A 115,343-nucleotide genomic window follows, 5' to 3' on the forward strand; every position below is an offset into this window, starting at 1 on the left:
ATTAACTGATCCTTTTTTGTCGATGTTATTAGAGCTCTGATCTTCGCTGGTACCTACTACCGAAAGAATTAGATTAGTACCTTCGATTTCATCTGTGTGCTCGAGTACATTACTTTTTTCTTTGGAACAGCTTGATACAAGTAGTCCAGAAGTCGCCAATAGAACAGTCGCGACTACCCAGTTAGCTTTTTTTATATATAATAATTTCATAAGTTTTTTAAAAAATGGTTAATAAAATCTTTTGGTTAGTGCTGTTGTTCAAAAAATTAGTCGCCTTCTCCATTTCCAGCACTACCACCACCTTCTATAAAGTCGTCTACAGATGGCGTGGGTCCTGCATTGCCTGAACCTGCAGCAATCCCTTGCTCTAATTCGATTACGAGCTCCTCAATAGTTGGCGCCACGTACATTTTTCTGTTGTTCTTGTTCATAATGTTATTTATTTTAATACACCATATTGTTTCCAATATTGTTGTTAAATTATATTTATAGTTAGTTGTATTTCTTGCAATGTGTTGTAACATTTATTTAAATTCGCTGTTATCACATGAAATTGTTACTTATCTAATTATCAGTCGCTTGTGTTTAATGACACTTTTTATTAATTAATATGTATATTATTATTTTTTATAACAATACATTTTATTTTAATAGGTGTAATGTTAAGAATTAATATCAACTTTGGCAAAAAAAATATTCAAAATATTTTTTTTACAGGTGTAAATAACTTAATATGATTTTTCTTTTTTTTTGTTTAAAAGCTTTATTTTTATTTTTTTTAGTGAAATAGTTGTTTAACTTATTTTATTTATGATTGATTTATAACTTTTTTTATTTTTTGATATGTAAATATCTTTTTTAACGATTGTTTCTTGATGGAATTTAAGTATTTTGTCAAATTTTTTATATTCCCTTTTATCACCGATGAAAATTTAACAATTAGTTTTTATGTTCTAATATTTTTTGTTTATATGGTTATTTAATTAGACTATAATTTGTAACAAACTTTGTAGGATAATTGTTTTAGTTAGTTTGGGTATTTATAAAACAACTTTCTTTATAACTTAAAAAGGTGTAATTAATAGGCGGTTAAGTATATGATGTAGTTAATACTGATCTTTTGATTTTTCATAACTTATGTATGATTAAAATATCTAATTGTATAGAAAATTGATAGATCTGAAATATTTAAATTTCAGGTTTTGCGTTAAAAGTTTTGAGTATTGGAGCGAACCAACCTTCCTAAGATTTTTAATAAATTAGAATGAGCTGAGTAAAATTGATTTTATCATATGTTGATTATGAAAAGTTAGCAACACCCATATGTGTTTTGAAAGAGCATCTACATTGGAATTTCGTGATAAAATTTTTAGATTAATTGTGCTTATCATCAAGCTGATATCATTAGGTATTAATTCTAATTTGGAACGGTTGGGTCGTCTATTTATATTGAATAATATCGCAATTCATTTACATCAATTTACCTTAGTTAATTATATATTAATTGTTTAGCGAACTATAACTTATGTGTTATTAATACCTGGATTACAATATATATGTTTGCGTTTATGTAGTTAGTGTTTTTTAATAGAAATGTAACGTCCAAGGATGTAGAAATAATATATGTAGAATCAGAGCAAGTTTTAGCTACTGGATCTAATATTGCTGAAAATACAATTGAACAGCTTTAAGATAATGATGAAAGATGACAAACGTAATATTTCCTTGTAGAAAAATAAAATCATATATAAAAAGCTTCCGGTTATAAATTGGAGGTTTTTTTTGTTTTTCAACCTTCTTTTTCTGATAAAAATTTGACGTTCGGATCTCTTTTGTAGACAGTCGGCTACAAAAGAGATTACCCTTGTAGTTGGTCATCTACAAGGGTGATTATTTAGTGTAAAATCCTATTTATGTCCTAAAATATTATCTAGTTTTGCTCAAATTAAAATCTGAAAAAATATTTTATAAGTCATTTGTAGATAATGTCTTAGGTGTGATTTATGGGGTTTCGGATTCTGATATTGTACTTAAAAATAAAGATTATAAAAATGAAAACTAACAATGTATTTTTGGCGAACTCTAAAGGCCAATTGAATTATGAGTCTCCTCGTGTTAGCATGCTTCAAGTAGAGCTTGAGCATTGTATTGCCGCCGCTTCAGTTGATAATAATTCGATCAAAGAATCTTGGGAAACTGAGACGCAACAGCAAGAAGTTGAGTGGTAATAGATATTCCTGATTTTTTACATATTTAAAAACTAAGAATGAAAAATTTTAAAATTAGATTGGCCTTAGCTTTGGCTGTTGCACTATTTATTTCTTCATGTAGTAAAGAGACTAGTGAAGTTGTGACTGAAGAAACGACGGTTAGATTGAATATTGGTCAGGCATATGCTAAGACAGATCCTGTTAAAACTGCCAGTGTAGGTCGTAGCTATGCGTCGGCTGTGCAGACAGTTGAAATACCTTTTGATAATGAATATACGTTAATTGCAACATTAGCACCAGAAGCTTCTTCATCTGTTAATTCTTTGAAAGCTACTAATCGTGCGGCTACTACTAGTACGGGTAATTCTGAACAAGTTTTGAAGCAAGGAACGGTTTATTATGTCGCTATTTTTGATGCCACAGGCAAATATAAGGAAACAAAATCTTTTACTCAAGGGGCTGGTGCGCAGGACTTCGCGATTGATAAGGGTAAATATACCTTTGTGATATATGCTTCTGGCACAAATAAAACATTACCTACTATTCCTGCAGGTGCAACATTGAGCACGGTGAAATTTGAGAATTTGACAGCAGATAAAGATTTTATGCTAGATCAAGTTGCTATTGAAGTGAAAAATGGTGAAAACTTAATAAATGCTGATTTGGACCATTTATTTACACAGGTTAGGTTAAAGTTTGATACTTCTGATATTGGTGCAGTGAGCAGTATTGTTGGAGCAACTATAACACCATCAAATCCTAATGTCGATGTGGCTTTAATAGACGGTGCCTTGACTTATAAAGGTACATCTGCTCCAGTATCTTTCAATTTGCCAAATAAAACGGGAAAAATGATTTTGTCTGATTCTACTTTTATTACAACTGCTACGACTGCAGCTGGTACAATTGCATTAACAGGAGTTTCAATTGATGGAAGCGTTGCGAAAAATATCAGTAAAGGTGGCTGGAATCTAAGACCAGGTGTGAAATATACATTGGAAATTACTCTTAAGAAACCTATCAGTGTAAATATCGGTGGTAAAGTTTGGGCTTTAGGTAACTTAACTTATAGTAATGGTGTATACGGTTTTGCACAAACGAATGATACTTATGGTAATTATTGGTTTCCTGGATTCCAAATTCCTAAAGTGTTAGATGGAAGTGTTAACAATCAAAAACCTTCAACTGCTATTAATGGTGGTGCTGTAGATCCTTGTTCTTTGGTATTACCATTAAATACATGGAGACTTCCGACTAAAGCTGAATTTGATAAATTAAAAATTGATACAGACCAAGGTGGAATAGATAATCCGATTAAAACAGGACAACCAAATGCTCAGAATCCGGCTCGTTGGGTGGATACTTATGATGGAACCGCAGGTACAAATTTAGGTATGTTCTTCGGGACTGTAGGTAATCCTGGAACTGACCGCTATAAAAAGTTCTATTTACCATATGGAGGTTCTTATAATGATAACAACACAGGTGATGCATTTGGTACGCAGGGTTTATATTTATTAGCAAACAAGCAACGTCTTCAGTTAACTGGAAGTAAAAACACTTTAGGCTGGTCAATTAATACAGCAGCAGCGGAACCAAACTTTGCATTGCAGATCCGTTGTATTAAGCAAGGATTGTAATAATTTAAACTTTAATCTACCTCTTTTAAGAGCGCTTTCGATAGAAAGCGCTCTTTTTTTTAATCAGCTTATTTTTATAAATTTAGTGCATCCATCAAATTGGATGTTAGCCTAAATGACGTTTCGTTATGATATTGGCCTTTTGCGGGCAATTGCAGTTTGTTTTGTTTTACTCTTTCATTATAATTTTCCATTTTTTGAGGGAGGGTATATAGGGGTTGACATGTTTTTCGTGATATCAGGATTTTTGATGACTAAAATTATCTTAACAGAGATTAAAGGAGATCGGTTTTCTTATTTTTCATTTATTGAAAGAAGAATAAGGCGGATTGTGCCAGCACTATTAGGTGTTTCGGTGGTAATGCTGCTGTTATTGCCTCTTTTGTATTTTGATGTCGATCTGAAGCTTAATGCGAAGTATATTGCATTGAGTCTCGCATTTATGTCTAATATTTATTATGGAAGTTTATCTGGCGATTATTTTTCACCCGATGCTCAGGATAATCTCTTTTTACATAGCTGGTCCTTAGCTGTTGAATGGCAATTTTATATAATCTATCCACTGGCTTTATGGATACTTAAGGATCGCTACCTACATCATTTAAAACAATTTCGCTTCATTTTAATTGTTTTAACGGTACTTTCCCTTTTTCTTTGGCTTGGTATGGGAAGTCGCAGTAGTTGGGCTTTTTATTTGATGCCGACGCGGATCTGGGAATTTTTAATTGGGGGTTTGGCTTTTTTGTACAGTCAAGAATTAAAAGAGAGGTTGAAACCATTCTTAACAGCACTAACCATTATGAGCTTAGTACTGATGCTTGTTTCCGCTCTATTTATTCGAGCAAATCATAGCTGGTCATCGACATTAGTTGTAATTCCTGTTTTGGCAACTGCTGTTTTATTAGCTATAGATCATCAATTGGTGTGGTTTCAAAATAGCGGAATTCAATTTTTAGGAAAAATTTCTTACTCTTTGTACCTGTGGCATTGGCCATTTTATGTGCTCTATCGAAAATTTGAGTTTTTGATGCAGTGGCGTTATAGTATTCTTATTCCTTTTTTGCTTTCTTTTATTTTTGCAATCCTATCTTTTTATCTGTTTGAGCAAAAGAAAAATATATTTGGCGCTAAGATTTTAACAATTTCTGGATGTGTAGTTGCTTTACTTGCAACAATGCTCTTTGTATTTCCTAAGCATATATTATGGGATAATATTCGTCTCGTTGATAATCAATATGTCAATTATTTTCAACAGGATGAACATCAGCATTTGAACCCATGTAATTGCTATATCACAAGAAGCCCGAATTACAACACCTATGATAAAGAAGAATGTTTGAAAATCGATGTGAGAAAAGAAAATATATTATTGATCGGGGACAGCCATGCGGCGCAGCTTTCTACGGCTTTTAGAAATGGCTTGAAACAAGATCAGCATCTGCTTGAGATGAGTTTAAGCCTAACTTTTCCTTTTCCAGATTCAAAAGGTTATGATAAGTCAGTTCTGTTATGGAAATATTTTTATACCGAGTTCCTGCCTAAAAATGAGAATAAAATCAATAAGGTGTTTATTTCTGTTCATTGGTTAATGAATACATATGAGGAAATGAACTATACACCTAAAGAAATAAAGCAGGGTTTAAGTCAGATGACTGCGCTCTTTGATAGTTATGGGCTACAGTATTATTTCATCGGACAAACCGAACTTTATCGGGTTCCTTACCGACAGGTTGCATTAAAGAAAATGTTTAACCCTGTTTTAGATGAGCAGCAATTTATTCTAGACGAAGGGAAACAAGTTAATGAATTTCTGAAACGAATTATTCCAGAGCAACATTATATTGATATTTATAAACATGGAGAAATAGAGCACAATTCTCAGGAAATGGGGATGTCTTACATGTTTGATAAACATCATCTTAGTGCATTTGGGGCTAGTCAGGTTGTGGATTATCTGCTCCGAAAGGAATATCTTTGATCGCATATACGCTGTTAATGAAAAGGAGCTTTATACACGTTAGTATAAAGCTCCTTTTTTACCTGCTATTCCGATTATTTATCCGGCGATGATATGCTGCCCTTTGCCTGCATTGATATGATCAAGTAAGGTCGGGTTTAAAATTGTACAGGTTTTCAGCATTTCCCGTACAGGATATTTTTCAACAATATCTTTTAATGAACGCAGATGTTTATCATGGTGAAGGTCCGTTCCGACAAAATCATACATACCCGATTTGACAAGTGTCATGGCAATGGCTTTTACATCGACACCGTAATATCTGCTCAGAGATAAAAGGTTTAATTGTAAAAAACATCCAGCATCTTTTATCTGTTTGTAAATGTTAAAATTACTATGGTAATAGTTATATCGTTCGGGATGTGCTAAAATAGGTTTGTATCCTAATTTTTGAATATTCAATATCGTTTGAAATAAAGCCTTCGATTCGGAGAGGTATGACATTTCAATCAAAACATATCCGCCAGGCATTAAGCACAAATCATTGCTCTCAACCAGTGCATGAAGACCGTCGTCGATCATGTGTTCTGCAGCTGCAAAAATTTCCACCTCGCTTCCTGAATTTTTTAACCCTTCGCTTAGCGCATTGTGAGCTTGTCCAATACTAAATTTAGTATTAGGATGTACACCCTCCATGATATGGGGAGTACAAATGAATTTTTTAAAACCAAGGCTGCTTAATTCCTTAATATAGCCTAATGATTGCTGTACTGATGTGCTACCATCATCAATGCCCGGTAGTAAATGATTATGCATGTCAACTTCAAGAAAATCCAATTTTGATATGGATCGGACCGAAGCTGCATTTTTATTTTTTGTGAATAGATTGCTAAAAAAAGACATCTGTGATTTTAGTAATAATTGTTTTTCGATAGTATAGATTAAAGTGCACTGTGATCTGACAAATATTCAAAATCGAAATATGAGCTAAATGCCTGTTTTCACAACGTTATTTCCTCCAATTTATTGTAATAAATGTTCTCAATTAGTGTGCCAACATTACTTGTGAGAAATTGTGTTTGAAAGGACGCTACTTTAACTGTTTAAACAGTTAAAGCCTTAACAAAGATTTTTTTAAAATTTTATTTACTAAAGTTCTTAAATCTAAAACCTTTTTGTAAGATTTTTGTTATTAACCCTGCCACTTCATTAAAAAGCATATTAAAAATGAAGGGGTTTTTATTAATAATTAATAAATATGTGAAAATTTATATATTAGAATTGCCAATTTTTTAGTAAATTGGTGTTGTGAATTATAGTGTTGAATAGGAGCCATTTAAGGGTCATCTAAATACCCTCTACTAACCATATCCTATTAAATAAGAGTGAACTGTTAGCAATAAGTTTATGATAAGTTTTTTTAGAGATTTAAAAAGACATTTATATCGAGACCATCCACGTTGGATTATTTTGATAATCGATATGTTTATTGTATTTGTCAGTTATATACTGTCTATTTATGTACTCTATGATATTAAGAGCTTTAGTGATGTTTGCATGGCGATGAAAAAGTTAATCGTTACTCTTCCCATATATTGCATATTTTTTGTTTGCAACAGTACTTTTAAAGGGATTGTACGCCAGACTGGAATTCAAGATGCAATTAAAATATTTAAAACTACAGCAACTGCTTATATTGTGCTGATGCTATTTATGATAGTCGTTAAATCTGTGGTGACAAGGGGAAGTGTGGTCTCCGATTTCCTAAGATTACCTTATGGACTGTTGACCATGCAGTTCTGTATGTTACTGGTTTTTATGATCGGTTCTCGTGTGGTTTATCGTACGGTTTTTGAATATCTCTCATTATCTGCTAGAAAGTTAGAAAACGTCTTGATTTTTGGTGCTTCTCGTCCCGGACTCTCAACTTATTCTCTTTTAAAAGAAGACCCTCAAGTGAACTATCATGTAATTGCATTTGTAGAGGATCAGTTAAATCGAGTTGGTAAACGGCTTGCGGGTTTAAAAATCCTGGATATAACTGAAATTACATCAGATTTTATTAAAAGAAACCGTATAACGGATGTGATTATTGCTGTAGAAAATAATGATCCAGAACGTTTGCAATATGTTTCGGATTGGTTCCATCAGCTTGGTCTTGAACTTAAAATCATGTCTCCTGCGCGTATTCTACCTAATTCAAGAGTGAATCGTGAGATCAGACCTTTAGAAATTGATGATTTATTGGGACGTAAGCCTATCAAACTGGATCACCAGGAGATAGAATCCGAGATGGAAGGTAAAGTAATTTTAGTGACAGGTGCAGCTGGATCAATTGGCTCAGAGCTTGCTCGGCAAATTGCACGACGTTCTTATAAAAAATTGATTTTACTAGATCAAGCTGAATCTCCTTTGTATGATATACAACAATCAATAAAATGCAGCTACCCTGAACATTTACATTGTGTTGTTGGAGATGTGCGTAATTATTTTTTTATGCAAAAGATATTTGCAGAGTATCAACCCGATTTGGTATTTCATGCTGCGGCCTATAAACATGTGCCCTTAATGGAGGCTAATCCATACGAATCAATACAGACAAATGTGCTAGGAAGTAAAAATGTTGTAGACCTCTCGATGAAATACGGGGTTAAAAAAATGGTCATGGTATCTACAGATAAAGCGGTCAACCCGACTAATATTATGGGTGCAACGAAGCGCATGGCTGAAATATATGTGAGCAGCTGCAGTGGAAAATCCGAGACCCAATTTATCATTACCCGATTTGGTAATGTGCTAGGTTCTAATGGATCAGTAATACCACTTTTTGAGAAACAGATGGAGCAAGGCGGACCATTGACATTGACCCATCCTGATATCACCCGATTTTTTATGACGATTCCTGAAGCTTGTCAATTGGTTCAAGAAGCTGGAGTGATGGGAAAAGGGGGAGAGATTTTTGTGTTTGATATGGGTAAGTCAATTCGTATCATCGATCTGGCAAAACGTATGATTAATTTAAAAGGTTATCGTTATCCAGAAGATATAGATATCAAAATCGTTGGGTTGCGTCCTGGAGAGAAGATCTATGAAGAGCTTCTTGCTAATAATGAGAATACGATAAAGACTCACCATCCCAAAATTATGATAGCGAAGGTAAATCACGACGATTTGCCGCAAAAAGTAGAACGAATTAATTATTTGTGTCAACATATAGTAGGTCCGCATGCTATTTTACCCGATTTTATGAATCTCGTGAGACATATGAAAAAAATAGTTCCTGAATTTAAGTCGCAGAATTCAGAATTCGAAATACTGGATAATGAAGTTTTGGACATGGAAATTATGGATAAAATAGTTTCTGAAGTACCGATCTATCCTATAGCTAGAAATGCTTGATGCGATTTCACTAACACAGGTTTATATACTTTTAAAAGAGGAAAAGATAAATGAACTATTCCCTCTTATTAATAAGCCCCAAGAAAGTAATTACTTTTTGGGGCTTTGCATTTTCGGTTATGTATAAGGAATGCGGGATAATTGAATTCGATGAGTTATCGTGTTCTATTGCATAATATAGGCTTCGTATGCATTCGTGAGAATATCTCCAGTTTCTGTGACACGATGTAATGTTCGGTTGTTTACTAATAGGTATCTTAGAGAGGTTTTTTGTTCATTTTTTTCTGTAGTGAGGATGACATCTTTATTATCTGTAAGGGTATAAGTACCTTCTTCTTGGAAACTACTGACTTTATCAGCTTTAACCCGAACAATTTCATAAAAATTATCTTTCTTAAATGTTAGTTTGAGGTAATTGTCACCACCACCATAAATGATTTCGGAAGCGATATCTTTCCTTAGCCAAAAAGTGCCAATTAATATATTTTCCTGTTCTGGTTCAATGGTTTCGCTAGAATTGCATGCTGTAAATAGTATGGCAATACTAGTCATAATGAGTAAAAAAAATATCTTCATATTTATTCTATAAGGTTAATGATAATAAATGATTTTTGTTATTTAACAAGCTATAAATACATAAGAATACAGTTTAGAATTGAAGTTTTTATCTTATTAAGAACAAATATAAGTGTGTTTAAGGCTTTTTTAAAGGGACCCTGGGGTTCTATTTCCTTTGTGTTATATTTTTATTAAATGAATACATCCATAAGTCTAGAAATATGAGGTTTTGCAAATTTTGTTCATCTTATTGTGTATGTAAAAGTTTAAAGTGATTTATTATTATGTAGCGGGGTAGCTACAAATTTATAAACAATCACTTTTTTATCCAACGATCTTCATATTTGTACAGTTATAATAGTTATTATTGTTACTATTTTAATGCTCACATAATTTGATGTCAGCAAAACATGTTGCATGGACTATCGATGCCTGCACTTGCCATACATCTAAAGAAAATATACTGAACTCTTGTCAACACTAAAAAAGAAAAAAATATTTCTCCTTCGAACTTTATTGATCGGAGCACTTATTGCTTCTTTTATATACTTAGGTGTTATATTTATTTACCAGTATTATGAGCAACAAAAGGTAAAAGAACGTCTCGATGCTGCTTATGCATCTTCATATCAAAAATCCTCTGGGCTTGATCGATTATTCTCCGCATATAGTGAAGCCGAGAATCTGTTTAGGTTGTATACCGTGAATTTTGATAAGAATACTTTTTTTGCATATAAAAATAAATTGGATACAATTAGGTACTCTGTAGACTCACTGTCGAAATTGCCTTTGAAGGAAAATTTAATGCAGGTGAGTGCAGAAGATATGGAGCAAAAGAAGTTGCTTTCACAAGAATTTGCAACATTAAAGCAGATAGTAGATCAACTTATATTCTTTACAAATGATTCCTTGTCTGTTTTATCTTCCTCCAATAAAACATTATTAAAGGACCCGAAGTTTGAGCAGGTCGATTCTATTGTGAAGAGGATAATGAGTGACACTTCCTTTAATACATTAACAAAAGATACGACGATCCGAAAAAAAGAAAACCTCTTTAAACGTATTTTTAAAGCTAAAAATGATACGCTTGTCGCTAAAACGATTACACAGGATTTTAATACGTTGCAAAAAGATGTTATTTCGCGTAATATAGCCTACCTGATACAGCAAAATAAAAAAGTTTACCGTCAAAATTTAAAAAATCTTCAAGAAAAGTTTGTTGCTCTTCAAGATAAAGAAAAGCAACTGGTGCTGACAAATAGAAGTTTACTGGATAATCTGAGGAAAGGAATTGATGTGATTAAAAGTCACGAGTTAGTGCTACTGCGAAAAGCAGAGGAAAAGGATTTAGCATTATACAAAGAAAGTTCACATAATTTTAGAAATCAGCTTATTGGATCTTTTATCATAATTGGACTGTCAATTATTCTGATTTTCTTCTATCAGTCGAATGCCGTTTCTTATGAACGTAAATTGCAGGAGGAGAAGGATTATGCATCACAGGTGGCGGCAGAGAAAACAACTATTTTAGCTAGTGTAAGTCATGAGGTAAGATCTCCTATCAATGCATTGCAGGGCATTATTAGCATATTGCGAAAAAATAATGATAGTAAGCTGATTCATCCAGAGTATCTTAACTCGGCCTCGCACGAAATTGATGTTATCAACAGTACTGTCAATGATATATTAAACCTGAGTAAGTTGGAAGCTGGGGCAATGGATGTACAATATGATTATTTTGCACCGCACCAATTATTATTAAATATTCTCAATTTACACAACCATCAAGCCCAAAATAAAAATATTTCTATTGTTAAAAAAATAGAAATAGACCCTACATTATTAATTTATAGCAGTGAGTTTAGAATGAAGCAGATCGTTTCTAATCTGATCAGTAATGCCATTAAATATACTTCTCAGGGGGAAGTTAGTATCACCGCTTCTCTGAAGTTGAAAAATGGAAAAACAATGCTGTTTGTGGCTGTTCAGGATAGTGGTATTGGTATTGTAGAAGAAGAGCAAGCGCTGGTATTTCGTCAGTACTATATGGCCGGAGCGAAGAAGCAAACAAGTAGTTTTGGGCTGGGGTTATATATATCGAAATTATTTGCACAACAAATGGAGGGCAATATTGATTTGGTCAGCACATTAGGAAAAGGATCTACATTTACTTTGGTACTTCCTGTCGAAAAAACGAAAATATTGGAAACCACAGCTATACATTATGCATTGGAAGATCTTCCTCAAGAAATGAAGATTGTGATCATTGATGACAATAGGATTAATGTTCTTTACTTGAATCACTATTTTAAAGATTTTCCTAATGTACATATCTTTGAGCAAGGTCATGTTGCTCTTGCATATATGGATGAAAATGACGTTGATGTCGTAATCACAGATTTAAGGATGGCTGATCTTGACGGTTGGGGAATTTTAAATAAGATACGTGCAAAAAAAGCATGGGAACTAGTTAAGGTATTTGTCTTTACGGCAGACAGTATGTATCTGGAAGCCGCAGAGCAAAAGCAAGTAAATCTTTTTGATGCAAAATTGAAAAAACCTTTGGATGCTCACGACCTAATTTCCTCTATTAAAAGGTCGATGGGATAATTAATGCGACTGCAAATAGTGTGTCCGGTAGCTTCTGAATTAAAATATAACGAAAGCTTATGTGTTTCCCATCACATAAAGTTGTGATAAATTTGGTGTGGGATTTCCACCCTTTGTTTCTAAGGTTATAGCAAAAGCTTGTGCTTTAGGTGTCTGATTCATACTGGTGATCTGGTCAGTATGATCCAAAGGAAATACACCAGCATTTACTGGTTTCCCATCAACGATTGCCCAAAGTTGGTACTGCATACCTTCTGGCGCAGGAGGTAAATTTTCTAAACTCAGATAAACATCTCTTGTACTTGTGTTCCAGAAAACATGTGCTTTGAGTTTTGGATGTTGCTCTACTCCGGCTAAAGTGATCGTTTTGATTGCAGGATCTTGCAACATAGCCCATTTTTCCTCTAAACTCATCAATGCTTTTTGAGTAGATTCTTGTTTTGAAACTGATTGTTCCAGCAGATTTTGATTAATAGTAATTTTATTTTGAAAATAGATATTAGCACCTATACTTAAAGCTAATAAGATAGACGCTGCAATACTCCAGTTTAGCGCACTAAATTTGCGCACAGAAGACGGTAGAGGAGATTGTGGGATCAACTCTTCTGTCTTTTTAATAGGTGCTACAGGATGATTAGTCTGATCGGATATTTCATCCCAGATTATCGATTTAAGCTCGGCGGGAGGAGACATAGCTTGGACAGTAGCAAAATCTTCTAAAGTTTCTTGTGCCTCTAGAATCGCTTGCTGTACTTCAGAGTTATGCTTACTTATGCACATCAAAACACTCACCTCTTCTTCGCTGGCGAGATTTAGCACATAAGCTTCGATAATTCCTGACGATATGTATTCTTTAATATCCACTAGTATTGGTATTCTTTAAGTATTTTTTTTAATTCTAAAAGTGCTCCCCGTGTACGCGTTTTTACTGTTCCAAGTGGGATGTTTAGTTTTTCTGCAATCTCTTGTTGTGTGTACCCTTCATAGTAGGCCATTTCAATAAGTTCCTTCCATTCTGCACGAAGTTCATTCAATACGTTTTTAAAACCAATATGATCCACCTGTGTAGAAACACTAAAGTTATGCTTTTCTTTAGCATCTACGATATCTGGAAGAGATTGGTTTTTTTGTTCATTTTGAACGCCTTTGGATTTGATATAATCAAAAGCAGCATTACGAGCTATATTAATGATCCAAGTGTAAAGTTTGCCTCGAGAAGCATCGAATGAATCTATATGTTTCCATATTTTGATGAAAACATTTTGAAGTACTTCGTCAGCATATTCCTTGAGTGTAACGATACGTAGCACTAGACCATACAGTGCTCCCGCATAATGATCATAAAGATAATTAAAAGCGCGCTGATCCTTTTTTTGTAATAAGGAAATTAAAGTATCTTCTTCTAAGTGGTGTATCGGGCTCAATTAATCAGTCTTTGAATTCAAAGATATAGAATAAGATTAGTAAGTTTTGTATTTATTTGAATTTTAATGTATTAATTGAGATAATTGCATCAGAAATCATTATTCATGTCTTAAAATAAACGCACGTGGAATTAAGTTGAGCATACCGAATTTTGGGAATATTGTGATGGATCAACCTGGCGCTCTATGATTTTATTTAAAATAATAGTTCACCTTTTTTAATTTCAAAATACAATCCCAGTGAAGCATTATTTCGTAAATGATAGAAACAAAACAAATTGAATAATCACTATTAAAAAATAAAAACGAAATTCACTTTTATGGCACTCAGTATGTTGTTAATGGGTGTTCTCTTTTGCGGAAATGTTGTTGCACAGCAATCAAATAAAACAAAAACAGTAATGGTAGGTGGTGCTGCAATGTATTCAACTAAAAATATTGTTGAGAATGCGGTTAATTCCAAAGATCATACAACTTTGGTGGCAGCTTTGAAAGCCGGAGGTTTAATTGAGACATTGTCTTCTAAAGAACCTTTTACTGTATTAGCTCCAACAAATGAAGCGTTTAATTTATTGCCGAAGGGTACGCTTGAGAAATTATTAAAGCCTGAAAATAAAGGTATGTTAACTAAGGTTCTGACTTATAATGTGTTAGCTGGTGAATTTGATGTTGCATCAATTTGGAAATCTGCTAAGGAAATGGGAGGTAAGACTGAAATGACTACAGTGGAAGGAGGGAAGATTAATTTTTGGACTAAAGGTAAAAATCTTTATGTGCGTGAGGCCAAAGGAAAAGATGCTAAAGTGACGATTTAGGATGTTGTACAGTCAAATGGTATCATTCATGTTATTGAACATGTGTTGATGCCTTGATCATGAATCAGATCGCTAACTGGTTGTATAATTTTAATTTGGTTCTTTACAGGTAAAACTTATATTTTATCGGTGGTCCTTTAAATTTGGATCATCATGACCGATAAATAATTGAACGTTTATAAATGAAATAAAAGCTGTAAATCTATTGCAAAGGTATGTTTACAGCTTTTCTTTTATTATGGGTATTACAATCGAAATTAATTGTTGAATTATTCCTTAAAAGCCACATGCTAGGGATATATCTAGAACTTATTGTCTGGTATTCTAAACATTTTTATAAAAATATTTAGAATAATAATGAACTATATTTTAATATTTAATTTTAAAAATGTACATTTATGAAAATAAATAGAATATTTTTATTCTATTTAGCTATTCAATTGACAATCATGAATTATAATTTATTAAGAGATACCATTGAACTACTCGAAAATTTTGAAAAATATAAGCAGAAAAATGGAGGATATAGCGAAGATAGTGAAGGCTTTCAACAATTTATAGTCGATAATTACAAAACTACAGCTAGTATTGAACCGGAATGGGAAGGCAAGGAAAACGGTCGAAATCCTGAAAGTGTCATCAATACGTTAATTGTACAGATGAACAGGTTTGCAAAGAATTACTCTAAAGCGGCTATACATGAATCAGATTTTTCTACGCAGGAAGATTTTATTTATTTAATCAACCTGAAAGTTTTTGGGCCAATGATAAAGATGGAACTTATAAAACGTAATATCCATGATAAACCTTTTGGTATGCAGATCATCAATAGGTTGATTCATCAAAAATGGGTAGGTCAGGTGGATTCGGAGGATGATAAAAGGAGTAAAGTTATTTCAATTACAGATGAGGGACTGCGCGTTCTTGAGAATCAGATGGATAAAATTCGTCAAGCCAGTCTAATTGTAACGGGAGATCTGACTCGTCCTGAAAAAATGGAATTGATACGTTTATTACAAAAATTGGAGAAATTTCATCAACCGATATATGACCAAAACATAGATGTTGCAGATTTACTTGTTTCTGTTGCTGAAAACTATTATTTGTCAAAGAATTAGATCCGTTAGCAGAAAATTGCTTAGGTGAATAAGAATGTTAAGATCATTGCTTGAGGTTGCTTTATACTGCTAAAAGATGTTTAGATATCAATAAAAACTTACACGCATTACTAATTATAATTTTAATGAAGATAGCTGTTATAGGTTCAGGATTTTCAGGTCTTTCGGCCGCATGTTATGCTGCCAAAGCTGGCCATGAGGTTCACGTTTTTGAAAAGAATGGTACTCCAGGTGGCCGTGCTAGACAATTTAAAACGGACAATGGTTATACTTTTGATATGGGGCCCAGCTGGTATTGGATGCCAGATATTATAGTTGATTTTTTTCGTGATTTTGGTCATAAACCCACAGATTTTTATAGTCTTATAGCACTCGATCCACAATTTGAAATGATATTTTCAACGGGTAATTTTGCCGTCCCTAGTAGTTATAAAGATCTCAGAGCCCTATTTGAAAGTATGGAAAATGGAAGTGGTAAAAAGCTTGATGACTTTATGCAGGCAGCGAAATATAAGTATGAAGTCGGTATGAAAGATTTTGTACATAATCCTTGTCATTCATGGTGGGAATTTCTTTCTCCAAAAATTGCTCAAAGTGCTTTGAAACTTGATTTATTGTCAAATTTCAGATCTTATGTAAAGAATTATTTTTCGCATCCTCAAATTATTGCATTAATGGAGTTCCCGGTTATCTTCTTGGGAGCTTCTCCTAAAAGGATACCAGCCTTATATAGCTTAATGAACTATGGTGGTTATGCTTTGGGAACGTGGTACCCTATGGGCGGTTTTTATGAAGTCGTCAAGGCAATGAAAGCTGTTGCAGAAAATTTGAAAGTTAAGTTTTACTTAAACCATAATGTAGAATCCATAGATGTAGCAAATAATAAGGTGAAGTCACTTACAGTAAATGGGGATCGCTATGAATTTGATGCTGTTATAGCTTCTTCCGACTATCATCATACTGAAACGCTGTTAGCTGAAAAATACCGAAATTACAGCTCTAATTATTGGGAAAGTCGCACTTTTGCTCCTTCTAGCTTGATTTATTATCTTGGTTTTACAGAAAAAATTGCTGGTTTGAAACATCATACTCTTTTTTTTGAACACGAACTGGATGCGCATATCGATACAATATATGAAGATAAGAAGTGGCCTGACAAGCCTTTGTTTTATGCATGTTGCCCTTCTAAGACTGATCCTACTGTAGCTCCTAAAAACCATGAGAATATTTTTTTATTAATGCCACTGGCAATTGGTATTAAAGATGATGAAGCTACTAGGGAACGCTATTTAGATGAAATGCTGAAAAGGTTAGCGAAACATACTGGTGTTAGTGATTTAAAAAGTAAAATAGATTATAAAAGAAGTTACTGTGTCAGTGATTTTGTAACTGATTATAATGCGTACAAAGGAAATGCTTACGGTTTGGCTAATACATTAGGCCAGACTGCAGTATGGAAACCTGCTGTGAAAAATAAAAAATTAGCGAATTTATATTATACAGGCCAGCTTACTGTACCGGGGCCAGGAGTACCTCCTGCCATTATTTCTGGTAAAATAGTCGCTCATGAAGTTCATAAACTTAATCTAAAATATTATGAAGAAACTGTTTGATGAATTGGCATACGAGGTAAGCGAGTCGATAACCAAGAAATATAGCACAAGTTTCTCATTAGGAATTATGGTTTTACATCCCTCCATTCGAAAAGCCATATATGCAATTTACGGTTATGTGAGGCTTGCGGATGAAATTGTCGATAGTTTTCATGATTATGATAAGTGCACATTATTGACTCGTTTTATGGAGCAGACAGATCAAGCTTTGGAGGAGGGTATTTCTCTTAACCCGATTATGCAGTCATTTCAGGAGACAGTGCATCGCTATGGCATAGACCGGTCCCTGATTGAGCAGTTTCTCAAAAGTATGGAAATGGATTTAAACCAAGTTTCTTATGATGAAGATCGTTATAAGGAATATATTTTAGGCTCGGCTGAAGTTGTAGGACTAATGTGTCTGCATGTTTTTGTAGAAGGTGATCAGGAAGTATATGAAAAATTGCGACCTTATGCCATGAAATTAGGGTCGGCTTTTCAGAAAATTAATTTTCTTCGGGATATGAAAGATGATTACCATCTTTTGGGCCGTACATATTTTCCGGATGTGGATATGCGTGTATTTGACAATACCATTAAAGCAACCATCGAACTTGATATTGAAAATGAATTTAAGGAAGCATTGTTAGGTATAAAAAAATTACCTAGTTCATCCAAATTTGGTGTTTTTTTAGCATATAAGTATTACTGGTCATTATTGAGAAGAATTAAACAAATCCCTGCTCAACGGATATTGAATGAACGTATACGTATCCCGAATACTCAAAAATTATCTTTGATGATGAGTAGTTATGTCCAATATAAGATAGATCTAAGTCGACCGTTTCGGATATTTGGGATGTAATTTGAATTTAAGATACTATAAACTTGGCTTTATAAATAAAATATAAGGCAAATAAAGATTTACGAATATGATATATCTATTGCAAAGTGAACAGCAATTGAATTGCGATATAGAAACAGCCTGGAACTTTTTTTCTTCCCCTCATAATTTGACTAAAATTACACCGCAAGACATGAATTTTGTAATTGTCAATAAGGTTCCTGATAAACCTATTTATGATGGTATGATCATTGATTATAAAATAACTCCGTTATTAGGGATAACCACAAAGTGGAGAACTAAAATAACAAGAGTTAAACACCATATAAGTTTTACTGATCAGCAATTAAAAGGACCTTATAAACGATGGAATCATTTTCACGAATTCATCGTAAATGAAAAGGGAGTATTGATGAAAGATATTGTTCATTATGAATTACCTTATGGATTTATTGGTCGACTTGTGCATACATTAGTCATACGAAAGAAGCTGTACGCTATTTTTAACTATCGCTATCTAGTTTTAGAAAAAATATTTAACTCTGAAAAGCAGTCATGATAAATCTAATAATTGTGTTTTCTACTTTTTTTCTGATGGAAGGAGCAACCTGGTTGATTCACAAATATGTGATGCATGGCTTTTTATGGATTTTGCATAGAGACCACCATGATCACAGTACAGAGGGACATCTTGAAAAGAATGATTATTTCTTCATCATATTTGCGATACCTGCTATCATCTTGATGTATTTAGGGCGTCAGGAAGGTTTTAATTACCTTTTTTATATCGGTCTGGGGGTTACACTCTACGGAATGGCTTATTTTTTTGTGCATGATATTTTTATTCATCAGCGTATCAGTTTTTTAAGTAATACCAAAAACCCATATCTATTAGCCATCAGGCGAGCACATAAGCAGCATCATAAACATTTAGGAAGAGAGAGGGGCGAATGTTTTGGATTTCTTTGGGTTCCAGTTAAATATTTTAAAATGTATTTTAAAAAGAATTAAGAATGCAAACATATACCTATATACTGATCAATTTTCTGACCATTGTCATTTGTTTTATTTATTCTTTTGATCGTCGAATACAGTTTAATAAATATTTTCGAGCATTTTTAAAAGCAAGTATTATTGTTTCAATTCCTTTCATTGTATGGGATATACAGTTTACTAAAATGGGTGTATGGTGGTTCAATACAGCTTATACCATGCCTTTACGATTATTGGGTTTGCCAATTGAAGAATGGTTGTTTTTTATTTGTATACCATTTTCCTGTGTTTTTACCTACTTCTGTCTCGACAAATTTTTTAATCTTAATTGGGCAAATCGATTCAACAATTTACTGGTATGGATTACTGTAGTGGTATGCATATTGACCGGTATTGTATTTTACAAGAAAATATATCCACTTGTTACGGCATCGATAACTGCTGGAACTATACTTTATTTGCACTATATAGCTAAAGTGAACTGGATTGGAAAAGGTTCCTTTGTTTATCTGTGCTTAATGCCTGGCTTTTTTATGGTGAATGGTGTGCTCACCGGAACTGGATTGGATTCTCCTATAGTCAATTATAATTCGGATCAAATACTCAATATTCGTATGCTGACCATTCCGATAGAAGACGCAGTATATGGGTATGCGCAGTTTATGCTTAACATCTATTTTTTTAAACGGTTTCAAAAAAATGATTAAACGCAATAATTAACGTGTTAAGGATTAAAAATAGTAAAGATGAATGATCAGATTGTTGTATTTTGGTTTAGACGTGACCTGCGCTTAGAAGATAATGTGGGGTTACAGCAGGCTGTTGCATCGGGTTACCTTGTGCTCCCTATATTTATTTTTGATTCGACTATACTTCAAAAGTTGGAAACTGACAAAGATCGACGAGTGGATTATATTCACCAAGCTTTGAATTCACTAAATAGTACTTTGCATAATTATGGATCAACGTTGCAGACTTATCACGGTAAACCACTTGAGATTTTTGAGATTATTACTAAAATTTATGATGTACAAGGTGTATACTGTAATAGAGATTATGAACCACAGGCAATAAAAAGAGATAAGCTGATAGAATCGTACCTGAAAGAGCGAGACATTCAATTTAATACTTACAAAGATCAGGTTATATTTGAAAAGTCGGATATTGTTAAAGATGACGGCAACCCCTACAGTGTATACACGCCCTATTCGAGAAAATGGAAAAACCTATTGGTTCCTCAGAATTATGCCTCTGTAGTAGTTTCTATAGAACATTTTTATAAAACTAATCCATTGAAAATTAAAGAGTTAGTGGTGTTGGGGTTTCAGAAAACGGATATAATATTTGAAAAGCCTAATTTAGAACTGGAAATTATAAGCGATTATGATAAAAACCGTGATTTTCCTGCATTAGATCATACAACACACTTAGGTATCGCCCTGAGATTTGGCACAATCTCAATCAGATCGTGTGTAGCGTTTGCTTTGAAATATAATGAGACATGGCTTTCTGAATTGATCTGGAGGGAATTTTTTATGCAAATACTGTATCACTATCCGCGCGTAGTCACACATAGTTTTAAACCAAAATATGATTCGATCGTATGGCGCAATAACGAAACTGAATTTCAATTATGGTGTCTAGGTAAAACCGGTTATCCAATTGTCGATGCAGGCATGAGGCAACTTAATGAAACAGGGTTTATGCACAATAGGGTTCGGATGATTACAGCGAGTTTTCTTTGTAAACATTTACTAATTGACTGGCGTTGGGGTGAAGCATATTTCGCTCAAAAATTAGTGGATTATGATCTGGCCGCCAATAATGGCAACTGGCAATGGGTGGCTGGATGTGGTTGTGATGCAGCGCCATATTTCCGTATTTTTAATCCCACAGCACAAACTTTAAAATTTGATGCTGATTTGACTTATATCAAGACTTGGAATCCGGATTATTGCATGAGTCTTCAAGCACCGATAATACCTCATGAAATAGCAAGGGAGAGAGCGCTTAAGGCATATAGACAAGCATTATAAATATATTATTTAAAAAATATGGTTAGAAATAAGGTTGTATTGGTTGATGAACAAGACCGGGCATTAAGTGAAATGGATAAAATGGATGCACATAAAATAGGAGCTTTGCATCGCGCATTTTCAATCTTTATATTTAATAGTAACGGAGAGATGCTCATTCATCAACGGGCGAATCATAAATATCATGGTGGTGGGTTATGGACAAATGCTTGTTGCTCGCATCCACAATGGGATGAAGATGTTGAGGAGAGCGCAAAAGAGCGCTTGCAATTTGAAATGGGATTACAATGTGAACTGAAAAGAGTGTTTTCATTTATTTATCATACCCCTGTGGAAAATAATCTCATCGAACACGAATATGATCACGTACTTGTGGGATATACGGATAGGGAACCTGTACCTAATGTCAATGAAGTCATGAATTATAAGTGGATCGATCGGTTAGATCTGCTTCAACAGATTGCTGCTGAGCCCGATGCCTTTACCTATTGGTTTAGAATAGCCTTGCCCCAAATCATAAAACATATATAGTGCGGTTTAGTTACTTGAATTTTAAAATTTAAGTTATTACTAAATCTCGTTTCTTCGGAGGTGATTAACTCTAAAATCTTAGCAGCACCTGAATATATGTTTCTTTTTAGATGTTGTGATTACTAAATAACTTTCTACTGGGATTATCTGAGATATGATATACCATATGTGTATAGTGCTTTTACCATTTTAATTTTCCTATATCGCAGTATGATGCAAAATTATACTGTGTTTATTTTTGTATGTTCTTGCAAAATATTTTAACACATCTTTTTTCTACATCGTTTTCGTATGCCGTGCAATCGATTGCTTAGTCTGAGCGATAGTATACGTGGTTTTTTTTTGTTTAGACTTGTTTCACTATAACTACATGTTACACGAATAAAAACCTAATACATAAAATATGGTTAAAAACAATTACTCAAATAAGAAGTAGTGGTCAAGATTATATTGTCATCTTGCACTTTTAACACCACTTTCGCTGACTATGATACCTAATCTGGCAAGTGGAAATATGCTTTTGCCGAAGGTATTGGTGTACACTCAATCTATAGTGCAACATAACATTTCTGGTAAAGTGGTTGATGCAATTGGTAGGTGTATCAGCGGTGTTACAGTGAGAGAAAAAGGAGGAAAAAGCTCCACTTCAACAGATAACAATGGAAGCTACACTCTTGCAGTAAGTTCCCTCAATCCCATTTTGGTATTTAGTTCGATCGGTTATATCAGTCAGGAAATTGCTTCAACAAGTGCCGCAATGGTAACTTTGAAACCATATCTATTTAAATTCTTAAAATAGTAAAACCTTTTCATCATTTCATGGAAATGATAGGATGACAATATCATATGTAATAAAGTTTCTCCTGTAAAAGTGTTTTTTCATTAGAGCTATTCTATTTCATGTTATTCTCAAGAAAGATAGAACATGTACAAGTTGGATTGCTAAAACCTTTATCGTAAAGTAATCTTTCAAAATGAATTAAAATTCAAGTAGAGCTTTTTTAATAGCCTGAAAATTTTATACTTAAGTGCTGTGATTTATTATTACTTTAGATGGGAATTGCTAACCATTCAATCTAATAAACCAAAACCATAATAAACACATGAAACCACTGAGCTTCATTACCTTTTTTAATTTAATTTTCGTTAACCTTTCCGCCCAGGCACAATCAATCTCAAAAATAGCGATACACTTGGATCGGACCGAGTATTTTGCAGGGGATACAATCTTGTTTAAGGGATATGTAGTGACGGATGGTGTTTTGGATAGTGCTACACGCAATGTCTATATTGATTGGGCTGATGAAAAGGGAGCGGTACTGGAAAATAATGTTTATGTTGTGGTTGATGGCGTTTTTGCAGCTCAATATTTGGTGCCTAAGAACTACACTGAACATCGGATTTTATTAAATGCTTTTACAAAAAACACGGTTGATTTTCCTAATCTGATTTATGATAAAAGTATTGCTATTTATCAAAAAGAGGAGAAAATTGTATTGAATGACGAAATGAGTCAAATACCCGAGTTAATCGTGTATCCGAAAATAAAACAGATGCTACTCCATGAGCCAGTTGGATTCCTATTTAAAAATCCAGCAAATACTTCATTTAAGGGACAAATCAAAACAGCCGATGGAAAGGTGGTAGAAGAATTTGAAAGCGGTGAAAATGGAGAAGCCAATGTATTCGTAACTCCTGAGGCCAACGAATATATTTTGGAATGGCAGATGGTAGGTGGTGGAAAAATTAAAACAGTATTACCTAACGTTGTTGATCATGGTTATAAGATAACTGTAGGAGAAAGTACAGATAAATATAAACTGACGATTTCTAAAGTTGGAAAAACTAGCGATGAGGTTATTGTTCAAGCTTATCTTGATCACCAGAAATTATTTGATGAAAAAGTAATCATACAGAATGGGAAAGATGTAAAAACACTGGTATTGCCAAAGGATGGATTAGTAAATGGTGTTTTACAATTTTTGTTGTACGATGTAAATGGAAATCTATTACAAAAAGAAGGTTTGATAACTAAAAGTCAAGAAACTTTTATAACGCCAGATGTTAGCTTTGTCAATCGTTCTTCGGAACCATTGGGAAAAAATTTGTTACGTGTTCAATTGCCAGAAGGTGAGCTGGCAAATGTTTCAGTTTCTATTATTGATGGAATTTTTCCATTAGATAGCACCGCTACGATGATATCGGATCTATTATTTAAGAATATAGCAAAAAAGCCATTTGAAAATCAATTTGTTCAAGACATTACTAAAGATGAGCGATACATTGCAGCATTATCCAAAGATGAATTTATTATACCAGATAATGGAACGAGGAAAACAGATGATATATTACTATTACATGGTAAAATGGAGTTAAAAGAAAAGGGTAAGAAAAAAATAGAAAAAACTTTAGACAACTTAGCTGAGGATGGAAAAACGAAGCGTGGTATTTCATTTGGGTATCAAGGTGAACTAGACCCGGTTATGCGATATATGGAAGTACCTTTTGATGGCGAGAATAGTTTTAAAATAACGGACTATGTTCCATTTGATACCGTACAGTTACGTGTGACGCAGGTGGAGGATAAAATGAGGTTCGTACCTTTTAAAGTGAATTATACTTTTTATGACCTGTCCAAGGTAGATACTTTGAGAAATATACCAAATGCAGGATCGTTATGGATCAATCCGGAAGTAGAAAAAAATCCGTTACTTGATAATTTTAGAACTCGGTATATGGCGACTTTGTTGAAAAGGGATATAACCAAACTTGATACAGTAAAGATTAGTGGTAAAATAATAAATGAACAAAGAGTAAAAGAGTTGAATAATAAATATGCTAAAAGTGGACTATTTTCAAAAGATGGAAGGGGCATAGATATTCAGGGCGACAAAGAGGCCAAAGGTAGTTTTAACCTGTTTACTTATCTACAGCTGGGTAAGATCGCGGGATTACAAATTATTAGTCAACCCATGACAAATGTGCCAATCGTGAAATTTAAAAGGGATGTTGTTGCATATTATATCAATGAGATCGAAACAACTGCGGAGGAAGTAAGCTATCTGGCTATGAATGAAATTGCTTATGTGAAGGTAATTGAAGGACCTACCCCAACGGTTAGTCGTGGACCTGTGGTCGCCGTTTATACGCTCCCGTCCTCTGAAGTAGTACGAGATAGGGGAAGGTTAGTTGATTTGCAGAAAGTTAAAGGATATACATCACTCCGCCCTTTTCAGAGTGTAAATGAAAATTTAAATTTAAACGGCTTTGGAGATCGTATTACCTTGTACTGGAATCCCATATTGGTTTACTATAAGAACGTTGCCACAAAAGAGATCGAATTTTTTAATAATAATCGAGCAGGAAAGGTTCAGGTAACAATCCAAGGTATCACAAAATCGGGAAGACTCGTGTATTTTCAAAAAGTAATGTAGATTGATAAGGATGTGTAAAGACTAATAGGAGATCGTTTGAAAATCTGTCTTCAAAATAAAATAGGGTAATGCATCAACTCATTGTGATGCACTACCCTATTTTGAACGTTATAAGAGGTCGTAACTATTTAACCTGTGAATGATTGGCTAGTAAGAAATCTCTTTTGACTAAAGCAACATCACATTCCATCATTTCTTTTACTAAACCTGCAAGATCGTATTTCGGTTTCCATCCTAATTGTGTGTTTGATTTAGTCGGATCACCTACCAATAAATCGACTTCAGTCGGTCTGTAATATTGAGGATCTACTTTTACAACAACTTTCCCGATTTCTAATTGATAATCGGGGTGATTACAGGCTTTTACTTTTGCAACTTCTGCAGCTTCACAACCGTCAAATTCGAGTTCTATACCTATTTCAGCAAATGCCATGCGTACAAACTCACGAACAGAAGTGGTTACCCCTGTTGCGATGACAAAATCTTCGGCTATATCTTGTTGCAAGATAAGCCACATTGCTTCCACATAGTCTTTTGCATGACCCCAATCGCGCTGTGCATTGAGATTCCCTAAATATAAGCATTCTTGTTTGCCGTATGCAATGGCAGCTGTAGCCATCGTAATCTTGCGAGTAACAAAAGTTTCACCTCTTCTTGGCGATTCATGGTTGAAAAGAATACCATTGCAAGCATACATCTTATATGCTTCACGATAGTTTTTCGTAATCCAAAAACCATAGATCTTTGCTACTCCATAAGGTGATCTCGGATAAAATGGTGTAGTTTCTTTCTGAGGAACTTCTTGAACCAAACCGTATAATTCGGAAGTAGATGCTTGATAAATCCTTGTTTTTTTCTCTAGACCTAATATGCGTACAGCTTCAAGAATACGTAATGTTCCAATACCGTCGACATTCGCTACATATTCTGGTGAATCAAAAGATACTTTAACATGTGACATCGCTCCCAGATTGTAAATTTCATCAGGTTGTACTTCTTGAATGATACGGATGATATTAGTTGAATCGGTCAAATCTCCATAATGCAACTTAAAATTGACATGGTTTTCATGTTGGTCCATATAAATATGGTCAATACGCTGTGTGTTGAAAGAGGAAGACCTACGTTTAATGCCATGTACCATATAGCCCTTTTCTAATAGTAACTCTGCTAAATATGAACCATCCTGGCCTGTTACACCAGTAATTAATGCAATTTTCATTTGATACTTAATTTAAGTAGTATTGAATACTTATAATTTTACTTCTTTGTAATTGTCCTGATTTTCTAGGAACCATTGATAGGTTATCTGAATTCCCGTCTTTAATTCAATTTGATGTTTCCATCCCAATTCATGCATCTTACTTACGTCCATAAGTTTGCGTGGAGTTCCGTCTGGCTTACTGCTATCCCAGTTAATTTCTCCTTGGTGACCGACAATAGATTGAATGAGAGTGGCTAAATCTTTGATACTAAGATCTACTCCTGTACCGACATTATATAGATACTCGGGAAGCTTATTTTCTAAGGCAAATGCAACAGCTCGCGCTAAATCATCCACAAACAAAAATTCGCGCATAGGACTTCCAGATCCCCATAAGTTGACTGTGGTATGTCCTTCTAATTTCGCTTCGTGAAATTTTCGAATCATCGCGGGCAGGACATGTGAACTTGTGAGATCAAAATTGTCATGTGTGCCATATAAATTTGTAGGCATAAGGCTAACATAATCTTTTCCAAATTGATTACGTATCGCCTGACATGCTTTAACCCCCGCAATCTTTGCCAAGGCATACCATTCGTTTGTTGGCTCTAGACTATCCGTCAATAAACTTGATTCTTGTAAAGGCTGAGGTGCAAATTTGGGATAAATACAAGAAGAGCCTAGGAAAATAAACTTTTCAACATCAGTTTGTAATGACTCGTGTATTAAATTATTCTGAATTTGCATATTATCCATCAAAAACTGATAAGGATAATTGTTATTGGCTAATATACCACCTACTTTTGCGGCAGCATCGATCACAATGGCAGGCTTTTCATTCCTAAAGAATTTCTGAACTTCGGACTGGTTTCTTAAATCCAATTCAGCAGAACTTCGTAAAATGAAATTATGATAACCTAAGTTCTCTAAATTTCTTTTGACTGCTGAACCAACCATACCACGATGACCTGCTATATATATTTTTTTGTCTTTCATGTTTACTTTTACTCTATTTGCAGATTATTTTTATGAAATTGGAAATCAATAATGCTATGTGCCGACTATTATATAGAAATAATTTTGACACATATTAGTTTCACTTCCGAATTTTATTTATACTGCTTGACTCCGACCATTTAATTTTTTAAAATAGAAAGTCGGATAAGTATATATGGGCAAATTACGAAAGAATAATTGGAATTGTAAGAGAAATAATTGCATTAAAGTATTTTCGTAATCCTTGTAGTGATTATCTGTTTTGTGTTGTGGAACAAATGAAAAAACTCTATAAATACTGTATACTAATTTTTCTGAAATAAAATCTGATTAAAGAAAGTAACCCGTTTATTATTAATACGAGTTACTTTATATTGATTGTCTCAGTACTTAATTTATCGTATATTAAGTGTTTAAAATAACTTTTTCTTCAAGATGTTCGTCCAAATCTTTAAATATCGAATTCTGTGACTTAAATTCTGGAACAATTTTCTTGAGCTGTAGCACCAATTGCATGTCATTGATATCTCTTTTGTCAAACGAAGTAATGTCACGGCTCAACTGCTCAATTAGATGACATTTTTCAACTATGTCTTCTCGATTTACTTGAGCGATCATAATTTTAGGATGATGCGTTTTTTGTGTATTCTCATCATTCGCTAATAATTCTTCAAATATTTTCTCGCCTGGTCTTAAGCCTACGATCTTAATATCAATATCTTCAGGATAACGGTAACCTTTCAGCTTGATCATGCGCTTGGCCAAATCTATAATTTTGACAGATTTACCCATATCAAAAACAAAGATTTCTCCACCATTGCCCATAACACCAGCTTCTTGAACTAATAGACAAGCTTCTGGTATAGTCATAAAATATCGTGTGATGTCTTCATGTGTCAGTGTTAATGGGCCTCCCTGCTCCATTTGTTTTTCAAACAATGGGATAACGGAGCCATTTGATCCTAATACATTCCCAAATCGTGTAACAATGAAATTGGTTTTTCCTAATGCGCTACAGCTGTTGACATATATCTCAGCCGCCCGCTTTGTTGCTCCCATGACATTAGTTGGATTGACAGCTTTATCTGTAGATACCATGACAAACTTATGGATACCATATGCGACAGCCAAATCTGCCATATTTTTACTGCCAATTAAATTGGTCCAGATAGCTTCATATGGGTTCTGTTCCATTAAAGGAACGTGTTTATACGCCGCCGCGTGAAATATCATCTGTGGGCGATAACGTTTAAAGATACGTTCCAAAAATAACTTATCACGAACGTCACCAACAATACATTTAACGCGATCGGGATGAGAAGCTTTTAGCGATTGTTGAAGATCGTAAAGTGGTGATTCGGCTTGATCTAGTAAAATAAGGTGACGGTAATTGCGTTGTGATATCTGACGGGATAATTCTCCTCCGATCGAACCAGCAGCACCAGTTATCAAAATTACTTTATTGTCCAATTCTGCATCAATTCCCGGATTTTCAATCTTAATCGCTTTTCTTCCTAATAAATCCTCAATCTTTAGTGGACGAATCTCACGTTTAGCACCAGAATTTAACATAACCCGTGAATTGGGCATGATCTTCAGTTCAAGATTCAATTGTTGAAAATGGTCTGTTACTTGTACTAATCTTTCGGGATCATTATTTTCCACTGCAATAATAACCTCTGAGATATTGAATTGGTCAATGAAAGCTTGATCTATTTTTTCTAGATAGAGTATACGTAATCCTGTAATACGCTTACCTACCCGTGAAACTTTATCTTCGACAAACGCAACAACATGATTTTTGATACGGCGGTCTTCACGTAAAAGTGAGTAAGCTACTAATCCTGGTCTGGAAGCTCCAAAAATTAATACATTTCGATTTTTCCGATTGGGAAGAAAAAGCATGTCATAAATACTCCGGTAAGTCACACGAGCCGCAACCAGCATCACCATCGTGAAAAAGCTGTGCATAAAAAGTATGATGTAAGAGAGACGTAAGAAATCGCCAGCAATTGTTCCTTTTGGAATATAGTAGCGTATAGCAATTGTTGGTATTGCTAACAACATAAAGGCTAACCAGACAGTTTTAAAAATCTTTATCGCATCTTGAATACCAGTTTGACGAATAATGCCCTTATAGGTTCCCATTATCGAGAAAGCAAAGCTGTACACCAGTAAAATAAGAAGACTTTTCTTCAGCATCATAGCCGTCGAATATTGTTCATGCATGCTGTTAAAAATGAAATTAGAAATAGCATAACAGACAAATACGATAAACAAATCAATTAAAAGAATAACCCATCTTGGATTGTCTTTTCGAAATTTTCTCTTTAGCAACGTAAGGTTAATCATGAAACATGTTTCAAATAGTAGGTGATTTTATTACAATATACTTTGACATAAGATAGATGTTGAAACAACTACCTAATTTTAAAAATTGTTGGTTTTAGTTGTCAGTAATACCCTATTCAAATTTCCCATCATGAAGTAAAAATCGTGCCAAGATATTCATGATAATAAAATATGATTTATAAAGTAATACTGCTTACAGCTAATTCCGCCGTTGGTCTAATAAATAAGTAAAAGGAATAAAAAATGTTAAAAACTGATTTGTTCCTATTTATTCGAGTTCTTTTCTGTTATCATTTATTGTAAAAATGATATATTCATTGTCCAATGGCTTGTAGCTACAAATCTACATAAATTTAATTGTTACAGTGATTTTTTTTTCTCTTTCAAGGGATAATTTTTGTTAAATATTCGAGGAATAACTGAAAAATAATTCATTATACTGATTTAAATAGTTCAGTACTTGAGTTAACATTTTATATGTTACTGAGGTGCTGTTTGATTTTCTGTTTGTATGTACAGTTTTATATTCATGGATTAATAATGGTAGCAGCTTAGATATTGCACAGTTTTTCTTGCAAATACTTGAATTACTGCATTTTTTTATGGTAGCTTTGCGCCAGAATAGGAAATCGATCATGAAAGATAAAATAAAACTGTACAGTTATTTTAAGCTCATGATAGGCAGTATTATTGTCGCTGTGCTATCTGGACTTTTGGCGTATACACTTAAACACCTCACTACCCATTGGCAAGATTATCTGTTTGAGCATGTGTCGCAAATAAATCATTATCTCTATATTATTTTTCCATCCATAGGTATTACCATCATCTATTTTTTACGGAAATACGTATTTCAAAATAAAAAAAATAAGGGCATTCGTGAAATTTACCGTTCACTGGATACACGTCAGGATCATCTTCCATTATATAAAATTCCATCACATTATATAAACGGTTTTCTTACGGTTATTTTTGGAGGATCTACAGGTATAGAGGTTTCTACGGTAGTGGCTACTGCTACATTGGGCAACCAGATGAGTAAAGGAGGCTGGGCACCGATGAAATATAAGCGCGAGCTCATCTGCGCAGGCGTGACAGCGGGTGTCGCCGTGTTGTTTGGGACTGTTTTAGGAGGTTGGTTTTTTGCCATTGAAGTGATCGCTCGAGGATTGAAGAAAACTGTTTTGTTCAGTTGTACTATAGCTGGAATTGTTTCTTCTATAGGAATTTATTATTTTGAGAAAGAACCATTATTATCCTTTCCTGTTGAGCAGTGGCATTGGTATGGACTGCCGTTTATGATGTTGGTTGCTGTATTAGGAGCTGTATTGGCTAATTATTTTATGAAGCTGGTTTTGACTTCTAAAAAACTTTTTGCTCGAATAGATAGTAATTTTTTGAGAGTTAATATTGGTGCAATTACTGTTGGAAGCTTTATTTTGTTCTTTCCAGCCTTGTACGGAGATAGTTATCACGGTCTTCAGCAAATGATCAAATTGTCTACAGTATCACAGGGAGCTGTGATGATTCCGATATCACTACTGATTCTGGTCATATTGAAACCCTTGGTCGCATCCCTTACTTTGGGCGCCGGTGGTGATGGTGGAGTATTTGCGCCAAGTATTGTTGCTGGGGCTTTTTTGGGTATGGCAGTGGCATTGTTTTGCAATATGATTTTTGGTTTAGATTTATTGATTTTAAATTTTGCCTTGGTAGGTGCCGCTTCGACATTAGCAGCTGCTATTCATGGTCGTTTCACTGCCTTGTTCTTGATCTGCAGTATGGCTCCGGGTGCATATATCCTACTATTTCCAGTGGCAATTGCAGTATTGATCGCTTATGCCGTAGCAAAAAAGATAAACCCTTACAATGTCTATACAGATCCTGAAATAGCAAAGTAGTGGCTATATTTCGTGCTTGTGTCATATTTTTTTAATAAAAGATGATAAAGTCTTTTATTGTTTTTATCTTTGTGATACTTAGAGATGAGTTTATTTATTTTAAGTTAATCATATAAAAATGATCAAATATAGCAATTAGCCGCGTTTCTAGGACTTTGTTTCATAAAGCATTTTTTTTACAATAATAAAAGATGTAATTATCTTTTATTTTCATTGATATAACATGACAGCAGATCAAAAACAATTAGTAAAGGCTACTGTGCCAATTTTAAAAGAGCATGGTGTGTTATTGACAACACATTTTTATAAACGTATGTTCGAGCATAACCCTGAATTGAAACATGTGTTCAACATGGGCAACCAGCAGAATAATAAACAGCAGACAGCGCTAGCAATGGCCGTACTGGCGTACGCAGAACATATCGAAAACCCAGGTGTATTGATGCCTGTTGTCAATAGTATCGGTCATAAGCATACCAGTTTATCTATCCGTCCGGAACATTACGTGATTGTGGGCAATCACTTAATTGCATCCATTGCTGAGGTTCTAGGCGATGCTGCTTCAGTGGAACTGTTAGAGGCTTGGACTCTGGCTTATGGGCAACTTGCTTCTCTGATGTCTGGTCACGAGCAGTCACTCTATAGCAAGCAAACAGCCAAAATCGGAGGCTGGTCTGGTTGGAGACCTTTTGTTGTAAAGGAAAAAATTAAAGAATCGGAAGAGATTACCTCATTTTATCTTTATCCGAGTGATCGCGGACCAGTGGCTGATTTTCTGCCAGGCCAGTATATCAGCCTACGTTTATTCTTATCAGAATTGGATCTTTTGCAACCGCGACAATATAGTATTTCATGTGCCCCAAATGGAAAATATTACCGTATTTCTGTGAAACGAGAAAACGGGACTAAACATCCTGACGGGATGATCAGTAACCATCTGCACAATCATGTGGAAATAGGTGACCTGGTCGATTTATCTGCACCGGCGGGAACATTTGTCCTCCAACCAGAAAATCAAAAACCAAAAGTATTTATAAGTGGCGGAGTCGGACAAACTCCTTTGATGGCGATGCTTGAAGAATTGGTAAAAGATAAAGTAGAATCACCTATTCCAATTATCTGGATACACGGTTGTAGAAATGAGTCAGTGCATGCATTCAAGGATAGGCTTGCAGAAATCGCTAGGGATAATAAGATCGATCGCCATATTTTTTATGATCATATTGAAAAAACAGCATCATTTGAGTATAAAGGCTGGGTAGAGCTCGCGCAAATAAAAAATCTGGTATTGCAACCGGAAGCAGAATATTTTATTTGTGGTCCGGCTCCCTTCATTTCAAAACATTATCATTTTTTATTGGAACATGGAGTCGAGAAGTCAGCCATTTATTTTGAAGAATTTGGACCAGCATCATTACAGTTGAATTAATCAAAAAATATTTATTACATCAGTGATTCTTTTCAAATCAAAAAGATAATAATCGATAATAGAAAAGACCAAGTTTCATTATGAAGCTTGGTCTTTTTTTTACATATTACCACGTCACATCAAAAATGAGTTTTCCTTTCATAATGTTAATCAATGATCATTAATTGCCTCTTTTTTCGAAATCGATTGCGATGATTTTAAAATTTTTAATGTTGAAATACCTTATCTTAGAAATTATAAAAGTAGTTAAATCCCACTCAAGGATATCTTTAATATTGTTTCAAATTATGGATAATGTAGAATATTCCGTTTAAATCTTCTTGTTATGATAATACACTTTTTAATTTCAAATTTGGCATCAATAGCTATGATGACTTTTTTTTATCAAGAAAAGTGAATACAGTATTTTAATGCTGGTGGCCAACCACTAGAGGAGTTATTTTGAGTAAATACATGAATACGGTTATTTCCAAATTTATATCAACATAGATCTTATGAAAAAGTTATTGATGTGCTTATTGCTTTTACAAATTTGTTTTTTTGCAATGGTAAAGGCAGATGAACTAAATTTATTAAGCGGAAAATTTAATCCGGCAGATCTCCAACGCGATCTGCTTCCGACTAAGCAATGGGTTCCCTTCCCAGAGTATCAGGATCGAGCAGCTTGGTCTGAGTTGACGAAAACAGTAGCTGGTACTTTATTAAATAATGGAAATAGTGATCTAGATTATCAATGGCAGGTTGTGAAAGCCTCAGATTATCTGGCCTATGAGCGTACAGGGTCACGTGTGATCATGGAGAAGCCGATGAATGAAAATGCGATCGCATTGAGCAACTTGTTTTTAGCCGAATTGGCTGAAGGAAAAGGACGTTACTTAGATCAGATTATCAATGGCATCTGGTATTTTACCGAGATGAGTACTTGGTCATTATCTGCACATCTACCCGCTTTTCAATCTTCAAAACGTACGCTACCACAAGAAGGTACGCACGTCGTAGATCTAGTCGCAGGCGATATGGGATCCATGCTTTCTTGGATTTACTATTACTTGCATCCTGAAATGGATAAGATTAATCCAGAGATTAGTAGACGTCTAAAAAAATCAGTTCAGGATCGAGTTATTACACCCTATTTGAACCGCAATGATATGTGGTGGCAAGCACTTGCGGGAAAACCGAATCAGATGGTCAATAATTGGAATCCTTGGTGTAATTTTAATGTACTGACCTGTTTATTGCTCATCGAAGATGATGTCGAGAAACAGCGCGCCGGTATATATAAAACGATGCAATCTGTCGATATGTTTATGAACTATGTCAAAGCAGATGGAGCTTGTGAAGAAGGGCCTTCTTATTGGGGACATGCGGCAGGTAAGCTCTACGATTACCTCAAGATCTTGGCAGATGCAACAGGTAATAAAATTAATATTTTCAATCAACCCGTGGTTCGAAATATGGGAGAGTATATTGCGCAGTCATATATCGGCGGAGATAATTGGGTTGTAAATTTTGCCGATGCTTCTGCAAAGGGCGGTGGTGACCCGTATTTGATATACCGTTATGGAAAAGCTGTCAACAGTACAGAAATGATCGATTTTGCACGTTATCTGCAAAACAAAAGAAAACTTTCTTTTAAATCAGATCGTGATATCTTCAGAAGTCTCGAAGATCTATTGAGTTTGAACGAAATTAAAAATGGGTCGGGAAAACTTCCAACAAATAGCTACAAGTGGTATCCGCAAACAGAATTCTTATACATGAAAGATGAGGATTTATTTTTTGCTGCGAAAGGCGGTTATAATAATGAAAGTCATAATCATAATGACATCGGAACATTTATTCTATATCGTGCTGAAAAACCTATTTTTATCGATGCCGGTGTTGGTACATATAATAAAAAGACCTTTAGCAGTGAACGTTACGACATCTGGTCCATGCAAAGTGGTTATCACAACCTGCCACAGATCAATGGTCATGATCAAGTATTCGGAGCTTCATATAAGGCGCAAGATGTATCATTTGATCCGAAGAAAAAGTTGTTTAAACTGAATATTGCAGGAGCTTATTCAAGTCAGGCCGCGATCAATTCATGGAATCGTAGTTATCAATTAAAAAAAGGTGTGCTGGAAATAATAGATAAATTTGATCTTAAAACACCTACAGGATCTAATGTAATTCATTTTTTATTGGCAGGAAAACCTGTTATTTCTGGCGGAAAGATTGCGTTGAACGGAGGGAAATATTATCTAGAATATAATGTTGCTGAATTTGATGCTGAAGTTGAAGCTATTCCTCAGTCTGATATCAGACTAAGTCAGGTTTGGGGTGATGCTATCTTTAGATTATCATTGAAAGCGAAAAAATTAAAAGAGAAAGGTACTTATATATTTACCGTCAAATAATTTTGAATGACTAGTATCCTTTGTGTTATTATAAAGAAAGATAGCACAGATTATATTGAGATGCTATTTAATTAAGAGATTTTATGTGTTTACTATTTATATTATGAAGATTCTTATGAAAAGAAAAATGTTGATTCCTTTATTGGGGCTTACAGTGGCAGGTTTAACACTAAGTTTTATACCTATAAAATTGCCATTTATCAAGAAAAGTTTTGAAGCTTCGGAAAAGCAATATATATACTTAGGAAAAGAAGCTGATAAATTGAGAAATTTTCCCAGAACAATAAATAAGAAAGGAGAGTTGGTCGTGACGAGTGAGTGGGATTGGACAGGAGGTTTCTTTCCTGGATCGCTTTGGTACATATACAACAAAACAGGTGACGAAGGAATAAAGAACGAGGCGATAAAGTGGACCGAGGCTTTAGAGAAAGCGAAAAACCTTGACCAGCACCATGATATTGGTTTTGTGATGTACTGTTCTTATGGTAATGCGATCAAATATCTCAAAGATCCAAAAAAGGTAGAAGCTTACAAAGATATTATTATTCACGCAGCTAATACGGCTTTAAAACGTTATAATCCAAAAGTAGGATTGATTAAATCGTGGAATAAAAAGAAGTCATGGGACGGCAAAACAACTTGGCAGTATCCTGTAATTATTGATAATATGCTGAATTTGGAGATGTTGTGTTATGTTTCGGATATTACAGGAGATCCTAAATTTAGAAATGTTGCGATCAACCATGCAACCAAAACAATGCAGAATCATTTCCGTCCGGATCACAGTACCTACCATGTTGTGGATTATGATGAAAATGGAAAAGCCATCCATAGGCAAACAAATCAAGGCTATGCTGATAATTCAACTTGGGCGAGAGGCCAGGCATGGGCAATCTATGGTTTTACGATGATGTATAAAGAAACCAAAAAGAAAGAGTTTCTGGAGACAGCTAAAGCTGCGGCAAGTTTTTATATGAATCATAAGAATTTACCTAAGGATAAGATTCCTTACTGGGATTTTAATGCACAGCAGGAAGGGTATAAGTCAGATCTTGACTTTGCCTACTTGAAGCTTGATTATATACCGAGAGATGCTTCAGCGGCGGCGGTTGTTGCATCAGCATTGGTGGATTTATCTACTTTTACTACAGGCAAAGAGAGTAGATCTTATTTAGACTTTGCTAAGTCAACTCTAAAAACATTATCTGGACCAGCTTATTTTGCTAACTATGGGACAAATGGAGGCTTTTTATTAAAACATAGTGTTGGAAGTATTCCTCACAACTCGGAGATTGATGTGCCACTGGCTTATGCAGATTATTATTATTTGGAAGGTTTGACAAGATTGTCCGAATTGAAATAAGAAAATCTGTAAAGGAAAATATATTTTATATCGTATAGTTATGCTCAAGTATTTAAGTGTTCTTGAGCATATTTAGGTTATCATTTTTTTAACGGTTGAAAAGAACCGTTAAAAAATCCTTTATGCTGGAGTTAAAAGATCGTATATCTGGATTTGAGTTTTTGCTGTTTGTAACAAAAAAAAGCAGCTTCCTGTGAGGAAGCTGCTTTTGCAAGAAAATATAATAGTAATTAGTTTATTCTTACATTAACAGCATTTAAGCCTTTTTTTCCGTTTTCAATTTCGTAGCTAACGCTATCGCCTTCTCTAACTTGGTCTTTTAAGCCTGAAATGTGTACAAATACATCGTCTCCACCATTTTCAGGGGTAATAAAACCAAATCCTTTAGTTTCATTGAAAAACTTTACAGTTCCTTTATTCATTTTATTTAAAAATTATATTGATACAAGGATAGGCTAAATATGTGATAATTTCCCAAAGGTGAGTAAAAAAGACTTTCAGATGACATTTCTGTTTTTTGTTATACCTCCTTTGTAATAAAGAAGATAGGAATTGCGAATTGCTGTTAATTTTATTTTTATTTATTGCTAAAAGGTTTTATCTTTAATCTCGTTAAATCAATTATTTCTTCGCTATGATGTTGAAATACCCAATTTATGTCAATTTAACTTACCACATATGATTTTTAAAACCCTAAAATGGGGGATAGCATGGAGTTTAAGCCTATCCTTATTTTGTACGAATACTGTTTCTGCCCAGAAATTAAATGGCAAAGCTGTTGATCCTGTTGATTTGGTCAACCCACTTATGGGAACAGATTCAAAACCTTCGCTGTCAAACGGAAATACCTATCCTGCAATCGGATTACCTTGGGGTATGAACATGTGGACTCCTCAGACCGGGAAAAATGGCGATGGCTGGCAATATACCTATGCCGCAGATAAAATAAGAGGATTGAAGCAGACGCATCAGCCGTCTCCATGGATGAATGACTACGGACAGTTTTCTTTAATGCCAGTAACGGGTAAAGCCGCTTTTGATCAAGAAGAAAGAGCCAGTTGGTTTTCACATAAAGCTGAAAAAGCAACTCCTTACTATTATTCCGTGTATTTAGCTGATCATGATGTAACGGCAGAATTAACACCGACAGAGCGTGCTGCTTATTTTAAATTTTCTTTTAATAAGACAGATTCAGCATTTGTTGTCCTTGATGCATTCGATAAGGGATCTGAAGTACAGATTATTCCTGAAAAGAATATGGTTATCGGTTATTCTACACGATACTCTCGTGGAAAATTGACAAATTTTAAGAATTATTTTGTCTTAATATTTGATCAACCTTTTGACAATTACTCAACTTGGGAAGGTAAGGAACGTTTTAAAGGTAAATTAAAATCCACTGCAGATCAGACCGGAGCAATTTTAGGCTTTAAAGTAAAAGATAAATCTAAACCTGTTCAAGTTCGTGTAGCTTCTTCATTTATTAGTGCAGAGCAGGCACTGCTCAATCTCAATGAATTAGGTAACCGTACTTTTGATCAAGTAAAGGCTGATGGAAGAGCGATCTGGAATGAAAAGCTAGGTCGATTAGCTGTAGAAGGTGATAATATCGATCAGATGCGTACTTTCTATTCGACCTTATACCGTACGTTATTCTTTCCAAATAAATTATATGAAATCAATGCCTCTGGAGAAAAGGTACATTACAGTCCTTATAATGGAAAAATATTACCAGGATATTTATATGGTGGTACAGGTTTTTGGGATACGTTTAGAGCGCTATATCCATTCCTGAATCTCATGTATCCATCCATCAATGTTGAAATGCAAGAAGGATTGAAAAACGCATATTTAGAAGGTGGATTTCTTCCAGAGTGGAGTAGTCCGGGTTTTGCAGATATCATGGTCGGTAATAACTCTGCTTCTGTAGTGGCTGATGCCTATATTAAAGGATTGAGAGGATATGATATCAATACACTTTATGAGGCTTTGAAGCATGGGGCTAACAATGAGGGACCAATGACTGCAGTAGGCCGTAAAGGAGTTGAGTACTATAACAAATTAGGTTATGTGCCCTATGATGTAGGAATCAATGAAAACGCAGCACGTACACTGGAGTATGCGTATGATGATTTTACAATTTATCAATTAGCCAAAGCATTAAAAAAACCGAAAGCAGATATTGAACTGTACGCAAAAAGAGCACAAAATTATCGTCATCTATTTGATTCTTCAACAAACTTAATGCGCGGAAAGAATAAAGATGGCAAATTTCAGAGCCCATTCAATCCATTGAAATGGGGTGATGCATTTACAGAAGGCAATAGCTGGCATTACTCGTGGAGTGTTTTTCACGATATAGAAGGATTAATCGGTTTGATGGGGGGTAATAAACAATTTAATACGATGTTAGATAGTGTATTTACACAGCCACCAGCTTTCGATGATAGTTATTATGGGGGTACTATCCATGAAATTCGTGAAATGCAGATCGCAAATATGGGACAGTATGCGCATGGTAATCAACCCATCCAACACATGATCTACTTGTATAATTATAGTGCCCAACCTTGGAAAACACAATATTGGGTTCGTCAGGTCTTAGATCGTATGTATCAAGCTACTCCCGATGGTTATTGTGGAGACGAAGATAATGGTCAAACTTCGGCTTGGTATGTTTTCTCTTCACTTGGATTTTATCCGGTTTGTCCTGCTACCGATGAATACGTATTGGGGGCACCACTTTTCGCAAAAACAACATTAAAACTGGAAAATGGTAAAACAGTAGAGATCATCGGAAATCAAGCTAGTGCACAGAATTTCTATGTCAATGACTTAAAAGTTAATGGAAAATCCTACACTAAGAATTGGTTGAGCCACCAAGAATTAGTGAAAGGTGGAACACTATCCTTTGATATGACTTCTAAACCAAACTATAACCGCGGAGCTACATTAGACGCAGCCCCTTATTCGATGAGTACAGAATTAAAGACAGTTTTTAAAAAATAATGACAAATGAAATTTAGTCAGATAGTTGGTTGTGTAATAGGGTTGATTGCTGGTCAATCAGCCCTTGCTCAAGATAACTGGAACCATACAGAACATGATCGTAAGGTAGCAGTTGATACGGATAGTATTACAAAGAATGGTTACACATTGATTTGGATAAATAAGGATAAAGATTTCAGCCCTGTTTTGAAAGAAAAATTGATCCATACTTTTTTTGTCAATTACCCGAAGTTGGCAAAAACGTATAACAAAAAGACAATGAAAAAAGTATCTTTTGTGATCGATCCCGATTATAAAGGAGTAGCCGCCACAGCCGGTGGAATAGTAAGGTATAGTCCTGAATGGTTTGCGAAGAATCCAGGGGATATAGATGTCGTAACCCATGAAGTGATGCATATCGTGCAAGGCTACCCCAATGGCTCTGGACCTTGGTGGATTACAGAAGGAATCGCTGATTATGTCCGTTTTGCCGATGGTATAGACAATGCTGGTGCAAATTGGAAATTACCAGAATGGAATGCAAGCCAAAAGTATACAGACTCTTATCGTGTAACCGCCCGTTTTTTCTTTTGGATAGAGAAAAAGGTAAAAAAAGGATTTGTTAAAAATCTAGATTTGGCAATGCGGAATAAAACCTTTACAGATGGATTTTGGGAAAAGCAAACCGGAAAGACACTAGATGAGTTATGGAAAAACTATAGCCAGGCTCCAAGTCTTTAAAAATCTAAACTTATGAAAAGTAAACAACTCCTTTATTTAGGATTGTTCCTGTTTCCTAACCTGCTACAGGCGCAGTCCAATTTAATACAATACGTAAAACCTTTAATTGGTACAGCCCGCATGGGGCATACATTTCCAGGAGCAACAGTACCATTTGGGGCCGTACAGCTAAGTCCTGATACAGACACCATTCCATATGCTATGAATGGTAAATATAATGGTGATGTCTACAAGTATTGTGCAGGATACCAATATGATGATCCGACCATCGTTGGGTTCAGCCATACTCATTTTAGTGGCACAGGACATTCAGATCTGGGTGACATCTTAGTTATGCCCACACAGGGTAAAGTTCAGTTGAATCCAGGTACTGCCGATAGACCACAGGATGGATATCGTTCACCATATTCACACAGTAATGAGGTTGCAGAAGCAAATTATTATAAGGTACTATTAGATAAACATCAGATTAAAGCCGAGATGACGACCACAAGTCGTGTGGGCATACATCGGTATACATTTCCAAAATCTGATGCTTCACACTTGATCTTAGATTTAACCGCCGGTATTTATAATTACGAAGCTAAAAATGTTTGGACTGTAGTCCGTGTTTTGAATGACTCGACGATCGTAGGTTACCGTCAAACTAATGGGTGGGCTCGAACAAGGACAGTTTATTTTGCGATTAAAACTTCGAAAGCATTTAAAAATTATGGAGCTAAGTATGAAGATGCAAAACAGGTTTATGCGGGTTTTTGGCGAAAATTTGATCAAAAAAATAATTTTCCAGATTTAGCCGCACATCAGATCAAAATGAATCTGGATTTTGACACGAAGGATGGTGAGGAGGTTTTGATGAAGGTAGCACTAAGTCCCGTAAGTATGAAGAATGCGCTTGCGAATATAGAACACGAAGCACCAGATTGGAACTTTGAAAATTATGTGAAAGCGGGTCAAAAATCGTGGGAGCAGGAACTGAACAAAGTACAGGTGGATATGCTGAACAAAGAAGATCTGATTAATTTCTACACCGCCATGTACCATGCCAGTCTGATGCCTACAGTGTATATGGATGTGAATGGAGAATACAAAGGTTTGGATCAAGAAGTGCATCAGGCAAAAGGATTTACCAATTACACCTCTTTTTCGTTATGGGATACTTTTAGGGCATTCCATCCATTAATGAATTTAATCAATCCTACGCGCAATGCCGATATGGTATCATCCATGATGGCACACTATGATCAAAGTGTCTTGAAAATGTTGCCTATTTGGTCGCATTATGCCAATGATAATTGGTGCATGAGTGGGTATCATTCAGTCTCGGTGGTGGTAGATGCAATTTTGAAAGGAGTTTACAAAGGAGATGCTGAAGCCGCGTTGGCTGCATGCGTTCAAACAGCAAATGCACGTAAATATGAAGGAATAGGATCCTATATCGATTTAGGATATGTACCAGATGAAATTTCTGGGACTTCAGTTTCCAATACACTGGAGTATGCTTATGATGATTGGTGTATCGCGCAACTTGCTAAAAAATTAGGTAAAGACGACATCTACAAAGATTTTATAAAAAGAGCATCAAATTGGAAAAATGTTTATGATCATTCTATCGGCTTTATGAGACCTAAAGATGCAAAAGGAATATTTAGATCTAAATTCGATGCTTTGGAGACCCATGGTCAAGGATTCATAGAGGGTAATACTTGGAATTACAGTTTATATGTACCACATCAGCCAGTGGCTATGATGGAAATGATGGGGGGACCCAAAAAATTAGAAAACTATCTGGATTCCTTGTTTACAATGGAATTACCAGATAAATATTTCGAACATACAGAAGATATCACTCGCGATGGAATTATTGGTAACTATGTACATGGTAATGAACCATCGCACCATGTCGCATATTTATATAATCAAACCGCTAGCCCTTGGAAAACACAAGCTCGTGTACGTCAGATCATCCGGAATCAATATCATAATGGACATGCAGGCTTAGGTGGAAATGATGACTGTGGGCAGATGTCTGCATGGTATCTATTTACTGCTTTGGGCTTTTATCCTGTTGCACCTGGAGATGATGCTTACTGGATAGGGAGTCCATTGGTCAAATCGGCAAAGATTAACCTAGAAAATGGGAAAACGATTACAATAGATGTGAAAAATCAATCCGAAAAAAATGTCTATGTAAAAAAAGTAAGCTTAAATGGTCAACCTTTAGCTGATTTGAAACTTTCTTATGCTGCCATTATGAATGGAGGGGCACTGCAATTTGAGATGACTGATAAGCCAGGGAAATAGATTTTTATATTTACCTATCATGTAAATAAATCAAGTTTCATAAAAGCATAGATCACATTGTGTATTGTGGACCTGTCAATGATAAAGTTTATGAATAAGAAGATGAGTAAAATTAAGATCATTCAAGCAGTAGCCATTACCAGCTTTGTGGTCTTAATTTTACTTCAATTGAGACTGATATCGAGCGTTTATAAAATTGAACAGCTTGAGTTCCTGAAAAATGAAAAAGCAGAGATCAAATTAGCATATGAGGAGTCTATCATCAATGACAAGTTGTATCCAGGAGGGCAGGCAATTATTGATTCGATCTTGGTTCCGCAGTATGAAACATTACAAAAGCTGTATTATGAAGATCCAAAGCTTTTTCGCCGTAAATTAAAAGATCTGGGAAATGAAATTTTGGTAGAATTAAAAAAGAAAGCAGATTTTGAGGTTCAGTTTCACAATATCATTCGAAACCTAAAACTAGACTTGACCGAGTATGATTATGCTTTGTATTTGGATAAGCTTGCGCTAACGTTTGACGGTAAAATCTATTACTCATTGTTTGAAGTTAATTCGACAGATCAAGATGGAGTAATCGATGGAAATTTTGATGTCGTTCGTCCTCAAAATATTGTATCTGCCATTACAGTTACAGTTCCCTCCAATAATTCTAACTTGATTGCCTTTAAGTTATATGCCAGTAAGCATAATCAGGTAAAAAATATAGTTATGGCTATTGCCCCATTGCTGCTTTTATCGAGTAGTAGTATTTTAGTCGTTGTTTTTTTATTTTTCATTACTATGCGTAACTGGATAAGGCAAAAAAAATTAAATGAGATTTCCACCGATTTTTTTAATCATGTGACCCACGAATTTAAGACGCCTCTAACAACCTTAAAGGTCTCAGCAAGAAATTTAAGAGCAGACCTTGAAGATATAAAGTGGGAGGGTGGTTATAGAAGTTTGGATGTCATCAATAGGCAGATCCAACGATTAGATAAGTTGATTAATCAAGCAGTGGAGGTCTCTTCTTTCGATCCGCAGGCAGCGCAGTTTGAAAAACACATACTGGTAAAAGATTTAAATGATATTATTTTAGATAGCCAAATAAAATGGAAAAAAGAAGCAACTATCGTTTTGAATTTTGAACCAGATACAGTTGATTTATATGCTTATTATGATTATTTTATGCTAACAACTTTAGTCACCAATTTAGTCGAGAATGGATTGAAGTATAACGTGAGCGAACAGAAAAAGATACTGGTCAATGTTTTATTTATTTTTCCAAATTTTTTTATGATCGAAATTAGCGATAATGGATTTGGGATAGATAAACAGGATCGAAGTCGTATATTTAATAAATTCCAAAGAGGTAGGCATATCAGATCCTCAACAGGCTTAGGTTTGGGATTATATTTTGTTTATAATATTGTTGCAATACATAAATGGAAACTGGACTTGGATACTGTTCAAGATCAGGGAACCATTTTTAGGATAACAATTCCAATTAGTAAATAGTATGGAAGGAAAAATATTACTTATAGAAGATGATGCAGATCTTGGAGTAGAGGTACAATGGTATCTGGAAAGAAGTGGGTTTCATGTACAGCTAGTCGATGATGGGGATAAAGCTTTAATGTTGAGTAAAAAACAAAATTTCGATTTATTGCTAGTCGATGTTCAACTGCCATCATTTGATGGTTTTGAATTGGTGAAGCGAATAAAGGTTTTGAAACCTGAATTTCGTTTCTTGTTTTTAACAGCACGCAATGCAAAGGAAAGCTGTATTGCAGGACTCAAGCTAGGAGCAGAAGATTACGTCACCAAACCATTTGATACGGAAGAGCTCTTATGGCGCATGAACAATATTTTAGCGCGTGGCAAAGAGAAAAAGATAGAAGAACTAAAAATTGCAGATGTTGTTTTGTATTGCAGTGCTATGGAAGTACGTGTTAATGGAGGGAAAACATTACGTTTGACTGCACGTGAATTTGAAGTGTGGAAATATCTATTGCAAAATTTAGATCGTGTACTGACCAGAGAAGAAATACTCAATAAACTATGGGGGGAAAGTGACTATTTTATGGGACGCAGTCTAGATGTCTTTATTTCTAGAATACGGAAAGTGCTCTTAAATTCTAATCAATTAAAAATTGAAACAATCTACAAAGTTGGCTTTATCACCCGTTTAATCAGGAATTAATAGAAAAAGAATGATGTTAACAATTGATTAACAAGTTTCTAATTTCTTAAGTTTTATCTTTAGTAAATCGAATTAGTTTTGTTTTTTTTGCCAATTTGTTTTATGCAAATTTTCTTAAATAAGACACAGTAAAAAAATGTTGATTTTCTTTTTCTAACCAATTTTTAGAAATCAATATGTCGTAACAAACCTTTTCGTTTAGTCAACTGATTATAAAATTTAATTTATGAAAAGAAAAGTAATTCCATTATTTCTAATGCTATCCTGCTGTAGTTTGTATCAAGTTAAAGCTTCATTGCTTCATGGTATTTCTATATCTCCCGTTTTGCAGGAAGAGGGCTATGTTTCAGGGACTGTTCTTAATAATTCTACTGGACGACCAATAGAGGGAGTAACAGTCGTTGTTAAAGCTACGGGAAAGTCAACAAAAACAGATGTTTCGGGTAAATATCGGATACAAGTGCCCTATGGGGAGGCGGTAATCACTTTTTCATCTATAGGTTTTCAACCTCAACAAATTGCTCTGAATGGCAGAACTTTAGTACAGGTTAGCCTTGTGGAGGACGTTAAAGCTTTAGAGGATGTTGTTGTAGTTGGGTATACAACGCAAAAGAAGCGTAATATCGTTGGCGCAGTTTCAACGATCACAACAAAAGATTTGATTCAGAGCCCTGCAGCAAATATTAACAACATGCTTGCAGGGCGCTTGCCTGGTTTGATTGTGAATCAATATGCTGGTGGTGAACCGGGCGTTGATCGATCTGAACTTCTTATTAGAGGTAAATCAACTTATGGAAATCAATCGCCAATCATTATTGTAGATGGTATAGAACGCGATATGAGCTACTTGGCTCCTGATGAAATTGAAACCGTTTCTATTTTAAAAGATGCTTCAGCAACAGCACCTTATGGTATTCGTGGAGCCAATGGAGTAATCGTGGTGACAACCAAAAGAGGGCAGTCATCAGATAAAGCATCTGTTAATTTCAGAGCTTCTTATGGAATAAATTCAGCTGCACAATTACCAGAATTATTGGGATCAGCGGATTATGCGACACTTTATAATGAAGCTATGACCAATGATGCTAAACTGAATGGAAGTGATCCTTCGACATTAAAATTATTTAGTGCAGAAGCAATAAATAATTTTAGAAAAGCGAAGGGTGATAATAGTGATGGATTAGGTTATAATTGGGATTATTTTGATTATATATTCCGAGCAGCTCCCCAACATGAATATAATCTTTCTATTCGCGGAGGAAATGATGTTGCCAAATATTTTGTTATGGGCGGATTTATGGGACAAGATAATAATTATGATCATGTGGATCTTTCCAAATACAATGTTTCACCTAAATTTCAACGTTATAACTTCAGGTCGAATATTGATGTTAATATTACGAAGAATTTATGGGTGAAATTGAATTTAGGCGCCCGCATAACCGATCGTACTTCTCCGGGGACATCAGCGTCAAGATTAACAACTTTGGCTATGACGCAACCTCCTTACCTGCCTATTGTTAATGAACCTAATGCACAACCCTCTACAGAAAATTATTTATTGAACAACCCGTCAGGTCTGTTATTTGGAAATCAAATATACCGTTATAATGTTTTAGGTGAGTTGACTAGGTCAGGTTATCACACCGAAAAGAATACAGTATTGGAAGGAAGTTTTGCAGCTGGTTGGAATTTAGACTTTTTAACAAAAGGATTATCTGTTGATGGTGTATTTTCTTACGATGCTAAAGAACAACAATGGCTTTATCGACAGTTAGGGACATATAGTGAGGGGTATCGTGAATATCCGAGTTATGCAACCTTTCAACCTGTAGGTGGTATTGATGTATTCATGAATGGTGGTCATTATGAAGGATTATATACAAATGGTAATAAATTTACAATCGATCAGACCTTAGGTAATACTTTTACACAAAGTAGTCCCTTTAACCGTACTTTTTTACAGGCAAAGGTGAATTATAATCGATCATTTAATGATAAGCATACTGTAGCCAGTATGCTATTGTTTAATAGGTCAAGTCAGTCTATCTATGATGCAGCAAATTCAAAAGCGGGTGTTGATATTCGTTATCAAGGCCTTACTGGACAGTTTACCTATAATTATTCTGAAAAATATTTAGGCGAATTTAACTTTGGTTACAATGGCTCCGAAAATTTTATAAAAGGTAAGCGGTTTGGTTTTTTTCCTGCGGGGGCTGTTGGCTGGGTTGTCAGCAAAGAAAAGTTTATGGATGGTATGAAGGACTGGTTGAGTTTCTTGAAAGTGAGAGCTTCTATGGGGTTAGTTGGGAATGATAAGATGCCTGGAGATAGTAGATTTGGCTATTTAGCTTTTTATGGTGGTGGTAATGGTTATAGTTTTGGCGATCAGAACTTCAATAATTCGTTGGGAGGAGCACGTGAAGGACGTTTGGCAAACGAAAATATTAGTTGGGAAAAATCAAGAAAAACAAATATAGGTTTGGATATGGCATTTATGAGCAATAAAGTCAACCTAAATATTGATGTATTTGAAGATTATCGTTATGATATTATAACTGAATTGCAGTCTACTGATATTAGTTTTCCTGGTGTTGTTGGCAAATCATCTCCATTGATCAACATTGGAAAAGTAAGAAACAGAGGTATTGATATCGAATTGAGTTATTCAGATATGATTGGCGATGATTTTAGATTTTTTGTTAAACCTAATTTTACATTTGCTCGCAATAAGTTGATTTACAGACAGGAAATTCCGCGTGAATATTCATATAGACAGGCCACAGGAAAACGTCTTTATGAAAACTTTTTATACCAATTTGATCATTTTGTAAAGGATCAAGCAGAAGCTGATCAATTGAATTCGAACCAGTATCAACCTTGGGGTAAAGTAGGGCCAGGTGATGTTGTCTATAAGGATTTAAATGGCGATGGGAAAATTACAGATCTAGGTGATAGAACAGTTATGGGTAACCCAAGAAGTCCAGAGATTCAATTTGGTGTCCCAATTACATTACAGTATAAAGGCATTGATTTCAGTCTATTATTTCAGGGCGCATTAAATTCTTCTATTGTATTAAAAGATGCAGCAGCATGGGATTTCCCTAATTTTGATCAAGATAAGTTTGGATCTGTAAGACCAATACACCTAGGGCGCTGGACACCAGAAACTGCAGAAACGGCAACCTATCCGGCTTTACATATGGGAAATTCAGCTAATAATAAAAATAGTGAAAGTAGTCTCTTTTTATATGATGCGAAATATTTAAGGCTCAAGAATATTGAGATAGGATACAATTTTCCGAAGCAAATGTTGAAAAGAATTGGTTTGAACCAATTAAGAATTTATGCTCAAGGGATGAACCTATTAACATGGTCAGGTCTAAAGGATCTAAGTATCGATCCTGAAATGGGTAATGCCAGTGGATATTGGTACCCGATTTCAAAGATCTATAATTTTGGATTGAATCTTAATTTTTAATAGTGAGATTATGAAAATGAATAAATTTATTTTAAGTATATCAGTAATTACAGTTATTTTCTTTTGTCTTGGTTGTAATAAATACCTCGATAAATTGCCTGATGATCAACTTCGTGAAGATGAGATTTTCTCAAGATATGATAAAGTCAATCAACTGGTAACTGATATATATGCAAAAGCTAAAGGTGCTAATCAACCTATATCTTGGTTTTATCACTTTTCAAGTGCTGCCATTACTGATGAGGCTGAGGGCTCTTCTGTAGAAGGCAATATTACAAATCGATATAATACAGGCGACTGGAGTGTGAATGAATTGCCCGGTGATAATGGACAATTTTGGAATAGTTTATACGATGGTATCCGTCGTACAAACGTTGTATTGCAAGGCGTAACCAAATACAATACACCCGATGATATCCTTGAGCCTGGCTCTTTACCAATGCGAATAGGCGAAATATATTTTATGCGTGCTTATTTTCATTTGTTGTTGATTCGAATATATGGAGAAATCCCTTATGTGGACCACGTAATTACAGCAACTGAGAATATGAATTTTGAAAAACAATCTTTTCATACTGTGGTTGAAAAGATTGTTAAAGATGCCGAGGAAGCTTATAAAAGAGTGCCAGAAAAATGGGAAGGTCAAAATTTTGGACGCATTGACAAAGGAGCATGTTTGGGTTTAATCGCGCAGGCTAGATGGATGGCAGCTACTCCATTGTGGAATGGGGCCGCTACTAAAGGATATACCGGAACTAGAAAATTTGAAAGTGAATATGCCGCTGTAAGCCCTGATCGATGGGTAAAAGCAAAGGAGGCCGCAAAAGCTGTTCTAGATTTTACAATAGCTGGAGGAAAAAGATATAGTTTGTTTCAGAAGTATAGCAAAACTGATTTTGGAGATAGCGGTGGCCAAAATACAAATAAATCGACGGTGCCAACTCGGCTTTGGCAGATGTATTACGATATGGAAGCATTTAAAAATGAGTATGTATTGTTTTTTACAAAGTATAAAGGTGAAGGCTGGTTTGGAGATGTTTATCCACCGAGTCGGGGCGGAGGGTCTCGTCAAATGCCGGTTCAAGAACAGGTTGATGAGTATGAATATATTTCGCCAGATGGTTATGGATATCCGATCTATAGTGAAAAAGCAAAATCTGACGGGTATGATGACGCTAATCCATACGTTTCAGTAGCGAGAGATCCAAGATTTTATCGTGATATTATCTTCCATGGTGCTGCTTTTAGGGGGGGAGATAATAATCCCTCGCAAATGAATACTGCAGAAGGAGCGAATAGAATCGGATCTAATAATGCGACAAAAACTGGTTATTACTTGAGAAAATATTTGCAGGAAGCTTGGAATAGAAATGGTAGTGTCTCGATCAGTGCACCCCCAGTTTGGAGATTACCAGATTTTATCTATATCTATGCTGAAGCTGTAAACCAAATTGATGGTCCCACACAAGAAATCTATGATTTGATTAATCAGGTTCGCTCACGATCATTTATGGTGCCAATGCCTTTAGCAACCCTTAGTGACAAAAATTTAATGGATGAATACATTAAAAGAGAGCGAAGAGTAGAGTTTTTTTATGAAAATAAACGCGCTTTTGATTTTCGTTTATATTTAGAACCTAGCAGTTCTGTTGAAAAAGCTAAAAAGGCTTTGTTTGAGAGTGCAGGAGCTACTGATACGGAACGCAGTATTAATTACTGGAAAAATAACAGGTCCGCATATCCTAAGTTACAAAATATGATCAATGGCATGCGCCCAATAGAAGATCCAAATGGAAAGATTGAAATTGGAACAAAGCATTATAGAATGGAAAGGTTTTTTGTTGAAAATCGTGTTTTTGATGCACCTAAGCATTACTTGTTTCCAATATTAGATCCAGAATTACAGAAATCTCCAACATTAGGACAAAATCCTGGATGGTAATAAAACAAGAATTTTTAAAAAGCGGGATTATCTATTTCCAATTCCGAATAATGAAGTACTGAAAAATGAGAAACTAATTCAAAATGTAGGTTGGTAGTGTTTGTTTGTAATCAAATCGAGGTCTTTTTAAGACCTTGATTTGTTTTATGCCATTTAACCTAAAATTTTTGTAATTATAACAGTATCATATATTAAGTTAATGCAGGGATACGTAAATTTAACAAAATTTAAATATTAAGATTGAAACCTTGCTTCCTGCGGTTTCAATCAAAATGAAAAATACAATAATGAATTTTAAAAAAATTTTAGGAGCATTAGTTTTATTGCTCTCTGTTCAGTTGAGCAAAGCACAGTCATTTAGTCCTGTCGATTATGTCAACCCATTGATCGGGACACAGTCTAAGTACGAATTGTCAAATGGGAATACCTATCCAGCTATTGCAATGCCTTGGGGCATGAATTTCTGGACACCACAAACAGGGAGTATGGGTGATGGCTGGGTCTATACCTATACGGCCGATAAAATCAAAGGTTTTAAACAAACCCATCAGCCAAGTCCTTGGAATAATGATTATGGACAGTTTTCTATTATGCCAACAATTGGAGAACCAGTCTTTGACCAAGAAAAGCGTGCGAGCTGGTTTTCCCATAAAGCAGAAGTCGTAAAACCGTATTACTATAGTGTATATCTTGCAGATCATGATGTGACTACAGAATTAACACCATCGGAGCGAGGGGCAATATTTCGTTTTACCTTTCCAAAAACTGAAGCAGCTCAGGTGGTTATTGATGCTTTCGATAAAGGATCATACATTAAAGTAATTCCAGAAGAAAATAAGATAATCGGGTATAACACCCGGAATAGTGGTGGCGTGCCTGATAACTTTAAAAACTATTTTGTCATCGTTTTTGATCGTTCATTTGATTTTAAAGCAGCTGTAAAGAGTGGCGATATCAAAAATAATGTATTAGAAATGAAGGATAACCATGCAGGTGCTATCGTAGGATTTAAAAATTTGAAACGAGGTGAGCAGGTTATCGCTCGTGTTGCATCATCATTCATCAGTTTTGAACAAGCGGAGCTAAACCTTAAAGAAGTTAAAGGCAAAACTTTTGATGAGATATTTGCGGTAGGAAAAGTGAAATGGAATGAAGTATTGGGACGTGTTGAGGTGAAAGATCCAGATATTGATCGTTTAAAAACTTTTTATTCCTGTTTGTATCGTTCGACTTTATTTCCGCGAGATTTCTCAGAAATAGATGCACAAGGAAAAAGGGTGCATTATAGTCCTTATAACGGACAGGTTCTACCCGGAGAAATGTTTACAGATACCGGATTTTGGGATACATTTAGAAGCTTATTTCCCTTGTTGAATCTCATCTACCCTGAAATGAATGATCGTATGCAGGCTGGACTGGTAAATGCATATAAGGAAAGTGGATTTTTACCAGAATGGGCTTCCCCGGGGCATCGTGAGTCAATGATCGGTAATAATTCGGCCTCAGTGGTGGCAGATGCTTTTGCAACAGGAAGAAAAGGATATGATGCTGATCTATTATGGGACGCTGTCGTGCATGGGGCAAATAACGCTCATCCTAAAATTTCAGCAACAGGAAGGTTCGGTCATGAGGTGTATAATACATTAGGGTTTATACCAATTGATAAGAATATCAATCAAAATGTCGCCAGAACTTTGGAATATGCCTATAATGATTGGAGTATCTATCAATTTGGAAAAGCCTTAGGAAAACCAAATTCAGAAATTTCAATTTATGCAAAGCGTGCCATGAATTATAAAAATATTTATGATGCTGAGACAAAATTGATGCGTGGAAAAAAATCTGATGGTACTTTTATTACACCTTTTGATCCAAGTGCCTGGTCTAAAGAGTATACTGAAGGAAATGCGTGGCACTGGAGTTTTTGTGTCTTCCATGATCCACAAGGTTTGATTGATTTAATGGGTAGTAAAAAGGCTTTCAATGCAATGCTTGATACCGTATTTGTGATACCAAGCTACGAGGGCATGAAGAGCAGAAGTATGATCCACGAAATGAGAGAAATGCAAATCATGAATATGGGCCAATATGCACATGGTAATCAGCCAATTCAGCACATGCCATATCTCTATAATTATGCTGCTGAGCCTTGGAAAGCACAATATTGGGTGCGCCAAATCATGGATAAGCTTTATCTGCCAACTCCCGATGGTTATTGTGGTGATGAAGATAATGGACAAACATCTGCTTGGTATGTTTTCTCAGCTTTAGGTTTCTATCCCGTAGCTCCAGCTTCGGGCGAATATGTATTGGGATCACCACAATTTCAATCCGTCAAATTAAATCTACAAAATGGGAAAACATTGAAGATCGACGCGACTAATCAAAATAAAGATAACGTATACGTCAATGAAGTAAAGGTTAATGGGAAAATGTATACCAAGAATTTCTTTCAATATAAGGAGCTAATGAAAGGGGGGGAGTTGCAATTTGATATGGCTGATAAACCGAACAAAAAAAGAGGAATTAAAGATACTGATGCACCCTACTCATTCAGTAAAATGAAATTGTAGCAATAAATCAATTTTGAATATACTAACGAAAATTTTTAAAAGAGATCTTTAATGCCAACAAAGGTTGTTATTAGGCTGTTAAACAGGGGGCGACAATTTTTTGTCTGCCCCCTGTTTGTTTTTTATAGCTAAAATATGATATATTTATCTTCAACCATTGGGGAATTTAAATAATGACGAAACGTTTTATTACTCTTTTTTTATTCTATTTTTTCATTTTAACAGTCTTTGCGCAAGATTTGAGCGATAGTATAAGTCTATATCGCAAGCTTGATTATGTTATGGAAAATCAAGAACTCTATGTGAAAAAAAGAGAAGATCATATTGCTAAACTTAAACAGGAAGCCTCTTTGGTAAAAAAAGATGAACATGACTATCTAAAGAAAAATTACGAAATATTTAAAAACTATAAAAAGTTTCAATCCGACTCAGCATTGCATTATATTATGCTATGTCGACAATTAGCTTTAAAAAATTCAGATTCGTCATCAATAGCCGTAAGTCTAGATCTGGCTTGGATCTATTCTTCAATAGGTAGGTACATTGAGGCAGAACATGTATTGCAACAGTTAAATCCCACGACACTATCAAGTACATTATTACCGCAATATTATGAAACTTATAGCGCTTTTTACAGTCATTATGGCCAAAGCAATAATCATGAAAAATACTACCAGGCAAGTGAGCGTTACCGAGACTCCTTGTTAATGGTTCTTGATCCACAGTCTTCTCAGTTTAAAAGTGCAACAGCGATTAAAATCCTATTTCAAGGAAAGCGAGAAGAGGCTAAGACCTTATTTAAAGCCATGTGGAAGGAAAACAAAGAAGATTTAGAACAAAGAGCACTTATTGCCTATTTCATAGGACTAATCTATAAGCAGGAAAAAAATATAATCGCACAGCGTTATTATTTTGCGCAGTCAGCAATTGCTGATATTGAAATTGCTAATCGTGACAATGCCTCTTTGCAAGATCTGGCATTGACTTATTATGAGCTCCGCGACTTTGATCATGCATTTAAATTTATTGAAAAAGCGATCGATGACGCAATGGGTTGTAATGTTCGTTATCGTATAGTAGAAGGTACATCTTTTTATCCGATTATTAACGCAGCTTATCAGAAGAAAATCAATACCCAGAATAGACAGTTACAAGTGATGTTAATTGTCATTAGCTTTTTATCATTGATCTTGATTATCGGTTTGGTATTTATCTTTAGGCAGGTACAACGATTAAGGTTAACACGTGAAGAGCTTTCGATGACCAACAGCAATTTACTTAAACTGAATGAAGAGGTCAATGATAAAAACATGCAGCTCTTTGAATCAAATCACATAAAGGAAGAATATATCGCCCAATTTTTTGATCTCTGTTCCAATTATATTGATAAGATGGAAGACATCCGGAAAGCACTTCTTAAGAAAGCCAGTGCCCAACAATGGGATGCGATCAAAGATCAACTGAAATCCACACAGATGGTCGAACGGGAAGTGCAGCAGTTATATATTAATTTTGACCGCATTTTCTTAAATCTATATCCTTCATTTGTTACAGATTTCAATAAACTGCTTGCTCCAGATGAGCAAATCCTACCCAAGAAAGGTGAGTTTCTAAATACTGAGCTCCGTATTTTTGCCTTGATTCGTCTGGGCATTTCAGACAGTGTTAAGATTGCGAGTTTCTTACGTTACTCCCTTCGCACAGTATATAACTATCGGACAAAAGTCCGCAATAAAGCCGTTGGAAATCGAGATGATTTTGAAGATCAAGTCCGACAAATTGCAGTAATTGATCGCTCTTAAAGGTCAATTTAGTACTTTTTAACTCCCTGAATTTTATTTAACCGTCTTGTTTTAAGGTGTTTAAAAAATATGATCAGTACTTTTTAGATTTAGACCCTTTTATCCCGCTCAGCGTTCTAGTAGCTTTGTTTTTGTCATAGAGCTGGGGAATTCTATGGCTATTTGAGTAGTTCTCAAACTAAATTATTGAAACCATTTTATAAATGCTTATGATTTTCTTTACTAAGAAAGCAACTCTTTTTATGTGGGTAATTTATTTCTTTGCGATAGTCGGTACATCCGTCGCTCAGGATAAAATACAGATCAGTGGACGTGTACTTGATGTCCAAGATCAAAAGCCACTAGGAGGAGTTACAATTGTTCAAAAAGGAACAGTCAATGGCGTATCTTCTCAAGAAGATGGACGCTTTCAAATCTCGGTTCCATCCGGAACTACTTTGTTATTTACCTACGTTGGTTATGATAGAAAGGAAGTGGTGGTCAATTCCAGTAATCTGACAGTACAGTTAAGCTCGTCTGCCAATGTACTGGAAGATGTGGTTGTGATTGGGTACGGTAGCGTAAAACGAAAAGATGTAACCACAGCAATCTCATCGGTATCAACAAAAGATCTTGAAAAAAGACCAATTGTCAATGTCGGTCAGGCAATTCAAGGAAAAGCTGCAGGAGTTGCGGTAATACAGCCGAATGGTGCACCAGGAGGTCAGATGAACATTCGTGTACGAGGAACAACTTCTTTCAATGGGAGTAATGATCCGCTTTATGTTGTCGACGGTGTACCGGTAGATAATATCAAATTTCTGTCGCCCAATGATGTGACCGATATTCAGATTCTGAAAGATGCATCTTCTGCAGCTATTTATGGTTCAAGAGCCGCTAATGGTGTAGTTTTAATAACGACTAAAACCGGGAAAGTTGGCGAAGGAAAAATTACATTTGGTGCGCAACTTACATCCAATATTGTGAATAACACCGTCAATGTGCTAAACACCGCGCAATATCGAGATCTTCAGAATGAAATTGGAATGGTTAATTTACCTGCTGGATTGACAGATCAAACAGATTGGTTTAAGGAAACCTATAAAACAGGGGTTCAACAGAACTATCAACTAACAATTTCAGACGGTACAGAAAAATTAAGATATTATCTTTCTGGAGGATTTACAGATGATAAAGGAACATTAAAAGGTTCGTTTTTCAAACGCTATAATTTTAAAGCAAATATCGATAATCAAGTCCGTAAATGGTTAAAAGTTAATGCGAATGTCACCTATTCCGATTATAATGATAATGGTATTACTTCAGGTTTAGGTTCCAATAGAGGCGGCGTAGTTACAGCTGTGATTACAACCCCAACATATGCTCCAGTATGGGATCCAACAGCTCCAGATCGTTATTACAATAATTTCTATGGGATTAACAACATTACCAGTCCTATTGAAAACCTCGCAAGAACAAAATATAACAACAACCGCGAAAATCGGATCTTAGCATCAGGTAGTGCCTTGATCACATTTAATCCTGATCTAAATTTTAAATCTTCATTTACTTTAGATAGAAGGAATGGCGTATTGACAACCTTTCTAGATCCTTTAGCAACCACATGGGGTAGAAATCAATATGGTGAAGCATCAGATATCCGTAATATGAATACGGTATTGACATGGGATAATGTTTTGACCTATAATAAACGATTTGGAAAGCACAATCTCGAAGCAATGGCCGGTTCATCATGGACCGATTCAAAGTATACAAATAGCTATATCAATGGATCACATTATGCAAATGGCCTTATACAAACTTTGAATGCAGCAAATATGATTTCTTGGAATGGTACAGGATCTGGAGCCTCTAACTGGGGCATCATGTCTTATTTCGCAAGAGCTATGTATAACTATGATGGTAAATACCTGTTAACGGCTAATATGCGTGCTGACGGATCTTCCAAATTAAATCCAGACGATCGTTGGGGTTATTTTCCTTCTTTATCAGCAGCATGGAGACTTTCATCAGAAGATTTCTTGAAAGATGTCGAATGGATCAATGACTTAAAGGTTAGAGGAGGCTGGGGACAAACGGGAAACCAGTCAGGCCTTGGCGATTATTCTTATCTCGCATTCAACGGAATAGAGCGGATCGAATGGTTTAAGGTCGGACAAGAATATGCTGTACCTAATATTACCCAATCGAATACATTAAGAGCAACGGATTTAACTTGGGAAACGACTACACAATCCAACGTAGGCGTGGATGTTGCGGCCTTTCAGAATAGGATAAGCTTGACTTTAGATTATTATCATAAGAAAACAACAAATATGTTGATGGAAGTTTCCCTTCCGACAGGTTCGGCCGCAGCAAACGTGATCAAGCGTAATGAAGGCGAAATGACCAATAAAGGGTTTGAACTAACTGTAGGTTCGAAAAATTTAATTGGAACTTTTACATGGGGAACTGATTTTAATATCTCATTTAATAAAAATCGTCTGGATAAACTCGTGTTAAATAAGCTTTATAACGATGCAATGACCAACGACAATGTGCATGATTATGCAGTTCGAAACCAACCCGGACGTGCTTTGGGAGGTTTCTTCGGTTATATCAGCGATGGAGTTAATCCAGAGACTGGTCAATTGATGTATCGTGATTTGAATGGTGATCAAAAAATATCATCTTCAGATAGAACCTATATTGGTGATCCGAACCCCAAATTTACATATGGGATGACTAATAGTTTCTCTTGGAAAAACTTTGATCTAAGCATATTTATTCAAGGAACATATGGCAATGATATCTTTAATGCAAGCCGTATGGAAACAGAGGGAATGTATGATGGTCGCAATCAATCCACAGTGGTGTTAGACCGTTGGCGTGTGCCAGGACAGATAACCCATGTACCTAAAGCAGGATTTGATATGAAAAACTCGACTTATTTTGTAGAAGATGGAAGTTATTTGAGATTGAAAAATATTTCATTTGGTTATTCAATTGCTCCAGAACGATTGAAAAGAATCGGTATTCAAAAAATACAACCATATTTATCTGCTAGTAATTTGTTGACTTGGACCAAATATTCTGGTATGGATCCTGAAGTAAACCAATATGGAAACTCTGGACGTGTACAGGGGATAGATTGGGGAACTTATCCGCAAAGTAGATCATTTGTAGTTGGGGTAAATGTCGAATTTTAATGGAATAATCATGAAAACAATAGCTATAAAATTATTTTTCAACTTGTGTATAATATCTATTTTAGCCTCTTCTTGTTCTTTGAACAGGGATCCATTGGACGGTTATTCAGATGATAGTCAAGGAAAAACCGAATCGGGAACTCAGATTGTTTTTAAGAACAAGAGTGAAGTGGACAATTTTTTAACGGGTATTTATCAACAGATGCGCGACAGACAAGAACATTGGTATGTTGATTTATTACTCATCTCCGAATCGCATGCCGACAATGCATATGCAGGTACAACCGGAGCAGAAGTATTGCCCTTTGAGAACAATTCCATTGAAGGATCCAACTCTGTTGTTGACCGGGATTGGGGTCGTTATTTAGAAGATATAGCGCGTGCTAACCGTTTAATTATTAATATCGATAGTGTAGCAGATAAATCTGTAAATGATACGGATATTAAATCATATAAAGCACAAGCTAAAATCTTTCGTGCATTAGCAATGTTTGATATGGTAAGAATTTTCGGATCTATTCCGGTTATCACGACGCAAGCTGCAGATATTACAGCTGAAAATATTGAAGAAGTATATCCGCAATATTTCCCATTTCAAAGCACAGAAGAAGAAGCATATCGTCAGATTGAAAAAGATTTAGTGGAAGCATTAGCTGATGCACCTAATGGATCAGCAACGGATAAAACAAGGTTTACAAAATCTGTCGCAAAAGCTATGTTAGCTAAAATTTATGCTGAAAAACCGATTCGAGACTATGCAAAAGTAATCCAATATGTAGATGCACTTACAGCAGATGGCTTCGAATTGAATACTAATTATGCCGATATCTATGCCATGAATGCTGGTAATACAGATTTAATACAGCGTAATACGCGTGAGTCAATTTTAGAAGCACAATTTATACCTGGAGCGGGTAATTGGGCAACTTGGATGTTTGGTCGTGATCTTTCTAATTATGAAAATAGCTTTACATGGGCCAAATGGATCACACCATCTCGAGATTTAATTCAGACCTATCAAAATGAAGGTGATAAAATAAGGATGGATCAGTCAATCGTGTATTATGTAGCCAAATGGAGTAATTACTATCCGGCATCCCATTATCCCTTTATGTTCAAATTGAGATCGTCGATGAGTAGTATGGTGAAACTAAGATACGCCGATTTATTATTACTAAAAGCCGAAGCGTTGATTATGCAAGCAAGTCCCAACTTAACTGCTGCTGCAGATATAATAGATCGTGTAAGAGAAAGAGTAAAACTTCCGAAATTAGATAATTCAATACGTGTTGCTAAAGATCGTATGTTGGATGCATTATTGAAAGAGCGACGTTTAGAATTAGCTTTTGAAGGACAGCGTTGGTTTGATTTAGTAAGGTTAGATCGAGTCGAGTCTGTAATGAATGCGGTATATGCGAAGGATTCAGGACGCAAATCTCAGGTCTATCCGTTTAATCAGTATTCATATCGCCTGCCGATTCCACAAGCAAAGATCGATCAGAATCCAAATTTAGTGCAAAATCTAGGGTACTAATTAATTAAAAATTTTATGAAACGCAAAAATAATAACACTATGATATATACACTTCTGTTGTCCTGTTTAATTACGGCAACATCATGTAACCGAGATAGCTATAAACCTTCAGCTTCAGATAACATAAAAGACAAAGGCGATGTAACGATTTATACAACAACCAATACACGTTCCCAAGATTTTACAAAAGGATTTATAGATTTCAGCACGAAATTTAATATGTCACCAAACACGATCACATTAGATCCGAACCAAAAGTTTCAAACGATGGACGGTTTTGGTGCCGCTATTACAGGATCTACTTGTTATAACTTAATGAAGATGAGTAAAGAAGATCGTACCAAGTTTTTAACAGAAACTTTTTCAGATGAAAAAGGTATGGGAATGAATTATATAAGAATTGCTATTGGATGTTCTGATTTCTCTTTAAGTGAGTACACCTGTTGGGATAAAGAAGGGAAAGAAAATTTTGCCTTGCAGTTCGAAGAGAAGCAATATATCCTACCTGTGCTAAAAGAAATACTGGCAATCAATCCATCAATCAAAATCATGGGTTCTCCATGGACACCGCCCAAATGGATGAAAGTAAATAATTTGACAGATTTGAAACCTTTCGATTCTTGGACGAGTGGTCAGTTGAACCCTAAGCATTACCAAGACTATGGATGGTATTTTGTGCAGTGGTTGCAGGCAATGAAAAAAGAAGGCATCACGGTATCTTCGATTACAGTTCAAAACGAACCTTTAAACCGTGGTAATTCGGCTTCGTTGTACATGACCTGGCAAGAACAACAGGCTTTCATTAAACAAGCATTAGGTCCGCAATTGAAAGCAGCTGCGTTAGAAACTAAAATCTATGCCTTCGATCATAATTACAACTATGATAATATTGCTGATCAAAATGACTATCCTGTGAAAATTTATAACGATGCCGGCGCTGCTTCTTATATAGCTGGAGCCGCATTTCACAATTATGGCGGAGACAAAGCTGAATTATTGGATATTCATAATCAACGTCCAGATAAAGAACTGGTCTTTACAGAAACATCTATCGGAGAGTGGAATGAAGGTCGAAATCTTGAAAAGAGATTAATGGAAGATATGCGTGAAGTAGCGTTAGGAACGGTCAATAATTGGAGCCGGGCAGTTATAGTTTGGAATCTGATGTTAGACACCGATAAAGGACCAAATCGTGAAGGGGGATGCCAGACCTGTTATGGTGCTGTTGATATCAGTAAATCTAATTTTAAGAATATCACACGCAATTCGCACTACTACATTGTAGGACACCTTTCTTCAGTCGTAAAATCTGGTGCAGTGCGTATTGGAGCGAAAGGATATACAGCAGAGGGGCTAGTGTACACTGCATTTCAAAATAAAGATGGGTCTTATGCAATTGTATTGCTGAATGATGCCGAAGAAAATAGAAAGATTACAATAAGTGATTCAAAAAATCATTTCAGCTATGAGGTGCCGGCTAAATCAGTAGTTTCTTATCGTTGGGCCAATTAAAATCTAAAAAATATGAAAAGACCTATTTTAAATTTCCTATTAGGAACTGTCGCAGTTGCGGCGCTGTATTCCTGTAAAAAGGATGAAAAATATGTGTATCAAATAGGTGAGCCCAAATTGGAAGTGAAATCAGATATTTCAGCAGCTCACTTTGGAGACAGTTTAGTATTTCAAGTACATGCTTTGGATCAAGAGATTGCTTTATCGACTGTAAAAGTACAGTTGTTTTTTACAGATAACCAAGTGTCGGAAACCACTATACGAACAAAGGAAAATGGAGACTATTCTGGAAAGATCTTTATACCCTTCTATAAGAATGTGCCAAATGGTAAGGCAACGTTAAAATTTATTCTACAGAATATTAGTCAGAAAATGACTGAACAGTCTTATGAAATTGATTTGACTAGACCAGATTTTCCTTATTTGAATTTAGTAACAGAGTCCAAATCCTATAAGATGGAGAAAATAGGAACTAATGAATATGCGGTTACAGAAAGTTTTCCATCTTCAGTAAAGGGTTATATCCAGGCTCCAAAAGTAGGTGAGCAAGGAAATCCAATGAATTTTGGTTGGGTCAACAATACTGTTGAAATTGGATCTACGACCGAAATTCCTTTTACCAATTTAACTTCCGGTGTATATAGCATAAAGTTTAATACCTTGACTTATGAAGCATCGCCATTCATAAATATTTATTTGAATGGTAATTTATTAAGTCGCATGGATGATGATCATTTTAAAGGAGAGTTGGAGCTGAAAAATGGTGAACCGGTTACATTTGATGGTATTGACGATGTAAAAAACTGGTGGATTGATCCGGATTATTTCACACAAAAGTCAGATGGATCTATCAATTTTAACGGTATTAATGGAAAGTATCGTATAACGGTAGATTTTAAATTGAAGTATTTTCTTGTAGAAGCCATGGATGGAGCAAATCTGGCATCACTGAAAGCCGATGGTACAGGAGCTGTCTGGATTATTGGAGAAGGTATTGGTAAGCCGGGCATTGCAAGTAACCAAGTCGGTTGGAGCCCAGAGAAGGCTCTGTGCATGATGCCGATCGGAAACAAAAAATATCAGATTACCTTGAAGGCCGGAGAGTCCATTCATGCAAGTAATATCAACTTCAAATTTTTCCATCAAAAGGATTGGGGGGGCGAGTTTGGAGCAACAAGTATCAGTACAGATAATGATATGATTTTTATTGGTGACGGCAATAATGGCAGGGATTCGGGTAATTTAGGCGTAGTTTCTGGTAAATCTCTTGCTTTAGGAACTAGCTATATTTTGACGGTAGATTTGAGTCAGGGTAATAGCAAAGCTATTCTGACAGTCGTGAAAAAATAAACAAATTAAAGAAGTAGATGTAAGCCTTTACTCATAATTGAGTAAAGGCTTTTTTATTGAATAGGTAAGTTAAAAATCACGATAGGGTAAAAAAAACCTATCATTTTGATAGTAGCCGATCATTTTGATATTGATATACAGTCTTTTGATTATTTTATAATTCACTTAAACTGTTGTTTTATTGAATGTTCGGTCTGTTACGATTATTTGGCACAAATTTCGTGTATCAATAGCAAAAAGAGAAAGTGCTTTTAGTGAATAAGAAGTTTTTGGTTAGATAATGATTGCTTTGAAAGTGATTGTTGGAATCATATAACAAAACAGTGACAAAAATATGTAGAAACTGATCAATATTCTAAGGGTTTTGATCGTTTTTTATATGTTGACAAGATGATTTTTTAAGAAATTTAACAAGAAGATATAAATAAAAAAGGAATGGATACAATTAATGAAAATATAGCTACAGATTATATAACTGCTCATTATAAAGAAATAAATAATGAAATACGTCAGTTGTCCAATCATAAAAATTTCGCAGGGATTCTTCAGGCAGTCGTAAATTTTTTAAAGTCACAACTAACAAATGGACAAATACAAAAAATAGGTGAACGTATAAAAGTGATGGGCTGGCTTCATAAACGTGGAAATGATTATGTGCGGTTTATTATTGAAAACTTATTTGTGCGTTCTTTTGACAGTATGAAAAAAAGCTGTACACCGCCACAATGGGAGGATTTATATAGAAAATTTCCTCTGGATCTAAAAAAAGTTTATGCAGCACAAAAAGCAATGGCATACAGATAAAATCTACTCTTTAATAATAGAGAAGAATAATCAGATGCTTTACGGGTTGCATTGACTAAATACTTTGGATTGATTTAAAGATATACTAAAAATTGGGAATGTAATAGAATGCATTCCCAATCTTATTTACTAAGCTGTTTTCATATTTACAGATGTAAATTCCGATTTCTATTTATTCAAGTTCATATTTTGTGAGAAGAAGAACATTTTTATGCCGTGATATAGGACTTTAGGTCTTTCAATTGTTTGCGGTATGACCAACTAACAGCATATTCTGTCAGAATAAATAAAATTAATACAAAAACAAGACAAACGATAAATAAGTTTACTTGACCAGGGAATAATAATTCCATTTTATTTAGAGCTGGAATAATGCTTATTTTATTAAAATAACAATATAAAATGCCAAACCCCGATGCGATAAATGTAGTGATGTAATGAAAGCTTTTATAATTTGCTAGTTCTAATCGTAGCTCATGATAGAACCATCTTACATCTTGAATATTTTGAACATTGATGGTATTACATATTTTATAAAAAAAATAAAACCGGCTGAAGTAATAGCTGGTAAAAATGAACAAAATACTATAAAAGAAATAGTATATCAATGCTAGTTCTTTAGTAAATCCAAAATAAGTCGGCAAAAAAGCAAGTAACAACATAGCCAGAACTTGTGCCGAAAATTCCATTTTCATTTTTGATTTGATAGATTGAATGATGCTTAACGTTTCCATATTTTTGGTTTTAAATTGTTATTGTTTAATTATTATACAGTAAGTAAGAGAAAATTCTAAACGTTACACTTTTTTTTATTTCTTTTAAAACCTTGATATATAGGAGGCCCATTTTCGTCTTAAATTGTAAACTGCCATTGCTTTTATGAATTTATTCAGACAGTTCTATCGTATCATTATTCTTGTATCTTCTTGCTAATTCATACCTTTGTCCTTGAAAATGGAGAAAAGTAGATTTTTTATAGAAGTAGCTTATTTTGGGAAAAATTACCATGGCTGGCAGGTTCAAAATAATGCAATTTCTGTTCAAGAGCGATTGAATGACGCTTTAGCAATTCTATTGCGTGTGCCAACAGAAACGATTGGAGCAGGTAGAACTGATACCGGTGTTCATGCCAAACAATTATTTGTTCATTTTGATGCAGATTCCACTGGAATATTAGCAAATCCAGATCGTTTTCTACATGCTTTGAATGGTTTATTACCTCATGATATTGCAGTTAAATCTGTTTTACCTGTTCATCAAGATGCCCATGCCCGTTTTGATGCGGTGCGTCGCTCTTATGAATATCATCTTCATTTCGAAAAAGATCCTTTTATATATGCATACTCTTCATTTTTAAGAGATATTCCCGATGTAGAAAAGATGAATAAAGCGGCTGAATTTTTGTTAGGAAAACAAGATTTTAGTTGCTTTAGCAAATCTAATACACAAGTTTTTACCAATATCTGCACGGTATCGAGAGCCGAATGGATATGGGAAAGTGAAGCGAAACTTGTTTTTCACATTACAGCAGATCGATTCTTACGTAATATGGTACGAGCTGTTGTTGGGACCCTATTAGAGATCGGAATAAAAGGTAAACCAATTTCATTTATGGAAGAAGTCATTGCTAGTCAAAATCGTTCAATGGCTGGTACATCTGTACCGGCTCAGGGTTTGTATTTGACTGAAGTGGCCTACCCTTACCCTGTAAAATAGAAAAAGTGAGTCAAGAGAAAATAGTAGGAAAAACATATGACGTCAATCTGTTACGTCGGATGGTTAAGTATATGAAACCTTACGGAAACATATTCTGGATCTCCGTGGTATTGACCATCTTATTAGCAGCGGTTGCGCCAGCACTGCCTATATTAATCCAATATACTCTGGATAAATATATATTACAGTTTAATACATCGGGACTCAGTTTGATGTTTATTCTAATGATTGTATTGCTTATTGTACAAACATTGGTCCGCTACTACCATACCCTTATGACCAATACGCTTGGACAATCGGTAATTCGTGACATTCGTATTGAAGTTTTTAATCATATCACCAAGCTTAGATTAAAATATTTCGATCAGACGCCATTAGGAAAGTTGATAACACGAACCATCTCAGATCTGGAAACCATCTCCAATATTTTTTCTGAAGGGTTGATCCAAATTATTGGTGATCTATTGCAGCTCGTAGTTATACTCGGGGTCATGTTTTATACCGACTGGAAATTGACCTTGATTGTTCTCGTGCCGATGCCACTGATGATAGCTGCTACTTATATATTTAAAGAGGCTATGAAATCCGCTTTTCAAGATGTTAGGAAGTGGGTTTCCAATTTAAATACCTTTCTACAGGAGCATATCTCTGGAATGGGCATTATCAAGTATTTTGCCCGTGAAGAACAGGAGATGAATAAATTTAAAGATATCAATGGTCACCATCGGAATGCTCATATTCGTGCCAACTGGTACTTTTCAATATTTTTTCCAGTTTTGGAGATTATCATGGCTATTTCTTTGGGTTTATTGGTGTGGTTTGGAGCCAAGCAGATTTTAGGTGATGTCATCTCAGCAGGGGTAGTGGTCGCTTTTATCATGTATATCAATATGATCTTTCGCCCTATTCGCGAGCTAATCGATAAATTCAATACCCTACAGATGGGTATGGTGAGTGCAGAGCGTATTTTTGAAGTCTTAGATACCGACGAACATACGCCTAATGACGGCAAATTAACACCAAATCATATCCGTGGAGAAATCGAATTTAAAAAGGTATGGTTCGCTTATAACGATGAAAATTGGGTTTTACGTGATGTTAGTTTTAAAGTAGCACCTGGAGAAACTTTGGCATTAGTTGGAGCTACAGGAGCAGGAAAATCATCTACTATCAATATTCTGAGCCGGTTCTATGAAATTAATAAAGGTCAGATTTTGCTTGATGGTATTGATATTAGGGAGTATGAATTGAATTTTCTACGGAAAACAATTGCAACAGTACTTCAGGATGTTTTCTTATTTTCAGATTCTATCTTACATAATATAGATTTGCACGACGAACATATTACACGCGAATCCATCATTTCTGCAGCGAAACAAGTCGGGGCACATGATTTTATTATGAGATTACCAGGTGGGTACGACTATCAAGTGCAGGAAAGAGGGGCTACACTATCGTCAGGACAAGCACAACTGATTTCTTTTATAAGAGCTTTAGTACATGATCCACGAATTTTGGTATTGGATGAAGCAACTTCATCAGTTGATACGGAAACAGAAGAACTTATTCAACATGCGATTGATAATTTGATGGTGGGAAGAACAGCAATTGTGATTGCGCATCGATTATCGACAATTCAAAAAGCAAATAAGATCATTGTCTTAGAAAAAGGTGAGATCATGGAAGTGGGTACACACCATGAGTTACTAAATATCGATGGCTATTATAAAAAATTGTATGATCTGCAATTCCATTCTGCAGGAATTTAAAAAAGTAAGACCAAAGTAAGGGAAGCTTTCCTTACTTTGGTCTTATTGTGTAATAGATGCTTTGCGTCCTCGTGTAAAAATCACCAAAAGAAGACACTTATTGTACAGACATTATATAACTGTTTTTTTCGATTGTCTCTTCCGCACTGATATGTATATTAGCACTTATTTCAGAACCACTTCCAATTAAAACATTACTTCCAATACTGCTATTAGGGCCAATTGTAACAAAATCTTCAACAATAGTATTGCTGGCAATCACTGCATTGCTACCAATAACACAATGGTTACCAATTTGAACATCAGGAGCAATGGATGCTCCAGGTAAAATAAGAGTACCTTTACCGATATCCGCTCTTTTAGAGACATGCGCTTTAGGATGTATCAGTGAACAGTATTTCCAAAAACAGTTTTCGGAAACTATTCTTTGTCGTAATCCCGAATCGAGAATAGCTAGAAATACCATGTCTTCTTCCTGATTTATCTCTTGGTGAAGTTCAACCGGATAATCAAAGACATCAGTAATAAGTAATGATTTATCAATAAGACCTGCAATATCCAATTTAAGCTCTTCTGCAGTTTCGACAGCAACTTTAGCGTGTGCTGTAGCGCCATAAATATATAACATCTCGCAAAAGTAAAAAATACCAAATCAAAAGCTGGAATTAATTGTTATTGTTATGTAATGTGTTATTTTTAAATTAGCAGTTCGCGAATATAATAAGACAAGTGACCGTTAAGTCTAGTATAATCACATTGCAACACATTTGATTGTAACCCAAACAAAGACAATTTTCAATCTTATCTCCAGCTACGAAAGGCTGTTTGTATCGGAAATATATTGTGTTTGCAATCAAATTTATCTAAGTTTGTCATCAATCAATTTATATAAAAAATGATTCAACGTATTCAAACCATTTATTTGCTGGTAGCCGGACTTGTTTTGTTTGGCTTATTTCTGTTTCCATATGTTCATTATAATGATCTTGTAGGCCTTGGAAAAGATGTAAAAGTAACAGGTATTTATGGAACGTCGGCTGGTTTGCCAACACATGAAACTGGTTTTTATTATATCTTACAGATCATTGCAACGGTAATAGTGGGCCTGTTACCCCTATATACCATCTTCAAATTTAAGAATCGCAAAACTCAGATAAAATTGATTCTTCTGAATATTGTATTGATCATTTTATTAGGCATATGGTTGTATGCAAGTGCAAGTGGTCATTTAGTAACGGTAAACCAGTTTTTAGGAGCAGGGACAATTGGTGTTGGCTTCTTTTTATTGCCGATATCCATTATTTTTCTATCCTTAGCATTAGGAGCAATTCGTAAAGATGAAAAATTGATCAAGTCTGCAGATCGATTACGTTAAGAAGAAAAACAAGATTTAATATAGAAAGCTATGTATTCAGTACATAGCTTTTTTTAATATTTAAAAATGAAACCAGCATCTGCATATCCTTCACAAATAGTAGTGAATATGCTCATGTTAGTTTGATTACAGTTAAAAACAGATTGTATTCAATGAAAATAATAATAAAATACTTCGTTATCGTATGCCTGTTTCAGTTATTTGGACAATTTGTGTATGCACAGTCCGATAAGATAGAAAAGGAGCCATTAGTAGTAGATGAGATTCAAATTGACGTTAAAAGTGTCCAAATTGACGCTAAATTAAAGACTGCAACCGTTGAACTTTTTCTTACCTCTTACAACAGAAATGAACGCGAACTTAAATTAAACACTTATGGTACGCAATTGGTTGATGTAAAAGGGAGAAAATATCTATTCGGAACGTTAAGTCTAGGGAAAATTCTGGTAAAATTAGAGGACAAGCAAAACTACATTAACTATTTAATGAAAATGGATGAACCTGTATTGTTGACCCTAAAAGTTGCAAACTGGGGAAAAGATAAACTAAAAGAATTGATCCTTGTCTTTGAAGACAGTGAAGAAGAAGGTCACTATATAGAAACGGCTGTTCAATTATAATTGAACAGCCGTTTCTATATAAATTTAATAACTTATCTGCTGTATCGAATTTGTTGACGATCCATCATACCCATTTGATCTTTCATCATTTTGATTTGATCGGCCAATAATTTACTCTTATCTGCTTTTTTAGCTTCCTGTAAATATTTCTCTGCCTCACGCTTATTACGTTTTGCCATTGCGATACCTGCTAAACTAAGTTTTGCTAGTGCAATATTGTGATCCATATGAAGACCTAATGTCAATGCCTTTTTGAAATATTTCTCAGCTTGCATAGGAGCACGTTGCGATTCGATCAGGCCGATTAACATATTGTAATAGCCATATTGAGCCGGAATTAACTGCTTTTCATAGTTTGTGATTTTATTTAACCATTTTTCAGCTTTTGGCATATCTTGCTTGCGAAGAAACCATTGCGCCAATAACATATATTCATGGAAGAAAACTGTTACAAATCCGATTATTGTTAAGAATATTCCTAAAATACCCCATCCCCATTGGCCAATCCAAAATAAAGCAACTGTTCCGATTAATAGCACACTGCTAATAATAATTCTTACAAGATTTGACATAAGTCTATATTTAATGTAAATGTATATCGAGTTTAATTTTGCAAATATCCGTTAAATTGTGCGCTAAAGCAACTTGTTTTAGTTGTTATTTTGTAAAATTGTATATTTAGAATATGGGAAAACGTTTTGATAAATCTTGGGAACCGATTTTAGGCCCACTTTTAGGTCAGTCTTATATGGTTGATCTATCTTTTTTTGTGCAACAAGCAAGAGATAATGGACAAGTATTTCCTCCGCAAGATCTAGTATTCAATGCATTTCGATTAACCACTTTTGATTCGCTTAAAGTAGTGATTTTGGGACAAGATCCCTATCACAACGATGGTCAAGCTCACGGTCTGGCATTTTCGGTTCCAGAGGGCATTGCATTACCGCCATCCTTAAAGAATATTTTTAAAGAATTGGAAACAGATATTTTAGACTTTAAAATTCCGAAATCAGGAGATTTATCGTATTGGGCCAAGCAGGGAGTTTTATTATTGAATGCTACACTTACAGTCAATGCACATCAAGCAGGGTCACATCAGAAAAAAGGTTGGGAAAAGTTCACAGATCAGGTTATTCAGGCAATTTCAGAAAATAAAGAAGCTGTAGTCTTTTTATTGTGGGGTGCATATGCACAGAAAAAGGCGAGCCTAATAAACGCTCAGAAACATTTGGTTTTGACAGCAGTACATCCATCACCTTTATCTGTTTATCGTGGGTTTTTCGGATGCAGGCATTTTTCTCAGACAAATGTCTTCTTACAGCAACATGGAGAAAAATCGATTGACTGGAAATTGACCTAGTTATCCATCTCAAGCAGTCATAACTTCCGCGAGTAACGATTGCAGTTCTTGAGTAGAAATATGATGGAGATGATTTATTTTGATTTTTCGTTGCTTATAAAGCACATGTGTCATTTGAAGATGGCTGTCATAAGTTATTTTTAGATCTTGCAAACACGTTATTCTTTCTTCAATCTCACCGATAATCGCATATTCAAAAGTGCCGATTATGGTAAACCGCTGTATCAGCAACTGATTGTTTCTAAGCAACGATAGATCAAACCAGGCTCCTTCACCAACGCCACCGAGATATTGAGAACTCTCAGGGATATGAAGCGGTTTATGTTTAGATAACATGCTTCCGATACTTATGTCTTCAGGGAGTAAAGCAGCCTGTTTGCTGTATACGTTTTCACTTAGCTTTTTAATTAAGAATAAGAGTGATTGAACGCGAGACATTCTGAAATTCTGCAATCCATATTCTGGAGAATAACGATAAATCATTTTGTTCTCAGCAGAATTCACAATATTGCTGATCGGACTAGCTTTAATAGTTTCCGGAAAATTAATCGGATGGGACCAGCAAAATTGGCGTGAAGAAGCAAACAGTAGCCGTGTAATGAAACGAGAGCAGTTATTGTTTCCTTTTGCCACTGCTCCGTATGGATAGGAACCTTTCTGTACCCATTTATCTGCAAATGCTTTTGCATGGTCAAAGTTAAGTCCTTTGACGATAGAGAAGAAAAGTTCACCACTTCCCTGCATAGCAGGTTTCATATTTTCAAAATGAGCAACGATAGCCTCTAAGTTTGAAATCTCCCCATTTTTGAACGTCGCTTTGATACTGATTGATAAAAGAGGGTCTGACTCTTTTGATCTTGTTCGTCCATAACCTCGTGGAGAGATATATCTACCAAAATCATAATAAAACAAATCGCCTGTTTTTGAGGAGATGATAACAACACCAGTATGTCCAACCTTAAAATTTAAATTCTTAACGATCCCTATTTTTTTGAAAAACATCATCCATTTTTCATCACCTCTTATTGTGGCATCTGGCCAAGAAAGAATAAGTGCAAAATCAGGATATGGTGTAATACTATCTGTCATAACTGTATTGTAAAGATAATAAATATAATTTATTGCCTTCTCTAATGCTACCACATGCGAAAAATAGTAATTATGAATAACTATTTTTTCACACTTTTATTTATGATAAATTCATTATCAACACGTAACCTTAATCTACTTTTATCAGTCAAGTATATTAGAAAGAATATGTTATGTCAATTATAGTAGTTGTCAAGTAATGAATGGAAAGCAAAATAACTGGTGCTAAAATCGAGCCGATTTTTAAGTGGGACAGCAGATTTTTCGCTAAAGTGAAAATCCCTAAGGCAGATCATAAAGGAAGTAATCCAAAATAGGGATGTATATATACGAAGAAGAACATTGCCCATCAGCAGGAAGCAAAATGGACAATGTATTTATTCATTAATATTCCAAAGGAATAATAGGTTCTTTTTTACTTGTGGACATTATCATCATGGTCTGAAAAGTTTTTACAAACGGAATCTTAGCTATTTTTTCCATAATTACAGCTTCATATGCTTTAATATCCTTAACATATACTTTAAGCATGAAATCACAGCTTCCTGTTACGTGATGACATTCAGTTACTTCGGGAATCATTTTAACTGCTGCTACAAATTCTGGGATAGCATTGTGGGTATGAAAATCCAACGATATTTGTATGAAAGATTTAATTCCTAATCCTAATTTTTCTTCATCAACAAATGCGTGGTAGCTCTTTATAAATCCCGAATTTTCAAGTTTTCGTACTCGTTCCAATGTTGGAGCGGGCGAAAGTCCGATGCTTGAAGCTAGTTGCAGGTTGGTGATACGTCCGTTCTCCTGTAATAATTTTAGGATTTTTAAATCTGTTTTATCTGGCAAAAATGGCATATTCAACTATTTTTATTGGTGATATTCTGTAAATATACACAATTGTTCCAAATTTAATTTGGTGTTGTAGTGTGTTTTTGATTTTTAATTTTTTGTATAATCAAAAACAATATTTTCGACAATATGATATAGATTTTTATTATGGTAAATCATTTGTTTGTAAAAAAAGAGCTACCTGTTAAGCTTAGAGTGCGTAAAAAGTGACATTCGTCACTTTTTTTATCAAAATGGGCGCTTAAACTACTAAAAGTAACGTTTTATTGGCATGTAAATCGTAACTTTGTCGTTCAGAAGATTGTGGGTTTTACCTGAATGCAATTTTTTAAACCGTGAGAGCGAACTATGAGTACTAAAGACGACGATTTACTAAAAGAGCTGGAGCTCGAAGAATATAAATACGGGTTCACAACAGACATCGAAATGGAATTTGCGCCGATTGGTCTTACAGAAGACACCGTGCGTTTTATTTCAGCTAAGAAAAACGAGCCTGAATGGTTATTGGAATGGAGATTAAAAGCATTCCGTCATTTTCAGACCTTAAAAATGCCGAAATGGCAAAATTTCGAAACACCAGAGGTTGATTTTCAAGGCATTTCCTATTATGCGGCGCCAAAGGCAAAACCGCAATTAAACAGTTTAGATGAAGTAGACCCTGAGTTATTGTCTACATTCGCTAAGCTTGGAATTCCTTTGGACGAACAGAAAATTTTGGCAGGTGTAGTTGCCGTAGATGCTGTATTTGATTCAGTATCTGTGAAAACAACTTTCCGTGAAAAATTAAAAGAACAAGGTGTTATCTTTTGTTCTTTTGGAGAAGCTGTTCAAGAGCACCCTGAATTGGTTAAAAAATATTTAGGATCAGTTGTTCCTCAAACAGATAATATTTACGCCGCATTAAATTCAGCAGTATTCTCTGATGGATCTTTCGTGTATATTCCGAAAGGCGTTCGTTGCCCAATGGAATTGTCTACTTATTTCCGTATCAATGCACAAAATACAGGTCAATTTGAACGTACATTAATTGTTGCTGAAGAAGGTGCGTATGTCTCCTATTTAGAAGGTTGTACAGCTCCTATGCGCGATGAAAATCAATTGCACGCAGCAGTAGTCGAATTAATTGCAGAAAAAGACGCTGAAATAAAATATTCTACCGTTCAAAACTGGTATCCTGGTGATAAAGACGGTAAAGGTGGTATCTTCAACTTCGTTACAAAACGTGGTATTTGTAAAGGTGATAATAGCAAAATTTCCTGGACACAAGTAGAAACTGGGTCAGCAATTACATGGAAATATCCCGGTGTCATCTTAAAAGGCGATAATTCAGTTGGTGAATTTTATTCGGTAGCAATGACACGTAATATGCAAGTCGCAGATACAGGTACCAAGATGATTCATATCGGAAAAAACACCAAATCAAAGATTATTTCTAAAGGTATTTCTGCAGGAAAAAGCCACAACAGTTACAGAGGTTTGGTGAAAATCGGACCAAATGCAGATAACGCAAGAAACTTTACACAATGTGACTCCTTACTAATCGGAGACCGTTGTGGTGCACATACGTTCCCTTATATTGAAAATCGTAATAATACAGCAACTTTAGAACATGAGGCTACCACTTCGAAAATAGGAGAAGATCAAGTCTTTTACCTAAATCAACGTGGTATCGATTCGGAGAAGGCAGTGGGCTTAATTGTCAATGGTTACGCAAAGGAAGTATTAAACCAGTTACCGATGGAATTTGCTGTTGAAGCACAGAAGTTGTTGGCGATTTCGTTAGAAGGTTCAGTAGGATAGATAAAAAAAATAGTTGCAACCAGAGTACTTGTTGAAAGTACCATGCGCAATACACAATACTAATAAAGAAATGTTAAGTATAAAAAATTTACACGCGTCTGTAGACGGCAAACAAATTTTAAAAGGTTTAAATCTTGAAGTAAAAGCAGGTGAGATTCATGCAATCATGGGTCCCAATGGTGCTGGTAAAAGTACTTTAGGAAATGTTTTAGCTGGTCGTGATGCGTACGAAGTGACAGAAGGTGAAGCTTTATTGGACAACGTTGATCTATTGGATTTATCTCCAGAAGATCGTGCTCGTGAAGGGCTGTTCTTAGCTTTCCAATATCCAATTGAAATACCAGGGGTATCGAACATTAACTTCTTGAAAACAGCAGTTAACGATATTCGTGCATATAAAGGTCTGCCTCCAATGGAAGCAAAAGAATTCTTAAAAACAGTGAAAGAAAAGCAACAGTTGGTAGAATTCTCTGCGAACTTGGCTAACCGTTCATTGAATGAAGGATTCTCAGGTGGTGAGAAAAAAAGAAATGAGATCTTCCAGCTGGCCATGTTAAATCCTAAATTATCTATTTTGGATGAAACAGATTCAGGTTTGGATATCGATGCTTTACGTATCGTAGCAAATGGTGTTAATCAATTGCGTTCTAAAGATAATGCTTTTGTAGTTATCACGCATTACCAACGTCTTTTAGATTATATCGTGCCAGATGTTGTTCACGTATTATACAACGGACGTATTGTAAAATCTGGTCCTAAAGAATTAGCTTTAGAATTAGAAGAAAAAGGTTACGATTGGTTAAAAGAATTAGACGCACAAAACGCATAATTACACAAATCTTGTGAAAGAATAGAGGTGTTAATTAGCGATTTGATTAAAATATAAAATGAATACATTAGTTTCAGAATCATTACTTCAACAAGTGTTGAGCAATTTTCAAGAGCAAGTAGCAGAGCCTGCTTTTTTGTCGGCAATACGTCAGCAAGCTTTTGATCGCTTCTCAGCAGTTGGCTTTCCAACGGTGAAAGACGAAGAATGGAAATATACCAATATTCATAAGCTTATCGATCAATCATATGTATTGAATTCGGATGTGGATATTGAAGGATTAGATTTTAGTGCCGGTGAAATTCCAAATCTGGATGCACACCGCATTGTGTTGGTTAATGGTCAATATATGCTGTCATTCTCTTCTTTAGAAGAAGAAAAAGGCCTCATCGTGAAAACGATGGAGGATGCTGTAGAAGAACCTGCTTTTCAAGCACATTTTGCACAACATGCAGACAAAACTAGTAATCCTTTCGTAGCATTGAATACAGCTGGTTATACCAATGGTGTTTTTATTGCACTTGCAAAAAATACCATATTAGCTAAGCCGATCCATATTATCCATGTTGCGACAGGTACAGAAGATTTCTTTTCACAGACACGTAATTTAATCGTGCTGGAAGCAAATGCTGAAGCAGAGATTATTGAGTCTTATATGACTGTTGCTGGTGCTGCTAAAAACATTCAAAATAAAGTATCAGAGATCATTGTCAAAGAAAACGCTAAAATGCAACATTATTATTTGCAAGTAGCGGAATCTGCGAGTAATTATTTCAATCATACTGAAGTATATCAAGAGAAGTATAGCTTATACAATAACTATAACTGTAATTTTCCTGGAGCAGCTTTTATAAGAAATAATATCAACGTACGTCTTGACGCTGAAAATGTGGAAAGCCACTTATACGGTATCAACTTGACAGATGATAAACAGTTGGTCGATAACCACACAGAAGTGGATCATATGAAACCATATTGTGAATCTTACGAATGGTATAAAAATATTACGCAGGGAGAATCTGCAGCTGTTTTTAATGGTAAGATTTTTGTACGTGAGGATGCTCAAAAAACAAATGCATTTCAGCAAAATAATAACTTGTTGATCTCAGATAAATCTGCAGTTTATACGAAGCCTCAGCTTGAAATTTTTGCTGATGATGTGAAGTGTTCACACGGTTGTACAATTGGACAATTTGATAACGATGCCCTATTTTATTTAAGAGCTAGAGGTATTGGTGAAGAAGCTGCTCGTATCTTATTGGTACATGCATTTGCATTTGATGTAACGACTCGTTTCTCGAATGAGGTTGTTCGTCAATATGTCGAAGAATTAGTTGAAGAAAACTTAACTAGTAAATAGGTTAACTTCCTAGGTGCAATAAAATACTAGGTGCAATAAAATAAAAGCGTTTGAGCTCTAATTCAAACGCTTTTATTTCTAAATAATTTCAAGATCTGGATTTACTTTTAGTAATTCTTGTATAAATGAATCCTCAGAACGAGGATTTACAAAAACATCATCATATTTATTGAAATGTATTACTAAACCCTTCTGGTAAGGATTTAAAAAAGGGTAGATTCCTCTGATTTGATTTCGCTCTATTTTTCTAATTGTACTAATGGGGATTGTTTTTTTTTCTAAAAAATTGTTTAGCTGAAGAAATTCATTTGTAATATGATATTTTGGAGATATAAACATAGCATACCAGATAAATCCAAGCAATGAAGTTGATAATAGTGCTCCCAGAAAAAGTCCTTTATTAATACTTCCGTAGGAATTGAAAACAAATAAGGTAAGGATAATAAGTAACCAGACATAAGTTCCTTTACCAATTTTAGGGTGATAACTTTTCATAATCATTGTTTTTTGGCTTTAATTCCTTTAATATAGTGATTTTTTCACTTTTCTACAAGTATTAGTATTGCGCTTGATGCTTCATATATAATTTTTAAGCTTGTTAAGCAATAATTTCTTTTTGTTGATGAATAAATATATAACTTCATTTTATTTTAAACGTAATCGATTTATAATCTTAGGGTTATCGCTATTTGTGATAGTTTCGATCTACGTCTTGATGTTTCGAGTCATTGACCATAGGTTACACACTTTAAACAAGAGGATTTTAAAAGAGATGTCATTTGAGAAATCACAATTAGTCCAAAAAGAATTCGATGATTTTGATCGTGTTTTCCATTTGATGGGGCTTGCTGCTGATGAAGGACAGCAAAAATTTATGAATAAACTGATTGATCAAGACAGTGTGCGACAGTTTCTCATTGCCTACACGTATTGGAGATCTGATGGTCTTAATTTTTCAAAAAGTCTGGAATGGTATGTCGATCCGAAGGCCGTAGATCCCGTGATTAAGAGTACAGTATTACCAGAAGATTTCAGAAAAACAAAATTTATTAAAAGTGAAAAAGGGATGTATTTACATGTTTATGTCCCAACCGATGAGGGAATTCTTCAGCTGACACTAGATCTGCATAAACTGAACGCTTATTTTTGGGCTGGAAATCCAGGAACCCGGGCATATTTTGAAGTATATGATGCCAATGGAATATGTTTGATTTATCCTGATGAAAAACAAATAGGAAAAAAAAGAATAAAGAGCTGGAAGCAATATCCAGTAAAAAATAATCTGGTCATGTCAGACTATATTCTGATGGAAGTTCTGTTGGATGAATATAAATTCAAAGGAACATTTGAAAATAATCGATTATTTGTGAATGTGCTATTGATGCTGACAGAAGATGATGTACGTGATATTAGTAACAAGACATTCCTTCTAGGTGCTATAGGTATTGCTACCATGTTATTTTTTATGTTTTTGCTTGACATTCAAAATAGAAAAGCGAAGCGATTGCGGCTAAAAAATCTGGAATATCAAAAAGAAGATGCTTTGCTTCGCTTTGAAAATTTGAAACGGAAAGTAGATCCACATTTTCTGTTTAATGCTTTGGGATCCCTACAGCAATTAATTGGCAAAGACCCGGCTCAAGCAAAAGTTTTTGTTGGGAAGATGGCAAAAGTATACCGGAAGTTTTTAAGTGGTGATGAGTCAGGTCTAGCAACGATAAGAGAAGAATTGGCACTTGCAGAGGAATATTTTTTCATGCAAAAAATACGTTTTGTAGATACCTTAAGTCCATTGAAAATCAACGTCACTCCAGAGGTCATATCTTTATTTATTCCGAAATTCAGTTTGCAGATTTTAATTGAAAATGCCATCAAACACAATGAACTTAGTAAGGAGCAGCCATTATCAATTACGATTGAAGAGCAGGAAGGAAGATTGGTCGTTCGTAATACTGTATTGTTCAAAAACCCGGATATGGACGCCGCAGGTTATGGAACCAAAATGATAGCACATGTTTACGATTTTTACCAGGTACAAGGGTTTGAAATCCAGTATCATGATGCTGATTTTACTGTATATCTACCATTCATCCATATTGACAGTCGATAAAGATAAAATAATAATTTTAGAGCACTGGACTATTTCTTCCAGTAAAACTGCGGATTCACTCCTGAAATTCACGCCTTCACTCGGATTCGCTTTTTGGAACCATAATATATTGGCATCTTCACCCCCCTATATCTATGAGTCCTATTTTAATTTAAACAAATGAATAATCTGCCTTTCAAAAGAAATTCAGCATTAGCAAGCTTTGGTTTCTTTTCTATTTTCATTCTCAATTCTTGTCAGCTGCTCAGTCCTCTAGGCTTAGGTAAAAAGAAAGATGTTGTCGCTGATTCCACAAAAAAGGATTCTGCTTTAGTTTACGACAAGTTTCTAAAAAATGCCAAAATTGATAGTGGAATTTTTAATGTGATTAATAAAGAGAAAGATTTCTTTTTCGAAATACCGGTTGAGAAACTGGACAAAGACTTTTTGTTGATCAATAAAATCTCTTCTGTGCCTTTAGCTTTGAATGAAGCGGGCTTAAATAAAGGCATGAATTATGAAAATAAAGTAATACGTTTCTCCCTAAAAAAAGCACGTAAAGAGATTTGGGCAAGTGAAATTAAACCTCAGGTAGAAGTACCTAAAGAAGATGCGATAGCACGCTCAGTCGCCGATAATTTTACAGCATCGTTTATTGAATCATTCAAAATTGAAGGCTATAATAAAGATTCATCATCAGTAATTATCAAGATAAATAAAGTATTTGATGGAACTGAGAAAAGTTTCAACGATGTATTTACCAATATTGGATTAGGTACTGCTCCTAAAACAGCATTATCATTGATCGATCAGATGAAATCATTTGATAACAACATTGTAATTCGCTCCATATTATCTACACGTGTCACCGAAGGAAATGAATCCATTCCAATCAGTTTAACCATCACTAGTAATATATTAGAATTGCCTAAAGATGCAATGAAGCCCCGTTTCTCAGATCCTAGAGTAGGTTATTTTACTACTCCTCGCTGGTATTTTTCAGATAAGCAGCAAGAAATGGAGAAAAGAGAACTGGTAACACGCTGGCGTTTAGAGCCACGCGAAGAAGATGTGGAACGTTATTTAGCGGGCGAATTGGTTGTTCCAAAGAAACCAATAGTTTTCTACATTGATCCAGCTACTCCACAGCAATGGCGTAAACAAATTATTGAAGGAGTACACGATTGGCAAAAAGCCTTTGAAGAGGCCGGCTTTAAAGAGGCCATCATTGCAAAAGAAGTTCCAAAAGGAATGGACTTTGATATCGATGATGCAAATACATCAGCCATCACTTATGCAGCTTCTCCACAAGCCAATGCGATGGGACCATCAGTTGTAGATCCACGTACCGGTGAAATCTTAGAAGCAGATGTAATCTGGTGGCATAATGTAATGACTGCCCTAAATACATGGATGCGTGTACAGACAGGCACGATCGATCCATCTGTTCGCGGTAACATATTCTCTGATGAGAAAATGGCACATGCCATCCGCTTTGTATCATCACACGAGATCGGTCATACATTAGGATTGAAGCATAATATGGGATCGTCTTTTAGTTTCCCTGTAGATTCATTGCGATCAGCTTCCTTTACACAAAAGATGGGGGGGACAGCAACATCCATCATGGATTATGCCCGTTTTAATTATGTGGCTCAACCAGAAGATCAGGTACAGGCTATTACACCAGTGATTGGTCTATATGATAAATATGCAATTGCCTGGGCTTACCGATGGTACCCGAACAAGACAGCATGGGAAGAACTTCCATTGCTAAAAAAAGAGATTGAGTCGAAGCAGGACAATCCTTACTATTGGTACGGAGAGCAACAGGACCCTAAAAATACAGTTGATCCAAGATCGCAGTCAGAAGATTTAGGAGACAATGCCATGCTTGCTGGTACATATGGTTTGAAAAATTTGAAACGTATCATGCCTCAGATCATTAACTGGACAACTACTTCAGGTCAGGATTACTATAAAGCAGGTAAATTATATATGGCAGTTATTGGTCAATGGTATGCTTATGCAGATCATGTTTCCAACAATATCGGTGGTATCTATCTCAATAACCCTGTTTTAGGTGACGGCAAAGACGCATATGCACCAGTGCCACGCCAGAAACAAGTAGAAGCATTAGCTTACTTAAAAGAAAACGTTTTTACTTTGCCAGAATGGTTGTTCCGAAAAGAATTGATGACAAAAACATTCCCATTAAAAGATAGTCCAGTAGGTTCTTTCGAGTATGCTCCGTATACATTAAAAAGAGAATTTCAATACAGCTTATTATATAATTTACTTCAAGATCAGCGCTTATTGCGCATGACCGAGATGGAACTACTTTTCGGACGTGCTCAAGCATGGAGCGTAGAAGAATTTCTGAAAACATTACGTCAGGAGATCTTTGCAAAAACTTTAAAAAAGCAGAATTTAGATATTGATGCCCGTATGTTGCAACAGAACTATATCGATATATTATTGGTAACCAATAATAAAAGTATGGATAAATTGAATACGAAAAAATTGTCTTTTGTAGATCAATTTATGAAAGCGGCTAAACCAGCGTTCTGTCCGGTACATGCAACAGCACATGCTAATTCTGATGAACATGATTTACGCAATGTCCATGTTTCAGGTCTGAGCAGAACATCTGAAATGCTGACCGTGAAACGAGCGGAATTAATCCAGATTCAGAAGTTGTTAAAAACAGCGCAGTCTTCAGGAGATTTCACCACTCAGGCACATTATCAGGACCTGTTAATGCGGATCAATAGTTCGTTAAATGTGAATAATTAACAAAAATCTATATATAAAAACAAATGAACAAATTCTTACTCTTTGTCGTCTTTTCTTGCGTGCAACTGACTTCGTTTGCACAGGAAACGATAACCCTAAAGGGAAAAGTGTTGGATAGCAAAACGCAAACACCGATATTAGGTGCTACCGTTTTTATTGAAAGCACAGCAGTAGGGGAATCTACGGGCGTAGTTGGTCAAATACAACAATCTGCATTGGGAGCAGTGACTGACAACGCTGGTAATTTTACGCTAACTGTACCGACGGACGTTAAATATTTTACAGTGTCCTTTGTTGGATACCAAAATAAGCAAGTTCAGGTAGCAAAGGTATACAATACGATCTTTTTGGAAGCTGCAGATAAGGCTTTGGAAGAAGTGATCGTAACAGGGTATACCAATATCAGTAAGGTCAAGAACACGACAGCTTATAACAAGGTGAAATTAGACGATATCAAGCAAACAGGTGTGTCTAGTATTGATCAATTATTGGAAGGACAGGTAGCGGGTTTACAATTAAGTAACCTGAACGGGGGGCCGAACAGTGCTCCAAAGATTCGTATCCGTGGTACTGTATCTTTAAACGGAACACAGGATCCTTTATGGGTAATCGATGGTTTACCGATTGAAGGAACAGCATTGCCAAATACTTTTGATAAAGATAATTTGAATAATCTGTCGAATTTACCGATTGCAGGGATCAATCCAGATGATATTGCGGATATCACCGTATTAAAAGATGCCGCAGCAACTTCAATTTATGGGGCTAGAGCAGCTAATGGTGTTATCGTCATTACAACCAAAAAAGGTAAGAAAGGACCTACGCAGGTTTCCGTATCCGCAAATAGTTTCGTTACGCAGAAACCTGATTTTACAAAACTCAACCTGATGAACGCATCAGAAAAGGTTGATTTTGAATTAGGAATGGCCAATCGTTCGGATTTGACATATCGTACTAATCAAGGTGCGATTGCGCGTTTATTGAGTGCGAATAATGAATTGGATACCTATCGTCAGTTTGGTTTGAGTGGTTTGTCGACAACAACCCAAGCTGCTATTAGTCAATTACGCAGTCAGAATCATAATTGGGGTGATGAACTGTATCGTACAGCTTTGAATCAACAATATACAGCTGCAATATCCGGTGGATCTGATGGACATGATTTTTATTTGTCAGGAGGATTTTATGATGAACAGGCAACTACAAAAGGTGTTGGTATGCGTCGTTATTCATTGACTTTAAATAATAACTTCAGAATCAGTAATAAATTGAAGGCGGGTATTAATCTACTGGGATCATCTACAGATCGTAATAACTTCATTCAAGATCGTGATGCTTTTACGAATCCCAACACCTACGCGCGTACAGTTAACCCATATTTGACACCAAGAGACGCACATGGTAATTATGTGTATGATCCAGATATCGTAGGGTACGAAAGAGATACGTATATTCCTTTCAATGCGCTTGAGGAACGAACAAATACAAACTATAATTTGAACAATAAGAGTTTAAAAGCAATTGCGAATTTGACATATCAGTTATTACCGTCTTTATCTTTACGTACGGAATTGGGCTTGCAGTTTGAAGAGTCTGGTACGGAAAGGTTTGCCGATAAAGAAAGTTATAACACAAGAAAGTTTAGAGCACAAACACGTTATTATGATAGTGCCTCAAAAACAACAAAATATTTTCTTCCAGACGGTGGTACGATTCAAAATGATAAAAACAGTATTTTTCAATACAACTGGAAATCTTTTGCACAGTTCACTCGCAAATTTAATGATCACCACGATATCGAAATTATGGCTGGTACAGAACTAAGGAGATCAAAAAGTACAGGTACAATGGCACGTGGCTTTGGCTTCAATCCAAAAACTTTAACGTCTCAAACAATTTTGTTCCCAAATAGTAATTTTGCTAATAATAAAATGTATCAGCAATATGCTAAAACGATAGGTGAATCTTCTTATGCATCATTTTACGCCAATGCTTCATATAGTTATGATCGTAAATACAATGCATATGGTAGTATCCGTTACGACGGTTCCAATATGTTTGGGGTCGATCCGAAGTACAGATTCTTGCCGATCTGGTCACTATCGGGATCATGGAATGCAAAAGAAGAGGATTTTTTAAAAGATCAGGAATGGATCTCAAATCTGAAATTCCGAGGATCTTATGGTATACAAGGAAATATTGATCGTAATTCTTATCCATTTATTATTGGGGATTATAGTACTGGGTCTATGTTGCCTGGAAATAGCGAAGAAAGCATTGTAGTTGGTATGCCCGCTAATGATAAATTACGTTGGGAACGTACGCAGTCTTGGAATGTAGGATTTGATTTAGGTATTCTAAGAAATAGAGTACAATTTACGGTAGATTACTATAATCGTACTTCAACAGATTTGGTTGGAACAAGTCAATTACCATTAGAAAATGGATTTCCGAATGTATCACGTAACTGGGCTTCTGTTAACAATGATGGTATAGAATTATCGATCAGTAGTCAAAATATTGTAACAGATCGTTTTACTTGGTCGACTGATTTTAATATTGCTCAAAACCGAAATAAGTTAAAACGCGTTATGGCTAATCCGACAGCATACAATGTAGATGCGCGCGCAGGTTACCCCATCAATGCCATGTATGAAATTGAAACAGCCGGTTTGGATGCCGATGGATTACCTCAATTTTACAATGATCAAGGCGCTGTTGTATCTTATGAAGATTACTTTCAACTTTTCGATCCCTACGCAGACATAGCGCCAGGTATTTTTGTGAATTCTACGATGAAAAATAATGATTATCAGGAAAAATTCAAATACAGAGGTAGTATGGACCCTAAATTTGTAGGGGGTATGACCAACCGGTTCCGATATGCTAATTTTGATTTAGCAGTTTCAGTTGTATTCAATATCGATCAATGGATGCGTCGCAGTCCAAGCTATAATCCAGCTATAATAGATCGCGGATCCAATTATACGAGAGATGTATTGCAGGCATTGACTCCAGGTTCGCAAGACTTTATCGCAATAGGCTCGACAAGTGCTGAAGCGAATGATCGCTGGATGGCGTATAGTTGGATGGATGGAAATGATCCCTCAAACTCTTTCAAGTATTTAGATATCTGGTCTAAAAAGATGAGTTATTTACGTATCAACAGCATAAGATTAGGATATACGTTGCCTAAATCGCTTTCCAGCAAAGTTCAAGCATCAAAGATTCGTTTTAACATTGAAGGACGTAATTTGTTCGTTTTTGGTTCGGACTATAAAGGTTACTTCGATCCAGAGACATATGGTAATAATTATGCGCAACCCATTTCCAAATCATTTGCTTTTGGTTTAACGGCATCATTTTAATTAAAAATCCATGAAAAAAAAATTAATATATATCGCATTGCTAGCTGTAAGTTTAACAACTGCTTCTTGCAATAAATACTTAGATATACAACCAGTAGGAACAGTAGTTCCTACTACGGAAGCTGATTTTAGAGCTTTGATGTTTAGTGGTTATAAAGTTTATCCAGAGCATAAATCATTCTTAACCCTACGTACCGACGAGTTGTTATTGGATGAATTTTCTACTGACTTAGCGACTCTGAAAGATCTTTATTTATGGAATGATCAAAATCCTGATCGAAATACACAACCAATGGCTTGGGAAACATTCTATAAAAGTATCTTCTATGCCAATCACATCATTGCCGAGGCTAAAGAAAAAGTAGGTGATACAGATGCTGTAAAGCAAATACGTGCGGAAGCGTATTTATTACGAGCTTATGCTCACTTCGAATTGCTAAATACCTATGCCGATAATTATAATGTCGCAACTGCATTAACAGATCGTGGTGTGCCCATTTCTATTAAAGTAGACTTAGAGCAATTGTTTGCTCCTGCCACTGTAGAAAAAGTGTACCAGCAAATTTTAGCGGATATGGAAGAAGCATCTGTTTTACTTCAAGTGACTGATCAAGTAACTAATGTAAAGTATAGATTCAGTCGTCGCGCTTATGATGCTTTTGAAGCTCGTTTAAGATTATATCGTGGCGAATGGGAATTAGCAGCGCAAGCGGCAGATCGGGGTTTAGCTATCAATGCAAACCTAGAAAACCTAAATGATGCAAATTCTAAATTGCCAAATGATTTTGAATCCAAAGAAATGATTCAGGCCTGGGAAGAAGTGGGAAAATCCAGTGTATCAAGTTCCACTTTGATCAGTCCAGTATTGTTGACGAAATACGACAGGGGCGACTTACGCCTTGTACGTTATTTTGAAAAAAGATGGGATGATAATATTGTATCTAAAAAAGGTGGAAATAATCGTTTTAATGTGACCTTTAGAAATGCAGAGTTGTATTTGATCAAAGCTGAAACAGCTGCTCGATTAGGTCAAACAGAACAAGCAATGGCTTCTTTAACAACCTTATTAAAAAATAGATTGACCGTAACGGCTTTTGCAACTGCTCAAGCTAAATTGGCTACGCTTTCAAATGCAGAGCTGATTACTTTTATCTTAGATGAGCGTGCGCGCGAACTTGCTTTGGAAGGGTTACGTTGGTACGATTTAAAACGTACGACAAGACCCGAGATTGTACATAGCTATCAGTCTAGGAACTATACGTTAAATGAAAATGACCCACGTTATGTCATTCGTTATCCGAAAGAAGCGATATCTAATAATCCAGATTTATAAAATTAGAGCAATTTCATAAATTCCGATCCCCATTCTCAAAAGAATGGGGATTTTTTTTTAAATTCAGCACATGTTTAAAAAGATATTAATCGTAGAAGATGAAAATTGGGCCTCAGAAAGTCTATTGGAGAAATTAGACCAAGTGATTGCTACGAAATTTCAATCTACGATTATAACAACAGTGCGTGAAGCTGCCGATTGGTTGCTTAAAAATGAAGTCGATCTCATTTTTATGGATGTGCAGCTCGGTGATGGATTGAGTTTCGAAATATTTGACCAAGTCAAAGTACAGGCACCTGTTATTTTTACAACAGCGTTTGAAGATTACGCCTTAAAAGCTTTTCAAAATCAAGGTTATGCCTATTTGTTGAAGCCGTATGACGACGACGAGTTGCAACAAGCACTTGATAAAGTCGTTCCGTTTATCGTCCAGGAGACCAAGGAGATTCAATACAAAACTCGTTTTCTAGTACGGTATGGTATGCGGTTAAAATCGATACCGACAACAGAAATTGCCTATTTTATGGCTGAAGATAAAATATTGTACGGCTACACAAAAGATGGAGATCAGTTTATTGTCGACGATACCATAACAGGGCTAGTGTCGCGCCTGGATCCAACATTCTTTTTTCAGGTCAATCGCAAATTCATTATCCAAATAGATGCCATTGTCGATATGCTCAAAGTAGCACGTAATCGCATAAGGCTCCAGTTACAACCAGCATTGCCAGCTGGTATCGAGGTTATCGTGAGTGAAGATAAATCATCCGATTTTCAGATGTGGTTGGACCGCTGATTAAGCAGGTCGCACGATTTTAATAGCAGGATTGTATTGCATTAATTCATACAAAAAATCATCATTACCATCTGGACTGATGTATATTTCTTTATATTTATTATAATGTACGATCAGCCCTTTACGGGCTGCCGCGGGCTTGAAGCCCACCCATAAAGTCTTTCCAACCTCTATTTTGTAAATTTTCTTTATGGCGATCTTTCCTCTAAAGATATCCGATTGATAAGTAAGATATTGACTGTCTATTGAATACCTCGGTCGTGGTAGTAATAATATGGCCATGAAGAATGTCGGGAGACCTATTATAGTCACAAATTCTATAAAAGTAGCTTGTTCAGTACGAAGTGTAACGATCATCATGATTATCATGGATAAAATAAGGCCAATGATCGTGGCCTCCATCAAAGGGTCTTGCCTGCTTCTGAAAACTTTCATAATTTATAGGATGTTGCTAATCTTAAAGTTAGCAAATTTTTGTAAATTTGCATCGTTATGAAAGTCGCTTTATATACAACGTTTTATTTTATTCCTTGATGATTTTAGCTCAGTCAAGTAAATAGTTTTTTTAGTAAATGATATTTCGCATCATTTAAGGTTGTATTTTACTTTATTATTTTATGGAAAAGAAAAATTGGTTTCAAACCTATATGTATATTTGGATTGGACAATTTGTGTCACTGTTGACGAGCTCTGCTGTCAATTTTGCTGTGATTGTCTGGTTGAGTTTAACGCATAAGTCGGCCGAGGTATTGGCTTTAGCAGGTATTGCAGGCTTATTGCCACAGGCACTTATTGGACCCTTTGTAGGTGTTTTAATAGATCGCTGGGACCGGAAAAAGGTAATGATTTTCGCAGATGCATTTATTGCTTTATGTACCTTAATGATGACTTTTGTACTGCAGGAGGCTGCAGTAGGACTATCGCTGATCTATCTGTTGCTAACTTGTCGTTCCATTGGAGCCGCTTTTCATGCACCAGCTATGCAGGCAATAGCACCACTGATGGTTCCGGAAGATAAATTGCTACGTGTATCTGGAATAAATCAGATGCTTCAGTCCGTCAGTAGTATTGCTGGGCCTGCATTAGGAACATTGGCGATTACTTATTTTTCAATCGCTCAAGTGCTTTATCTCGATGTTATCGGTGCGGCAGTTGCAATAGTATCGTTATTCTTTGTTACCATTCCTCATTTAAAGGTTGAATCTAAATTAACCTTTGGACAGGCATGGAGTGATCTAAAACAAGGTATGCAGGCCATCTACCATAATCGTGGTTTGAGCCTATTGTTTTTATACGCCATGATCGCTACTTTTTGTGTTATGCCGATCGCTATTATGTTTCCACTTTTGACAATCGATCATTTTAATGGCGGAAAGTGGGAGATGAGTGTGATTGAAATTATATGGGGAGTAGGCATGTTAATGGGAGGAGGATTATTGGGAGCATTTAAAGTGAACTTCTCGAAAGTAATCATGATCAATACCATGCATATTGTACTGGGATTGACATTTGCTTTTTCAGGTTGGTTCCCATCCACCTGGTTCATTCCATTTGTAATTGTGACTGGAATAGGCGGTGTATCCATGTCGCTGTTCTCAGCATCTTTTATGACGACCATACAAGAAGAAGTCGTACCCCAAATGTTAGGTCGCGTATTTTCGCTCTATTTTAGCCTTGCTATTCTGCCAAGTGTCATCGGATTGCTTTTTACGGGTATGATAGCAGATGTAATTGGAGTAGCCAACGCTTTTGTGATCGCAGGATTATTGATGATGATTGTAGGCGTATTGTCCTTTTTTACACCAGCTGTCATGCGACTGGGAAAAAAAGTGCCCCATAACGAAACAGTATAAAATAAAAAAGCTTCCAAATTTTGGAAGCTTTTTTATTTTGAGCGAAAGACGAGATTCGAACTCGCGACCCCAACCTTGGCAAGGTTGTGCTCTACCAACTGAGCTACTTTCGCGTTGGTCTTACAAAAATACGGCTTTATTTGAATTTTTGCAAGACCAATTTAATATTTTATCAATTTAATTGATCGCATTGGCACAGTTCATACCATCAATAGCAGCGGAAATAATACCCCCAGCATAACCTGCCCCTTCAGCACAAGGGTAAAGACCTTTAATTTCAGGGTGTTGTAAAGATAACTTATCACGGGGAATACGGACGGGTGAAGAAGTTCGGGATTCTACAGCAACAAGGATAGCCTCATTGGTATAGTAACCTTTCATCTTTTTACCGAAGATAGGCAATGCACCGCGTAATGCTTCGTACACAAATTTTGGTAACACCTGAGTTAAATCAGCAGAAACCGTACCGGGTTTATAAGAGTTTTCCGGAAGATCTTTGGATATCCGCCCCTCAACAAAATCAATCATCCGTTGCGCAGGAGCCACCATTTTTCCACCACCAGCTTCAAAAGCACGTTTTTCTATTTCACGTTGGAAATCCAACAAAGCAAATGGATCGCTTTCCGATCCCGGAACATCCTCCAGGTTGATTTGGATAACAGTACCCGAATTGGCGTGCGGATTATTCCGTTTCGATGGCGACCAGCCATTCACAACGATTTCATTGTCTGCAGTAGAACAAGGAGCAATGACCCCACCTGGACACATACAGAATGAAAAGACCCCACGGCCATTTACCTGTTCCACAAGACTATAATAAGCCGGTGGAAGATGCTCGCTTCGGACTTCACAATGATACTGTGCTTGATCAATAATCTCCTGCGGATGCTCAATTCGAACACCCAGAGCAAAAGCTTTAGCCTCAAGTAACCAGTTTTTATTACGGAAAAGTTCGAAAATATCACGTGCCGAGTGTCCTGTAGCTACAATGACATGATTTGATTTCAATTGTTTTCCACTTGCAAGTGTGACACCTGTAACCTGATTATTTTCCGTATTGATATCGACCACACGTTGTTCAAAAATAACCTCGCCACCATGGGCGATAATCGTTTCTCGGATGTCCTGAATAATATGAGGTAACTTGTTCGTTCCGATATGTGGGCGTGCATTGACCAAAATATCTTCATTAGCACCATGGGCAACAAAAAGTTTAAGTACTTTCTCAACATCACCACGTTTATCCGAGCGGGTATATAGCTTTCCATCAGAATATGTACCGGCACCACCTTCACCAAAACAATAATTGGAGTCTTCATCAACAATACCTTCGCGGTTTAACTTCGCAAGGTCACGACGGCGATCCTGCACAGCTTTACCACGTTCAACAATAATAGGTTTAAGCCCTTTTTCCAAACATTGTAGCGCGGCAAATAAACCTGCAGGACCAGCACCAATAATTAACACAGGTTGTGCGTTATGGACCGATTTAAAGTGGGTTTCAAAAACTTCATTTATAGGCTCTTCGTCGATAAAAAATATAATACGCGCTCTAAAAACGACATGTCGGCTACGGGCATCAATAGAACGCTTACGAATTTTAAATCCTTTAATGCGCTCACCATTTATTTTCAAGGCTTTAGAACCTTGAATTAGAATATAATTCTCGTCCTCGATTCTTTCCGGAGCGATAGCCAGTTCAATTTCTTTCTGCATAAATTTCTTGCTGGGTTTTTATCCCAAAAACAGCCCAAAGTTAAGGATAACTGCTGTATTTTTTTAGTTATAAATACTTAACGCCTAAAATTATTCTTATATTCGTAGGAGTGGTATGAGCTTTGTAGTAAGCTTTCCATCAAAATTTAATTTGAAATATATTAATTCAACAAAAAATGAAAAGATTATTAGTCGCATTCTTTGGTTTAATGGTCGCATTATCTTTCAGTTCATGCGGATACAATACAATGGTATCGCAAGATGAAAATGTAAAAGGAAAATGGGCTCAAGTTGAAAATGCATATCAGAGACGTGCAGATTTAGTTCCGAATTTGGTAAATACCGTAAAAGGAGCAGCAAAGCACGAAGAAAGTACATTAACAGCTGTTGTTGAAGCACGTGCCAAGGCGACTTCTATCACGGTAGATCCTACCAATTTGAATGAAGAAACAATTGCACAATATCAAAAAGTACAGGACCAGTTTTCAGGATCTTTAAGTAAGTTAATGGCTACAGTAGAAGCTTACCCAGATTTGAAAGCAAATCAAAACTTTTTAGAATTGCAAGCGCAATTAGAAGGTACTGAAAATAGAATTTCAACCGAACGTAGAGCTTACAATGAAGCGGTACAGCAGTTCAATACAACTGTAAGAAGTTTTCCTAACAATTTGATGGCTGGCATGTTTGGCTTTAAAGCAAAAGGAACTTTCACAGCACAAGAAGGTGCGGATAAAGCGCCAGCAGTATCTTTCTAAATACAGCGTATTAGTTTACTAGAAAAGATGAATGATGGCCGAAATTTGTGCACGCATTCATCTTTTTTTATTTAAAAAAGACTTTAGTAATGGGAACATTTTCATCAGAAGAGCAGGAAAAAGTAGTACATGCGATCAGTATCGCGGAAAATAAAACTTCCGGTGAGATCCGTGTGGTTGTTGAGAAACACTGTCCTGGAGAAGTTTTCGAACGTGCAACCCACTATTTTGAAAAGTTGGATATGCATAAGACCGCTTTAAGAAATGGAGTTTTAATCTACTTAGCACACGAAGACCATAAATTTTCCGTTATAGGAGATGCAGGGATTCACAAGAAAGTAGGGGACGATTTCTGGGAGAAAACGAAAGAAATTATGGTTCAGGAATTTCGGAATGCACAATATGTGAATGGTTTGATCCAAGGCATTGAGCATGCAGGCGAACAACTGGCGAAATTTTATCCACGAGAAGACGATGATATTAATGAATTACCGAATGATATTGTTTTTGGCGATAAATAAAAAATGGATAAACGAAAAGAATATAGGTCATTGACCAAAATTAGATTGTCAGCCATACGTATTTTTGTCATGACGGCAGTCGCAGTACTATTTAGTATTGCAGGTGTATTTGCACAAGATGATTTTCCGGCGACATCCAACAGATTGGTCAACGATTATACAAACACATTATCGCCCACTCAGGTACAGCAGTTAGAGCAAAAACTCCTGGCTTTTGAAGACTCTACTTCCATACAGATTGCGGTAGTCTTGATGAATTCAACAGGATCTTATGATATCAGTGATTATGCCGTAAGACTAGCTCAAAAGTGGGGCATAGGAAATAAAAAGTACAACACAGGAATACTGTTGCTTGCCGCAATTGGAGATCGTGCTGTCACTATTCAGACAGGGTATGGTATAGAAGGTGCTGTTCCTGATGCGATCGCACATCTCATCATTGAAAACGAAATAAAGCCAGCTTTCCGTGCGCAGGATTATTTTTCAGGAGTTAATAAGGCAACAGATGCTCTGATTTCCTATACAAAAGGAGAGTATAAAGCAGATCCTAAGCAACCCCAAGGAAAGGGAGGCACTTCAAAGATGTTGATCGTCATTGTTATTGTTATCATTGTCATCGCAGTGATTTCTAGAAAAGGAGGAAACGGTGGAAATGGTGGTGGTAAAGTCATGAATGGTACAGGAACTTCCGATCTGTTTTGGTGGACACTCTTAAATACACTTGGACGAGGTGGTTCCGGAGGTGGCGGCTTTGGTGGCGGTGGAGATAGTGGTGGTTTCGGCGGTTTTGGTGGCGGTGGCTTCGGTGGTGGCGGTGCCAGCGGCAGATGGTAATCCAACCCATGTAAATGAAGTAATAAATGTCAAATTATATACAGATGAAAAAAGGAATATTATTGGGATTAGGACTTATCCCGACTTTAATTTTTGCACAAGAGAATTTTACCGTAACAGGTAAAATACAAGGAGCGACAGATAAAGCAAAAGTGTTTATGCAATATGCTGAAAACAATGCGCGCAAAATAGATTCAACAACAGTAACAGGTGGACAGTTTAAATTTAACGGTACAGTTGCTGGACCTGTTAAAGCGTACTTAATTCTTTCAGCAGACGGAACTAGCATCAAAGAAATACAAAATCCTGATTTGACACAAGTATACCTGTCAAATGGAGTGATCAAAGTAGAATCTACTGGTGAGATGAAAAATGCAGTTATTTCGGGTAATGCGATCAATAATGATTTTGCAAAATACCAAACTGCTGTTAAGCCTTTCTCAGAGGGGTTTCAGGCATTAAATAAGCGTTATTCAGAAGCTACTGAAGAACAGCGTAATGACCAGACTTTTATTGCAGGTCTGCAAAAAGAAGCCGGAGAAATCAATGAGAAACAAGAATTGGTGGACGAGCAGTTTATTAAAAATAATAAATCAAGTTTCATTACATTGGATTTATTAGGAGATAAATTAGATGCTGAAAATGTCAATTCATTGATTATTCCAAGTTATCAAGCGTTATCAGCAGAGCTAAAAAACAGTAAAAAAGGTAAAGAATTAGCAACAAGAATTGAAAAGTTAAAAGCAGTAGCTATCGGAGCTGTAGCACCGGACTTTACATTGCCTGATACTGCAGGCAATCAGGTTTCTCTTTCTTCTTTAAGAGGTAAATATGTATTATTAGACTTCTGGGCGAGCTGGTGCGGACCATGTCGCCAAGAGAACCCTAATGTTGTAGCAGCATTTAATAAATTTAAAGACAAGAACTTTACTGTATTTGGAGTCTCTTTAGATAATCCAGGTAAAAAAGACGCCTGGTTGAAAGCGATTGCAGATGATCAATTAGGACAGTGGCCACAAGTATCAGATTTGCAAGGCTGGAAATCTGCTCCAGTAGGATTATATGAAGTGCGTGGTATTCCACAGAACTTTTTAATCGATCCGACAGGAAAGATTGTTGCCTCTAATTTACGAGGTGAAGCTTTAGAAGCTAAATTAGCAGAATTACTAAAGTAATAGCAGTGTAAGGATATCTTAAAAAGGGCTTTTCAATTCGTTGAAAAGCCCTTTTTATGTTTACTATTGTACATGCGTACTTTTTTAACCCTTATCGTAGCGACCGTGTTAATGGTCAGTTGCCAAAACAAACAAGAAGCGGGAGTACCCGTTCTGAACCTTGCCTCATTAACGGCAATCCCATTAGACAAGCCCATTGATACTTTAGCGAAAGGCAAAGCCTTTATAGATGTTAAATTGCCTCCTGGAGCTCGAATTGAAGAATTGTCGAAAGAAGATTTAGGACTATTAAAAGCCGCTGCTTATCGTTTTTTTGGACAAGTTAAATTGGTCGACAATCAATATATCGCAAATATCAAAGAAGGAAAAGAAATTGCGGTTTCGGATGCTGTGGTTGCAGCTTATTTGAAAGCAATAGCCAATACCAATGCATTTGCAGACTCCTTAAAAAAAGAAGGACAAGAAATCCAATTGCCGGCTATAACAGATGAATACCGTAATGCTTTATTAAAATAACAAAAAAGCCGATTATATACTAATCGGCTTTCTTTTTGTCATATTTTGAAACCAGTACTGTATAACTTTTTATTGTTGCCGCGTTACTTCTTGATTTGTACTATATAGATGAGTTTTTTGGGTACTTCTTATGTTAGATGGTTCACTCTCATTTTTCATTCGGTCCAGTGCCGTCACCATATAATAGTACTGTTGATTTATATCCAGGTCACTATCATCAAATTGAAGGTCATCCTCATTATAAGAAATATGGATGATATTCTTACTATTACTCAAATCAGGTTGATCCCCTTCTTTAAATCGGTAAACAATATAGCCATAAGCAGATTGACCATCAGACGCACGATCGGGTTTTTGCCAGACTAGGTGATTTAATTTTGTGTTTTCTGAAGACCTCAACTGTAATCCAAAAGGTGCATTGGGAGGGATACTGTCGATCCACGGCATCGTCGGAGGCAAAGCCGATGTTTTATACAAATTACGTTGCAAAGAATCCTGAAGACCGGCAAGATTGTCCGTTAAAGATTTTGAACTAAAGAAGATACTTCCCTGTACATTCTGTTGTTCTCTTAAAAAACGGATCTGACGCGGAATTTGGCTTCGGTCAGTCCATCCTGGTTTTTGCTCATTCACGCGATAAGCACCATGACCGATATAAAAGTGTCGTCCATAAGTATGATGTTGCCACCATTCAACCAGAATTTCATAAGCGGCAGCACGGTTTTGGAAAGGAAAATAAATCTGGGGATTGATGTAGTCTATCCAACCCTCTTTGATCCATTTCACGCCATCCGCAAATAAAGTCCGGTAACCACTTAAACCATGTGTATTAGAACCGTCACGGTTTGCATCCTTATTATCCCAGATACCAAAAGGACTAACACCGTATTTTACATAAGGTTTTTTAGCTTTGATCGCAACGCCCAGATCGTGAATAAGCACATCGACATTATTTCTGCGCCAATCCTCTATATTTGAAAAGTTGTTGCTGTATTGGCCAAACGTTAAGCGGTCCGGAATAGCTGTGTTGCGGCTGTCGGGGTAGGGATAAAAATAATCATCAAAATGAACACCATCAATATCATAATTGCTCACGACATCCATGATGACATCGATGATATATTGACGCACCTCCGGTATTCCCGGATTAAATAACTTTTTTCCAGCGTATGTAAAAAACCATTCGGGTTTCTTTTTCGTGATATGATCTTCTGAAAAATGATTCGGGTTTAGAGTTGTTGAAGCACGGTATGGGTTGATCCAAGCATGCAGTTCCATCCCTCTTTTATGGCATTCAGCGATAATGAAATCCAAAGGGTCATAAAAAGGTTCAGGAGCCTTTCCTTGTTTCCCCGTTAAATAACGGCTCCACCCTTCTCTACCACGACCATAGAAAGCGTCTGCGGCAGGTCGAATCTGAAAAAGAATAGTATTCATACCCGACTTTTTGTGCTGGTCAAGTATTTGTATCAGCTCTTGTTTCTGTTTTTCAACATTAGTGCCAGTGGCGACTGTTGGCCAGTCAATATTACCTATAGTGGCAATCCAAACACCGCGAACTTCTCTTTTGGGGCTAGGTTGAGCGAATAAAAGTTGTGCTGTTGATGCTATTAAAAAAAATACTCCAAGTAAGTGCAGAACGTGTTTAATTCTCATTTGTTTAATGATAAGTTAACAAAGATAATTAAGCTTTATTGATAAAGTATTAAATCTTTGTAAGAACTTTGTGGTTGTTTAATATTCTGTAAATTGCAATGTTTTTGGACTGTCCTAAAAACATTATTTTTATAGCGCTTTTATTAGTATAGCATGAGCAAAGAGCAAATTTCCGTTTTTGATATGTTTAAAATAGGTATTGGACCCTCCAGTTCACATACCTTAGGTCCCTGGCGTGCGGCACAGCAGTTCACAAAAGTACTGCAGGATAAGGATGTACTTAATAACGTCGAATCTGTTAAGATATTATTATACGGATCTTTAGCCAAAACAGGTACAGGGCACGGAACAGATATTGCTGTCATGTTGGGTTTAAGCGGAGATGACCCTGTAACTTTTGATGTCAATCAAGTAACACCAAAAGTAGAACATATCAAATCTGTAAATCAGTTGCGCTTGGCTGGTACACATACCATTCCATTTACATACAAAGAAGATTTACTTTTTTTATATAGTGAAAGCTTACCTTTTCACCCCAATGCGGTTACTTTTCAGGCATTTTTGAATAATGGAAAGGCTCTTAGTGAAACCTATTATTCAATTGGTGGTGGATTTGTTGTTCAGGAAAATGATGAGAGCAGTTCTTCAGCAGAGGTCGATCTACCTTTTCCGGTAGATACCGCGCAGGATTTATTGCATTGGTGCCGTAAGACTGGTTTGAAAATCTCAGAACTCGTATTAGAAAATGAACATGCTTGGCGTGAAGAAGAAGAAACGCGCGCCGGCGTATTAAATATCTATAAAACCATATACGAATGTATATACCGCGGGTGCCATACAGCGGGAACACTTCCAGGGGGACTTAATGTAGAAAGAAGAGCCGCAAAACTGAATCAGCGATTGCTTAAAAACCGAAGCTATCACGATTATGAAAGCTGGATCGCAGCAATAAAAGCAGGAGGGGAGAATTTTCAATATATCCTGGATTGGGTAAGTTGTTTTGCTTTGGCCGTTAATGAAGAAAATGCTTCATTTGGAAGAGTCGTTACCGCGCCAACAAATGGAGCGTCTGGTGTTATTCCTGCCGTATTGCAATATTTTATTACCTTCCATAATGGAGATTCAGAAGATAAAATTATTCAGTTTATTCTGACAGCTTCCGAAATCGGTTCCATATTTAAAAAAGGAGCAACTATTTCTGCCGCTATGGGCGGATGTCAGGCTGAGATTGGAGTATCATCAGCAATGGCAGCTGGAGCATTGACCGAATGTCTCGGCGGATCACAAAGACAGGTGCTTATGGCCGCAGAAATCGCCATGGAACATCATTTGGGCCTAACATGTGATCCTATTGGAGGTTTAGTACAGATACCATGTATTGAGCGAAATACGATGGGAGCTATAAAGGCTATCACAGCTGCGCAGTTGGCCCTGCAATCCAACCCGGATAAAGCCAAAGTCAGTCTCGACACAGTCGTGAAGACCATGTGGCAGACCGCGTTAGATATGAACGTTAAATATAAAGAAACGGCAGATGGCGGTTTGGCTGTACAGATTCCGTTAAGTTTACCGGAATGTTAATGATAAAGAATCCATTGTCATAAAAATATTTATGTTGCATGAATTAGGTCTGATCATGCAATATAAATGTCAATAACGAATAAATGAAATACATATGAAGTATTGTGCTATTGCCTCAGGCAGTAATGGAAATTGTTATTATATCGCGAAAGGCGATACAGCTATTCTAGTAGATGCAGGTATTAATAATAAGCACATTCATCTCCGTATGTATAATCTTGGGATAATTCCAACTCAGATCAAGGCTGTTTTTATTACCCATGAACATACGGATCATATTCGGGGTTTATCTGTGTTTGTCAAAAAATATAATATACCCGTGTATATCACTCAGGGCAGTTACGATGGAACAAGATTGCATCTGCCTGGTCATTTGGTGCATATCATTACTCCAGATGCCGTCACCGAGATCGGAGAGATGAAGATTTATGGTATACCTAAATATCACGATGCAAAAGAACCATGCAGTTTTTTGATTTCCGATGGAACGCATAATATTGGTGTGTTGACCGATATAGGCCGTCCGTGTTCAAATGTGCAGCATGTCATCAAACATGCAGATGTACTATTGCTAGAATCCAATTTCGATGAAGAGATGCTTAGAAATGGGCGATATTCCTATTTTTTAAAAAATAGAATCAGTAGCGGCTGGGGGCATCTTTCCAATGCAGTTGCGTTAGAGTTATTTAATAAATATCGGTCAGCCCGTCTCAAACACTTAATGTTAACACACCTTTCAGGCGAGAATAACACCGTGGAACTGGTGCATGAAACATTTAAAGCCCATTGTGAAGATATTCTTCTTTCGGTTGCGACACGCTATGAAGAAACAGAAATTTTTGATGTTTTAGACCTCCAGATACAACAAGATAGACACGTTATTAGTCAGTGTGGATAAAAAAGTATTCTTTCTTAAAGTACCCAATAGAAACGCTAAAGTTTACAACTTTGGCGTTTTAGTTTTTGCGCTAAAATTATTAATAATCTTAAAATCAGAGATGTTGTATTTGATTAAATAATTTCATAAAGTTTTAATGTTTAGCATTTGTTAAAAGTAGAACTTTTTTAAAAACTTAAGTTTAGTTGCGTAGCACATTAATCTGTTATTTTATAAAAACCGGATTAATTAGTCCGAAACAATAAACTGTAAAATAGTCCTAAAAAGGGGAAAATTTGCATCAAATAAATTTGTTAAAAATTGTAAAAATTTCCTGTAATTAGGAAAAAAATTCGTATAGATTGCGCAATCGATTGTTTAAAAATAGAACAAACGTTTGCTATGTTTTTAACTTAATTATTATTCCTAATAAGTAAGTTAAGTCAATGTAAAATTTGAGTTACCATTTCAATTGCTGTAAATTAACCTAAAATTTACTAACCAAATCAATTGTTATGAAGAAAATTTTACCAATTTTTCTCTTCTTTTTGATGTCATGTAATTTATTGTTTGCACAGGTAACTAATATTACTGGAACAATAAAAGACGACAAAGGAGGGGTACTACCTGGGATTACAGTATCCGAGAAAGGAACAACCAACCAGGCCGCCACCGGGAGTGATGGCGTATTTACACTAAAAGTCCAAAAATTACCAACAACCATCGTTGTCCGAGGTATTGGATTTAAGTCCAAAGAACAGCAGGTTCAATCTGAAAAAGGGATCAGTATTGTATTAGCTACTGATAATTCAGCATTGGATGAGGTCGTTGTAGTAGGATACCAAAGACAATCTGCAAAAAAATCAACCGGTGCAGTTCAGGTTATTTCCGGAAAAACAATCGAAGATCTACCTGCGCCAAGTTTTGAGAGTTTGTTGCAAGGTCGTGTAGCCGGTGTAAATATCCAGAACTTTACAGGTGAACCAGGAGCACGTAACACATTTACCATCAGAGGTAACTCAACCATTTCTCCTGATTTAAACTCCGAAATTGATTTGGCAAATACCATGAGCTCGCCTTTGTACATCATTGATGGTATGCCACTTTCGGTAACCGATTTAGCAAACTCGGGTGCTACAGGAACCAATTATGTAGCGGGTATCAATGTCAATGATATCGAGAGTATTGTAATCCAGAAAGATGCGGCAGGTACAGCTGTTTGGGGATCCCGAGGTGCTAATGGTGTCATTGTGATCAAAACAAAAAGAGGTAGATCTGGTAAAGCTCAAGTACGTGTCTCTTATTATAAAGGAATTACTGAACGCCCGCAATTGCAACGAACTTTAGGAGGCTCGGCAGAAAGACGTGCGAAAATGGATATTTTGTCGCAATATGCCACCTGGTCTCAAATGAGCGGAATTAGACAGCCTTTGACCGATAGTTTAAATCCAAGTTATAATAATGCGACCGATTGGCAAGATTTATTTTATACATCTGGAAATATTGATAATGCTGATGCAAGTATCTCAGGTGGAAATGAATCTGTGAATTACCGTTTATCAGCTGGGTATTACAATGAAGACGGTGTGGTACGCAATACCGGTTTTAAGCGATATTCTTTACGAGGTAATTTTGGATTTACCTTATCACCGATCATTAAATCTGATTTCATGTTTTCAACAGCACGTATCAATAGAAAACGGGGCTTAGGACGAGGAATTGATGAGGTCGTTCCTGTAAATCAGGGAGCTATGCCATCTTCTTTTGTTGGGCTAGGGCAGGCAGATTATGATTTTTATTACGGTCAGTTTGATAAAATAAAAGATGACAACCAAACGGATAATCTCAATATTTTTTCAAAAACTTATGTTGATATTATTAAAGGTTTGCAATATTCGCTTGAAGCCTCTGCACAGGTGAATATGGATAGCCGTAATCAATTTCAACCGAAAGAATTAAATAAAGGTGTTAGTTTCGCAGGATCATATGGTCGAAATGCCTACACCTATAACGTAGCGAATGTCTTAAACTATAATAAGACTTTCAATGAAAAGCATAGTATTATTTTAACGGCAATGCAGTCTTTTCAGTATGATAAGCAACTATCAGATTCGATAGAAGGTTATAATCTGCCAACAGATGATATTAAAGTAATACAAGGTGTTGCTCAAAAAGATCTATATGCCAATTCTAATCTAATTGAATCGGGGTTACTTTCTTATTTAGCACAGGTTTCTTACGATTATAAATCTAAATATATCGTTAATGCTTCTTGGAGAGCAGATGCTTCATCACGTTTTGGTAAAGATACGAAATGGGGTTATTTCCCAGCAATTTCAGGTGCTTGGATAGTGTCAGATGAGAACTTCTTGAAAAATACCTCATGGATTAATTTATTAAAACTAAGAGGTAGTTGGGGTTTATCAGGTACTTTACCGACAGATTTCTATGCACCTTTTAATATTTGGACTTCATCTCCAAATACTTATAATGGCGAAACATTTTCTTATCCATCATTTAAAAAACCATTAACATTGAATAACCTGACATGGAATAAGTCAGAGCAAACGAACATTGGATTTGATTTATTTACTTTCGACAATCGCTTGAATATTACATTTGATGCATATCGAAAGATTACGAAAGATCCAATCATGGCTTTCCCATTCCCATATTACACCGGATATACTAAACTGTCTTTCAATGTGCCGATGACGATTTATAACGAAGGGATTGATGTGACGATTGCGACAAAAAATCTTTCGAAAGAAAGCAAATTACAATGGAACACAAATTTCAATTTAACATTTAACAAAAATCGTATTGGTTCTCTACCATTTGATGACCGCAGTTTTTATGCTGATTCAAGAGGTTATAACCAGCAGTTGATGTATACAGTCGGAAGTCCAATTTATCAGTGGGCACAGATGAAGTATCAGGGGGTATATGAAAACCAAGATCAGATTCCTGTTAATCCCGTTACAGGAAAACCATTGACTTATTTTAAAGGAAATTATGTCGTAAAACCGGGTTTTCCAATATGGAATGATGTCAATCAAGATTGGGATGTATGGAGCGATGAAGATAAAGGAGCCGCAGATGGTGATTTAGTCCTAACAGGTAATCCAAATCCTAAATTTACAGGTGGTTTATATAATGAGTTTATTTATAAAAATTTCTCTATCAGTATGCTGAATACCTTTACGATCGGTAGAGATATTATCAATAATTTAAAAAGTAATCAATTCAATACAACTGGAGGTAATCTTACAAACTTTACTAATAATCGTTTACCTGATTTAGATGATGTAAATTATTGGACACCGGAGAAAGCGAAAGATCCAAACTACGTAGCTGATTTTCCAGCAATTTCTCCTTACTCACCGTACTTTTATCAATTTTTGCCGTTCAGTACCATGTTTAATGAAAATGGAACGTATTTTAAGATCAAAACGATTTCAATGGGTTACATCGTTTCAAAGAAAATCGTTGATCGTTTGAAACTTGGTGCGCGCACTATTCGCTTTTATGCCATGTTGGATAATGTGCATACTTTTCAGAAAGCCTCTGTTCCAGATGCGGAATTGGTATCTCCACAAGGGGAGTACAGTGGCGGTGCTTATCCACTACCTAAAAAATACACGATTGGTTTAGAAGTAAACTTTTAAAATATTGAATCATGAAATTTAAACATATATTATCAGTTATAGGAATTTCTAGTGCATTAATGCTCGGATCTTCCTGTGGAAAATATCTTAATCTATCTCCTCAAGGCAGTACATACGATGAAGTTTTTTGGACAGATGGGCCCAATGTTGAAAAAGCCACTTTAGGTGCATATGCTTTGCTGCGAGATGCAGTTCGTAATGAACGATCTTATTTTATTTTTGGAGATATTGGATCTGGAATGTTGAAATCTACAGAATGGAATTATGCAGATTTTGCTAGAGCAGGAGAATTTAGATTTGGCCGGGCGCCCTATTTAGAGAATAGTTTATGGGATTGGACACGTTTTTATAAAATCATCAATCAATGCAATTTGATTGTTGAGCACACAACTGCAATGGATGTAAGCTTATTTGAAAACGGTGAGGATGATAAAAACCAATACATCGCGAATGCAAAATTTCTGCGTGCATATACCTACTTCTATATGCAACGTGTTTGGGGGGATGTACTTTTGGTAAAAGAAACATTTAAAGATCCGCAAAATATTCCAGATATGGCTAGAAGCCCGCAAGCCGAGACTTTAAAATTCTGTAAAGAAGATTTGGTTTTTGCTGCTGCAAATTTGGGACAGGGACCTGCTAAAAGTTTTGCATCTAAAGGTGCCGCCAATGCGCTGTTAGCGGAAGTATATGCCTGGGAACATGACTATGTCAATGCTGAAAAATATATTGCGGAGACATTAAAAGGAGGCTATGCATTGGAGGATATAAAAGATTATAAAAAAATCTGGCAAGGGAACTCCAAAGAGTCTATTTTCGAATTGAATATGCTGTATAATGATACTGGACGCGAGTGGTCTACAGATTTTTTTAATGTATTTTTAACAGGTGCTGATGTTCCCGGTAAAGGTAGCGGTTCAGTTTGGGAAATAGATCCTACACTTTTAGAAAAGAAAACTTCAGCGGAGGACAGGATTGATGGACTTAGGGATGGTTCGGCTCGTTTTGATTTGATAACCACAGCATTTCCGGATAATTCAGAAAGATTAACACTGCGTAAGTATGACAGAGTCAATTTTTACAGTGCAACTGATTTAGGTGCATATGCTGTTGATAATAATTTAGTATTGATTAGGTTGGCAGATATTATCTTACTTCGCGCAGAGGCTTATTTTAAAAATGGAAAGCAGAATCTGGCATTAGAGGATTTGAATACAATAAGAAATAGGGCTGGTTTACCTAATATTACATTAGCAGGTGACGAACTATTTAAAGAAATTTTTCTAGAAAGACGAAGAGAGCTTATTGGAGAAGGTACCATACAATTCGATTTAATTAGAATGGAGTTACTCGAAGAAATGAATAATTATAATACTGATCGTATTGCACTGCAAGGTTATTATTGGCCACTGAATATGAGGGCCCTATTACCTCAAAACGAATCATTAACACAAAATCCTTATTGGAGAAATCATTAATTAAAAAGTCATGAAAAAAATAATTTTAAATATATGTATCCTTTTGGGAATTGTTGTAGCGATAAGCTCCTGTAAGAAGGATGGTTATTTTGTTGGAGGTGAATTGCACAATCCAAAAATCAATATGACCACTTACGATTGGATGAAAAGCAATAAATACGGTGTTTTTGATACGGTATTGATGTTGATCGATAAAGCAGGTGTTAAAGATAAAATCAATGCACAAGGCATTACCTTCTTTGCACCTACAGATTACGATGTTAATAATTATGTCATAACTAGAACATTGCAGATTCAGAAAGTAGATCCTAAGAAGATGTGGACCGTAGATTCAATTATAAAATATGAACTCCCGAGATTTGCAGACTCAATAGATATTTATATTGCTAAAGAAAGTCTTCTAAATAGTGTTTTGACAGCAAATGGGAAGAAATATAAAAATGCTAAGGGTGGAGAGTTTTTTGCATCGTATGAAGAAACGAGGGATCCGGAATTAGGTTATAATCCCAATTCGACTCAAATTCCAAAAATAGTAATGTTTACTTATTTGTTTAAACCAGTTCCAGATGACATTATTGTCTCTACTATTGCGCCACCATTGGGTATCAGAACATTGGTTCAGACTTCAAATGCGCAGACAACAACGGGTGTTGTACATGTTTTAAGTAACTCCCATACTTTATTTTATTATAGATAATCAAAATGAAAAAGAGTTTAATATTTACACTAGCTATCGGAATAGTAGCAGTGACGGCATGTAAAAAATTGCCGGATGGAAATCTAAGTGATATCATTCGTTACGAAGAAACACCTATGCAGATTAAAAAAGGTAGAGCTGAAGTCTCTACGGCTATTAATCCTGCAGGTTCCTCTAAACCAACAGAATATAAATTGTTGAAGATTTATGAACAAGAATCAGGTAAGGATGTAACAGATATTTTTTTAAAAACGTATCCAATAAAAATCTGGACAAAATTGTATGATTCAAAAGTGGACAATACGATTGAAAAAATTGATGCCAAAAGGAAAGATACAGTAATGACAGCCTTATCAATTAATAAATTATCTGGATCTATTGAATCTAATGAAAACACATTGCAGTTGCCTTCTGGGCACTATGTGTTTGATCTGGAAATAAAGAACAGTACGGGTACGCGTATTTTTCCTAAAATTGGTGAATTTAAACTGATTGATGTGCCTCTTTTCGAGGTGCCTGCTATTCGGTCTACCGTTGCAATGAAAGTTGGAGCTGAAACAACGACAAAATCAATACCTAGTGATGCTAGTCATATCAAAGTAGAGAAATTGGATGCAAAAGAGAATAAGATAATTGTGCGAATTGTGGATAAAAATGGTCAACCTTTTAATCCTAAAGCCGGCGAAGTTGATAGAAGACCACTTGCTGGTACAGCAGTGGGTTTTTTACAGACTATGCAAGACTATTCATTAACAACAACATTGTTTGATGACCGTATGGAGTTTACCTACGGTGTAGTGCCTTTCCCATTGGTTTCATTAGGAAATGGATTTAATTACTACTATAGAATTCCTGCGAAGTATGTTAAATTTGACGATAGCTTAGGATTACCATACAATACATATTCTTGTAATGCAAGGTTTTCTTTTCAAGCATTTGTTGGTGGAACTTATCAGGTGGATGTAATTATACCTCAAGTAACAAGGGTGAAGTAATTACTTATTCTTGAATAAAAGCCAAGACGCTTAACTAGTTTTAGTTAAGCGTCTTTTTTATACCCCAATTTTTTTCTCACCTCCAAACAAATGAAATCACTATCTTTATATAGATCACATTTGTAACCCTATTATGATGAATGCTAAACAATTAATCAGTTTTACGATAACCATTTGTATGATGCTTACGATTGGTAACGCACAGACAAATTTAAACTATTGCAACGATCAGATACGAACCGGAGCAGAACAGACAGAAAAATACCTACACTATTTAAAAGATAAACGAGTTGCCATATTAGGCAATCCATCAACAGTAATAAAAGAGCGCCATCTTGTTGATAGCCTTTTGCTTAGAGGAGTCAATATTGTCAAGATCTTTGGCCCGGAGCACGGTTTTAGAGGAAATGCAAGTAATGGAACTGAAGTATCGGACGAACGAGATCCAGCGACTCAGATACCTATAATTTCCCTTTACGGAAATAAGAAAAAACCAACAGCAAAAGATTTAGCAGACGTCGATGTCTTTATTTTTGATGTGCAGGACATGGGCGTCCGTTTTTATACCAATATCAATACCTTACGGGATATAATGGAAGCATGTGCCGAAAATGGTAAAGAGTTACTTATCCTTGATAGACCAAATCCCAATGCATACCTCATTGATGGGCCTATACTCGATATGAAACATAAGTCAGGAATTGGCCAATTTCCAGTACCCATTGCCCACGGTATGACCACCGCCGAATTTGCACAGATGATCAATGGTGAGAAGTGGATGGCAACAGGCCGTAAATGCAAGTTGAAAATCATTCCGATAGAAGGGTACAACCATAGTATGCTATATAGATTACCCGTAAATCCATCACCAAATCTCAATACCGAACAGAGTATAATTTTATACCCCAGCACCTGTCTCTTTGAAGGAACCAAACTGAATCATGGTCGAGGAACAGATTTTCCATTTACCGTCGTTGGCAGTCCAATATATAAAGACATCTTCACATTTTCCTTCACACCCGTCAGTAAAAAAGGAATGAGTGAAACACCATTATTTATGAATGAAGTCTGTTATGGATTAGATTTAAGAAATTATGACCTACAAAGTCTCGTTGATAGTAAAGAGATCAATCTTTCATGGATAAAAGAAATGTACAATAAATCCCCAGAAAAAGATAAATTCTTTGACCAGAGCTATTCCAAGCAAATCGGTAGTATAGAAAAGCTGGCTGGGGTGGACGAGTTTCGAAAGCAGATAGAGAACAATGTGAGCGATCAAGAAATAAGAGCAAGTTGGAAAGCAGGTTTAGAGAGTTATAAAAAGATGCGTCAGAAATATGTCCTTTATAAAGATTGATGTAATACAGGAGAAAATCACCCATTCTACAGTTGATACATCATTTTCATTAAAACCAATTAAAACACGCCATTAATCGGCAGTCGTTTGAAGTTAGTTTGGGAATCATTCGAGAAAAGTAGGAGACAAGGTCGGCGATGGTATGCCTCCGGTTCGACATTTGTTTGCCTCCTTGCCGAACCCCTCCCGAACAATAGGCGAAGGAGAGTCGAACCATTCCCGAAGGTGTTCCCTATGAATGTCAAGCCACTACCGAGTCAATCCCGAGTAAAGTATGGACTTTCACGGACTTCTACGGACTTGCATGGACTTTTACGCACTTAAATTTGCTTAATGTAGAGATATGAGCTAGTTGAATCATAAAGCTAAAAATTGTATTTATCCAATAAATAAACTATTTTTAATAAAACCAGTGTAGCATAAATCATGTTCGATTTCGAAAAACCTAAAAATCCATATCGAAAAAAAGGAAAAGATTATAATTTGTCAGAGAACAGCAAATTAGCAGGAGCAGATTTCGCATACTCCAATACATTAGCCAGCAGGATTTATAAGCAGATGAAAATCATACAGGATGATTCCGCTAAGTACGAATCCTTCTTACGTCTCAAAAAGAAGCTTTACATGGTCATTCGAAATGACCGTCAACATGATCTAGGACAATTGAAATTAGGATATGGGAACATAAATCCGCTAAAGAACTTCCGTTTTTCACCAAAGACCAGTTGGCAAACTTTCTTTATGAATTATCCCACAGCAAATTTTGATGCGGAGAAAGAAGAATTATGTCTAAGTACCCCACCGATTTTAGCCCGTGAACTTGATCCACTTCCTGAAAGAGTAAGAAAAGTTATTCTGAAGATGCATATCATTAAAGTGGCCATAGATGATGAAAATACAGTTGATATAATTTCAAGTAAAGAATTAGTCATCGTTAAGGGTGATGACGTGAAATCACGATCGGTCATTTTTTCCATTAAAGATAGACCCGATGTGCTAGTATTATGTGTGGCGACAGTAAGGATGTGGCTGTTATCCACAGATCGTAAAGACGAATTTATGACCCGAAACACGAAATATATGACTGCGGAAATATTTGATGCGATATTGATTCGTGATAGCCAGATCTGCCAGTTTGAAGAGGAAACAAATAAAGAAAGCCATTCTCCGGAATTTCCAGATTCAGATGAAGAACTAGATTGGGTGTAATAAAAACTATAATTTATAATAAACTCATAGGAGACTAATTCCTGTTTATTCAGAATAGACCAATATTCTGAGAAAATCGCAACTGTATAATGTTTAATATAGGTATACTTTCGCAAAGTTTCGATTTGAAAAATCAGCGAATATTTTGTAAGATTGTAATGATTAAATAACCATATTATTCAGCAATACGCTCCATGACTTCAATCAGTAATTCGGAATTAATAACGATGATCCGTACGGATGAGAGAGAAGGCTTTGCTCAATTATATGAACAATTCTGGGAAACACTGCTCAAGTACGTCATTAGAATATTACCCGATGAGGACGAAGCCTGCGATGTGGTTCAGGAAACTTTTTTGACCCTCTGGGAATTAAGAACTACAATTCCCAAACTTAAATCCATAAAAGCCTATCTTTTAGTTATCGCCCGTAATCTCGCATTTAAACAGCTACGTGCAAAATTAGCGAACATAGATATGATTGATTTCTATACAACGCAATATGCAGATGCATATCACAGCATCGATCAGCACTTGGAAAGTAAAGAACTCGGAGTAGCTCTGGAAGCCGAGATTCAGCAGTTGCCTCTAAAAATGCGCGAAGTATTCTTATTGAGCAGACAGCAGCATCTGTCTTATAAAGAAATATCCGAACGGTTGAATATATCTGATAAAACAGTGAAAAAGCAAATCCACAATGCCTTAAAACTGTTAAGAATGAAAGTGGATGAAGAGTATATTCCATATCTGATCCTCTTCTTAATATTTGATATCTGCCGTTGATTTTTTGATGTAAACTATTTTATACCTACTGACCCGAGTGACCCATAAATGTTTAGTGAAATATTTTTTTAATTGATAATCAGTTGTTTGTGATTATTTCATAAAATGATATACTACTCTGCATCCCTTAATGCCTCTTATCTATAATAACCAGTTATACTTGATGATACATGGACCCGCAAGACTTTAAAGACTTATTGAACCGCTACGCTGCGGACAAATGCTCTCCTGAAGAACAGCGGGAAGTAGAAAGGCTCATGCTAAAATATCCGCTTTCAAAAAATTGGAAATGGAAAAGTGAGCTGCATAAAAACCTGATAAAAGATAATATGCGGAAACAGATATTTAATCAGGTAGACCGCGATCTTGGAAAACATAGAAAAAGAAAAGCTTACTGGATGACTGCTGTAGCATCGTTGCTGTTGCTGATCGGAATAAGTACCTTTTTCTATCTTCAATTACATAAAACGATTAATGGTGAGCAAGTGATTGCAGAAGCAATAAATGAAATATATAATGACGTTACCCTAACTGATGCAACAGGTCGCGTTACAGTATTAAAGAATAAAGAACAAATACTTGATCTGCGGAAGCTAATTGCGAAGGATGCCAAGTGGAATTCTTCAGGATCATTAAATACGCTACGTGTTCCAAGTCAGCATCAGTTTAATCTGGTGCTGATGGATGGTACTAAAGTCCGGTTAAATGCAGGTAGCAGTTTATCTTTTCCGACACAGTTTACAGCGGTAGACCGCACTGTGAAACTGGAAGGCGAGGCTTATTTTGAAGTTGTGCCAAACCATAGTAAACCCTTTATGGTAAATGCTAAGAAAAGTCAGATTAAGGTAACTGGCACCAAGTTTAATGTAGCAGCATACCCTGCAGACCCACGCATTATTACATCACTGATAGAAGGTGGAGTAGCTTTTCACATGAACAAGAAACAGTATCCGCTTAAACCGGGGTATGAAATAATCGCTGATGGAAACAAAAACTCGGTAGAAGTGAAAAGCTTTGAAAAAGATCAGGTAATGGCTTGGATAGATGGCTATTTTATCTTTAACAATATGGATCTGGTATCGGTTATGAAACATGTGGCCAGGTGGTATAATATCTCGGTAATTGCTCCTGCTGTCGCTCCGACCAAGCGCATAGGAGGCACTTTTCCAAATACAGCATCTTTGGATGACCTGCTCAAAGATCTCGAATTATTGAGTGGTGTAAAGTTTATTAGAAAGGGAAAGGAGGTGCAAGTGGTCTACTAATACCCGATCATGGCGCCAAAAAACAAACCAGAAGTGCGACCAACACTTCTGGCTAAAAATGCGCATGAATGTGCATAGGCGTAACACTATTAAGTCTCTAAATCTTAAACCATTAAACCTATACAAATGTATAAAAATAATCGCGCATATCCTTCGTGGTGCGGTAATGAACTATTTAAGTTCCTGTTTATGTTAAAGTTGATAATATTAACTTCTATTCTTTCGATGTCACAGGTCAGTGCCCGTGTGCTGGCACAGCATGTATCGATCAATGTGAAGAATAAAACCCTGAAAGAGATCTTCAGTCAGGTTAGTAAAAATTCTGGCTATCATTTTTTATATCTGGAGGAAGACATCCGACATAAGAAGCCAGTATCCTTAGATCTCAAAAATGTGTCTGTTGATAAACTTTTGGAGAAGACCCTCTCAGGACAATCTCTCGCTTATATCATTAGAGGAAACCGCATCATCATTGAGAAAGTGGAACCACTAAATGTTAAAGAAAAAGAGATCCTGATCCAAAAAAGGGAAATATCTGGAGTGGTCACCAACGAAAAAGGAGAACCTATTTCTGGAGCATCCGTAACTGTGAAAGGCGAGCAAACCGGAGGAGTAACTGATGGTGCTGGTTTTTATAAATTTCAAGTCACAGCAGATGCGATATTAGTCTTTTCTTTTGTCGGATATCAAGCAAAGGAGCTAACTGTAGGTAACAGTACGGTGCTGAATGTGACGCTAGATCCACAGGTTAATGCTATCGACGAAATTGTTGTAACAGCATTGGGTATTAAAAAAGAAAAGAAAGCTTTGGGATATGCAGTGCAGGAGGTAAAGGGAGCTGATCTGGTTAAAGCGCGTGAGCCAAATGGTATTGCCGCACTTACCGGTAAAGTAGCAGGACTAACCATCACACCATCCAGCAACCTTTTTGGTGATCCAGGAATCTATCTTCGTGGGCGTAGCGGTGTATTGATCGTGATCGACGGAGTACCGGTAAGTTCAGACTCTTGGAATTTAAGTCCCGATGATATTGCTTCATATTCTGTACTGAAAGGGGCAAGTGCAGCCGCATTGTACGGACAGCGTGGTATCAATGGTGCCTTGGTGATCACTACTAAAAAAGGAGGTAGCACAGGAAAGGGATTTTCTGTCGAATTTAATTCTAGTAATCAGTTGCAGACCGGTTTTAATGCAATACCGAAGGCTCAGACGACATATGGACCGGGAGATAACTTTGAATATGCTTTTAAAGACGGTCGCGGAGGTGGAATCAATGATAATGATTACAATATCTGGGGACCTAAATTTGAAGGACAGCTTATAACACAATACAACAGTCCGGTTGATGAAAAGACCGGTGAACTTATTCCTATCCCATGGTTAGCAAGTGGAAAAGACAATTTGACCAACTTTTTAAGAAATGGATTTTTAACGACCAATAATCTAGCAATAGCAACAAGTAGTGAATTAGGAGAGATCAGAATGTCGATTTCTCAGAATTACCAACGTGGACAAGTCCCAAATACAAGATTAGGAAGTACAAACTTTAATATGTCCGGAGGACTAAATGCAGGTAAAAAACTGCGCTTTGATGCTAATATTAATTATAATAAGCAATACACACCTAATTATCCAGATCTGGGCTATGGTCCGATGAACTTCATCTATCTCATGCAGGTTTGGGGCGGAGCAGATTATGATGTCAACGATCTAAAAAATTATTGGCAACCGGGAAAAGAAGGAATACAACAATATAACCGTGAATATACCATCTATAATAATCCTTGGTTTGTCGTGAATGAAAATCTGAGAAGTTATCACAAAGAAGATATCTATGGACACGCGCAAATGAATTATAAAATCAATGACGCGTTAACATTCAATATGCGTACGAGCGTAAGCAGCTGGAATCGTTTGCGGACAGTCAGATATCCAATATCAGGAGATTTTTATGAACCGTACAGAAGAGTAGGTGGATATTCGGAAACGTTTGATAAATTCTGGGAAAATAACACAGAGGCTTCTTTGAGCTATCAAAATAAATTTGGCGATTTTGGCTTTAAAGGTTCAGCATTTGCAAATTTACGTACAGTAGGTGTAAATAGTTTGACAGGAAGTACACGTGGAGGATTGATTGTTCCCGGAGTCTATGATCTGTCAAACTCCGTTGAACAGTATCTTCCTCAAAATGATCGGTCTATGCGTCAGGTCGGTAGTGTTTACGGTTTTACAGATTTTGATTATAAAAACTTTATTTTCTTAAACTTAACCGGCAGATTCGACCGCTCGTCAACAATGCCAAAAGCAAAGAACACATATTTTTATCCTTCAGCTTCATTAAGTGCAGTTATATCTGAAATGGTTGAGTTACCTAAAGTTTTTTCATTATTGAAACTAAGAGGGGCTTATGCGAATGTTGCCAGTGATCTAGTTTCAGAAAGCGATCCCTACAATATTTATAAATTATTTCCTACCTACAGTGCTTACGGTACAAGATGGGATAACATGGTGGGCGTAGGTTATGGCGGTGTCTTATATAATAACCAGATTTTACCTTCAAGGGTAAAAACGGCGGAATTTGGCTTAGAAACGAGATTATTTAAAGGACGTCTTGGACTAGATGTAGCATATTTTAGAAATATAGAAGGACCAAGTATAGTAGATGTTGCTGTATCAAACAGTTCGGGAGTAACGGGCATTCAAAAAAACGCATATACCTATCTACGCAAGGGGTTTGAAATTACATTAGAAGGTACACCTATTCAGACAACAGATTTTTCATGGAATGTCGTCGCCAATTGGTCAACTAATCATAGATGGCTAAGGGAGATTGACGGCGTATTACAACGTAATGGAATGACCAAATTAGGAGATCGGGTTGATGGTTATTTTATTACGGATTTTCAACGCGACAAAGATGGTCAGATGATTGTCGGAACCGATGGGCTTCCAGCATACAATCCATTTAGTTCTAAAATTGGGTATAGTGACAATAATTTTGTACTGAGCTTGAACAATAGTTTCAAGTATAAAGATTTTGGACTTAGTTTCCAGTTTGATGGACGTTTTGGCGGTTTAATTAGTAATTACGTTGATAGCTACCAATGGAACTCAGGTACAGCTGTTGAATCAGCAAATAATTACAGGGATTTGGACTGGAAAAATAGAGATAATGATGCCTGGAAAGGTTCTATTATGAGCGAAGGTTTAAAAGTCGTAAGCGGACAGTTAAATACAGATCAAGATGGAAATGTCATATCAGATACACGACAGTTTGCGCCAAATGACGTTCCAGTACTCTGGCAGACTTGGGCACGTAACTATTACAGATCGGGAGATATGTTGGCACGTAGCCGAACATTTGTTAAACTGAGAGAAGTAGTATTGAGCTATAATGTCCCAAAAACATTATTGGACGGATCTAAATTCTTTAAAACCGCGAGCGTGTCATTGGTAGGACGAAACCTCTTGTACTTTACAGGTAAAGGAACGAAAAACATGGATCTTGATCAATTCATTGGCGATGCAAGCTTTCAGACACCATCAGTAAAGAGCTTTGGATTGAATATTAATGCAAGCTTTTAGATCAAGGAATCAAAGTTCCTATAAATAATAAGATAATTGCTAACGATCATTTATGGGAACTTTTATCAGCATTTTTGAAAATATGAAATGAAAATATAATAAGATCTTTCAAATAATGAGCAGTAAATCTATGCTAGATAGGTTTATTGTTAAGGGAAAATAAATGGAGTGAAATGAGCTTATCTTATATAAATGAAAACATATTCTTATAAAACAGTACGCTGATGAAATCATTTAAGCATACTGCTTAGAAATAGCAATTATGCCTCTAATAGCTTGATAACAGTTAAAAAATAAATATATTTCAATGAAAAATATTAAAATAACATTACTCTTGATTCTTGTAGCTGCAATCTCTTCTTGTAAAAAGATAGATTCTTTACAGCAGGACTCAGCAGCTATATATAATGCCAAACCGCAACTGATCTTGACAGGCTTACTGTTGAACAGTTCAGATAGCCCCTGGTCTACAGATCAAAGACACAATCAATATATGGTACTCAATTTTGAACTGTATGGAGCCCAATCATACAATTGGACCACCGGTTCTTTTGCTGAGTATGATCAATTGCGAAATGTGGTAAGAATGGAGATAGAGGCAGACAAAGCTGGAGCTGTAGGCGCTCCTTACATAGCACTGGCCAAATTTTTTAGAGCTTATTTCTTTACAAGACTAACGGAAAGATTTGGAGATGTCCCAATGAGTGAAGCCTTACAGGGAACAAGCAACGGAAACTTTGTACCAAAGTACGATAATCAAAAGCAGGTGTATCAGCAAATCTTACAATTGTTGGAGGAGGCAAATACCTTATTGGCACCTTTGGTTACGGAAGGTAAGAAAGTAGAGGGAGACTTTTATTATGGCGGGAATTTGGCAAAATGGCAAAAACTAATCAATTCCTTTAAACTGAGAGTTTTGATGTCGCTAAGTAAAAGAGCCGATGATAATCCTGATCTGAATATTAAGCAACAGTTTGCCGCTATCGTCAATAACCCAGTTAAATACCCGATAGTACTTGATAATGCAGATAACTTCCAGCTCGTATACAATGGTAATAACCGAAATAATAATTATCCTTTATGGCCAGCTGATGGTGTGGTAATCAAGTATGATAATAGAAATACGCTTGCGGCTACTTATGTGAATATTGCGAAGAATACGCAAGATCCTAGACTAATGGTGGTAGCTTGGCCAACAGATTCTGCTAAAAATAGCGGCGATGCGAACTATGTCAAGAAATTTACATCGTACAGAGGTGGTAATACGGGTGATCTGCAATCGACACTGCAGAAACAAACAGTTGATGGAAAACTGTCAATGATCAATTTTGATTATTGGATGGCTTCTCCTTCAGGTGTACCGTGCGTTCAATTAGGAGCATACGAAACACATCTGACAATTGCAGAAGCTATCAATCGAGGTTGGTTGACTGGTGATGCTGCCGAACATTATGGTCTAGGAATTAAAAGTTCAATGCAGTTTTATGGAGTAAAGATTGAAGATATTGAAAAATTTATGCTCATTAATCCATACAAGGGAAACAGCACAGAAGGGTTAAAGCAGATTTTAAATCAAAAGTATATGGCATTTTTTCAAAATTCTGGGCTGGAAGCTTACTACCAGTTTAGAAGAACAGGTATTCCTGTTTTTAATATTGGGCCTTCAAATGCAAATAACAATGCCATACCAACCCGATGGGCATATCCTACATCTGAATATACGGTGAACGAGAAAAACATTAAAGACGCTATCGCAAGTCAATTTGGCGGTGCCGATACGCAAAATGGTATCATGTGGAAAACTAAGTAATTAAAATATATACAAATAATGAAAAGAATATCAATACAGGTGTTGTTGCTCTTAATATGCACATTCACTGCAGCGGCACAGTTTAAAAAAGTAAAGCATATTGTTGTTATTGGATGCGATGGTCTAGGCGCTTATGCCATACCAAATGCAGAAATGCCAAATGTAAAACAATTAATGGCAACTGGTGCTTGGAGTTTAAAAGCAAGAACGGTGCTGCCTTCATCCAGTGCGGTCAATTGGGCATCTATGTTAATGGGTAGTTCACCGACGATGCATGGTTATACAGAATGGGGAAGTCAGGAGCCAGAAATTCCATCTATAGTTAAGCATGAGAAGTATAATAAATTTCCTTCTATCTTCAGTGTGATCCGCGATCAAAAGCCCAAAGCGGTTACTGCAGCTGTGTATAGCTGGCCCGGTATTGGGTATCTGATCGAAAAAGATGCGATAACACATGTTTTACCAGCAGACGATAATGAAGATGTTTGTACAGAGAAAGCTGTTAATGTGATTCTGCAAGACAAACCTTTATTTACATTTGTGCATTTTAGTGAGCCAGATTATACAGGGCACGGCAAAGGACACAGAACGGAGGCATATTACGATATGCTGAAAAAAGTTGATGTACGCATTGGGAAAATAATTGATG

At 35.9% G+C, this 115,343-nt stretch carries 86 protein-coding genes and 1 tRNA gene (2 of these 87 running past the window's edge); 67 read left to right on the forward strand and 20 right to left on the reverse strand.

What is annotated here, in order from left to right:
* Positions 1-210, reverse strand: partial view of a hypothetical protein gene (locus JAZ75_RS08460; protein WP_208701190.1) — the start only. It extends 1,773 nt beyond the left edge of the window; only the first 210 of its 1,983 coding nucleotides appear in the window; its start codon is at positions 208-210; its stop codon lies off the left edge, out of view.
* 56 nt (positions 211-266) lie between these two features.
* Positions 267-431, reverse strand: coding sequence for a hypothetical protein (locus JAZ75_RS08465; protein WP_208701192.1), 165 nt, complete (start codon positions 429-431; stop codon positions 267-269).
* 1,620 nt (positions 432-2,051) lie between these two features.
* Between JAZ75_RS08465 and JAZ75_RS08470 the strand changes: the two genes are divergently transcribed.
* From JAZ75_RS08470 to JAZ75_RS08480, 3 genes are all read left to right on the forward strand, one after another.
* Positions 2,052-2,228: a hypothetical protein gene (locus tag JAZ75_RS08470; RefSeq protein WP_208701194.1), complete on the forward strand. Its 177-nt coding sequence runs from the start codon at positions 2,052-2,054 to the stop codon at positions 2,226-2,228.
* A 38-nt stretch (positions 2,229-2,266) separates the two neighbouring features.
* Positions 2,267-3,850, forward strand: coding sequence for a hypothetical protein (locus JAZ75_RS08475; RefSeq protein WP_208701195.1), 1,584 nt, complete (start codon positions 2,267-2,269; stop codon positions 3,848-3,850).
* A 115-nt stretch (positions 3,851-3,965) separates the two neighbouring features.
* Complete coding sequence (locus JAZ75_RS08480) at positions 3,966-5,828, forward strand: acyltransferase family protein (protein ID WP_208701197.1); 1,863 nt, start codon at positions 3,966-3,968, stop codon at positions 5,826-5,828.
* Between the two features lie 78 nt (positions 5,829-5,906).
* On the opposite strand, the gene JAZ75_RS08485 is transcribed toward JAZ75_RS08480, so the two are convergent.
* Entirely contained in the window at positions 5,907-6,710 is an 804-nt protein-coding gene (locus tag JAZ75_RS08485) for a tyrosine-protein phosphatase (protein ID WP_208701199.1), read from the reverse strand.
* A 660-nt stretch (positions 6,711-7,370) separates the two neighbouring features.
* On the opposite strand from JAZ75_RS08485, the gene JAZ75_RS08490 reads away from it, so the two are divergent.
* A complete protein-coding gene (locus JAZ75_RS08490; RefSeq protein WP_232789386.1) occupies positions 7,371-9,206 on the forward strand; it encodes a nucleoside-diphosphate sugar epimerase/dehydratase in 1,836 nt (611 codons plus the stop codon).
* 165 nt (positions 9,207-9,371) lie between these two features.
* Here JAZ75_RS08490 and JAZ75_RS08495 read toward each other — a convergent pair whose 3' ends face one another.
* Complete coding sequence (locus JAZ75_RS08495) at positions 9,372-9,782, reverse strand: copper resistance protein NlpE N-terminal domain-containing protein (RefSeq protein WP_208701202.1); 411 nt, start codon at positions 9,780-9,782, stop codon at positions 9,372-9,374.
* 453 nt (positions 9,783-10,235) lie between these two features.
* Between JAZ75_RS08495 and JAZ75_RS08500 the strand changes: the two genes are divergently transcribed.
* Entirely contained in the window at positions 10,236-12,374 is a 2,139-nt protein-coding gene (locus tag JAZ75_RS08500; protein WP_208701204.1) for a hybrid sensor histidine kinase/response regulator, read from the forward strand.
* Between the two features lie 57 nt (positions 12,375-12,431).
* Here JAZ75_RS08500 and JAZ75_RS08505 read toward each other — a convergent pair whose 3' ends face one another.
* Together JAZ75_RS08505 and JAZ75_RS08510 are read right to left on the reverse strand one after the other, a co-directional pair.
* The gene (locus JAZ75_RS08505) at positions 12,432-13,238 is read right to left on the reverse strand and encodes an anti-sigma factor domain-containing protein (protein ID WP_208701206.1); all 807 of its coding nucleotides are present in this window, start codon (positions 13,236-13,238) and stop codon (positions 12,432-12,434) included.
* A complete protein-coding gene (locus JAZ75_RS08510) occupies positions 13,238-13,798 on the reverse strand; it encodes an RNA polymerase sigma factor (protein ID WP_132769506.1) in 561 nt (186 codons plus the stop codon). Before JAZ75_RS08510 ends, JAZ75_RS08505 begins: the two co-directional genes overlap by 1 nt.
* A 320-nt stretch (positions 13,799-14,118) precedes the next feature.
* Here JAZ75_RS08510 and JAZ75_RS08515 point away from each other — a divergent pair, with 320 nt between their 5' ends.
* The 11 genes from JAZ75_RS08515 to JAZ75_RS08565 all read left to right on the forward strand — a co-directional run bounded on the left by JAZ75_RS08515 (position 14,119) and on the right by JAZ75_RS08565 (position 25,161).
* On the forward strand, positions 14,119-14,613 hold the full coding sequence (locus JAZ75_RS08515) for a fasciclin domain-containing protein (RefSeq protein ID WP_208701208.1): 495 nt from the start codon (positions 14,119-14,121) through the stop codon (positions 14,611-14,613).
* Positions 14,614-15,011: 398 nt separating this feature from the next.
* Positions 15,012-15,731, forward strand: coding sequence for a MarR family winged helix-turn-helix transcriptional regulator (locus tag JAZ75_RS08520; RefSeq protein ID WP_232789387.1), 720 nt, complete (start codon positions 15,012-15,014; stop codon positions 15,729-15,731).
* 125 nt (positions 15,732-15,856) lie between these two features.
* Positions 15,857-17,344: a phytoene desaturase family protein gene (locus JAZ75_RS08525; RefSeq protein ID WP_208701210.1), complete on the forward strand. Its 1,488-nt coding sequence runs from the start codon at positions 15,857-15,859 to the stop codon at positions 17,342-17,344.
* On the forward strand, positions 17,328-18,188 hold the full coding sequence (locus JAZ75_RS08530; protein ID WP_208701212.1) for a phytoene/squalene synthase family protein: 861 nt from the start codon (positions 17,328-17,330) through the stop codon (positions 18,186-18,188). Before JAZ75_RS08525 ends, JAZ75_RS08530 begins: the two co-directional genes overlap by 17 nt.
* 67 nt (positions 18,189-18,255) lie before the next feature.
* The gene (locus JAZ75_RS08535) at positions 18,256-18,726 is read left to right on the forward strand and encodes an SRPBCC family protein (protein ID WP_208701214.1); all 471 of its coding nucleotides are present in this window, start codon (positions 18,256-18,258) and stop codon (positions 18,724-18,726) included.
* Positions 18,723-19,178, forward strand: coding sequence for a sterol desaturase family protein (locus tag JAZ75_RS08540; RefSeq protein WP_208701216.1), 456 nt, complete (start codon positions 18,723-18,725; stop codon positions 19,176-19,178). The genes JAZ75_RS08535 and JAZ75_RS08540 overlap by 4 nt, the downstream gene beginning before the upstream one ends.
* 2 nt (positions 19,179-19,180) lie before the next feature.
* Positions 19,181-19,867 (forward strand): lycopene cyclase domain-containing protein, encoded by a 687-nt coding sequence (locus JAZ75_RS08545; protein WP_208701218.1) that lies wholly within the window; start codon positions 19,181-19,183, stop codon positions 19,865-19,867.
* Between the two features lie 39 nt (positions 19,868-19,906).
* Positions 19,907-21,196, forward strand: a complete 1,290-nt coding sequence (locus JAZ75_RS08550) for a cryptochrome/photolyase family protein (RefSeq protein ID WP_208701220.1) — start codon at positions 19,907-19,909, stop codon at positions 21,194-21,196.
* An 18-nt stretch (positions 21,197-21,214) separates the two neighbouring features.
* Positions 21,215-21,727, forward strand: a complete 513-nt coding sequence (gene idi / locus JAZ75_RS08555; protein WP_208701222.1) for an isopentenyl-diphosphate Delta-isomerase — start codon at positions 21,215-21,217, stop codon at positions 21,725-21,727.
* A 487-nt stretch (positions 21,728-22,214) separates the two neighbouring features.
* Entirely contained in the window at positions 22,215-22,526 is a 312-nt protein-coding gene (locus JAZ75_RS08560; protein ID WP_208701223.1) for a carboxypeptidase-like regulatory domain-containing protein, read from the forward strand.
* A 304-nt stretch (positions 22,527-22,830) separates the two neighbouring features.
* Positions 22,831-25,161, forward strand: coding sequence for a hypothetical protein (locus JAZ75_RS08565; RefSeq protein WP_208701225.1), 2,331 nt, complete (start codon positions 22,831-22,833; stop codon positions 25,159-25,161).
* Positions 25,162-25,285: 124 nt separating this feature from the next.
* On the opposite strand, the gene gmd is transcribed toward JAZ75_RS08565, so the two are convergent.
* From gmd to JAZ75_RS08580, 3 genes are all read right to left on the reverse strand, one after another.
* Positions 25,286-26,383, reverse strand: a complete 1,098-nt coding sequence (gene gmd, locus JAZ75_RS08570; RefSeq protein ID WP_208701227.1) for a GDP-mannose 4,6-dehydratase — start codon at positions 26,381-26,383, stop codon at positions 25,286-25,288.
* A 30-nt stretch (positions 26,384-26,413) separates the two neighbouring features.
* Positions 26,414-27,361: a GDP-L-fucose synthase family protein gene (locus JAZ75_RS08575; protein WP_208701229.1), complete on the reverse strand. Its 948-nt coding sequence runs from the start codon at positions 27,359-27,361 to the stop codon at positions 26,414-26,416.
* A gap of 405 nt (positions 27,362-27,766) precedes the next feature.
* Positions 27,767-29,713: a polysaccharide biosynthesis protein gene (locus JAZ75_RS08580; protein WP_208701231.1), complete on the reverse strand. Its 1,947-nt coding sequence runs from the start codon at positions 29,711-29,713 to the stop codon at positions 27,767-27,769.
* 635 nt (positions 29,714-30,348) lie between these two features.
* Between JAZ75_RS08580 and JAZ75_RS08585 the strand changes: the two genes are divergently transcribed.
* The 4 genes from JAZ75_RS08585 to JAZ75_RS08600 all read left to right on the forward strand — a co-directional run bounded on the left by JAZ75_RS08585 (position 30,349) and on the right by JAZ75_RS08600 (position 36,808).
* Positions 30,349-31,614: a chloride channel protein gene (locus tag JAZ75_RS08585; protein WP_208701233.1), complete on the forward strand. Its 1,266-nt coding sequence runs from the start codon at positions 30,349-30,351 to the stop codon at positions 31,612-31,614.
* A 223-nt stretch (positions 31,615-31,837) separates the two neighbouring features.
* Complete coding sequence (gene hmpA / locus JAZ75_RS08590) at positions 31,838-33,043, forward strand: NO-inducible flavohemoprotein (protein WP_208701235.1); 1,206 nt, start codon at positions 31,838-31,840, stop codon at positions 33,041-33,043.
* A gap of 494 nt (positions 33,044-33,537) precedes the next feature.
* Positions 33,538-35,445, forward strand: a complete 1,908-nt coding sequence (locus JAZ75_RS08595; RefSeq protein ID WP_208701237.1) for a heparinase II/III family protein — start codon at positions 33,538-33,540, stop codon at positions 35,443-35,445.
* 115 nt (positions 35,446-35,560) lie between these two features.
* Positions 35,561-36,808 carry a glycoside hydrolase family 88 protein gene (locus JAZ75_RS08600; protein ID WP_208701239.1) on the forward strand — a complete coding sequence of 416 codons (1,248 nt, stop codon included), beginning with the start codon at positions 35,561-35,563 and terminating at the stop codon, positions 36,806-36,808.
* A 230-nt stretch (positions 36,809-37,038) separates the two neighbouring features.
* On the opposite strand, the gene JAZ75_RS08605 is transcribed toward JAZ75_RS08600, so the two are convergent.
* Positions 37,039-37,230, reverse strand: a complete 192-nt coding sequence (locus JAZ75_RS08605; protein ID WP_021190047.1) for a cold-shock protein — start codon at positions 37,228-37,230, stop codon at positions 37,039-37,041.
* A gap of 256 nt (positions 37,231-37,486) precedes the next feature.
* On the opposite strand from JAZ75_RS08605, the gene JAZ75_RS08610 reads away from it, so the two are divergent.
* From JAZ75_RS08610 to JAZ75_RS08680, 15 genes are all read left to right on the forward strand, one after another.
* Positions 37,487-39,817: a GH92 family glycosyl hydrolase gene (locus JAZ75_RS08610; protein ID WP_132769482.1), complete on the forward strand. Its 2,331-nt coding sequence runs from the start codon at positions 37,487-37,489 to the stop codon at positions 39,815-39,817.
* A gap of 6 nt (positions 39,818-39,823) precedes the next feature.
* Complete coding sequence (locus tag JAZ75_RS08615; protein WP_132840830.1) at positions 39,824-40,537, forward strand: basic secretory protein-like protein; 714 nt, start codon at positions 39,824-39,826, stop codon at positions 40,535-40,537.
* Between the two features lie 12 nt (positions 40,538-40,549).
* The gene (locus tag JAZ75_RS08620) at positions 40,550-42,841 is read left to right on the forward strand and encodes a GH92 family glycosyl hydrolase (RefSeq protein WP_208701241.1); all 2,292 of its coding nucleotides are present in this window, start codon (positions 40,550-40,552) and stop codon (positions 42,839-42,841) included.
* A gap of 102 nt (positions 42,842-42,943) precedes the next feature.
* Entirely contained in the window at positions 42,944-44,344 is a 1,401-nt protein-coding gene (locus JAZ75_RS08625) for a sensor histidine kinase (RefSeq protein ID WP_208701243.1), read from the forward strand.
* A 1-nt stretch (position 44,345) separates the two neighbouring features.
* Positions 44,346-45,029, forward strand: coding sequence for a response regulator transcription factor (locus JAZ75_RS08630; RefSeq protein ID WP_208701245.1), 684 nt, complete (start codon positions 44,346-44,348; stop codon positions 45,027-45,029).
* A 226-nt stretch (positions 45,030-45,255) separates the two neighbouring features.
* Positions 45,256-48,510 (forward strand): SusC/RagA family TonB-linked outer membrane protein, encoded by a 3,255-nt coding sequence (locus JAZ75_RS08635; RefSeq protein WP_208701248.1) that lies wholly within the window; start codon positions 45,256-45,258, stop codon positions 48,508-48,510.
* Positions 48,511-48,520: 10 nt separating this feature from the next.
* Positions 48,521-50,452, forward strand: a complete 1,932-nt coding sequence (locus tag JAZ75_RS08640) for a RagB/SusD family nutrient uptake outer membrane protein (RefSeq protein ID WP_208701250.1) — start codon at positions 48,521-48,523, stop codon at positions 50,450-50,452.
* 40 nt (positions 50,453-50,492) lie between these two features.
* A complete protein-coding gene (locus JAZ75_RS26185) occupies positions 50,493-50,549 on the forward strand; it encodes a hypothetical protein (protein ID WP_410528406.1) in 57 nt (18 codons plus the stop codon).
* A 190-nt stretch (positions 50,550-50,739) separates the two neighbouring features.
* Positions 50,740-53,025 carry a GH92 family glycosyl hydrolase gene (locus JAZ75_RS08650; RefSeq protein WP_208701252.1) on the forward strand — a complete coding sequence of 762 codons (2,286 nt, stop codon included), beginning with the start codon at positions 50,740-50,742 and terminating at the stop codon, positions 53,023-53,025.
* A gap of 281 nt (positions 53,026-53,306) precedes the next feature.
* On the forward strand, positions 53,307-54,827 hold the full coding sequence (locus JAZ75_RS08655) for a DUF6377 domain-containing protein (RefSeq protein ID WP_232789388.1): 1,521 nt from the start codon (positions 53,307-53,309) through the stop codon (positions 54,825-54,827).
* A 242-nt stretch (positions 54,828-55,069) separates the two neighbouring features.
* Positions 55,070-58,015 (forward strand): SusC/RagA family TonB-linked outer membrane protein, encoded by a 2,946-nt coding sequence (locus JAZ75_RS08660; RefSeq protein WP_232789389.1) that lies wholly within the window; start codon positions 55,070-55,072, stop codon positions 58,013-58,015.
* 10 nt (positions 58,016-58,025) lie between these two features.
* Positions 58,026-59,549, forward strand: a complete 1,524-nt coding sequence (locus tag JAZ75_RS08665) for a RagB/SusD family nutrient uptake outer membrane protein (RefSeq protein ID WP_208701258.1) — start codon at positions 58,026-58,028, stop codon at positions 59,547-59,549.
* Positions 59,550-59,588: 39 nt separating this feature from the next.
* Positions 59,589-61,061 (forward strand): glycoside hydrolase family 30 protein, encoded by a 1,473-nt coding sequence (locus JAZ75_RS08670; protein WP_132840845.1) that lies wholly within the window; start codon positions 59,589-59,591, stop codon positions 61,059-61,061.
* Between the two features lie 12 nt (positions 61,062-61,073).
* Positions 61,074-62,411, forward strand: coding sequence for a DUF5125 domain-containing protein (locus JAZ75_RS08675; RefSeq protein ID WP_208701260.1), 1,338 nt, complete (start codon positions 61,074-61,076; stop codon positions 62,409-62,411).
* Positions 62,412-62,846: 435 nt separating this feature from the next.
* Positions 62,847-63,215 (forward strand): hypothetical protein, encoded by a 369-nt coding sequence (locus tag JAZ75_RS08680; RefSeq protein ID WP_183917595.1) that lies wholly within the window; start codon positions 62,847-62,849, stop codon positions 63,213-63,215.
* Positions 63,216-63,424: 209 nt separating this feature from the next.
* Here the strand turns inward: JAZ75_RS08680 and JAZ75_RS08685 are convergent, their stop codons facing one another.
* On the reverse strand, positions 63,425-63,949 hold the full coding sequence (locus JAZ75_RS08685; protein ID WP_208701262.1) for a hypothetical protein: 525 nt from the start codon (positions 63,947-63,949) through the stop codon (positions 63,425-63,427).
* A gap of 220 nt (positions 63,950-64,169) precedes the next feature.
* Between JAZ75_RS08685 and truA the strand changes: the two genes are divergently transcribed.
* Positions 64,170-64,931 (forward strand): tRNA pseudouridine(38-40) synthase TruA, encoded by a 762-nt coding sequence (gene truA / locus JAZ75_RS08690; protein ID WP_183917590.1) that lies wholly within the window; start codon positions 64,170-64,172, stop codon positions 64,929-64,931.
* Positions 64,932-64,936: 5 nt separating this feature from the next.
* Positions 64,937-66,700, forward strand: coding sequence for an ABC transporter ATP-binding protein (locus tag JAZ75_RS08695; RefSeq protein ID WP_208701264.1), 1,764 nt, complete (start codon positions 64,937-64,939; stop codon positions 66,698-66,700).
* 97 nt (positions 66,701-66,797) lie between these two features.
* Here JAZ75_RS08695 and JAZ75_RS08700 read toward each other — a convergent pair whose 3' ends face one another.
* The gene (locus JAZ75_RS08700) at positions 66,798-67,328 is read right to left on the reverse strand and encodes a hypothetical protein (RefSeq protein WP_208701266.1); all 531 of its coding nucleotides are present in this window, start codon (positions 67,326-67,328) and stop codon (positions 66,798-66,800) included.
* Positions 67,329-67,595: 267 nt separating this feature from the next.
* Here JAZ75_RS08700 and JAZ75_RS08705 point away from each other — a divergent pair, with 267 nt between their 5' ends.
* Together JAZ75_RS08705 and JAZ75_RS08710 are read left to right on the forward strand one after the other, a co-directional pair.
* The gene (locus tag JAZ75_RS08705; protein ID WP_021190063.1) at positions 67,596-68,075 is read left to right on the forward strand and encodes a DUF4293 domain-containing protein; all 480 of its coding nucleotides are present in this window, start codon (positions 67,596-67,598) and stop codon (positions 68,073-68,075) included.
* A 152-nt stretch (positions 68,076-68,227) separates the two neighbouring features.
* Positions 68,228-68,695, forward strand: coding sequence for a hypothetical protein (locus tag JAZ75_RS08710; RefSeq protein WP_232789390.1), 468 nt, complete (start codon positions 68,228-68,230; stop codon positions 68,693-68,695).
* Between the two features lie 32 nt (positions 68,696-68,727).
* Here JAZ75_RS08710 and JAZ75_RS08715 read toward each other — a convergent pair whose 3' ends face one another.
* The gene (locus tag JAZ75_RS08715) at positions 68,728-69,267 is read right to left on the reverse strand and encodes a tetratricopeptide repeat protein (RefSeq protein WP_021192435.1); all 540 of its coding nucleotides are present in this window, start codon (positions 69,265-69,267) and stop codon (positions 68,728-68,730) included.
* A gap of 113 nt (positions 69,268-69,380) precedes the next feature.
* Here JAZ75_RS08715 and ung point away from each other — a divergent pair, with 113 nt between their 5' ends.
* Positions 69,381-70,055, forward strand: a complete 675-nt coding sequence (ung, locus tag JAZ75_RS08720) for a uracil-DNA glycosylase (RefSeq protein WP_208701268.1) — start codon at positions 69,381-69,383, stop codon at positions 70,053-70,055.
* Positions 70,056-70,064: 9 nt separating this feature from the next.
* On the opposite strand, the gene JAZ75_RS08725 is transcribed toward ung, so the two are convergent.
* Both JAZ75_RS08725 and JAZ75_RS08730 read right to left on the reverse strand, forming a co-directional pair.
* Positions 70,065-71,144 (reverse strand): DUF6695 family protein, encoded by a 1,080-nt coding sequence (locus JAZ75_RS08725; protein WP_132769449.1) that lies wholly within the window; start codon positions 71,142-71,144, stop codon positions 70,065-70,067.
* 384 nt (positions 71,145-71,528) lie between these two features.
* Positions 71,529-71,999, reverse strand: coding sequence for an Lrp/AsnC family transcriptional regulator (locus JAZ75_RS08730; protein WP_021192431.1), 471 nt, complete (start codon positions 71,997-71,999; stop codon positions 71,529-71,531).
* 342 nt (positions 72,000-72,341) lie between these two features.
* On the opposite strand from JAZ75_RS08730, the gene sufB reads away from it, so the two are divergent.
* The 3 genes from sufB (at position 72,342) to sufD (ending at position 75,982) form a co-directional block, all read left to right on the forward strand.
* Positions 72,342-73,793, forward strand: a complete 1,452-nt coding sequence (sufB, locus tag JAZ75_RS08735) for a Fe-S cluster assembly protein SufB (RefSeq protein WP_021192430.1) — start codon at positions 72,342-72,344, stop codon at positions 73,791-73,793.
* A 70-nt stretch (positions 73,794-73,863) separates the two neighbouring features.
* A complete protein-coding gene (gene sufC, locus JAZ75_RS08740; protein WP_021192429.1) occupies positions 73,864-74,622 on the forward strand; it encodes a Fe-S cluster assembly ATPase SufC in 759 nt (252 codons plus the stop codon).
* Positions 74,623-74,680: 58 nt separating this feature from the next.
* Positions 74,681-75,982 carry a Fe-S cluster assembly protein SufD gene (gene sufD / locus JAZ75_RS08745; protein WP_208701270.1) on the forward strand — a complete coding sequence of 434 codons (1,302 nt, stop codon included), beginning with the start codon at positions 74,681-74,683 and terminating at the stop codon, positions 75,980-75,982.
* A gap of 78 nt (positions 75,983-76,060) precedes the next feature.
* On the opposite strand, the gene JAZ75_RS08750 is transcribed toward sufD, so the two are convergent.
* Positions 76,061-76,477, reverse strand: a complete 417-nt coding sequence (locus JAZ75_RS08750) for a PH domain-containing protein (protein ID WP_165905865.1) — start codon at positions 76,475-76,477, stop codon at positions 76,061-76,063.
* A gap of 277 nt (positions 76,478-76,754) precedes the next feature.
* Between JAZ75_RS08750 and JAZ75_RS08755 the strand changes: the two genes are divergently transcribed.
* The 5 genes from JAZ75_RS08755 (at position 76,755) to JAZ75_RS08775 (ending at position 86,364) form a co-directional block, all read left to right on the forward strand.
* Complete coding sequence (locus tag JAZ75_RS08755) at positions 76,755-78,092, forward strand: sensor histidine kinase (protein ID WP_208701272.1); 1,338 nt, start codon at positions 76,755-76,757, stop codon at positions 78,090-78,092.
* A gap of 159 nt (positions 78,093-78,251) precedes the next feature.
* Positions 78,252-80,867, forward strand: coding sequence for a zinc-dependent metalloprotease (locus JAZ75_RS08760; protein WP_208701274.1), 2,616 nt, complete (start codon positions 78,252-78,254; stop codon positions 80,865-80,867).
* A 23-nt stretch (positions 80,868-80,890) separates the two neighbouring features.
* Positions 80,891-84,235 (forward strand): SusC/RagA family TonB-linked outer membrane protein, encoded by a 3,345-nt coding sequence (locus JAZ75_RS08765; protein ID WP_208701276.1) that lies wholly within the window; start codon positions 80,891-80,893, stop codon positions 84,233-84,235.
* A gap of 10 nt (positions 84,236-84,245) precedes the next feature.
* Positions 84,246-85,568 (forward strand): RagB/SusD family nutrient uptake outer membrane protein, encoded by a 1,323-nt coding sequence (locus JAZ75_RS08770; protein ID WP_208701279.1) that lies wholly within the window; start codon positions 84,246-84,248, stop codon positions 85,566-85,568.
* Positions 85,569-85,638: 70 nt separating this feature from the next.
* On the forward strand, positions 85,639-86,364 hold the full coding sequence (locus JAZ75_RS08775) for a LytR/AlgR family response regulator transcription factor (RefSeq protein WP_208701281.1): 726 nt from the start codon (positions 85,639-85,641) through the stop codon (positions 86,362-86,364).
* On the opposite strand, the gene JAZ75_RS08780 is transcribed toward JAZ75_RS08775, so the two are convergent.
* The gene (locus JAZ75_RS08780; protein ID WP_208701283.1) at positions 86,365-86,799 is read right to left on the reverse strand and encodes a PH domain-containing protein; all 435 of its coding nucleotides are present in this window, start codon (positions 86,797-86,799) and stop codon (positions 86,365-86,367) included.
* A gap of 182 nt (positions 86,800-86,981) precedes the next feature.
* Here JAZ75_RS08780 and JAZ75_RS08785 point away from each other — a divergent pair, with 182 nt between their 5' ends.
* A complete protein-coding gene (locus JAZ75_RS08785) occupies positions 86,982-88,217 on the forward strand; it encodes an MFS transporter (RefSeq protein WP_208701285.1) in 1,236 nt (411 codons plus the stop codon).
* A 40-nt stretch (positions 88,218-88,257) separates the two neighbouring features.
* Here JAZ75_RS08785 and JAZ75_RS08790 read toward each other — a convergent pair.
* Together JAZ75_RS08790 and JAZ75_RS08795 are read right to left on the reverse strand one after the other, a co-directional pair.
* Positions 88,258-88,330 (reverse strand) — tRNA-Gly (locus JAZ75_RS08790).
* 64 nt (positions 88,331-88,394) lie between these two features.
* Positions 88,395-89,933, reverse strand: coding sequence for an NAD(P)/FAD-dependent oxidoreductase (locus tag JAZ75_RS08795; protein ID WP_208701287.1), 1,539 nt, complete (start codon positions 89,931-89,933; stop codon positions 88,395-88,397).
* A gap of 176 nt (positions 89,934-90,109) precedes the next feature.
* On the opposite strand from JAZ75_RS08795, the gene JAZ75_RS08800 reads away from it, so the two are divergent.
* From JAZ75_RS08800 to JAZ75_RS08820, 5 genes are all read left to right on the forward strand, one after another.
* Entirely contained in the window at positions 90,110-90,688 is a 579-nt protein-coding gene (locus tag JAZ75_RS08800) for a LemA family protein (RefSeq protein WP_021188860.1), read from the forward strand.
* 89 nt (positions 90,689-90,777) lie between these two features.
* Positions 90,778-91,209: a TPM domain-containing protein gene (locus tag JAZ75_RS08805; RefSeq protein WP_183917566.1), complete on the forward strand. Its 432-nt coding sequence runs from the start codon at positions 90,778-90,780 to the stop codon at positions 91,207-91,209.
* Positions 91,210-91,278: 69 nt separating this feature from the next.
* Positions 91,279-92,043: a TPM domain-containing protein gene (locus JAZ75_RS08810; protein ID WP_410528624.1), complete on the forward strand. Its 765-nt coding sequence runs from the start codon at positions 91,279-91,281 to the stop codon at positions 92,041-92,043.
* A 44-nt stretch (positions 92,044-92,087) separates the two neighbouring features.
* Complete coding sequence (locus JAZ75_RS08815; RefSeq protein WP_208701292.1) at positions 92,088-93,218, forward strand: TlpA disulfide reductase family protein; 1,131 nt, start codon at positions 92,088-92,090, stop codon at positions 93,216-93,218.
* A 72-nt stretch (positions 93,219-93,290) separates the two neighbouring features.
* A complete protein-coding gene (locus JAZ75_RS08820) occupies positions 93,291-93,734 on the forward strand; it encodes a hypothetical protein (protein ID WP_208701294.1) in 444 nt (147 codons plus the stop codon).
* 69 nt (positions 93,735-93,803) lie between these two features.
* On the opposite strand, the gene JAZ75_RS08825 is transcribed toward JAZ75_RS08820, so the two are convergent.
* A complete protein-coding gene (locus JAZ75_RS08825) occupies positions 93,804-95,390 on the reverse strand; it encodes a glycoside hydrolase family 10 protein (RefSeq protein ID WP_208701296.1) in 1,587 nt (528 codons plus the stop codon).
* Positions 95,391-95,543: 153 nt separating this feature from the next.
* On the opposite strand from JAZ75_RS08825, the gene JAZ75_RS08830 reads away from it, so the two are divergent.
* The 13 genes from JAZ75_RS08830 to JAZ75_RS08890 all read left to right on the forward strand — a co-directional run.
* Positions 95,544-96,971 (forward strand): L-serine ammonia-lyase, encoded by a 1,428-nt coding sequence (locus JAZ75_RS08830; RefSeq protein WP_132840886.1) that lies wholly within the window; start codon positions 95,544-95,546, stop codon positions 96,969-96,971.
* A 94-nt stretch (positions 96,972-97,065) separates the two neighbouring features.
* Entirely contained in the window at positions 97,066-97,869 is an 804-nt protein-coding gene (locus tag JAZ75_RS08835) for an MBL fold metallo-hydrolase (RefSeq protein ID WP_208701298.1), read from the forward strand.
* Between the two features lie 494 nt (positions 97,870-98,363).
* On the forward strand, positions 98,364-101,516 hold the full coding sequence (locus tag JAZ75_RS08840; protein ID WP_208701300.1) for a SusC/RagA family TonB-linked outer membrane protein: 3,153 nt from the start codon (positions 98,364-98,366) through the stop codon (positions 101,514-101,516).
* Between the two features lie 11 nt (positions 101,517-101,527).
* On the forward strand, positions 101,528-102,994 hold the full coding sequence (locus tag JAZ75_RS08845; RefSeq protein ID WP_208701303.1) for a RagB/SusD family nutrient uptake outer membrane protein: 1,467 nt from the start codon (positions 101,528-101,530) through the stop codon (positions 102,992-102,994).
* A gap of 10 nt (positions 102,995-103,004) precedes the next feature.
* Positions 103,005-103,691, forward strand: a complete 687-nt coding sequence (locus tag JAZ75_RS08850; RefSeq protein WP_208701305.1) for a hypothetical protein — start codon at positions 103,005-103,007, stop codon at positions 103,689-103,691.
* A 5-nt stretch (positions 103,692-103,696) separates the two neighbouring features.
* Positions 103,697-104,686: a DUF5007 domain-containing protein gene (locus JAZ75_RS08855; RefSeq protein WP_208701307.1), complete on the forward strand. Its 990-nt coding sequence runs from the start codon at positions 103,697-103,699 to the stop codon at positions 104,684-104,686.
* 178 nt (positions 104,687-104,864) lie between these two features.
* Entirely contained in the window at positions 104,865-106,043 is a 1,179-nt protein-coding gene (locus JAZ75_RS08860; protein ID WP_410528625.1) for an exo-beta-N-acetylmuramidase NamZ domain-containing protein, read from the forward strand.
* Between the two features lie 426 nt (positions 106,044-106,469).
* Entirely contained in the window at positions 106,470-107,252 is a 783-nt protein-coding gene (locus JAZ75_RS08865) for a hypothetical protein (protein WP_208701312.1), read from the forward strand.
* A gap of 194 nt (positions 107,253-107,446) precedes the next feature.
* Entirely contained in the window at positions 107,447-108,034 is a 588-nt protein-coding gene (locus JAZ75_RS08870) for an RNA polymerase sigma factor (RefSeq protein ID WP_208701314.1), read from the forward strand.
* A 170-nt stretch (positions 108,035-108,204) separates the two neighbouring features.
* The gene (locus JAZ75_RS08875) at positions 108,205-109,299 is read left to right on the forward strand and encodes a FecR family protein (RefSeq protein WP_208701316.1); all 1,095 of its coding nucleotides are present in this window, start codon (positions 108,205-108,207) and stop codon (positions 109,297-109,299) included.
* Between the two features lie 126 nt (positions 109,300-109,425).
* Positions 109,426-112,884, forward strand: coding sequence for a SusC/RagA family TonB-linked outer membrane protein (locus JAZ75_RS08880; protein WP_232789391.1), 3,459 nt, complete (start codon positions 109,426-109,428; stop codon positions 112,882-112,884).
* A 307-nt stretch (positions 112,885-113,191) separates the two neighbouring features.
* Positions 113,192-114,694: a SusD/RagB family nutrient-binding outer membrane lipoprotein gene (locus tag JAZ75_RS08885; RefSeq protein WP_208701319.1), complete on the forward strand. Its 1,503-nt coding sequence runs from the start codon at positions 113,192-113,194 to the stop codon at positions 114,692-114,694.
* A gap of 18 nt (positions 114,695-114,712) precedes the next feature.
* Positions 114,713-115,343, forward strand: the 5' portion of a protein-coding gene (locus JAZ75_RS08890; RefSeq protein ID WP_208701321.1) for an alkaline phosphatase. 263 nt of this gene lie beyond the right edge of the window; only the first 631 of its 894 coding nucleotides appear in the window; it begins with the start codon at positions 114,713-114,715; its stop codon lies beyond the right edge, outside the window.

Source organism: Sphingobacterium sp. UDSM-2020 (assembly GCF_016132525.1).
Lineage (GTDB): Bacteria > Bacteroidota > Bacteroidia > Sphingobacteriales > Sphingobacteriaceae > Sphingobacterium > Sphingobacterium anhuiense.

Bases quoted from the DNA above. Each gene is read 5' to 3' on its own strand.
- JAZ75_RS08700 (WP_208701266.1), bottom strand. From the start codon at position 67,328: ATGTTATATATTTATGGCGCTACAGCACACGCTAAAGTTGCTGTCGAA.
- JAZ75_RS08585 (WP_208701233.1), top strand. From the start codon at position 30,349: ATGAAAGATAAAATAAAACTGTACAGTTATTTTAAGCTCATGATAGGC.
- sufC (WP_021192429.1), top strand. From the start codon at position 73,864: ATGTTAAGTATAAAAAATTTACACGCGTCTGTAGACGGCAAACAAATT.
- sufB (WP_021192430.1), top strand. From the start codon at position 72,342: ATGAGTACTAAAGACGACGATTTACTAAAAGAGCTGGAGCTCGAAGAA.
- JAZ75_RS08655 (WP_232789388.1), top strand. From the start codon at position 53,307: ATGGAAAATCAAGAACTCTATGTGAAAAAAAGAGAAGATCATATTGCT.
- JAZ75_RS08610 (WP_132769482.1), top strand. From the start codon at position 37,487: ATGATTTTTAAAACCCTAAAATGGGGGATAGCATGGAGTTTAAGCCTA.
- JAZ75_RS08685 (WP_208701262.1), bottom strand. From the start codon at position 63,949: ATGGAAACGTTAAGCATCATTCAATCTATCAAATCAAAAATGAAAATG.
- JAZ75_RS08630 (WP_208701245.1), top strand. From the start codon at position 44,346: ATGGAAGGAAAAATATTACTTATAGAAGATGATGCAGATCTTGGAGTA.
- JAZ75_RS08475 (WP_208701195.1), top strand. From the start codon at position 2,267: ATGAAAAATTTTAAAATTAGATTGGCCTTAGCTTTGGCTGTTGCACTA.
- JAZ75_RS08490 (WP_232789386.1), top strand. From the start codon at position 7,371: ATGAAAAAGTTAATCGTTACTCTTCCCATATATTGCATATTTTTTGTT.
- JAZ75_RS08885 (WP_208701319.1), top strand. From the start codon at position 113,192: ATGAAAAATATTAAAATAACATTACTCTTGATTCTTGTAGCTGCAATC.
- JAZ75_RS08775 (WP_208701281.1), top strand. From the start codon at position 85,639: ATGTTTAAAAAGATATTAATCGTAGAAGATGAAAATTGGGCCTCAGAA.
- JAZ75_RS08670 (WP_132840845.1), top strand. From the start codon at position 59,589: ATGATATATACACTTCTGTTGTCCTGTTTAATTACGGCAACATCATGT.
- JAZ75_RS08875 (WP_208701316.1), top strand. From the start codon at position 108,205: ATGGACCCGCAAGACTTTAAAGACTTATTGAACCGCTACGCTGCGGAC.
- JAZ75_RS08870 (WP_208701314.1), top strand. From the start codon at position 107,447: ATGACTTCAATCAGTAATTCGGAATTAATAACGATGATCCGTACGGAT.
- JAZ75_RS08805 (WP_183917566.1), top strand. From the start codon at position 90,778: ATGGGAACATTTTCATCAGAAGAGCAGGAAAAAGTAGTACATGCGATC.
- JAZ75_RS08470 (WP_208701194.1), top strand. From the start codon at position 2,052: ATGAAAACTAACAATGTATTTTTGGCGAACTCTAAAGGCCAATTGAAT.
- JAZ75_RS08835 (WP_208701298.1), top strand. From the start codon at position 97,066: ATGAAGTATTGTGCTATTGCCTCAGGCAGTAATGGAAATTGTTATTAT.
- JAZ75_RS08830 (WP_132840886.1), top strand. From the start codon at position 95,544: ATGAGCAAAGAGCAAATTTCCGTTTTTGATATGTTTAAAATAGGTATT.
- JAZ75_RS08765 (WP_208701276.1), top strand. From the start codon at position 80,891: ATGAACAAATTCTTACTCTTTGTCGTCTTTTCTTGCGTGCAACTGACT.
- JAZ75_RS08560 (WP_208701223.1), top strand. From the start codon at position 22,215: ATGATACCTAATCTGGCAAGTGGAAATATGCTTTTGCCGAAGGTATTG.
- JAZ75_RS08605 (WP_021190047.1), bottom strand. From the start codon at position 37,230: ATGAATAAAGGAACTGTAAAGTTTTTCAATGAAACTAAAGGATTTGGT.
- JAZ75_RS08780 (WP_208701283.1), bottom strand. From the start codon at position 86,799: ATGAAAGTTTTCAGAAGCAGGCAAGACCCTTTGATGGAGGCCACGATC.
- JAZ75_RS08595 (WP_208701237.1), top strand. From the start codon at position 33,538: ATGAAAAAGTTATTGATGTGCTTATTGCTTTTACAAATTTGTTTTTTT.
- JAZ75_RS08860 (WP_410528625.1), top strand. From the start codon at position 104,865: ATGATGCTTACGATTGGTAACGCACAGACAAATTTAAACTATTGCAAC.
- JAZ75_RS08495 (WP_208701202.1), bottom strand. From the start codon at position 9,782: ATGAAGATATTTTTTTTACTCATTATGACTAGTATTGCCATACTATTT.
- JAZ75_RS08580 (WP_208701231.1), bottom strand. From the start codon at position 29,713: ATGATTAACCTTACGTTGCTAAAGAGAAAATTTCGAAAAGACAATCCA.
- JAZ75_RS08515 (WP_208701208.1), top strand. From the start codon at position 14,119: ATGGCACTCAGTATGTTGTTAATGGGTGTTCTCTTTTGCGGAAATGTT.
- truA (WP_183917590.1), top strand. From the start codon at position 64,170: ATGGAGAAAAGTAGATTTTTTATAGAAGTAGCTTATTTTGGGAAAAAT.
- JAZ75_RS08640 (WP_208701250.1), top strand. From the start codon at position 48,521: ATGAAAATGAATAAATTTATTTTAAGTATATCAGTAATTACAGTTATT.
- JAZ75_RS08680 (WP_183917595.1), top strand. From the start codon at position 62,847: ATGGATACAATTAATGAAAATATAGCTACAGATTATATAACTGCTCAT.
- JAZ75_RS08800 (WP_021188860.1), top strand. From the start codon at position 90,110: ATGAAAAGATTATTAGTCGCATTCTTTGGTTTAATGGTCGCATTATCT.
- JAZ75_RS08520 (WP_232789387.1), top strand. From the start codon at position 15,012: ATGAAAATAAATAGAATATTTTTATTCTATTTAGCTATTCAATTGACA.
- gmd (WP_208701227.1), bottom strand. From the start codon at position 26,383: ATGAAAATTGCATTAATTACTGGTGTAACAGGCCAGGATGGTTCATAT.
- JAZ75_RS08770 (WP_208701279.1), top strand. From the start codon at position 84,246: ATGAAAAAAAAATTAATATATATCGCATTGCTAGCTGTAAGTTTAACA.
- JAZ75_RS08665 (WP_208701258.1), top strand. From the start codon at position 58,026: ATGAAAACAATAGCTATAAAATTATTTTTCAACTTGTGTATAATATCT.
- JAZ75_RS08715 (WP_021192435.1), bottom strand. From the start codon at position 69,267: ATGTCAAATCTTGTAAGAATTATTATTAGCAGTGTGCTATTAATCGGA.
- JAZ75_RS08840 (WP_208701300.1), top strand. From the start codon at position 98,364: ATGAAGAAAATTTTACCAATTTTTCTCTTCTTTTTGATGTCATGTAAT.
- JAZ75_RS08795 (WP_208701287.1), bottom strand. From the start codon at position 89,933: ATGCAGAAAGAAATTGAACTGGCTATCGCTCCGGAAAGAATCGAGGAC.
- hmpA (WP_208701235.1), top strand. From the start codon at position 31,838: ATGACAGCAGATCAAAAACAATTAGTAAAGGCTACTGTGCCAATTTTA.
- JAZ75_RS08705 (WP_021190063.1), top strand. From the start codon at position 67,596: ATGATTCAACGTATTCAAACCATTTATTTGCTGGTAGCCGGACTTGTT.
- JAZ75_RS08660 (WP_232789389.1), top strand. From the start codon at position 55,070: ATGTGGGTAATTTATTTCTTTGCGATAGTCGGTACATCCGTCGCTCAG.
- JAZ75_RS08575 (WP_208701229.1), bottom strand. From the start codon at position 27,361: ATGAAAGACAAAAAAATATATATAGCAGGTCATCGTGGTATGGTTGGT.
- JAZ75_RS08615 (WP_132840830.1), top strand. From the start codon at position 39,824: ATGAAATTTAGTCAGATAGTTGGTTGTGTAATAGGGTTGATTGCTGGT.
- JAZ75_RS08710 (WP_232789390.1), top strand. From the start codon at position 68,228: ATGAAAATAATAATAAAATACTTCGTTATCGTATGCCTGTTTCAGTTA.
- JAZ75_RS08865 (WP_208701312.1), top strand. From the start codon at position 106,470: ATGTTCGATTTCGAAAAACCTAAAAATCCATATCGAAAAAAAGGAAAA.
- JAZ75_RS08755 (WP_208701272.1), top strand. From the start codon at position 76,755: ATGTCATTTGAGAAATCACAATTAGTCCAAAAAGAATTCGATGATTTT.
- JAZ75_RS08530 (WP_208701212.1), top strand. From the start codon at position 17,328: ATGAAGAAACTGTTTGATGAATTGGCATACGAGGTAAGCGAGTCGATA.
- JAZ75_RS08535 (WP_208701214.1), top strand. From the start codon at position 18,256: ATGATATATCTATTGCAAAGTGAACAGCAATTGAATTGCGATATAGAA.
- JAZ75_RS08850 (WP_208701305.1), top strand. From the start codon at position 103,005: ATGAAAAAAATAATTTTAAATATATGTATCCTTTTGGGAATTGTTGTA.
- JAZ75_RS08600 (WP_208701239.1), top strand. From the start codon at position 35,561: ATGAAAAGAAAAATGTTGATTCCTTTATTGGGGCTTACAGTGGCAGGT.
- JAZ75_RS08635 (WP_208701248.1), top strand. From the start codon at position 45,256: ATGAAAAGAAAAGTAATTCCATTATTTCTAATGCTATCCTGCTGTAGT.
- JAZ75_RS08485 (WP_208701199.1), bottom strand. From the start codon at position 6,710: ATGTCTTTTTTTAGCAATCTATTCACAAAAAATAAAAATGCAGCTTCG.
- JAZ75_RS08825 (WP_208701296.1), bottom strand. From the start codon at position 95,390: ATGAGAATTAAACACGTTCTGCACTTACTTGGAGTATTTTTTTTAATA.
- sufD (WP_208701270.1), top strand. From the start codon at position 74,681: ATGAATACATTAGTTTCAGAATCATTACTTCAACAAGTGTTGAGCAAT.
- JAZ75_RS08785 (WP_208701285.1), top strand. From the start codon at position 86,982: ATGGAAAAGAAAAATTGGTTTCAAACCTATATGTATATTTGGATTGGA.
- JAZ75_RS08550 (WP_208701220.1), top strand. From the start codon at position 19,907: ATGAATGATCAGATTGTTGTATTTTGGTTTAGACGTGACCTGCGCTTA.
- idi (WP_208701222.1), top strand. From the start codon at position 21,215: ATGGTTAGAAATAAGGTTGTATTGGTTGATGAACAAGACCGGGCATTA.
- JAZ75_RS08815 (WP_208701292.1), top strand. From the start codon at position 92,088: ATGAAAAAAGGAATATTATTGGGATTAGGACTTATCCCGACTTTAATT.
- JAZ75_RS08565 (WP_208701225.1), top strand. From the start codon at position 22,831: ATGAAACCACTGAGCTTCATTACCTTTTTTAATTTAATTTTCGTTAAC.
- JAZ75_RS08880 (WP_232789391.1), top strand. From the start codon at position 109,426: ATGTATAAAAATAATCGCGCATATCCTTCGTGGTGCGGTAATGAACTA.
- JAZ75_RS08730 (WP_021192431.1), bottom strand. From the start codon at position 71,999: ATGCCATTTTTGCCAGATAAAACAGATTTAAAAATCCTAAAATTATTA.
- JAZ75_RS08820 (WP_208701294.1), top strand. From the start codon at position 93,291: ATGCGTACTTTTTTAACCCTTATCGTAGCGACCGTGTTAATGGTCAGT.
- JAZ75_RS08750 (WP_165905865.1), bottom strand. From the start codon at position 76,477: ATGAAAAGTTATCACCCTAAAATTGGTAAAGGAACTTATGTCTGGTTA.
- JAZ75_RS08760 (WP_208701274.1), top strand. From the start codon at position 78,252: ATGAATAATCTGCCTTTCAAAAGAAATTCAGCATTAGCAAGCTTTGGT.
- JAZ75_RS08525 (WP_208701210.1), top strand. From the start codon at position 15,857: ATGAAGATAGCTGTTATAGGTTCAGGATTTTCAGGTCTTTCGGCCGCA.
- JAZ75_RS08480 (WP_208701197.1), top strand. From the start codon at position 3,966: ATGACGTTTCGTTATGATATTGGCCTTTTGCGGGCAATTGCAGTTTGT.
- JAZ75_RS08540 (WP_208701216.1), top strand. From the start codon at position 18,723: ATGATAAATCTAATAATTGTGTTTTCTACTTTTTTTCTGATGGAAGGA.
- JAZ75_RS08845 (WP_208701303.1), top strand. From the start codon at position 101,528: ATGAAATTTAAACATATATTATCAGTTATAGGAATTTCTAGTGCATTA.
- JAZ75_RS08725 (WP_132769449.1), bottom strand. From the start codon at position 71,144: ATGACAGATAGTATTACACCATATCCTGATTTTGCACTTATTCTTTCT.
- JAZ75_RS08650 (WP_208701252.1), top strand. From the start codon at position 50,740: ATGAATTTTAAAAAAATTTTAGGAGCATTAGTTTTATTGCTCTCTGTT.
- JAZ75_RS08545 (WP_208701218.1), top strand. From the start codon at position 19,181: ATGCAAACATATACCTATATACTGATCAATTTTCTGACCATTGTCATT.
- ung (WP_208701268.1), top strand. From the start codon at position 69,381: ATGGGAAAACGTTTTGATAAATCTTGGGAACCGATTTTAGGCCCACTT.
- JAZ75_RS08625 (WP_208701243.1), top strand. From the start codon at position 42,944: ATGAGTAAAATTAAGATCATTCAAGCAGTAGCCATTACCAGCTTTGTG.
- JAZ75_RS08465 (WP_208701192.1), bottom strand. From the start codon at position 431: ATGAACAAGAACAACAGAAAAATGTACGTGGCGCCAACTATTGAGGAG.
- JAZ75_RS08810 (WP_410528624.1), top strand. From the start codon at position 91,279: ATGACGGCAGTCGCAGTACTATTTAGTATTGCAGGTGTATTTGCACAA.
- JAZ75_RS08855 (WP_208701307.1), top strand. From the start codon at position 103,697: ATGAAAAAGAGTTTAATATTTACACTAGCTATCGGAATAGTAGCAGTG.
- JAZ75_RS08675 (WP_208701260.1), top strand. From the start codon at position 61,074: ATGAAAAGACCTATTTTAAATTTCCTATTAGGAACTGTCGCAGTTGCG.
- JAZ75_RS08620 (WP_208701241.1), top strand. From the start codon at position 40,550: ATGAAAAGTAAACAACTCCTTTATTTAGGATTGTTCCTGTTTCCTAAC.